The organism is Paenibacillus montaniterrae (assembly GCF_018403185.1).
Classification (GTDB): domain Bacteria; phylum Bacillota; class Bacilli; order Paenibacillales; family Paenibacillaceae; genus Pristimantibacillus; species Pristimantibacillus montaniterrae.
Window position 1 is genome coordinate 1 of record NZ_BOSE01000015.1, and the last position, 95775, is coordinate 95775.

Sequence of the window (95775 nt, forward strand, 5' to 3'; positions counted from 1 at the left end):
AAAAGGTATCCTTCACAATTATTTAGGCGATTTTTATTTGTCAAGTATTTTTTTGAATGATAACTGTTCATCTATTAAAGTCTTGCTCTTACAATTGTTGGGGCGAACTGCATAAGTCCTGTATATGTTATATACGGCATACACTCAGCAATTGTTTCACATCCGCGTAGGATGGGACACGCACTCGAGTCGCACCAGCTGGCTGGACGGCTAATGCTTTCAATTCACGCATCCGCGTAGAGTGCGACGCTTTTCACCCTATCAACTGCATTCCCCACTAGGAGCACTTTCAATCCACGCACTCGTATAGAGTGCGACAATGAGGTAATTCTGAATTCCTCACATTCCGTTGCCTCTTTCAATCCACGCACTCTACGTGAGTGCGACTTTAACGCAGTAATTCAAGGTACCGGCGCCGACATTCTCTTTCAATCCACGCACTCTACGTGAGTGCGACTATCTGCAACGTTGGACGCCAGCGAAGCGATGGCTCTTTCAATCCACGCACTCTACGTGAGTGCGACAGCCCGCATATTTAGCCCTTGTACAGCAAGCATTTGCAAGCGCTTTAGTGCGGATCGGTTTAAATGTACCATATCTCAGGGGTGATTTCACCCTAAAATTGCTGAAAAACCTTATTTTATGCGAGGTGCGGATCTCCCAGGGATTTTATGTGAGCTTCCGCTCCGCACCAGACCACAATGCGAAAAAGCTTTCAGTTTCCATTTGATTAGCGACCGAAAGTATTATCTGCTTATTTAATCCTTTATTGATGAGCTGGCTCTGTTGCAAAGACTAGTGGACTTTCAACCTTTGCACGCGCTTAGTATTCAGTTCGCGTACTGCCGGATTCGTCTTTGCCAGAGCGCTTTCCATCCGCGCAGGATGCGACTGCAGGGAGCGGTAGGGGCATGGCTGCAATGGCTGCTTTCAATCCACGCATCCGTGTAGGATGCGACCGATAATCTGAAAAGGTTGCTAGGTCTTGAGAATGTTCTTTCAATCCACGCATCCGTGTAGGATGCGACAGCCCACACATTTAGCCCTTGCGCAGTAAGCATTTGCAAGCGCTTTAGTGCGGATCGGTTTAAATGTACCATATTTCAGGGGGAATTTCACCCCGAAATTGCCGAAAAGCCTTATTTATGCGAGGTGCGGATCTCCCGGGGATTTTATGTGAGCTTCCGATCCGCACCAGTCCGAAATGTAAAAAGGCTTTCAGTCTCCATTGGTTAGCAACCAAAAAAAGCATTATCTGCTCATTTAATCTTTTATTGACGAACTGACTCTGTTGCAAAGACAAGGACTGATGGACTTTCAATCCAGGCATGCGCTTAGTATGCAGTTCACAAACTGCAAGTTTCGTCTTTACCATAGCACTTTCAATTCACGCACTCGTATAGAGTGCGACTACATCTCGACGACAGCGGGCGCGATATACAACTCTCTTTCAATCCACGCACTCGCGTAGAGTGCGACCAAATATGAAACGCTTGGAATCGGCACAAATTACTCTTTCAATCCACGCACTCGCGTAGAGTGCGACTGAAGTAATTGGCTAACATCAATGCAACATTCGATCTTTCAATCCACGCACTCGCGTAGAGTGCGACGCCCGCATATTTAGCCCTTGCACAGCAAGCATTTGCAAACGCTTTAGTGCGGATCGGTTTAAATGTACCATATTTTAGGGGAGTTTTCACCCTAAAATTTCCGAAAAGCCTTATTTTATGCGGGGTGCGGATCTCCCAGGTTTTTTATGTGAGCTTCCGATCCGCACCAGTCTGCAATACAAAAGGCTTTCAGTCCCATTTGATTAGCGACCGAAAGCCTACTTTCTCTCTCTTATTGACTAGTTGAATCTATATCATGGGGATGCGACATCAGAGGTCGCGGCATGTTGCGCAGTAAGTTCTGCTTTCAATCCACGCATCCGCGTAGGATGCGACGTGTTAGGCTCGGCAGTATTTGTCTTTGTGGAGCTTTCAATCCACGCATCCGCGTAGGATGCGACACCGCCGCAGTTGCAACAAGGCAACGGGCGCTAGGAGCTTTCAATCCACGCATCCGCGTAGGATGCGACACCGCCGCAGTTGCAACAAGGCAACGGGCGCTAGGAGCTTTCAATCCACGTATCAGCATAGGATGCGACAGCCTACACATTTCTCTTACACAGCAAGCATTTGCAAGCGCTTTAGTGCGGATCGATTTAAATGTACCACATTTTAGGGGGAATTTCACCCTGAAATTGCCGAAAACCCTTATTTTATGCGAGGTGCGGATCTCCCGGGGATTTTATGTGAGCTTCCGATCCGCACCAAGCCAGTGCGCATTTTATTATGAATCTATTCAGCAATCAATTGCTGCTTGTTAGTTTTTCTGTCTCGTCAGAAGCAGCAGTATAAATGAAATCGCAATGATCGCCCCCGTCCAGGCCCATGCCATCGTTGTGTTGCCGGCATCAACTGCTACAAATATAGCGGTAGGTATGGTCTGTGTCTTGCCTGGAATATTTCCTGCTATCATTAATGTGGCGCCGAATTCGCCAAGGCTGCGGGCAAAGCCGAGAATATAGGCGGAAACTAATGAGCGATAGGTCAAAGGAAGCGTGATGTACCAGAAAACCTGCCGTTCGTTGGCTCCACTGGAACGTGCGGCTTCCTGCAAATCTAGATATACTGAGGAAAAAGCAACCTTCATTGTTTGATAGACTAGCGGAAATGCCACCACGACCGCAGCGACAACGGCAGCCCACCAGGTGAATATGATCGGAGCGTCAAATAGCCATTCAATCCATTGCCCGAACCAGCTTTTTCGCCCCAATAGAACTAATAGTATAAAACCGATTACGGTTGGTGGAAGAACAAGCGGCAGCATAAGCAATGTTTCAAGAGCTGTTTTGCCTTTAAATGATTTTCGAGACATCCACCAGGCGACAGCCACGCCCAGCACCAGGACGATCAGACTCGATAGGATGGACACCTGCAAAGACAGCTTAATCGGCAACCAAAACTCATCCCAATTGATCATAACCGCATCAATCCAGTACGGAAAATCCGTGCTTTACAAAGACGTCCAGCGCTTCTTTGGTTTGCAAATATTGATAAAGCTCCTCCGCTTCCCTACTGTGCTTCGTCGCCTTTACAATTCCGATCGGATATTCCACCGGGGTATAGGTTTGCGGATCGAATGTGAACGCGATCCTTACTTTATCCGAGGTCAAGGCATCTGTTTTATAAACAAACCCTACATCTGCATTCCCTGTTTCTACATATTGAAGAATTTGTCTGACGTCCTTCCCCTGCACCATCTTGTCCTGCAAAGCATCCCAAAGCTTTGTGCTCGTCAACGCCTCCTTGGCATAGCCTCCAGCAGGCACGCTTTCAGGAATGCCAATTGCTATTTTCTTCACCTCAGGCTTGGACAAATCAGCAGTGCCTTCCATGGATAGTTGTCCATCTGCAGAAACGACGGCTACCACTTCATTGCCTAAAACAGCCTTTTGCTGACTTGCGTCAATTAGCTGTTCGTCAACGAGCGCCTGCATGTTCTTGGCTGCAGCAGAAAGGAATAGATCGGCTGGTGCTCCCTGCTCAATTTGCTGTTGCAATGCGCCAGATGCGCCAAAGTTAAAGTTTAATTTAATATGAGGAGTTATCGTTTCATAGGCCTGTTGAATTTCTTTAAGAGCATCGGTCATACTAGCTGCCGCAGATATGATCAATTCAACCGTCTCGCCGTCCTTCTGAGCTTGCTCATTCGTGCTGGATGCTTGCGAGCTGTTATTGCCGTCGCTCCCTGCTCCACAGCCTGCCAATGCCAGCATTAGCGCCGCTGCAACGACAACAATTGTACTAACCCTTATCTTTTTTAGCATTAATCTCCCTCCAAAACCTATATGTATTATAACTAGATATGATCATTATAGGGTTTCGCCAAACACTTTGTAAACTAAATATATCTATTTATATCTAAACACAATAAAACAATACCATTTCCAAATGAAAAACAAGAAAAAATGGAACAATGCAGCCGCTTCCCTCTATTGTGATATAATTAGCCTGAATACGATCTAACTTATATATCCAATCGGGAGGATTATGATATGTCCAATGACATGTCTTATACAACAGAAGAAATTGCCAAGCTTTTGAAAATATCCAAGCTCACGGTTTATGATTTGATAAAAAAAGGGGAGCTGCCCTCTTATCGTGTCGGCAAGCAAATGCGAGTGGACGCCGCTGATCTGGAGGCCTACAAGCAACGGACAAGAATGAGTGCAGCAGCAGTTCAGCCTGTTGAAGCTCAAGCAGCTGCAAGTGTCCATGCCACCGTAACAAGCGGAACAACTCGCTCCCTTGTCATTACCGGGCATGACCTTGCCCTCGATATTATGGCTAAGCATATGGAACAGACGATCACCGGCATTCGGCCGCTGCGCTCATTTGTTGGCAGTCTTGACAGCTTAATTTCCATGTATAAAGGGGAAGCAGATATTGTGAGCACCCATCTGCTGGACGGAGATACCGGTGAATACAATCTGCCTTATATTCGCAAGCTGCTCGTTGGCTCCTCTTATCTGGTTGTCAATCTGCTATCGAGAAATGCAGGCTTGTATGTTAAACAAGGAAATCCTTTACAGCTAAAGCAATGGTCCGACTTAAGTCGTCCGGGACTAAAGCTGGTCAATCGGGAGCAGGGATCAGGTGCGAGAGTACTGCTGGACGAGCAGCTTCGTCTGCATGGAATAAAATCAGAGCAGCTTGTGGGCTATAACAATATTCAATCCAATCATCTTGGCGTTGCTACCAAAGTTGCTTCCGGTGAAGCGGATGTTGGCGTAGGCATCGAAAAAGCGGCGACTATTGTCGGACAGGTTGAATTTATTCCTTTAATTCAGGAGCGCTATGATCTTGTAATGCTCAATACACCGAGCAACAGGAGCTGGATTCCTGCCCTTCTGCAAATATTGCAATCTGACAGCTTCAAAAAAGAGCTGCAATCGATTCCAGGGTATGATCTATCACGTACTGGCGAAATCCTGCTGGAAACCTAGACCTGCCTTGCTAATTAAGCCTTTTAGGCAACATTAAAAGCAGCCTGCGGATGAAGGGAGCTCCCTTTATCTGCAGGCTGCTGCTGTTCTATCCGTTCCAGCGTGTTAATAATTAAGCAGACGACCGTTATCATGCCACTGGCCATACATTTTATTTTCTTTCGTATTGGCGATAAACTTGTCTAGTCTGCTATTAAACAGCTGTGGATCTTGCTTAACACTTTGAATCGTGTCGATCCGCACTCTTTTATATAACTCGGGAAATGCCAAATAATGTTGATAAACCTGACTATCCTCCCTTAGCTTCTGCTCGATTACGGGGTCTATTTCAAATGAGTCCGGCTTCATATCAGGAAGCACCTTTCTCCCTGCATCCGTCATTAAGCCCAGCTTTTCAAGGCGGCGAACTCGTTCCTTGTTCAGCTCTGTCCATGAGCTTCTTTTGCTTCTTGGAGACAATCTTTGCGCCACTTGGTGTTCCGATATTTTCTTTTTAGTGCTGTCAATCCAGCCAAAGCATAAAGCCTCCTCGACCGCGTCCAAATACAGCAGCGTATCTGGCTCTGACTTCATGCTGATGATAACCCAGCAGCATTTCTCAGTCTTGCTATGCTTCTGCAACCATTCCCTTAGCTCACTTCTCGTTTTTACAGCAAGCAAATTTTCAATTTCCAACTTAAGCACCTCTCCCTTTCAAATCGATCTTTGCTTATTCCTTTATTATCTACATTATAAAGAAAAAACTATGACATCAGTCTGTCATACTTGTTAATAAGGTTTGACATCAGGATTGTCCCAATGTTATATTGTGCATATACAACATACACAATTTTAAGGAGGAGAGAACAGCATGTTGGCTTTGGAAATTAAAAATTTGAATAAAAAGTACGAGCATTTTGAGCTAAAAGACGTCTCTTTTCAACTGGAGAAGGGTTATATTATGGGATTTATCGGAGCCAATGGAGCAGGAAAAACAACGACTATCAAATCCATACTGAATTTGATTCATGTAGATAGCGGCGAAATTCATATCTTGGGCAAGAACATGGCTACTCACGAGCTCGAACTAAAGCAAGAAATTGGCTCTGCATTTGGCGACATCAACTTCTACACTCGCAGCAAAATCAAAAAGCTAACGAATGTGATCAAAGCATTTTATCATAATTGGGATGATCAAACCTATGCGAAGTATGTGAAAAAATTCAATTTAATTGAAGATAAAAAAATAGCCGAATTATCAACTGGGATGAGAGTAAAATACAGTCTGGCGCTTGCTTTGTCTCATGGTGCAAAGCTGCTTATTCTCGATGAACCAACGAGCGGACTTGATCCGGTTGCCAGAGACAATCTGCTGGATACGTTCCAAGAGCTGGTGAAGGACGGTGAAATCAGCATCCTGTTTTCAACTCATATTACATCTGACCTGGAAAAGTGTGCCGATTATATTACCTATATCCATAACGGACAAATCATCAATAGCTCTGAAAAGGAAGAGTTTATCGATACGTATCGTTTGTTGAATGGCAGTAACGATCAACTGGATCTAGTCAAGGACCAATTGATTTCCTACAAAACAAATTCTTTCGGCTTTACAGGCTTAATCCATACAAAGGACTTCGATCCGTCCTGGGGTGTGAAATCGACAGTACCGAATCTTGAGGAGATTATGATCTACTTTTCGAAAAAGGAGGAGAAGTATGTATAACTTATTAATAAAGGAACTGAAAATAGGCGTAAGTCCTTTCTTCTATATATTGCCCTTTTTAACAGGCGCTTTAATGTTGATCCCTGGCTGGCTTTATTTCCTCGTTATCCTATACTTTTGCTTCATTACAGTACCCAATATGTTAGGCGGATATAAAAGTCAGAACGATCTCATGTTTACTAGCGTACTGCCTGTAACGAAAGCAGACATCGTAAAATCAAAGGTTGCTTTTTTTGTTATATTGGAGCTGCTGCACATTGTTATCGCTGCTATCTTTGGCTTCATAAGTATTCGCTTGTATCCGGATTTGACCTACTTATTCTATTCGCCAACCCTCGGTTTTTGGGGATTATGTTTTGTGATGCTGGCAATCTTTAATATCATTTTAATCCCGATGTATTTCAAAACGGCGTATAAATACGGGGCTGCGACAATTGCCTCTACCACAGCTGCTATTCTGTTTGCTGGGAGTGCGGAATTGCTTGGCATACAAAACTCGTACGTATATGATCTTTTCAAAGGAACGGGTGCTCATAACTTAATCGTTCAACTATCTTTACTAGTTGCAGGAGTCGCAATATTTGCAATATTGACGATAATCGCTTATCATATAGCCAAAAAACGTTTCTTGAAAGTGGAAGTGTAATGAACATTGCTATTTCGAATACATCCGAAAAGCCAATCTACCAACAGCTCTATGAACAAATCAGCGCGCAAATTCTTAACGGCCAGCTGGAAAGCGGCTATCATTTGCCACCTATCCGACAAGCGGCCACCGAGCTAAGAGTCAGTATTATTACGGTCAAAAAAGCATGGGAAGAACTCGAACGACTTGGTTTGATCTACACCGTAACTGGCAAAGGATGTTTTGTCAACGATCTCTCGCCCAGCGACATGCTGCAAAAACGCAAAGAACTAATTGTCAAGCAAATGCTTATTGACACTTCGTATTACAAATCGTTCGGTCTTTCTTTAGAGGATGTCATTGAGCTGCTGAAGGAAGTGTATTAACCTGTTATTGCTGGTGGAAGATGCCTTCCACATATGTAAAGCACTTATTTATCATAATAGGGGGGCGTAATCGCCCCCCTAAACTAAAGCTTTCATATTCTCTAGTGCTTCCACTGCCGGAAGATCGAGGAAATTGCTTGGTTCGTCCATGAGCAAGATGTTATATTTTCCAAGCAGCAGCTTGGTTAGCTGTAATTTAATCATTTCACCGCCACTTCACTGCTTTCAAGCATAAACTCCATAATAGCTTACAATGAATAGTGCGCCCGGATAATGTTTTAGCTGACTGACCAAAAAGTCGTTTTATTTTAAGCTTCGGATTGACGGAATCAACGCACATAGAAGTGCAATTCCAAGAATACAAACGCCCGACAACATAAACCAGTTTTGAATACCGAGCTGATCTGCAAAGATACCAGACAAAATCAGCCCTATTGGCATTGAGAAGGACATAAGGCTGCCCATTAATCCAAATACGCGCCCCAAGTACTCCGGTTGAATTTTCTCTTGAATTAAAGCTGTCTGCACACCATTATAGAATGGACTTGAAAAGCCCATCAGCGCACTGCACACGACAAAGAAAAGGAATCCATTTATCGGCAATAAGCCCGAAATCAATAATGCAATCCCCATTAAAGAAATGGAGAAAATAATACTCAGCGAACGATTTTTAAAACCGCCCGAAACACCCAGCAACAATCCGCCAATTAATATTCCTGCTGCAAACACGATTTCTACAATGGAAGCATGGAATGTCGTTCCTCCAAAATAGCTCATACTCATTAACGGGAACAACGCACTAATAGGCATAAAAACAAGTGCGTATAACGTACCAATCCAAAGCAATGCAAACAATCCTTTTGTTTGTCGAAGTGCATTGTAGCCTTCTTTCGCTTCTGTGAAAAAGCTGCTTTTCTCACTTTCAGCTCGGTCCTTTTGCTTCGGGATATAAACGATTGCAACGGTAATACTAGCAATCAATGCACCAATTACATCAATGGCAATAATGGCGTTTAGGTCCCATGCTGCATATAGAAAGGCAGCAATTGCAGGACTTAGAATAAAGCTCGCCGATTGTATGGCTTGGGTATATCCGGCGCACTTTGTCAGTTGTTCCTCTGGAACCAGCAGCGGCGTCACTGCACCCAAAGCAGGTGTATGAAACGCCGTTCCTATGCTGCGAATAAATAAAACAATCATCACGACCCATATCGGCAGATCAGCAGTGAGAGAAATTATTGCCAAAATAACACCTGCAGCTGCTATGACAAGGTCCGCGCCAATCATCACCCATTTCCGATTCCAACGGTCAACCCATACACCGATTATGGCACCGAGAACGGCCTGAGGTAAAAAACCTACCATCGTTGCCATCGAAAGCACTAAAGCAGATCCTGTAGTATCAGTTAGATACCAAATAATCGCCATTTGCAAGACAGAACTCGTAATCAACGAAACCGCTTGACCGGCCCATATTGTAAAGAAACTTCGTTTCCAATTTTGTTGTATCATGTTCGTCACTCCGTATTTTTTATTTGAAAAATTGTTTTTAGGCAATAAAAAATACAGATCCATGCCCACATTGTGAGCTTGGATCTGCATCTATCACGAGTGAGAACACGTCGAAACAAGGGTAGCATTAAGAAATGCTATCCCAATCGAAATCTATGCCCTGCACATACGTAAAGATAAGCAGCTCAAAAAAGCCCACAGTCTGTGGAAAAATCCGCTTTTTATTGCCTGCTTATCGAATACGCATGGAATGTAACATAGATCGTGCCTCCTTATTAATATGTTTCAGAATAACATCTCATTATTTATACTGTCAACCTGCTGCCAGCGATTCACTCTCTACGCACATCACGTAATACATCAGTACCTTTCGACGATCTTGGCCAAATAAGGCTCTCCTTCGTCTATCAAGTTCCGCTCCCCTTCGCTCCATTTATTGCGATTGTTGTCCACTCGTAAAAAGGCGTCCATCACCCGGGGATCCTTAGAGGTTACACGACTCACCATCGTATTCCACTCCTGTCCAAGCTCCTTGGCCAGCTCTGATTCTAAAGGCACATGCGAAGCATGATAGGCCGCAGCGTACAACACAAGTCGTCTAAATTCGTTATAGAAATCAAGCATTTCTTCTTTCGTTCTGAATAACTCTTGAAAAATACTATAATCTTCTTCCGGGAAATCATAGTTGCTCCAGTGGTCAATTTGATCGCGCTCCAGCGTGTTCATCAAATAAGCCAGAAGCTCCCAAGGAATTTCGTAGCCAGCCGACCGCAACTTATTACATACCTCTATACCATGTATTTTCGCTTTAATCCCCTCAAGCTGCCGATGAAGATGAATGCTTTGTGTGCTTAGCATTTCCCCGATATCGTTTGGCGCTTGCTTCATCTTAGTGCGAATTTGTTCCAAAGAGAATCCGACGCTTTTATAAAAGTTGATTTGCATAAGCTGTCTCAGATGATGCTCATGATACAAGCGATGCCCTTTCGTATTTTTGTCAGCTATCAGAATTCCTTCATTGTCATAATATTGAAGAGTTCTTCTGGAAACTCCGCTTAAGTTGGCAAGCTCTTTAACGGAATAAGTTTTCATGGCGCAAGCTCCTAGTTCCTAGTCCATAGGCGTAATGAATTGTTGGATGGCGTCCGCGAGTTCCTCCGGGTATTCCCCGTTAATCGCATGGGAGGCCTCTTCAAACACAACTACTTCACTGTTTTCATGTGACAACGATTCTTCAGCAACGGCAGCAGCCTTTTCAGGATGATGCATCGTCGATTTGCCCGCTATAATGGCAAGTACGGGAATATTGATTCCATTCAACTGACTCTCCTTGATTTGCTGAGGCATCGGAAGTTTGCTTTTAAACGTTCTCATGCCTGTTTCAATCAATTTGGCTGTAGGCTCATTCTCGTCAATTTCTGCCTCGCCTGAGATATAACTCAACATTCGATCTCTTATCGATTTAGGAATGATCGGAACCGAAGCAGGAATGGAAAGCAAAACCATTTTTAACGGTATGGCGTCAAACACATAGACCGGATCCACCAGAATAAGCGATGCAATCTGCGGAATCTCCTCATGAACCACCAGATTCACCGCACTCCATCCTCCGAAAGATAATCCTAACAGATGAATTTTAGGTTCGTCCAAGGCAATGATCAATTCCTTAAGCCAAACGGCCTGATCCTGCACATTTTCAATTCTTGCCGTCTCCACACTCATCCCGGGTTCTCCAAGCAGATCGATCGTGTAAACAGGACGATCTTTAAGCCAACTATCCAGATTTGGTTCCCACATTGGCGTGGAAGCCGATTTCCCTGGCAGAAGCAGCAGAGGAGCACGATCCGTCATCGACTCCCCCTCAAATTTGTAAACCTTGACCTCACCAAATGTTGTGGAAATCTGCCTTTCTTCCACAAGCTCAGGCAAATGTGACATCGCTTCGTTATAAGCCTCGATATATTCCGCTTTCCCCTGCTGATCCACGAAAGAAGAAACGGATCCGTCATCATAAAATAACGCAACGCCTGCCGCCCCGACAAGTATAATAAAAATGAACAGCCACCATCTTTTCTTTTTCAGCATCTTCTTCATCATATCGTCCTCCCCAACTAAAAGTAAACTCAGTCTAACCTATTACGTAACGCAATACGCAAGGGGGGGAGGACTGTGGTTGGTACGCAAGGAGAGTTTGCTCTTTGATGGGTGCCGTCAGGAATAAGACGCATTGGGCAACGGTACTCGGTGTGGAGGCTGGCCGTCGTGGCAAGGTCTTGCAGTTTTACCGAGCCTCAGTTAAATCAATATGTTTATACTTTGCCCCAGATTGCGCAGACGAATTACTTTTTGGTCAATCAATTAGATTTTGCTTTAAAGATTTCAGGCAATCCATCATGACAGATTCATAGTGTACCCCTAGAAATAATTGAATGATTGCTGTGACAAAACCTGTACGGTCCTTACCTCCAGTACAATGGATTAAGGCAGGAACATTACCAGCATCGGACAGCAGGAAAATAATCTCTCTGATTTTATCCTGGCTACCGAACGCCATATGATGATACATATCTTTCATCATTTGTTCAAAGTTCAAATTCCCACTGTTATAAACAAGAAATGTTATATTTCTCGATAAAAACTTGATGGATACCTGTTTGACAAAGAGTACGTTCATCGTTACTATTGTAAATGACTTATTAGTTTTACACAAAACTTTAAAGTATGCTGTTGTCAGAGTCCTTTCGTCCTTGCCTCATGTGTTATAAGTTTTATTGTTCTCCAAACATTCCGATCCATTTTAGCGGAGGCCATGGTTTATTTAAGTAACTTTGAGCAACTGGCTGATTTCAATTATAAAAGAAACGACCGTAGTCGTTAAACATAGGAGGAACTTTCTTGAGATTCGGAGAAATCGTTATCATTATTTTCATTATCGTATTAGCATTAGCCACCATTTGGGGACAAAAGACAAAAAAAAGATGGCTGATTTACTCGTTAATCGCTCTATACGCCGTAACGCTCGTACAGATTATCGTGGGGGATTTCCGTTGGCAAATGACACCTTGTTATGCGGCTTCGGTAATACTTACGATTAGTATCATTTTCAGAAAACAAGATAGACAACAACGCTCCAGAAGCAGGAAATATTTCATAGCCTCGTTATGGACCACCATGTTGATTCTCTACACGTCAGTCATGGTCGCACTACCTGTCCTGCTGCCTGTGTTTACCTTAAATCAACCTCAGGGTCCTTATTCTGTAGGAACAACACTATATCACTTTGTTGACAATGAACGGCCTGATGAATACTCTGCCGATTCAACGGATCACCGCGAGCTGATGGTGCAGCTCTGGTATCCTTCCGAGCAAGAATCAACAGAGGAAACCGTACCTTACATTCGCGATGTATCTGCTATTACGCAAGGTCTGGAACAAGCGCTGTCATTCCCGGCTTGGACGCTAAGCCATCTGGGTCTTGTTAAGACTCATGCTTATAGCAATATTCAACTGTCTTCAAAAGAGCAAAAATATCCGGTCTTGATTTTCTCTCATGGTATGACGGGCTTTCGCGGTCAGAATACCTTCCAGGTTGAAGAGCTGGCCAGTTATGGCTATATCGTTGTAGGAATCGACCATCCCTACGATGCGGCTGCAACGGTCTACCCGGACGGCCGAGAAATTTTAATAAAAATGCCTAGCCCTTCAGGTTTTGAAGCGCTGGATAGACACATGTCACTATGGACCGAAGATGTATCCTTTATTTTGGATCAACTTGAACAGTTGAATAAACAAGATGACCAGGAACTTTTTACCGGCCGTCTTGATTTAGACCGAATCGGAATGTTTGGACATTCTTACGGCGGAGCCACAGCCGCCCAGATGCTGCTGAAGGATTCCCGTATCAAGGCCGCTATCAATATGGATGGAACCCTATATGGAGACCCTATGCCCAGCACCGGACTGACTAAACCATATCTACAGATGAACGGTGAAAAAAGCATCGATAAATCGGAATTCGACAATAAGCTGGATCAAGCAATAGCTCAGAGTGGTAAAACAAAAGAGGAGTACGAAGAATTCTGGGAAGAAACGGTGAGAAGACGGACGAATGCTCTACAAGGAGGCGGATATACAATGACGATACCGCATACTTCCCATATGAGTTTTACGGACTTCCATCTATTTTCCCCGTTATTGCCTAACCAGGGAGAAGATCCAAGATTGGTTCAACGTATTATTAATGAGGTAAGTGTTGCTTTTTTTGATCAGTATCTCAAAGGTGCCCTAAATAATGAAATGGATCGACTCTCGGAAAAATATCCGGATATTGAGTTGGTACATGATTGAGCGATCATTTAAAAATCCTGAATTAGTTCCTCGAATAACGATATTATGTAAATAAATATAACCTGATTCTGTTTCATGTCGAATTTGGCTTTATGTATAAATCGTTTAGGAGGCCGTACTATGAGCTTGTTAAAAGAAAAAATATTACAATCGGCCATTCGTTTATTTGCTGAAAAAGGATACCAAGCTACGTCGATTCAAGATATCGCAGATGATTGCAGCATCGCAAAAGGGTCAATCTATAAATACTATGACTCCAAAGAAGAATTGTATATCAGTATTCTGGAGAAGCGGCAGCAAGATATGATTGATGCTGTGGAGAAAATTCGTGAAAGAAAATTGCCAAGTAGGGAAACATTTCTTGAGGAGATCGCTTATCAGTTGGAATTTTTCTTAAATCATGGATATTATATTTCGCGTGATTACAACGAACTCCCACCGGCAAACAGTGATAAAATCGGAGCTGTCATTCATCAACTCCAATTGAATATGTTCCGGTATTACCAAGATATCTTAATCCGTCATTATGGAAATGCGATATCCGAATGGAAATGGGATGCTACAGCCATATTTAATGGTTTGATTCGAGAGTATACCTTTCATCTATTGTTTGGATTCAAACCACTTGCTCAAAAGGAATTAACTGTTTTTATTGCTGAACGAATGGATGATTTTGTAGAGGGACTGGCACAACGTCCTCCCCGTCCCCTGCTCACCGATGAACTTATGAAGGAATATTCCATGATTAATTTAGAAGCACTCACGCATACACAAAAGTTACGGCGAGCCGCATTAATGGATATGATCGAATCGATAATCCCGGATCTATCGATTACGAATAGCAGAAAAAAAGACTTGGCTGAGGTAGTGGTAATGCTGCGGGAAGAGTTCACCAAAGAACGCCCAAGGAACTTTTTAATCCAAGCGCTGTTACGTGATCTATCATCTGAGAATGAGCTGCGCTTTTACACAAGTCAAATTCAGCCAAAAACAATATAGCCTTACCTTCACCAAATCGAGTAGGCCTATGCGCTTGCGTATAGGTCTAACTCACAGATCCGAGCATGCGGGTCGTCGCATCCAAGAACGTTTATCAGTTTCAATTATGACCATAATAGCACTGATAAGTCGGCTAGTCTTCTATGCCTCAAAGCAAATGGGAGGAAATTGTTGAAGAGTAAATCAAAAAAATGCATATTGAAGAAAAACTAATAACATACGAAATTCGGCAAATGTGTGGTATATTCAGAAGCCTGCCCGGCTCCTACTCTAAGGTTCATTTCTTCCTAGCATTCTTAGATGAAAACACGTTCACCTGAGTTAATGGGAGAGCGATCAAGGCAATCAAAAACACTTGTATGCTAATTAAAGGAGAGCCTTGGGACATGTCCAAATCCTGACTGTAGGCTAACCAAGCCAACTTGACGAAGACCTTTAGCGGTAGATTCAGATGTCGTGCTTGTTCGTTTAAAGAAGATGCTTCGAAGCACTTCCACACCCTTCGCACGGACTGAACCCCGGGATTCGCCTCCTTTAGGGCTCGACCAAAATCAAAAAACACGCCTTCAATTGGCGCGTTTAACATTTATGTTTGGTGGAGCCTAGGGGGATCGAACCCCTGACCTCATCGCTGCCAGCGATGCGCTCTCCCAGCTGAGCTAAGGCCCCGAATTATTTGTGACTTTCATATTATAGCAAATCTTTTTGCATTTGCGAAGTACATATTTGCAAATCCATTGATCAGACTCTTGAGGAAAATAAGAATCTGAATAGCAAGCTGTAAATTTAGTCCATATATGCCGATATAACTTAAGACAGTTATATATTACTTTAACAAGAAAGGATGTTCGATATGAATTTTTCAGTGGCAAGCTCAAATAGTGGTCAAAACTCCAAGTCAAGGCTGGACCAGCTCTTGCAAATCCAGCAAAGTGGTGGATCTCCAGCTGAAAGAAGAGCTTTGCTTAGAGCGTTGCAGCAAGAAATGGAAGGGGAACGCGTAAATCAGTTGATGGTTAGTATACCAAAGGTTAAAGCAGAGCCCGCCAAGCAGGAGGATAAAGAAGAAACTAATGAAGACGGGGATATTGTACAAATTTCTCAAGCTGCTCAGCAGCAATATGAAAACAGTGAAAGCAGTGCATCAACTGAGTCAGCAAGCTCTTCCTCTCCTTCCACAAGCTCAGGCTCTTCTGAGTCCAGCTCCTAAAACTTAAATAAGCTTTGGTGAAGCAGCAAGAGGTTGACCGGCAAGCTATGTTTGCATAGGTTTCCTCTTGCTGCTTCACAGAGTGCTTATAGATCAGCCTGCAGCCCGTTGATTTTTAGCTGATCGCTAAGCATGCAGGCTGCTCACTCACTTTCGTCCCATTAACCTGGGTTTACCTCCCATTAACGACGCTTCGTCTCGTTAAGTCGGAATTGCCCCATTAGCTGCTGCAAAAACGCCGCGATGGACTCCACATATTGCGAGGTTTGCTGCACATGCAAAAAGTCCTGCTTTAATTGGGAAACCTGCTCCTCTGCCTCGGAAGATAGCTTGCGGTTGCCCATGCTAACTGCTGTAATATTTTCCATCAGCAGGACGACCTCATCTACAATTTTCGCTTTCTGATCATCACCTTCATTGGCTTGGCGCAGCAATTGCGACGCTGCCGCCACGAGCTGCTCTCCCTCGGACACGACCCGATTGCCCTCAGCCATCGAATGCTGTGCATTGACGGCTCCCGCATAAATTTGCTCGATGATCGCTTGAATTTGCGCCACGGATTGCTGGGTGCTCTCGGAAAGCTTGCGAATTTCAGAAGCAACGACTGCGAAGCCCTTACCATGCTCACCTACTCGCGCAGCTTCAATCGAGGCGTTCAGCGCCAGCAGATGGGTTTGCGAGGAGATGCCTTCTATAATGTGCAGCACGCCTTCAATGCTCCTTGTTGTTTCAACAAAGGTGTTAATCGTTTGATTCGTAGTGGATACCTGCACGGCAATATTCGACATTTTGCCGCCGATTTTCTCTACTTCTTCTCTGGCAACAGCAATTTGCTGAGCGGCATGCTGCTCAAGCTGCTGCAATGTTTCCTTCATATCGCCGACTACATCCTTGGCTGCGTCCAAATCCTGCAGCTGCTTGCGAATGCCGCCCAGCATTTTCTCTACGCGGTTGCTTACCCGCTGAGTTGTTTTGGCAGTCGTGCCCGTTGATTCATGCAGCTCGGTCTGATTCATACGCACATCATCCGCTGCCTGCTTAACCTGGATCATAATGCCTTCCTGCGAGTCGATAAAATTGTTGAGCCATTTTGCTTGGTCGCCTACTTCATCTCCTGCAAAAGCATCTGTCTTCAAGCGCTGCGTCAAATCTCCCTTGCCTTCCGCATTACGGCGAATAAATCGGTTTATTTCCCACAAGCGCTCACTCATCGGCTTTGTAACTTTCGCATTTATGAGAAGTGCAATCACGATAATAAGCGGCACATTGACGGCAGCGGTAACGCCAGCGATTGCAGCAGGCGAAGCAAGCCCAAACAAACTGCTGAGCCCTGCCGCCAGCGCTGACAGCACCCCCATCATCATGAGCAATGGGACAAGCAGTCTGGTCATGCGCCAGCTAATGCCGCGATTGCGGTAAACCTCCTCAAGATCCCCCTCGCACATCATCCCCCATAGATCAGGACAATGCGGCAATTGAAAGGTAATTCCCTTACCGATAACGGGAATATGGCGGTAGTCCGAATAGCCCGGAAATGCCACAAATAAATTACTGCCGTTGCGGATTGTATTGGCTACCCCGGGATGCAATTCGCCCGTGGCAGGATCGGTAAACATAATTTCCAGCTCGGTATGCTTCTCTACCTTGACGATCCCCCAATCTGTAGGAATACCAGCCTTCAAATTATCTCCATGGGCAAAGGTCTGATCCTCAAAACGGCTGCGCGACAAGGCTGTGCCAGGCAAAATATGCGTGTTCAAAAGCGGTTTAGCCATAAAAATGTAGTTATCGCCTGAATCAGGGTAAATATGGCCTGATTCGCGCTGAATCAAATCTCCCACGACATCGCCAGGCACTCGGCCGCAGAGCAGCCCAATGCGTTCGCCATGTACAGTTATCGGAGCAATAAACAGCAGCGTCATTTCATCGTGAAAGGATGAGGTGCTCGGGCCAATTTCCAAGGTTAGCGGGTCGGCATAAGGACCAAACAAGCATTTTTGCCCTGCCTGTTGCTGATTGGCATAGGCCAACCCTTTTGCTATAACGCTATCCTGCTGATACCGCTTGCCATAATGTGCGGCATAGGTTGAGGCTACCACTTCATTTTCAAGGTTAAGCACGAATAGCTCAGAAAAATCAGCAGCACGCGCGCGTACTGTCTCGAATACCTGCTCCCAGCGATCCCGTGCAATAGTGTTCGATTGTTCAAGCTCAGGCTGCATCTGCCCTAATATTCGATCCAAATAGCTCCAATACAGCTCGGCCCATTCCTGCAGCAGCTCTTTTCGCGTTTGGGCGATGCCCTCGAAAATATCGCTCACATCATCATGTGTGTGTCGATTCAAGCGCCAGGAAATCCAAAGCGGAAATCCCTTCTTCCATCCTAGCCAATCAAACATAAGCATCCCCACCTATATAATATTACATTTAATGACATTTTTCCTACGACAAATTATACAGCAACGTCCTATTCTTGTCGATTTCACATGGGATAATTGTACTAATAAGATAAATTTTTATGATCATAACACAAAACGTTACATCTACTTTCATTATTATGTTATGAAGTGATCAATGATCATTGATTCGCTAGCAGATCGTTTAAGCGAATTTGTGCAGCTTTTCCGTGGCAGGGCAGCTGCTCGTAGCTGCTCATCTCTTGAATGAGCGGATTTAGCTGCTGCAGCGCTTCCTTGCTCAGCCTGCCGATGGTGGAATGCTTCACCATATCCTTGCAGGTAATGCCCGAGAAAGCTTTCGCATAATGATTGGTCGGTAAAACCGCCGTAATGCCGATGCCATAATTGGCTGCTGAAAACGGCGTATAGGCGCCAAGTAGAATCTCGCCTGCATGCCGTATGCGTGCTAACACGTCGCTTTCTGTTGCTGGTTTCGCTGCAATCATTAAATGCTCTGGCGCCACCCAGTTTATAAGCTCGCATGCGGTCTCTATGCAATCTGCCACCACAATTGCTCCTTTGCCCGAAGGACTAAAAACTTGCTTCAAATATTGCTGCCGTTTGTTGTCAACCCTTTCAACCAGCCGCCAAAGCTGCTGCTCTACCTCAACCGCGAGCTCCTCTGAGGTGGTAACTAGTATCGACGAGGAATCCGGTCCATGCTCTGCTTCATTGATCAAATCATAAGCCAGCTGCAGCGGATTGACTGATGCATCCGCAAAAATCATGCTCTCTGTTGGACCGATGCCTAGTACGCTTTTTTTGCCATAGGTCATTGCTACGCTCATTGCAGCAGCAATGCCTCCTGGCCCCGGTCCATAAATCCCGTCAACCTCACTAATAGAGGCTGTTCCCTGAGCAAATGCCGCAATAATTGCCACACCGTTGCCAATGACAAATTGGTCCGCCCCCGCAAGCCTTGCTGCCGCGATTGTTCCAACATCTCCGGAACCATCCGACGATGGCGGCATGCCAACAACAATTTGCTTCACACCTGCAACCTTGGCTGCCGTAACCAGCATAATAGCAGTGGAAAGCAGCGGTCCTTTTCGCGCAGGAATCCAGATGCCAACCGAATCAAGCGCTGAAACATGCTCGCCGATTACTGTGCCTGGCCTAATTTGCCGCTCCCACGTTTTAGGCAGCAGCTCAACATTGACAGCTCGCACATTTTCAATCGCTTGCTCGATAGCAGCTCTCAGTGACGGAGACAAAGCAGCAACATATGCATCAGCCTCCCCTTGAGATAGAAGCAGCTGCTCAAGCTCGACCTGATCATACTCCTGCGTAAAGGCTTTAACGGCCTCGTCGCCATATTCTGCTACCTTGTCGAAAATATCTAGCACGCCACTCAACACCTTGCGATCAAAAAGTGTTTTGTGAGACTTGAAGCGTTCATAAAGCAGTTCCTTTTGTTTTGGGATTTCGAATACAATACTTGAATACTGCATCTTGATTACCTCCAATTTTTTAATGAGTTTAAAGCAAAAAGAGCCATGCAGGTACAAAAATACCTGCATGACTCTAATAAGCAAGGTCCGCAGGTACAACGCCAATAAGCGTTTGCATCTACGGACATACCGCAATACAAACGCCTAAAAATGATGATGGTTATAGGATTTTACAGTTTTGTTGTTGAAACGAATCATCGCAATTCCTCCTCAACCATGCTTGCATCTATTATAGATTTCTCCACGCATGTTGTAAACGACTTCCAGAAATATATTTTACTGTCCACAACTAGTACGATGAAGACCCTAGTTTTATTTTCTCAATCGGTTATCATTAAAGTATCACTCTATGACTGGGGGACATGAAATGAACGATATGCATTCCTTTGGCACTAGCAAATTTATAGCCTTGCAAGATGGACGCAAGCTTCATTATATGGAAAAAGGCTCGGGCAATCCTACAGTAGTGTTTGAATCCGGGCTTGGATTTTCTCGCTCAACCTGGGGCTTGGTGCAGCCTGTCGTTAGCGAGCGAGTACGAGCTGTCGTATATGATCGAGCTGGCACAGGCCGGAGCGAGCCCGATCCTGCTCCAAGAACCCTCCGCGCTATGGCAGGCGATTTGAATGCGTTGCTGACCGCATTAGGTCCAGGTCCTTTCGTATTGGTTGGACATAGCTGGGGAGGAGCCATTGTGCGCGCAGCGGCGGCAGCTTCTCCAGAGCGGATTCGCGGCATTGTACTCGTTGATCAGTCCGATGAGCATTGCGAGCTATATTTTTCTTATGCCTCGAAAATGCAGTTCTCTTCTTCCCGCTATCTAATTCCGATGTTAGCACATACCCGGCTTTATCGAGCTGTCGGCGGCAAGCCTGGCAGCGTACAGCCGGCAGATGTGACAGCCGATCATCACAAAGAGGATTTTACTGTTCAAGCCGCTCGCACTGCAGCTGCCGAAACTGCTCAATTCCTTACGGAGCTGAAGCTGCTAAAGGAGCAGCCTCCTGAGCTTGGTTCAATCGAAGTATGTGTCATCTCGGGAACGAAAACGACATGGCTGGAGCGAAAAATCCGACCATCCGTAGTTGCCGCTCATCAACAAACCGTCGCTCGCCTGAAAAACGCTCGCTGGGTGGAAGCTCCGCAATCTGGACATCTCATTCCATACAGCGAGCCAGACGTTATTATAAAAGAGATTTTTACTATGCTCGAATGACCTCTGTAGGCTTCTGTCGAGAATTATAAAACGCCTGATCGAAGCGTCGCATTAATGCCTCGAGCGGACCGTTGCGAAGCCGTGCAATTAGCCAGCCTGTTAACAGCGTCACAGCTGCAACGAGCAGGTCACCAAAGGGAATTCCACCCAGACCTGGCTCGATTCCAGCTAGTTGAAGCCCCCATATCACGACGAACTGGGCAGCGTACATTGTGAGCGCCACTCGTCCAACTGCTGCGAAAGGCTGGAGCACGAAGGTCGATAATCGCGATACAAGGCAAATTAATCCAAGTGCCAGCAATGCAGCTCCCAGCCCCAGCATCGTCTGAAACGTTGACGCGCTATGAGGAGCTGTCCAGAATAGCATATGCCAAAGCGGCGGATCTACATTGAACGGCCAAATTGCATACGGATCAGGCGGAGTGTAGGCCGTTCCTTGGACGCTCACCAGCCATTCTTCGAAGGAACGGCTCAGTTCAGGAAGCACAAAAGCTTCCAGCAGCTTGCTGACAGCAAGCAGAATCGCACCACTCCCAATTAGAACGAGTGCGGTACGCAGCTTGGTCAAATCGATACGACCAAGCGCCATTCCAGCAACAAAAGCAGGAGCAAGCGCAAGTGCAGACATCGGACCACCTGCGATATCGCGAAGCAGAAACGCTCCTGAAAGATAGCTGCCTCCAAGAAGCATAAGCGGCGGACTTATGATGAGCAACGCCGCTGCAGTTATCGTGAGCACACGCGTCGAGCAGCGCACAAGCAGCAATGCCAGCACGAATAGCCCCGCATAGGCCGGCAAAATAACGCCAAACGGAGTATTCAGCATAATAAGCAAATAACCAACAATATCAATAAACAGAGCACGCGCCAGCATTCTTGTTCGGAATGACTTTTCCTCTGCAGCTTCCTCCTTGTTTCGCTCCATCATGCGCTTTGCCATAATAGAGTAGGAAATACCGCCGCATAGCACAAACAGCAATGTTGTGTTTCCTGAGACAATCGAAGCATTCGTCTCATTCAGCGCAAAGTGCTGCAAATACATGCCGACAACAGCCAACCCTCGCGCAGCATCAAGCGCAACAAGACGGCCTGCCCCCGACATTTTCCTCTGTGAGCGTTGTATAACATTGATTGACAACTTTATTCCTCCTAATAGCTTACACATACAATTTCCATCGTTTCCTCTCTGTCAACGAGCGATGGTTTGCTGTTTCTACTATAGCGGTCAGATGTCACTAAAGTTTGTGAAAGCTGTAAACAAGTCGTAAAATATGCCATTTAAATTTCAGGAATAATCCTTTTTAAAAGCAAAAAAACCGCCCATAAATGTGACGATTTTCTGAACTATTATAAATTACAACCTATATTATACCATACTTTAATCAATTTGTCAAGTAGTGTTTATTGTATCTCACCATGTTATAACTAGCAATGAGGTGATACAAGATGGCAAATACAAGCTTAACCGCTCTTGTTAGCGCTTTTGCAAGAGCATACCATGCGGAGCACTACGAGACTGCTATTTTTAAGGACTCGCTTGCCAAGCAGGTGATGACGGAACAGGAATACGACGCTATTTCCAGCAATATGTGCAGAGCCATTCAATTTTTCCAGCCTGACTTTTCCGGCTCACAGCAGGACGCATTGCGTTATGTTGTAAACAATCAACTATCTCCATCTCCTTTAGGGAGAGCCGCATTTACAGAGCGGGCGCTGCAGCAGGCAGCAGTGCTTGGTGCTAGACAATATTTAATACTGGCGGCAGGCTATGATACGTTTGCTTATCGTCAGCCGACTTGGGCCGAGCAGCTCCACATCTTTGAAATCGACCACCCTGATACGGCAGCAGACAAGCAAAGTCGAATTTCCAGGCTGCAATGGGATGCCCCTGCAAACCTGCAGCTGATTGCCGCTGATTTCAATGACAGCAGCTGGACACAAAAGCTGCTTGCTAACAGCTATTACAGTGCATCGACTCGCAGCTTTGCCAGCTTGCTTGGCATTAGCTACTACTTAACGAAGGAAGCATTTAGAGAGCTGCTAACAGCGTTAGCTCATATTATGCCTGCTGGAAGCAGTATTGTGTTTGACTACCCGGATGAGCTGACCTTTACGCCTCAGGCTGGAAGCAGAGCGCAAAAGCAGGTGATGATGGCGGCAAGCGCAGGAGAGCCGATGCAGGCCAGCTATGCCTACTTGGAGCTGGAGTCGGTGTTGGAGCAAGCAGGCTGGCTCATCTATGAGCATTTAACACCAGCGGAAATTACCGATCAGCTATTCCAGCATTATAATCAAAGCAATCCGCAGCATCCGATTACGGCGTTCGACAATGTAAATTATTGCTTGGCGGTGAAACGGTAAGCGCGCTGCGTTTTAAAGCTGAAGACGTTTTTCACTCAAGATGCTTATGCTGGTACTCTTTCCAATTATCAATATCAGGATCTGAAGCACCTATCTGAATTAGCCCTTCGCCTTTTACAAGCTTGTAATCGTAAGTAACTTGCGGCTCGTCGGCAAACACAACCTCTGCTGTCCATCGCGATAGCTTTTTCAGCCTTGCTTTTACTGTTAATATGTCAGACTTTTCATAGTTCTTTTGTTCGGTCAAATAAGCGTACGTTCGCTTTTCCAAATCAGTTAGTTGAAAATTAATATAAGCTATTGCAAACACGATGCCTAGAATAATAAGCAATCCTGTAATACTAATTCCTATTGAAATTTTTTTCAGCATTTGATTCACACCTTTACGGTTTTTGAGAAACATGAATTTTGGATATTACTCCCATTTTAACATAAGTTGAACGTAGTTAACTATAGGTATATTTAGGCTGGAACAGAGAACACTCACAAAATCAGTTTTGATTTTCTCTGTTTATTGTTAGAACTAAATCGTTAGGCTTAATGCAAATTAATACGGACTTAGAATAAAAACATACAATATATTGGTTTAGTCATATTATCACTAAAATAAGAAACGGATTGCCTTAATCGGCAATCCGAGTTCTTCTATTTTTCAAATGTAACTACTGTATCGAATTCATTAGAATCCCTAATATCGTTAGGATATATCCATGCCTGATCATTATATTGTAACCCTTGACCAGTAATATCTGTCACCATACCTGAACCATAAAAATATGCTTGCCAAATAAACTTTGAACAATAATTTTCATCAAAATCTATTAAATTTATATTCAGTACCGTGTAGGTATCTATAAGGTCATAGATTATTTCAGCAAATTCTGCAGCTGACTCTGGATCAATATTGTTAGATCTGAGTATTTGAAACTCATCACCATCATCAAACAAATTAAAGTAACTGTTGACTGTATCTCTTCTTTTTCCGTCTGAATCAGGATATGCATGATAAATATATCCATCTGTTCCAACTATCGCTACATGCCCTGCAAAGAAGGTAGACTTGCCTTTAGGGGAATATATAACATCTCCAACTTCAACGTCTATATTTGTTCCAGGATAGTCTGCAGCAGATGTAATAGGAGAAAATGTTAAAAATAGAATACCTACAAATAATAGCATAAATACGTCTTTCATTAACTTCATAAAACCACTCCTCATTTCAGTTATTACTGGCCAGCTTGTACAGCATATTCCATTGAATGTAAAAATGTTACAAAAAATCCTTGATTTTGGTACAATCAAGCATTTGACTTGCCAATAATCCAACAAAACATAGTTAACCCATAGTGTGCAATAATAAAAAGTCAGATAACAACGACATTACTAATTAGATTAGATTAGATTTGTTTTATCTTTTTTCTTTTTTGCTATGCTCGGTCTTGATATACTAAAAATGTACAATCAGCAATAATTTGGTCACTGCACATACTCTTGCAAATGCGAAAGGAATATACCCTTATGAGCAGCAATATTTTTTCAAGTGAAGCTAGAAATGAGTTTAAATGGATGAACGAGTCTGAGCATTGGGCGTTTACTGAACGAGGCGAGCTGCATGTAGAAGCGCCTGCAGGCGCTGATTTTTTCAAGGACCCAGCGCAAAAGCATATGGTCAGCTCTGCGCCTTTCCTGTTTAAGTAAATTGAAGCATCCTTTGAGCTTACCGTTCAGCTTCAGGTGGATATGCACCATATTTATGATTCCGGTTGTTTGATGTTGATGGCAGATGATAACAACTGGGCAAAGCTATGCTATGAATTCAATGGAGAATACCCAACCATTGTATCGGTTGTAACAAAGGACGGTTCATCCGATGATTGCAACTCAATGCAGGTAACAACGCCTGCCCCGTTTTTACGGATTACGAAGCTGGGCAAGGTTGTATCCTTTTATTACTCAGAGGATGGCGAGCGCTGGACACTTGTTCGATACTTTGGCGTAAATGAGTCCAGATCATATGTTGCGGGAGTAGTTGCTCAATCTCCGCAAGGGAAGGGCTGCCGCGTTATCTTCCAAAGTCTTAGCATAACGAATCCAGAGGCAGGCAGCAGATTTTAATATTTCGAAGCATAAGCTCGCATCGAGTCGCTGATCGGCGAGCTTGAAGTGGTTCAAATGGACAGTTAAAAAGGCTTGCTCAGAAAGTCAATGAAAGCTGACAATCTGAACAAGCCCTTTTCTTGCTTGTGGTCTTTTGGCGCTACTCTACGCCGTCGTTAAAGTTTTTCTCGTAGTTTTTGTCGCCTTTATGCTCCAAATCGCTTAACGTTTTCTCCAGCGTGACTACAATTTGCTCTTTCGCCGCGGCAAGTGTATCGTAAAACAATGCTTCCTCACTACCAACAATCTTCACTCCACTAAGCGCCTGTATAGACGAAAAGCGTCGATGCTGCTCAGCCAAATCATCTAATGCTTTCAGCGTATGCTTCGTCTGCAGGAACAAGTCCCGGTGATGCTGCTCCGTCAAACGCTGCTCTAATTGATTTAATCGTTCATTCATCGTTATCGTCTCCCTCGCCTCATGAATTATCGCTTTCGCTTGGACTGCTTATCCTTCATAAACTTTCTCGCATTTTTCATGCCGCCGATGCCAGCAAAAATCGTATTCAGCTTCTCAGTCTCAATTTGCCTTGAATTTAGCCCCTCGTACTTGGCTTCCTTCTTTAATTTGAGATAGCTTGCCAGCCGCTCCGCTGCCAGCTTTCCCTCCAAAATCGCCTGCTGCACAGCGCAATGCGGCTCCGTTTGATGAGAGCAATCCGAAAACTTGCATCGGGAAGCAAATTCATCAATATCTACAAATGCTTTTGATAGATCGGCGCTTTCAATCCCCAGCTCACGCATCCCTGGCGTATCGATAATGACTCCGCCACCAGGCAGCACAAACAGCTCGCGGTGCGTCGTTGTATGGCGGCCTTTATCATCATTTCGAGTTTCCTTGGTATCCATAATCGTTTCACCAAGCAACCGATTAATCAAGGTCGATTTGCCAACGCCTGAAGAGCCGATAAAGACAAACGTTTTTCCGACAGCCATATAATGTTGGATCGCGATAAATCCATCCTCAGACAGCCCTGATGTTGTCACTACATCTACACCAATCGCAGCCGTATAGACCTCGTTAAGCTTTTCCTGCACATCCTCGCATAAATCTGCTTTGGTGAGCACAACTACAGGCGTCGCGCCGCTATCCCATGCGATCGATAAATAACGTTCAAGTCTGCGCAAATTAAAATCATGATTAAGCGCCATGCAAATAAAGACAATGTCCATATTCGCAGCAACGACTTGAATATCGTTAGACGTACCCGCCGCTTTGCGCTCGAAGGCACTTTTTCGCGTAAGCACATGGTGGATGATCGCTCGATCCCCCGCTTGCAGGCTTTGCTCCTCCCGCTCCGATTGAGCAAGCATCACAAAATCTCCGACTGCAGGGTAATCGGCCAACGACCTTGCCTCATAGCGAAATTTGCCGGAAACCTCAGCGAAAACCTCGCCATGCTCGGTAATAACCTTATACAAATCTTTATGCTGAGACGATACTCGCCCAAGCTTCATCCCTGTATATAATGTGGACTCTTGAATAAAGCGTTCAGTTAGCCCTACGTTAATCATCTTTGTATTCACTTGTTTTCCTCCTCAAGCTGTCATAGACCTATAGGAGGCGAAGTGCTCGTTATGGTTTTGCACAACCCTCCCTGTCTACTACAATCTGAGCGATTAATGAAGCTGTATGCTTGTTATTCATAACACAACTTCCCCTTTCTTTTTCAAATATACCTTCATATTAAAATGATCGGTCATTTATAGCAAGCTTAAACATCGATCAAACTGCAAGTACAGCATGATCATTGCAACGTCTCGCTCGCCGCTGATTTTGCCGCCGGCAGCCAGCCGGACAGAATCGCTCCACCTTGCGGACGATTGCTTGCTTTAAGCTCGCCGCCATGCCTTCTTACAATTCGCTGCGAAATCGTAAGGCCCAGGCCGCTGCCGCCCGTTGCACGATTGCGCGACTGCTCGCCGCGATAGAGCGGCTCAAACACCCGCTTAAGCTCCTCTTGCGCAAAACCATGGCCCGTATCATAGATGGCAAAGACAATCCTTTGCTCCTCCCTGCCGCACTGCACCGTTATTTCTCCATGTGCAGGAGTGTGACGCACCGCATTATCCAGCAAATTATTAATAGCCCGCTCCAGCAAATGAGAATCTCCGTTCACCATGCACGCTTCTGCAGCGTCATCCTCGTTAATGTTGTCAAATATAGCAATGCTTTTTTTCTGGGCAAGCAGGCTCAGGCTGTCTATCGAACGCTGTAAAATTAATCGCAAATCAAGCGGCTTGCTGTTAAGCTTCGCATCCACATATTCCATCTTCGTAAAGGTAAACAAATCCTCCACCAGCCGATCCAATTGCAGCGACTTCTCCTTGCAAACCGCCAAATATTTGGCAGCCTGCTCTGGTGATTTGGCAATGCCTTGCGCCAATCCGTCCAAATATCCGCGCAGCGCAAATAGTGGTGTGCGCAAATCATGAGCTACGGCCGATATGACGAATCGGCGTTCCTCCTCCAGCTCAAGCTGCTTCTGATGGGAGCTTTGCAGCCCGTTGACCATTAGAGTAAACCCTTCCCGCACCTCAGCAATTTCTGTAATGCGCGATCTGGGAACCTGCACATCCAGATCGCCATCGGCAATTTGTCTTGCGGCTACACTCATTTGCTCAAGCGGTGTAAGCAGCCTTCGTCTCATTTGCATGCCAACGATAAAAAAAGCGAGCAGCAAGCCTATGAATGCGGCAACCACCTGCACGGTGTATGGGTTAGACTCGGACTCCAGAGCTAAATCCTGCTTTGCCTGCTGCAATCGGGCTTGCAGCTCCTGACGCCAGGCCGGATCATCCCATTGCTCCGGGCTCGCTTCAAGCAAATGAATCAGCTCGTTTAAATGCCCCTGCAAATGCTGCTGCACCATTTCCTGCTGCTCCGATCTGCTGGCAATGCTGAGCGACTTTGTTTCCACAACATGCGCCACCACAAAAAAGATCCATGGCAATGTAAGCAAGAGCAATAAGCAAAGCACCGTGAACGTACGAATGCGTACTGTCTTCATATTTATCCTCCCTCGAAGCGATACCCTATTCCCCATACATTGACCAAATATTGCGGATTGTTCGGATCGGCCTCTATTTTCTCGCGCAGTCGGCTTAAATGAACCCGTATCGTATGCTTGTCGCCTACGCCATCCCAAAATTTATCTAGCAGCTGGTCATAGGAAAACACCTGCCGCGGATGCTCAGCAAACAACCGCAGCAGCTCGTATTCGCGCGGAGTCAGCAGCACAACCTTATCTTCAACCAACACTTCCCTGGTCGACAAATCAAGCTTGATCCGCCCGTAATCCAGCAGCTTCGCATTCAATCCCCGATGTGCAGTCGATCGCCGCAGCACAGCTTTCACTCTGGCAATAATTTCACCAGGCGACGCTGTCTTGACGATATAATCGTCACCACCTAGCGTAAGCCCTCTAATTTTGTCCACGTCATCGCTGCGCGCACTTAGAAAAAGGATAGGGACATCGCTGCTGGCGCGTATTTTGCGGCACAGCTCAAATCCGTTTTCCCCCGGCATCATAATATCTAAAATCATGCAATCTATCGCATGCTGCTGGAACAGCGACCATGCCCCGGTAGTATCGCATGCAGTTAATACATGAAAGCTGTCATTTTCCAAAAAATCTCGCAGCAGCTCGACAATGCTTTGATCATCATCGACAACCAATATTGTGCTTTTGTCCGTTTCCTTCATTCAAATCCCACCTTTGCATCTCATTTTATCATTTTTCATGTAAAAACCATCATCGCCTCATCATTTGTGATCATTTGTTTATTATTTTGTGATACTTTTGCTGCTTTATTTGAGATATTGCTGGGCTACGATTTTAGTATGAGTTCAGTTTAAGGGCTGACATGTGATTGAGATTGGGAGGTTGTCTTTATGTTAAATGTACAAGTGGTGCTGTTTGATGGCTTTGACTTGTTGGATGCTATTGCACCTTATGAGGTGTTTTGTGCTGCCAATCTGAAAGCAGCTAACAGCTTTGATGTTCAGCTCGTGACGGCAGAAGGAGCGAGATTGGTCAGCAGCGGCATTAATGGTCTGCCAATTGAAGCCTCCGGCAAGCTCGATCCGCAGCGAGCAGATATTATTGTTGTGCCCGGCGCTTCTGGCGAGGTTGATGAGGACGGTCCCGATTCTGTTCCTGCGATATTGGGTCGTGCGGCGCAGTCGGAGCTAACTGATTTGATGAAGGTGGCTCTTGCTCGCGAGAATTGCATCGTTGTCACAGTCTGTGGCGGATCACTCGTGCTGGCCATGAGCGGATTGCTGGAAGGCAGGCCGGCAGTGACAAACCATCTCGGCATGGACTTTCTCGGCGCAACAGGCGCCGTTCCAATTGCAGCCCGGGTCGTGGACGATGGCAATCTTATTTCGGGAGGCGGCGTAACTTCCGGCCTTGATGTTGCATTATACGTTGTCGAGCGAGAGCTTGGGCCACAAATTGCACATGCGGTCGAGCAGCTGTTTGAATTTGAACGGAGGGGAACGGTGTGGCGAGCGGCAGGTCTTGTCCCTAAAGCAAGCAAAGCGTCTGCACCTGCGACAGCTTCAGCAACAGTGCGATCAGACGAGATGGCATCCGCTGGCCTTCATCGGAGCGATGAGCGCGAACCGTCGCAAGCCTCTGCTGCTGCTTTATTTTCCGAACAGAATGAAACAGCAGGCTTTGACGGCGATTGGGATACGGTTATCGCTACGCCAGTCGGAAAGCTGCAAGTAATGCTCTCGATTTCAATCAAGGATGGCGTCATTCAAGGAACTGCGACACAAGGAAATGAAACAGTGAGCTTTCTCGAGCCAAAGCTGCAGTACAATAAGCTGAGCTGGTCTTTGCGCATTACAAAACCGATGCGCTTAAATTTGAAATTCGAGGTTACTGTTGAAGGCGATGCTATGCTCGGGGTGGCAAAGGCTGGTGTGCTGCCTGCCTCCAAAGTAACAGGCATGCGAATTTCGCAGGTTAGCACACTGCAAGCAACAACTAGGGAGAGTTGAAGCATATGAACAAGCGAAAAATATGGTTTCGGCTTTTAGCGGCCGTTAGCAGCGCCTTTATCATTTACGCACTCGTCAAAAACTTTATCATTGATCCGGACGCAGCAGCGTTTCTGGGGTATAAAACCGGACTAAAGCGCGAGCTGAAGCTGCCGCAATGGCTCAATGTCATGTACGTTCACGTCGTATTTGCCTGCTTGGCAATGGCGGCTGGCTTGCTCAACTTTTCCAATCGGATCTTTGAGAAAAGCCGTAAATTCCATCGCATCAATGGCTATATTTATTTATTGTCCGTGCTGATCGTCATTCTGACCTCAGGCTATATGGCGCCATATGCAACGGGCGGTAAAATAAGCAGCATGGGCTTTAATGCGCTTAATATTTTATGGATGATCATTACGACGATCGCATTTGTGCAAATCAAGCGAAAGCAGATCGTCAAGCATCGCAACTGGATGATTAGAAGCTATGCCTTCTGCTTTACGAATATGATGATTCACCTGATTACAACGCTGTTCCATTACGGCTTTAATATGAGTTATCCTTCCAGCTACACCGTTGGCATATACGGTGCAATCGCGCTGCTGCTCATTATTGCCGAGATTGTGGTAAGAACGATCGACCGATTCCAAGGAAATGCCGGCACTGCACGCCAAGCTTAAATAGTGAAGGCAAAAATGCAGCCCCTCCTGTCGATATAGCGCTTGGAACAAAGCATACTCCCGTCGCTTTTTAAACCCTAATGCTCCGCCTTATTTCATTTTGAGGTAGCATTAGGGTTTAAATACGTATTTAAAAGGCTATGATTTCGCTCGCAATGCTATGCTCTTCCTAGCAGGTCAAGGCGGAGCGGTGTAAAAGCGTCGATCAGCTTGCTTTTCTGCAACGCGCGACAGCCATGCTTGGCATTGCCCGGTATAACGATCGTCTCTCCTGCAGATACAATCTGCTTCCGGTCCTCAACTGTAAATTCGAGCTTGCCTTCAAGGCAATAGGAAATCTGCTCATGCGGATGGCTATGCACATAGCCTTCTGCGCCTTCCTCGAAATGCACCTCCATCATCATAATCGACGCCCCAGGCTGAAATATTTTACGCTTCACACCCGGCTCGGCATTTTGCCATTCGTTTAGCTGACTCATTACATTCTTCCTTTCTTGTTCTTCATTTGGGCAGCGCTGCGGAGCAATGCATCCTCCAGTCGCTTTTTAAATCGTAATGCTCTCTATTTAATTTTTAAAAGTGGCATTACGATGTTAAAGGCGACCCACTCCGTTTTTCAGCGCTCCGGAACAAAGCATCCTACAATCGCTTTTTAAATCGTAATGCTCTCTATTTAATTTTTAAGGTTGCATTACGATGTTAAAGGCGACCCACTCCGTTTTTCGGATGCTTTGCTCCTCCGCTGGTGTCTTTTTTCATGATTGTGAAGCTTCGATGTCGAATAAACCCCAAAGTTCTTTCAGCGCTCCGGAGCAATGCATCCTTCTGTCGCTTTTTAAATCGTAATGCTTCTCTTATTTAATTTTTTAAAGGTTGCATTACGATGTTAAAGGCGACCCTCTGCGTTTTTCGGATGCTTTTCTCCTCCGCTGGTGTCTTTTTTTGAGTGCAGGACCAAGAAGCTGGGATGCTAGTAGAAAATGAGGAACGCAGCGTAGGCAATAGCTACGTGAGCACCTAAAATGTTTCCACAGGAAACATACTTCGGAAGCATAGACTCTCGCTAGCGTTCAAGATTCGCCGTCGAATAAGCTCCAACGCAATCGCATCGTCATCAAAGTCCAGCTTTTTGAACTACCTCTTTCAATAAAAGTTCAAAAATTCGGCTTTCAGGACCAAGAAGCTTGGACGCTAGTAGAAAACGAGGAGCGCAGCGTAGGCAATAAGCTACGTGAGCACCGCAGTTTTCGCTAGCGTTCAAGATTCGCCGCCGACTAAGCTACAAAGAAGTTACATCGTCATCAAAGTCGGATTTTTGAACTACCTCTTCCAATCGAGGTTTAAAAAGCTGGGCTTTCAGGACCAAGAAGATGGCACGATACTAGAAGGCGAGGAGCGCAGCGTAGGCAATAAGCTACGTGAGCACCGGAGCCTTCGGTAGCGTGACATATTCGCCGTCGATTAAGCTACAACGCAACTGCATCGTCATCAAGGTCCAGCTTTTAAACTACCTCTTTCAATAAAAGTTCAAAAATTCGGCTTTCAGGACCAAGAAGCTTGGACGCTAGTAGAAAATGAGGAGCGCAGCGTAGGCACTTGCTACGTGAGCACCGGAATTTTCGCTAGCGTTCAAGATTCGCCGTCGATTACGCTACAAAGAAGTTACATCGTCATCAAAGTCGGATTTTTGAACTACCTCTTATACGTATTGGGTTTTGTTGCTGCTGTACACATACTGCACCACCCCAAACTCCCCAGCTGAAAGCTGCATACTGCGAGCATCAAATTGTGGTGCGAGCTCACGGCATCGCGCTTGAAACTGCTCAAAGCTGCCGAATTCATCCACCGATCCTAACTTGCAAAGGTAGGCAGCAAGTCTGCCGTAGGCGCGATATTCGCAATGAAACAGCTTGTCATGATAAGGCTGCAGTGGCTCGCTGCACCAGATTGCAGCGTAGCCGCCATCCTTTTCGCCAAACAGCCAATGTCCGTCATGCAGCGATGAGTCTAGCTTCGCTTCAGGAAAAAACAGATGGGTAAATGCAACCGGATGCTCTTCGCCGATTGCATAGATCGCGCCGAGCGTGCTGCCTTGCTGCTTGACGGCTGGCATGATGCCGTTGCCGTACCAGTAGCCTGGTCTCATGCCTACCTCATCAGCCAGCTCTCCTGGATGATTGGTGAACAGCACTGTATCGTTATCCAGCGCCGCATACCACATATGCTGCTGATAGCCGTAAACACCCGGCTCAAAGCGTGTTGTGCCGTGAAACCGTTCATTGAAGGATTTGACGTATTCATTCGATTCGATATCCGCGTATTCCTCAAAGCTGATATTGTCCCAGTAGACAGGCGCTGCATCATAGCGCGGCGACTGCACCGAGGTAAGCAAATATCGCGGCTGCTTGTAGAGCTTAACCCAAGCATTTCCAGTCGGGTATTCTATATCCAAAGGCTTGTCCATCAACTCGGCATACTGATAAGGAAGCTGATAGCGGCTGTTCATAAGAAAGGCAAGCCATTCGCTGTTTCCTGCAGGCGCATCGGGCTTTAGCAAATACATCAGCGACTGCGCTGCTTGTGTAAACGGCAGGATGACAGAGCGGTAAATGCGAGCCTGCGGCGTCACGATCGAGCCGCGGAAGGCATGGCTTGCAAAGCTCTTTATAATAACATCAATAAGTGCTGCGGCTCTTTCCGCTTCGTCCTGCTCCATATAATCCACAGCATTCAGCAGCGCGCCCATCGTGACACACATATAATCGGTGCTTTGGAACTCCTCGAAGCCCCAGCACTCGACATCTGTCAGCCAGTCGCGGATGCGTCCAAGTGCAACCGCCTTGACCTCGCTGCCAGATCTGCCTGAACGCACAAAGTGCCGATCGGGATAACGGCTGCCCGCCATATATGCGCAAATATAGAACATAAGCGCATGATTTTCACTCCAGAAGCACATTCCGTCCGAGCCGTTCTCGGTCATCCAGTAGCGATAGTTTAAGATGGCCTGTTCCGCTCGCTGCTCCAGCTCAGCTGGCAGCTTGTGTATATCCATCAGCCTGAGCAAGCCTGCCAGATGAAAGTCCGAGCAGTCCTCTCTGCGCTCAATTTGCTCAATAGCGCGGCTAATATGAAGATGATCGTTCGCACCAGCCTTGCCTAAATTCCAGCGCGCCAATACATAGAACAGCCCGAAGCGCAGCGGCTCAAATGAGCCTGTCGCTCCAATTGCCGCCAGCTCCTCAAATACGGCAGCTTTGGCCTCGGATGTGTCAGCAACAGAGCGATAGACAGGGACGCGATTGTGCAGCAGCTCAATTTGCCGACTCAGCCTTTTGCCATCTACTATTCCATAGATCAACGCTTCTGCTTCCGATTGTTCCACTGCCACACGGCGCAAGCCCGTAATATCCTTTGCCGCTGCAGGATCAATCCCCTCGCCATAAGCAATATAAACAGCGCAAGGCGGATCAGGAGGCAGCAGCAGCTCATTGCCAGTCAGTGTAATCTCGGACAGCCATTGATCGAGCTTAAGATACGGCTCTGCTGCTGCAGCGTCTGGAAGTCCGGCTGTTATACGGTCGAGATGCTCCAGCAGCTGAATGCCGAATATATTACGGGTATCACGAACAGCCAGATTTTGCAGCATAATGACCAGCGTGTTGCTGCCTTTGCGCAGCGGCAGCTCGATCTCCTGCTTCATAATCGGCTTGTATACAGGATTTGCTGCACTGCTTACCTTGCTGCCGTTCAACCAAATATCTATTGCCGTATAGGTCCATACATTGGCTCGCACCGTTAAGTCTTCCGCTACAGTAAGCGCGGCTGCCGCTAGCAGCTCTACCTTTTGCAGCGTATAGGAAAACAGATTGAAATTAACGAAGCCGCTGCATGGATATAGATATTGCCACGGCTGTCCTAACGGACTTTCAGCACCGATCGCAATCTCCTCTGCCAGTACTGGAGCCAGCTCTACCTTGTCGGCTATTATCGAGCGCAAATACTGCTCGTAACGAATTTGATTTTTGTCAGTCTGTTCATGCTCGAAAGGGCTCAGCCGCGGCCCCGAATAAAGATAGTGCGTTAGAAAACCGCTCCGTGCATCCATGTTTCTCCCTCCAACTCTATCCAACGTTCACGCTCTAACGTTCTGAACATCCCCTCCGCTTGAGTGCACCGCTTACTGGCCCAGCGTGCCCTGCAAACTTTTGGAGTTGAAGCTCGGGTCAGCCTGAATCGATGTCAGCCCTTCTGCACGAGCTGCTGCCAGCGCCTTGGCGTATCGACTGTTCAAATCCTCAATGATCGTATCCAAATCCTGATTTCCTGTCAGAATATATTCTGTAAATGTATCGCTGGCATTTTTCCCCTCAAGCTTCGTTTCCGTTACGGAAAGCGGAGTAGCCGGGAAAATCCCGTCATATTGGGTCGGCATGAAGCCTTCTATGCCTGCAAGCTCCGGCTGTCCGGCTGCTTCGTTAACATATGGCAGAACTGACAAGCCAAGACCTAGCTCTTGATATTCCGTACGCAGCTCAGTTGTATATAAATATTCGAGGAACTTCACGGCTGCCTGCTGCTTGTCCTCATCGGATTGAGCGCTGATTCCAATATAACCGCCCGCATTAACCCAGGTTACCCCGTTTTTTACGCCATCCTTAGTTGGCACAATGGCAGATGCCCAGCGAATATCAGTTGGAAACTGGGACGCATACACAGCCGGCTCGCTGGAATGGTTGACATACATTCCGATTTTGCCCTGTGCAAACTGTGCGCGCAGCGGATCTATGTCAAGCGACTCCGTGCCTGGTATCATGCTGCCGTCCTCTTTCATTTGACGCATCGCCTGTGCAATATCCTTGTACATGCCGAAATCAAATTCGCCGGTTTGATAGTTGTAGCCTTCATGGCTGTTCTCAGAGCTGAGCGAGCCTGATGCAAATGCGGGACGCGTAAAGCCCGAGCTGTTTTTAAAATTGCTGGCGAAGCCATAAATGCCTTCTGATTTGCCCTGCTCGGTAATTTTCTTGGCGATTTCCACCATCTCATCCAGCGTTGCCGGCGGCTCAGTATAGCCTGCCTTCTCCAGCAAATCTACGTTATATAGCAAGCGCCAGAATTGGCCTGAATTGGGAAGCGTATAGACATGGCCTTCCTTGGTGTAAATATCCTCTACCAGCAGCCCGTCGAATTTGGCTAGAAACTCTTCGCTTAGCAGTGTATCAAGCTGAGCATAATAGCCTTTGCTGACGTAGGTTTGAAAGTCGCCGCTGCGGAAAATGTCAGGCGCCTGATTGCTGGCAAAGGCTACCTCAATCGCCTGATTGTAATTATCCGCCATTACCTTCATTTCCACTTCAATGTTGTCGGTATTGGTAGCATTATATTTATCTACCTGCTCCTGCATATAATCCATATCGTGACGGTCAATCGTCCAATAAGCAATTTTCGTTTTTGCTGTACCGTCAGTTCCTTGTGAGCCTTCTTCTGATGTTGAATTGGAGCCGTTGTTGGTTGAACATGCACCAAGCAGCAGCATCACTGCTATCAAGCTGTACAATAATGATGAACGTTTCTTGAATCCGTTGTTTTTCATCGATCCGACCTCCCCTTTTTATTACAAGCGGCATTCTGCGGCTGTGCAAGCCGTCCAATCCCTCTTGCTGCTCTCATTGTAGCATCGCTCCCTATGTTGCTAAGAAGGACAAACACACGATTCTAGGAGGTGAAAATCACTCTGATTGCTCGGAGGCCAAGCTTTCGTATTTGCTGCGAAACTCCGTTGGTGTAAGCCCGGTATGCTTTTTGAACAGCTCTGTAAAATACGGCCGGTCGCGATAGCCCAGCTCAAATGTAATATCCTGCACCTGCATCCCCTCAAGCAGCAGCTCCTTCGCTTTCTCCATACGCGCCGATGTCACATACTGCATAAAGGTCATCCCTGTTTCCTTCTTGAACAGATTGGAGAAATAGCTTGGGCTCAAATGAACAGCATTGGCGCATTCCTGTACCGTCAAGTCCTGACCGAGCTGCTCTTGTATATAGTTGAGAGCTTGATGGATCAAGCGGCCGACATTGTTTTTTTGTCTGCTCTGCATCCAGTCGCATCCCGTCCGTCCAAGCTCCTTCACATCGCGAATCAGCTCTGCGGTGGACATATATTTCCCTTTCTTAATCATGCCCAGCTGCTCATCCAGCCATATGCGCTGCTTCTCATCCGCCTTCTCGGCCACGACACGGTAAATTGAAAAAGCAAGACCGTAAAACAAATTCGTCATCACATCCGGGTCTGGCGGAGCAGGATAGCGCAAGCACTCCTCGCAAATGCCGTCCAGCAGCCTTTCGACGCCTTCATGATTGCCCGAGCGCAAGCAGTACAGCAGCTCCGTTTCCTTCTCGGCCGAATAATGCGGCACCGCATGGCCCTGCCGTTCAATATCGCTGTACGAAATGAGACAGCCGCTGCCGAAATAAAACTGGTAGCTGAGCGCCGTCTTGGCCTGATTGTAGGACAACGGAATCTCTCCAATCTCTTCGACTCTGCTGCCGACGCCGATTGAAATATCCCGCTTGGCATACTGCTTGACATTGCGCTGACAAGCCTCCGCCAGCTCAAGCGTCTCGCCATCGCCTGAAGGATTCATCAGCACAACAAATTGTCCCAAATGCTCGCGGAACACAATCGCCTTCGTTTGCTTGCCCAGCGTTTCCTCCAAAATATTTTGCACGGCATAGCGGGTCAGCTCCACATCGCGCACTGAAAGCGGCGCTTGCTCGTCCATTAAACCGTCGATTTGCGCAATCATCGCGATAAAGCCGGTACGCTCCAAATCTATGCCGAGAAACTCCCATTTCTCGCTGGCATGCTTCGGCAGCTCGTCATGGCGAATAAGCAGCTGGAAATATTCCTGGCGCAAATACGGCAAGCTCTCCCTCACCTTGCGCTCCAGCGCCATCCGATCAAGCCGCTCCAGCCTTTCCGACTCGATCTGTTTTTTGGCGCGCAGCACGACCTCTAAAATTTGCTGTGTCGTAAACGGCTTGACCAAGTAATCGAAGGCACTGAGCCGAACCGATTCCTGCGCGCATGTAAAGTCAGAATAGCCGCTGAAAAAAATAACCTTCGTCTGCCCTTCATCTACACTTCTAAGATTGCGGATCATATCAATGCCGCCAAGCATGGGCATGCGTATGTCTGTCAGCACGATATGAGGACGCTTCTCGTTCAACAGCCGCAAGCCATCCTGTCCATTTCCAGCCGTTCCTACAATGTCGATGCCATGCTCTGACCAGGGAATAATTTTTAATAGACCATCAACTACAGCCTTTACATCATCTATAATGCACATCGTAACTTTGCTCATTGGCTAATCGCCTCCTTCGCCACAATCGGAATGATTAACTTGACCACGGTATGAACATTCGCTTCGCTTTCCAGCTTGATTGCAGCCGAATGCCCGTAATATAGAGATAATCTGGAGCGTACGTTGGAAAGCGCATAGCTCGTCTGCTCAGAGGCAGGTTTATTCAGCATTCTCTCTACACGAGCCGCATCCATGCCAGTGCCATTGTCAGCAACAGACAGCGCCAGCATGCCTTCCTGCTCGTACGCCGCAATTGTAATTTTCCCTTTATACGGCAGCTCCTGAAAGCCGTGCAAAATGCAATTTTCAGCAAGTGGCTGCAGCAAAATCTTCAGAACAGGAGCATCAAGCAGCTTCTCCTCGACAGGTGCTAGCTCATAATCGAACAAATCGGGATAACACATCGCCTGCAGCAGCAAATACTGCTCGACATGCTTCAGCTCTTGACGCAGCGTCGTAATTTCCTGGCCATTATTGAGCCCGAGTCGGAATAGTAGCGACAGCGACACAATCATTTCACTTACCGCCTGCTGCTCGGCCATTTCGCTTTTCCAGTAAATCGTATTTAACGTGTTATAGAGAAAATGAGGATCGATTTGCGCCTGCAGCGCTTTTATTTCTGACTTTCGCTTCTCCTGCTCGGAAGCCTTCACTTCCAGTATCAGCTCGCCGATTTGATCCATCATTCGGTTGAATTTATGTCCCACCTGGCTAATCTCATCTTCAAAAACGCTTTCAAATCGAACGTCAAGCTTGTTGCGCTCAACCTTCAGCATCAAATTGCGCAGCTTGAACAGCGGCTTGAGCAGCAGCTCTGACAGCATGCTGGACATAATGAGCGCCAGTATGACACAGCCGCCCATAATCGAAAGAATCGCCAGGCGCAGCCGGTGAACTGGCTCCAGCAGCTCTGCTTTGGATTGATAGCCGATCAGCACCCAATCGGGGTTCATGTCCAGCGTAGCGTAGTTGACCAAATAGCTGCTGCCGCTTTCTGATGCATAATTATAATGGCCGCGCTTGTCCAGGCCGATGCCCTCGTACATTTTGCGCTCGCTGTGCTGCAGCCCTTCTCTCGATGCGAACACCTTTTGGCCGCTGCGGTCAATGACGAGCTGATTTAAGCTGGCGCCTTGCATATGCGCGCCAATCAGCTCCTGCAAATAATCCTCGCGAATATTAACGATGACATAGGTGTTTTGCAGCTGCTTGTCAAAGAGCGGCTTAATAATTAAGGAGACGACGTAGTTCCCTCTGCTGAACAGCTCATCCGTATGGCCTGTTATCCATAGCTTATTCCATCTGTCCTGCGCGACGGAGATTTTGTCCTGCAGCAGCGTATCCTCGAAAGCGACTGACGGACTTCGCCGGTTTTCCGTTGAGTAAAAATCGCCGATTGGCGTATGCACAAGCACCGAGTCGATCGATTGCTCAGCCAGCATCAGCTGGGCAAACGGTGTTTGCAGCTGAGACAGCCGATTGTAGTACTGATTGCTGTTGTTCGCCTGCACATCACGCATCGTCTGCTGAAACGACTCGCCCATCATAAAGGTCGACACCAGCACAACAATGTTTCGTAAACGCTCGTCCAGCACCTGCGCCGTTTTATTAAGCGTATCCTGACTCGTTTTCGTTGCTTGCATTTCCATTTCACGAGAAAAAAACACGGAAACATATGTTCCCGTGGTAGCTATACAGACAACCGTCAATAATACGAATGAAACCCACAATCTTCTTTTGAGTGACATCTTTCTGAATATTCGTTTCATGCGCATCGCCTCAATTTATATGGGATGTTTAGCCCTTGACTGACCCTGCTGTAACCTGCATAAAGGAGCGGTTGGCAAAAATATAAACGAGAAGCAGCGGCAGGATGGAGATGCAGGCACCAGCCAGCATCAATTGATTTTCCACTGCCGCACCTGCACCATAGCGGAGGCTGGCCAGGCCGACAGGCAGTGTTTGCAAATCAGGCCGTGTTAAGGAAAAGACCAGCGGCAAAATATATTCATTCCAGGCTCCGCGGAATGTAAACAGCGCCACAACCGCCAATGCTGGTCGCAGCAAAGGCAAAATAATTCTCCAAAATATCGAATAAAAGTTGCAGCCATCGATAAGCGCAGCTTCGTCCAGCTCTCGCGGAATGCCGCGAAAGAAGCCGACAACCATAAAAAATGCAGTAGCATGGGCGCTAATTAAAATGATTATGACACCCCATAGTGATTTCTGCAAACCAATCGATACCATCAAATCAAACTGCGGACGCAGCACAACCGCACCGATTGAAATAAATAGTGTAAAGGACTGCAGTAGAATAAACAATTTTTTTCCTTTAAAGGCTACCCGATCGACAGCGTAGGCAGCCATTGAAGCGACCAGCAACGTCCCTACAGTTACGAATACTGCTACAAACATGCTGTTAAAGGTAAATGCAGAGAAATCAGCCTGGTTCCATGCCTGCACGTAGTTTTTAAACTGCCATTCCGCAGGAAACAGCGTTGCGCCTGTTGTTAGCTCCAAATTAGTTTTAAAGGAGCCAAGCAGAGCTACAACAATCGGAAACAGCAGCAGCACGGACATGGACAGCAGCAGCAGCCATACTGGGGTGCGCACTAAAATTTTTCGTATCGTCATTCTGATAGCCTCCTTTAGTAAATGCTGTTAAGCTTTTTCGATACCCAGAAGTAAATCCATGTCACCAGACCAACAATGACCGCTGTCGTAAACCCGACCGCGCTGCCGTAGCCGATGTTTTGTACGGAGGTGCCTGTCGTAGTTAGCGGGAAGAACAGCTTGTACAAATACAAATACATGACCTCGGTTTTGCCGAATGGACCTCCTTCCGTCAGCACCATAATGCTTTCATAGCCTTTAAGCGATACGGTAATCGCCAGCATAATGATCATTTGCAGAACTGGCCCAAGCATCGGAATCGTAATATACCATAGGCGCTGCACAGGATTAACGCCGTCAAGCGATGCCGCTTCATAAATGTCGTCTGGAATGCTCTGCAGACCGGCGAGAAACAACAGCATATAGTTGCCGATCGCTCCCCAAGCGGCGATGATAATCGTAGTCAGCATGGCAAATGAGGCCCCCAGCCAATCAATTGGCGCTGACACGATATTAAGCTTCATTAAATATTGGTTGAGGATGCCATTGTATGAATTGAACACGATATAGAACACAATCGCCATGACCGAGGCACTGAAAATGGTCGGCATAAAAAATATTGCCCGAAATAAATGGCGACCGCGCAGCTTTTGGTTTAAGATGACTGCCAATATGAGCGAAAGCGGCAGCGTAATGACCAGTTTACCGCCAGCGTATATAAAGGTATTCCATACCGAGTGCCAAAACTCTGTATCTCTCGCAACTCTCGCAAAATTATCAAGCCCGATAAAGCGCGGTGTGCCAAAGCCCTGATAATCGAAAAACATATAGCGAAGCGCCCAAATAATTGGATATATGCCGAACACTAGCGTCAGAAACAGACTGGGAAAACTGAATAAATAAGCTCCGATTCGATTGTTACGCATACCTTCATCACCCCTTCGTAATCATAGCTTAATTGTACAAGCCAGCCGGCTTTGCACGGGATAGAGCATTCGACGAGACAAGGGGGACAAACCGACTCTATCAGAAGAGGAGCATTGAAGCATGTGGGCATTACAACGTTAAACAAGCTGTCCAGCTATACAGAGCGCGAGATCTTAAGCCTTCACGGAGTTGGTCCACGCTCCATGCCTACCCTGCGTGAAGCTTTGGCAGCGGAAGGTCTATCATTCAAGCAGGTGTAACCACAAACCAAAGAGGGGTTATTCAAATGGCCAGTCTTGACTGACATTCCTGAATAACCCCCTCTTGCATATAGCGTTAAGCATAAGCATGATCAATGAACATATTTGCCATGTGCAGGAATTGCAATCTCGTCAAAATGCTCGACCAGCTTTTTCAAGCTGTCGCTCAGCTCTTGTCCTTCCATTGGCAAGCCATGTCCCGTTACTGCAATTTTCGGCTTGAGTGCCTCCAGCTTTTCTACAGATTGGCGCGCCTGATCCCAATCCGGCGTAAAATATTTCGGCGGCCCGCTTATTTCCTGCTTTTGCACAAACACCTTATAAATCGATTCCTGCTGAACGGTAACAAAAGCATCGCCTGCAATCAAGGCGCGGTCGTCCTCACGAAATAACGAAATATGGCCAGGTGTATGCCCAGGCGTATGCAGCCAGCGCCATCCTTGCAGAAACGGAATTGTTCCGTCAGATGGCAGCGGTTCCACATGCTTGCCCAAATTTACTGGAGAGCTTGGGAAAAAGGATGAAATTTTAGCGAGCAGTCCTCCATCGACGGTTGGATCGGGTGGTGAATACGACTGTTTGCCCGTTAAATAAGGAAGCTCCAGCTCATGGGCATATACGGGCACATTCCAATGCTCGACCAGTTCGACAATGGCACCGACATGATCAAAATGGCCATGTGTCAGCACAATCGCTTGCGGGCGATTACCCGCGCCGAATCTTTCCTCCGCAGTAGAAATAATCGCCTCGACGGATCGCGGCATTCCTGCATCGACCAGTACCCAGCCTTCCTTCTCCGGCTGTCCAATCATACAAATATTGACGATTTGAATCGTATGGCAGAAAACATCCGGAAGCACTTCCTGTCCCTTCCCGCTTTGAATAGAGGTCGCTGGAAGATAGACATAGTCGTCTCCATAACGCATTTCTTGGTCCATCATAAAGCTCCTTATACTTTTCTGATTGGCCAAATTAAAACCTCAAGCTGCTTCGTATAGGTTAAAATCGGCTCAGTGCCAGGCAGCGGAATGCCTGAAGCCTCGGTTATCGTGCTCTGCTCCAGCTCTAATTGAGCCGATTGCAAAGGCCATGGAAAATGATGAATATTGGCCACCAGCAAGCTTCTTCCTTTTAAAGCATAGAGACTGTACCTTTCTGTCAGCCAATAAAGCTGGGTATCGGGAACAGCGTGGAAAACTTCGCTGCTCGTCGGATAATAAGTTGCTGTAAACTGTGCAGCACCCTTGTGCGAATCCGTTCTGTGGCATATATATTGGAATCTGCCATTTTCTCTTTTCCAGCTCATTGCAGCATTCATATAAGGAAGGCCAAATAATCTGGAAAGCTTCACCGTAAGCCAATTCTCCGCATCCGCGCTAAATAAAAAGATGCCTGGCTTCCCTTGATGCGTAACATATGTTCTGAAGTTCAACTCCAAAAATGAACTGGTAAAAGGTAAGGCCGGGAGTCCTCTAATATTTACATGCCGCATATAAAACGGCGAGAGCGAAATCCATGCCTGATCCTGCCAAAGATCCAGCTTCAGCTGTTCGGGAATGAGCGAAGCCATTAATGCCGGATCTACTGGCCAATGAGCAAATAGCAGGTCCTGCCAAATTTGACGCATTAACCATTTGCCTTCTGGCAGCTCAAACGGTCGATGGCCAGTTGTTTGCAAAATTTCATCAGGGTGCATTGCTTACTTTTCCTCGCTGGTAACCAGCTTGGCTTCGTTGTTGAATACATAGCGATGGATAAACCATTCGACGATGCCGAGCACAACGGCCATAATGATCGTCTCACTAATGCTCAAATCCCATCCCATCCAGACTGCTGCTGCCCACAAAACTACAAAAGCAAGCACCGCGTCGGACAAGGTAGCGATAATGTTGTTCGTTTTCCGCAAAATGATCTGATCTCCTAATATATAGGCAATGATCGTAAGAACGGTTGCTGTAACGAAAGCGCTCCAAAAGGAAACGTCTGCAAAATACATCAATAACAGCACAACGACCAAACCGTTGGCAATCCATTTAAGAACAAATTTCATAACGATATAGCTCCTTTCCTGAGTTTGCTTGTATTATCTCCATTACACTCCTTCCTATTCAAACAAATGCCAAACCAGCAATACTTTTGCAATGGAAGTAATGGTAAATGTGAGTATCAAGTAAATCCTTTTAGGGAATAAAATCAACAGGGCATCTGGCCTTACTATCGCGCAAGTCACTTGAAGGGAGTTTAAGAATGGAAAAGTCCAAAAAGATTAGCCTTCTTGCCCTGTCCTCCATTCCGTTAATTATGACCTTGGGAAATTCCATGCTTATTCCAATCCTTCCCTCTATGGGTCAGCAGTTGAAGGTTAGTTCTTTTCAAATCAGTTTAGTCATAACGGTTTATTCAGTTGTAGCAATATTTTTAATTCCTGTGGCAGGATTTTTATCTGACCGCTATGGCCGAGTTAAAATAATTATTCCTAGCCTGGTGCTAACAGGACTGGGCGGACTTCTATCCGCTATTGCCTCAACCTGGTTCAGTCAAGCTTATATGTGGATTCTGGTTGGGCGGTTTATACAAGGCATTGGCGCGGCAGGCTCATCTCCTATTGTTTTGCCATTGATTGGAGATATGTTCAAAAAAGAAACCGAGGTCAGCGAGGGGCTTGGGATAATCGAGACTGCTAATACATTTGGCAAAGTGCTTAGTCCATTAATGGGATCATTGCTGGCGTTAATTGCATGGTTTATTCCGTTTTGGGCGATCCCGGTCCTATGTTTGGGCTCTATTTTAATGGTTTCCTTTATGGTGAAGGTGCCAAAAAAGAACTCGTCGTCCGCACCTCCCAAAGCACGAGCCTACATCAAGCAGGTCAAAGCATTGTTTCATGAAAAGGGTAGATGGCTTTACGCCATATTTGCGATAGGCGGCATTTGTATGTTCATCGTATTTGGAGCTTTGTTTTATTTGTCGCAGGTGTCGGAGGACAAGTATGGAATCCACGGATTATGGAAAGGGGTTATTTTAGCTATCCCGACCGCCGCTCTGTGCATCGCTTCATTTGTAACAGGGAAATTAATTGGCAATAAAAAACCGCGCATGAAATGGTTCAACTTTTTTGGCATGTTAATTGTCAGTGTAATGATGCTTGTCATCGCCTGGTTTGGCGGCAAAACGGTCGTTATGGATGTACTGTATATTTCGATAGGTGCCTTTGGCATAGGCATTTCCCTGCCTTGTCTTGACGCGCTGATCGTTGAAGGGATTGAGAAGGAAGTAAGGGGAACAGTCACTTCATTTTATAGCAGTGTGCGTTTTATTGGCGTTGCCGCAGGGCCTCCAGTAGCTTCAGTTATGCTGCTGCCAACGGCAGCTCCATTTTATTATTTGGTGGCTGGCTTGGGTGGAGCTTCCGTGCTGCTGTCGCTGTTTGGCATTAAGCCCAAGCAGCAAGACAACAAGAAGCAGGACAACAAGAAGCAGGACAAAAAACAATCTGATTCGGAATGAGATGCCCTTTTTACTGCAACGGACCATATATGTACAAGCAAAAAGCAGGGAACTGCTGCACTCCCTGCTTTTTATATTAGTATCTGCTCGCTTGGTTCACCATGTTCAACGCTGTGTCTGTGTTTTGAATGTCCATCTGAAGCTGCTGGTTCATATCGTAAGCGTTGTACCAGCCGCGGCTAATCATTAGATTTGTAATTTTTTCGTGAGTTGCAATGGCTTGGTTCAATTGATTTTTTAGAGCTTCTCGTACTTGAGGCGAAGCGGTTTCGGTCAATGCCAACGCGTAGTTGCGAACTCCTGATTTTGCAGCAATTAGAAAATCAGTCGCGATAACTTGATCAGACAAAACATTCATTCCTGTTAAATTTTCCATGATCGGGTTCATATACACCATCCTTTTAATGTTTAATGTTGTGGGTTATTGGTTAGCAGGTTTTTCAATTCCTCAATTGCCGGTACTGAATTGCGAACATCCTCTTGCAGCAGCTGCTTCAATTCGGCATCTGAAACCAGATTTTGCATCGTTTGAGCTTTGGTCATGCACACCGTCTTGAAGGACAGCAGCTCATGCAATTCCAAGGTCTCATGAGGCGCTAGTTGATTATTCATGTCAATCATCTCCTTTCCGTGCTTTAATATCCCACCTGCTGTGCTAATTATGCGAATGGTTTTTGCCGATTTGCTTATTTTTAGAGTGCTCCAAGCAGCAAAAAGCCACCTCGAAAGCTGTATCGAGCTCCGAGGTGGCTTGTTATTAGCTTTATTTAACATGGATGCAACTATGCTATGCAGACATATCCAGCGAATCTGACTTAGCTTGCAGCTTTTTGCGATTCATCGACACAAAGAAGCTGCCAAATCTGCTTTCCGCACGCTCGGCAATAAACAGCGTGAGCATTAGCCCAAGCAGCACAGCGCTAACGGATAGCGGTATAATCCACAAATGCGTAGAGTTCGAGAAAAACGGAATAAGCGAAACAGCAACAATTGGTGGCGCATTCCATTTTCTATCACGTTTATGACCGCAGTCAAGCCTGATCTTTGCTTGCTTTCATTGCGAACTGTTCGCCAAAATGCTGCTTTACATAGTGCTGGAAATCCGCTTCTCCCAAACTGAGCTTCTCCGTCTTGCCGTCAGTCCACTCTGTCAACGAATGGTCTGTTAACGTAACGCTGCCTCGCTCAGTAAGCTTGGTAATCAACGGATGCTTATTGAAGGTGGAGCGCGGATCGTCGGTTATAATTGTTTGAATTTCGTTCAATTCGCTGTCATCCGTAATCATCCAGTTGGAGTCAAAGGCATAGCCGATGCGCCAGTCAACGTCCTTGTGCTTTAATTTCAATTGCAGCACATAGTCGCCGTACTCTGTATCAGTTCGCACGACACGAAAAACTCCATTGCTGGAAGTCACTGTTTCCCCTGACAACGGAACAGGCAGTAAAGGCAAATTGCCGCCAAACCCAGTATCAAGCAAGTAGCTCCTCTGATGATGCTCAAGCAAAATCGCCACATGCGTTCTGCCTACAGCGGAGTATTCACCCGCTTCAGGTCTAAAAACGCTGCCGCGTGTTAGCTTGGTATTGAAGCCCTGCTCCAGCAAAAAGTGATGCAGCAGTGGATTTAGCTCATAGCATAGCCCGCCCTCTTGGCGGGTTACAATCTTGTCAATCAAATTCTCCTTCGTAATCGGACGCGTTCTATGCTCCATAATGCTTAAATTTTCAAACGGTACTGCTCTTGAAGTCAGCTCCAGCAGCTTAGGCAAGCTTTCAAAGGCAATAGTCATATGCTCAGGAAAACCAATTCTGTCTAGAAATAAGCGACTCCATTCACTCATGGCGCACTCCTCCTCCCGATGCCTGTTGATCCAAGGTCAGCTCTAATTTTTGTCCTGCTATTTCAGCTAAATAGCGTGTAAATTTAGACTCTCCACTATAGGTTAAAAACAGCCATTCCAACGCTCGTGTCATGGCAATATAAAATAACGATACTTCTCTTTCCTCCACTTCCTCCAGTACAAAAGGCATGTTTTCTATGTTAACGATAAATACTGCTCGAAAATCAAGACCTTTAGCACTATCAATGGTAGAGATTTTCACCGTCTTTTCGCTACGAATAAATTTACGCTTGGAATCTGCGTTTTCGGTAATCCATGTAAATGGCAGCCCGCTGTGGCGCAAGCTATCTTTAATTTCATCTATATAAGAGATAGAGTGTCTGTTTTTAACGCGATATAAAATTGCAATCTCTTCAAAGGGTATGTTTTTTTCCTGATGGAGAAAATTGATGCACTTCGCAACAAAGTCCATCTCTTGTTTGATTCCTTTAAAAGCATGGATAAGTGGCTCCGGTCCTTTACGCTTTGTCGCTTGAGGAGGAATAATCTCCACTCCATCTATCGTTCCCTCGCGTACTTTATTTTTAAGCTGGGAAAAGGTTTGATAAAAATTCCAAGCAAATTTAACGATTTGTGCTGTATTGCGATAATTAATCGATAATATTTTCGATCTGCCGCGAAAATCGAGGCCAATATCCTGTGCCAGACTTGATTTTCTCTTAAAAATAGACTGCGCACGGTCTTCTACTAATAATAGAGATTGAGTTTCAGGATTCAGACAATAGCTTAACAGCTTTAACCAGTCTGCTTCAAAATCCTGGCCTTCATCAATTAATATTGCATCATAAGCAGGCAGAATTGCTTCCTTTTTACTCACCTTATCCAATAGTACCGGAATATCATCTTCCTTCATTTTCATCTTGTTTCTTAGCCACTCATGGAAATTATAAACCTCTACATTGGAATGTGATTGTCCGTTGTCTATCTGATGCAAATCAAATAAATCCTCCGGCTCATCCAGCTTCTGCTGTATCATTTGCTTCAAGCTGCGTGATAACGGAATGCCGTAGCAAAGTACAAGTATTTTCCAATCAGGGTGCTGCTTCACTAACAGCTTGGCACGAGTTGCGAGCACCAATGTCTTACCGCTGCCCGCAACTCCGCGAATAAGACGATGTCTGTCGCCAAGCTGCTTCGCCATATTTTCCTGGTGCAAATCCATCGTCTTAATATTGTGCAGTGAAAGCAGCAGCTGATCCTGATGTTGAACCGGCATGTTAAAATCTGCTCCAATCCGAACCTCAGGAAAAAGATGAAAGCGAATAGCTTGAATATCTTGATCGGTCAGTAGCAAGCGCCGATACGTTGGTATAGTAAACATGCATTGAATTTTTTCCAGTAAAATATGTTGATCAAAGCCTTCTTCATCGGCATCGATTTCATCTTTACATAATACAAATTGCGGCTCAATAACCTGATACAAACCAAGCTTTATAAAATCCTCTTGTCTTAAACGAGTAAAAACAGTACCGTAACCGTAAGGAAATTTTAAATGAGAACCTCCTTCACGAACCAAGTTTTTATCTTTTTTCAAATGGGTCTCGATCATTCTCGCATAGTCTCGAGCTTGCTTAAGTGGACTTTTTATATGATGCAACTGATTAGAGCCCGAGGTTTCACGAATGATCCACTCGTCATGATTGACTTGATAAATGGTGCTTTTCGTATAATCCTTCACTTCGAGAACAACGATCCCCAGGTCAGGGCCGATGATTACAAAATCAGGGCGCTTTCCACGAATTTCAGGCTCATAATAAACAATATAATCGCTAGGCAAATAATCTCGTAAACTAGCAAACAAAATACGTTCGCCTGACGTCGCTTTTCTTGGAATAACTTCAGGTACCATATAAGCCATATTTTATCTCCTCTAGTACAATATACCTACGGCTATTATAGTACAAAAAAGGATGCTAGTGAATCATTTCCATAGTTAAGTTTGTCGCTATATGGCTTGTAACATAATCCAATCTCGTGAGATATTAAGATGAAAGGAGTGAGGAGACGGCGTGGACATCGGATAAGCTGTACAGCTTGTATTTCCGAGAAAAATATCATTTAATTCCTAAATATTGATTGGAAGTATTTTTCAACGTCTTGGAAATTTCGAGTTGATAATACAATGGATTTATTGTCTGTAACAAGATAGTAGGGATATTCGTGGATTTCCATAATATCAGCAACTTCCTTTTTATCTTCTCGCTTTACGTTGTAAACTTGGATCTCAATGTGGTCAAGTAGTTTTTCGTCTGAATTCCAATAACTCGTTAGATCATTAGAATAATCTTTATCGTACACATCATAGAAAAAATTAATGCGGTACGTCTCGGTTGAAGAAGATAAAAGTGTTTCCAATGTGTCTTCTTTACTTGCTTTAGAACAAGCAATAGTAAATAACATTAGTGCAGTTAATGTTAGAAAGAGCAGGTTTTTTTTCATTTACAATCTCCCTTCGAAGTTAAGAATCATTGGGATAAAAAATGGCTGCTAAAGATATTTTGACTAATTAATTTTAACACATCATGCATTCATTCCCAATATTGCATTTAATTCAAATTATGTGAGTAGAGAGTTCTAACAATATTAATTACTTTTTGGCAAAAGAACTAAATGCTAAAGAATCTGTGCATCGCTATTGATTAACGCTACACAGATTCTTTAACTCAATTATTCTATCTCGTACGGCTTATCCTGAACGATATAGTTAGGCAAAAGCTGCTTGTCCTCATACGAGCTGTGAAAAATATGTGTGGCTGCTGGTGAGAGTGGCGGTATGAGCCAGGACCAGCGCCCTGTTACATCTCGCCCCGCTGCCTGCTCCTTTTCCTCAAAGCGCTGGAATTGCAATGCCGCCGTATGGTGATCGACAATGCTCACTCCTTGGCGCTTGAACGATTCCAAAACCGCGGCATTCAGTTCTACCAAAGCGCGATCCTTCCACAAGCTTGAGGCATGATCCGTTGCCAGTCCCATCGCTTCGGCAACTTTAGGCAGCATATTATAGCGCTGCTCATCGGCTAAATTGCGAGCTCCGATCTCAGTCCCCATGTACCAACCGTTAAATGGAGCTGCTGTGTAGGACAAGCCGCCAATTTCCAGCTTCATATCCGCAATAATCGGCACCGCATACCATTGCAGCGCTAAATCATTAATGCCCGGATATTTGTCATGACGGATCGGCACCTCCATAATCACTTCCTGAGGCAGCTCGAACCATGCTGGAGGCCGATCATTTACAGATACAACAAGCGGCAACATATCGTAGGCCGTTCCTTTGCCTTTCCAGCCGAGGCGTTGACATATGCTTGTAAACTGCAGCGAAGCTGGATCTCCGACAACTGCTCCGTCCTTTTCGTATCCAGCATAACGCAGCAACTGATGATTCCAAATTCGAACTGAAGCTTTCTCCTGCTGCGGCTTAAAGATCGTAATCGTTGGGCGTATTCTGCCACCGTTCGTAGCATAGCGGATGTGCTCAATAAGCGCATTCGCTATTTCCTGTTCGTCAATAATGCTTCGCTTGTCTATTACATGCAGCGTCTCCCAAAACAACCGTCCGATGCAGCGATTGCTGTTGCGCCACGCCATCCGTGCACCGTGCGCCAACTCCTCGCTTGTATGCTGATACGTTCCTGTAGCTGTAATAGAAGTCTTTATGTCCAGCAGTCTGGCGTCAAGCTCTGCCTCGCTCTTGTTCAACTCTACATAGCAGGTCCGCACAAATTGCTCAGCGGCATGCCACAATTCCTGTTCCGTCATTGGCTTCTCCTTAGGTTGTAGTGTCTACATTATAGCTTTGCTCTACAAAAGAAGCCAAATGAAGGATTTTTGAACAATCTTGATTAATGCCGGAAGGCTGCCGCTAGCAAGTGCCTTATAATTACAGCAAGACATTGACCTTCAAATAATTCGCAGGATTTCGCTCGATCTGCTCAATTGCCGCGGCAGCCTGCTCCATACTGATAAGCTCCGTCAACAGCAGTCGCACGTCCACATCTCCACGAGAAATAAGCTGAATCGCCTCTTCAAATTCGCCAACGCTTGTCCGGGAGCCGAAAACATCAAGCTCCTTGCGGGTTATCATATCTGTAGGCAGTGAAGTCTCCTGCTTGGGCCAGCCTGTAAATACGACGCGGCCCGCATGCGAGGCTACGTCCAGCGTTAGCCTTACAGAAGCATTGGCCCCCGAGGCTTCGATTACCGCCTCGCAGCGTCTGCCCTTCGTTAAAGCGACAATCGCACGCTCCACATCCTCCTGCTGAGGATTAATCGTATGAGGCATGCCCATCGATTGAGCTTTGTCCAGCCGCCCTTGCACGATATCGATTAAAATCGGGATCGCACCATAATAAAGCGCTGCTTGTGCAGTTAGCATGCCAATTGTGCCGGCTCCAATAATTGCGACATGCTCGCCTGCCTGCACATGGGCACGATGCAGACCATGCAATGCAATGGTGAGCGGCTCCGCCATACAGGCGATGTCCCATGGCAATTCATCGGGAATTTTAACGAGCATATTGGCAGGATGACATAGATAGTCGACCATGCCTCCATCCACATGAACGCCCAGCACCTGCAGCTGCTCACAGCAATTTGTCCGATTCTGGCTGCAAGGATAGCATTGGCCACAGTACAAGTAAGGATCTACGACGACTTTATCGCCAGGCTTAATGCCGCTTGGATTGGCAGGAATCGAGATTACCTCTCCTGCAATCTCGTGACCAAGCATGCGCGGGTAGCTGACCAAAGGATTGCTGCCGCGAAAGGCTGCGATATCCGAGCCGCAAATACCGGCCGACTTCACCTTAATTAGCGCCTCTCCTTCTTTCGGAACAGGCATATCCTTTTCTATTAATTTGACATCGTATGGTTTTTCTAAATGAATGCCTCGCATAAGCTGACGTCCTTCTTTCTATATGATTTAACTCTTGTATGCTTCATCGGTTAATTTCCGCATGACAGGCGCCTTCAGGATGCCTGTCTGCTTGAGCTGATACTCATAGGACCATTCGTCACGTTCAGTCCGCCATGCATTAGGGTCAAAATATACCTCTTGCTCATCGCAATTATGAACAGCTCCAAACGTGTTGACTCTGCTTCCGTAGCTTCTTATCTCGATCAGTGTATCACCGTCCGTCTCCGCCACAGTAAAGGTGACGCTGTAAGGCGCAAATGCGATTTGGCCTGCCTGCTGGCCATTAATTGCAACATCGAGCAGCGGCGCGCGGTATTTAGAAACCTGCAGCTCATACTGCCCCGGCTCTAATGCCAGCTTGGTGCTGTATACTGCATTTCCGCCATAAAACGGCATGCCCAGGCTGGTTAGTGAGCTGAAGCTAATCTGATCAGTCGGCAATTTCAGGCTGCAGCGCGAGCCGTGAATGGCTACATCAAAGTCGCCAAGCAGAAACGCTGCTTCTACATTCAGCCTTCTTGAATAAGGCAGACGTAGCAGCAATTCGTTGCTGCCTTGTTGCAGCGTTGGCAGCAGATAGGCGGTTAGACAACTATCTACATAGCTGCCCGCTTCCTGCTTGTGCAGCCATTGCCCGTTGAGGCATATGTCAATTTCAGTGCCATGCTCCAGCGCCAGTCGAGTGCCCTTAAAGCTCGTCTCCGCGCTAAAGGTAAAGCGCAGCAGCAAAATGTGCTCGCTTTCCTGCTGCTCGTTCTGCTCCACCCACGGCTGAGCCAGCGCTGCTCGGCGAGGCGGATAGCCAAGCTTTGCTCGGCAAATATTGTCGATCCGCAATATTTCTTCCCGCTCCTGCCACGGCTCATCATCGAGCTTGTACTCTGCGAGATCAAGCAGCAGCACATTGTCCTCCTCTCGCTTAACGCATACCTCAGCATCGTGCAAATGCCGCTCCCAGCTCGCCTTTGAGCCTCGCTCCGCCTTCAACGGCGGTAAGGCTTGGACATTTTGCGCCTTTTCAGCTGGGACCAGGTGCAGCAGCAAACTATCATGATTGTAAAAACGATGATAGATGCTGGTCGTGCCTTGACCATGCCGGGCTGCCAGCTGATGAATTTCTCCGGTGAACGTATCCATAAGCTCAGCTTGCCAGCTTCCCGCTACTGTAATGGTGACATCATCAGGCTCTATTACATCCTTGTTCTGCTCGGCCCGGCCATTGGCGATAAACAACCAGCGACTGCTTCCTTCCTCTCGCATTTGATATAGAAACTTCTGCGTGCGCTCGCCGTCCCAATTCTTTTTATGCCTTGGCTTTTTAAGAAATTTAGGGCCGTCATAATGCATATCAACAAGACGATACGGCTCCAATGCTTCAAGCAGCGCCTGCTTCGTAAATGGAATGACCGTAAACGGGTCCCACTGCTCAATCTGAAACCACGGCTTGGCATCGATAAAGCGAGGCAGCTCGCCCAGCATAACAACTTGCTTGCCCGCCGCTGCAAATTTCGCGAGAAAATCGAGAGTGCTCTGACGCAACGTATGACAGCCGGGCACAACAATTACGTCATAGCTCATATGACCAAGCTGTGTGCCCTGCTGCTGTGCAGGGATTAAAGCTTCAGATATATAATCGAAGTCCTGCAGGCCAAAAAGCAGCCAGTCCGTAACTTGACTAAACTGGGCTTCCAGCTGCTCCCGAATTAGACTGGTCTGATCGTTAGGTCCGAAATAAAGCCAGTACGATTCCACTGGATGAATAACGCCAATCCGCACGAGTGGCTTGCCAAGTGTCAGCACTGTATTCAAGCGCGCAAAATGATCCTCGATCAACGGATATTCCTTATACCACGGCGACTGCAAGCCGATCGAAGCAGGGTAGTCACGCTTGGCTTCTCCGCCCATGCTTAACCACGTTAAATGATGGACGCGTACAGTTACGCCTAGCGCCGCCATCCAATCTCCCTGCAGCTTATGTCCGCGAAAATCAAAATCCCAGTTGGTTACGCCGTACAGCTCACTTAGCACACCGGGGCGATTATATTGATGCACGACACTTTGCGCCTGCTTGGCTGTGGTGTATTCTCGTTGATCACACAGCATATCGATGCCCGGCAAGCCGAAGCTGCTCAAGCTGCGCATCACTTCACCCAAGGCGCGAGTTTGCGAATGCAGCGTTGGCTCCTCCATCATATGTCCTGCCAGCATTAGCCCGTGCTCTTCGCACCAGCGGCCTATCTGATCGGCAAACGCCTCGGCAAAGCGTTCAGCCAAATGCTGGTGATAACGGTAGCGTGCAACCGAAATAGTACGTCCTTCCCATAGCAGCTCTGGCAAATGCTCCAGCAGACTGCTGCCGTAGCGCTCGCGGTAGGTTTGCTCAAAATCATCTGTAAAAGGCAGTATAATTTCGCTTTGCGAGCGAGCATAGCCTAAAAATTGCTTATGGGGAAACTGCGGCTCATCAGTAAACATAGCTGGAATTGTAGCGCCAAAATGCTCGCCAACCGCTTCAGCGTACCGTTCATGCGTAACCTCAATAAATTTGCGGACCGCTGCCGGATTCAATGTATCGACGTAAGCCTCGTTGTTAAACCAGGGACTATCTCCTGCAACTTCGAGATAAACGTACCAGATCGTCTCTCCTTCGGCTGCCTGCGCATCATGCTCACACATCACATAGTGCTTTAACAGATTTTGCTCATCCAGCACAATGCGGAAAGCTGCCAGCAGTTGACCGCGCCCATGCGATACAACTGCTGCACAGGAATCAAAGCTCGGCGTTTTGCCCGAATTCGGGTCGGCTTTAAACGGCGTGATAACCAAATAACGGCTGCGATACGCCTCATCCTTCGTAACGATGCCTCCGCCATAGCCTGAAGGCCAGCGATCCTCGTCATAAAGCCAGCATAGCAGCTGCTGACGTTCGGCTTCATCGGCGCATAGCTTGACCATTTCCATAAATTCATCGCCCAAATACGGCGTATCAAGGCCGACTCGCGCATGGATGTGAAAGCCGCCCATGCCCATTGCAGGAAACTGCTCAAGCTGCTCCAGCAGCAGCTCCTTGCTCAGCTTGGTGTTCCAGGCCCAGAAAGGCGCCCCGCGATAAGCGCTGGTCGGCTGCTTGAATAATTGCGGATCAAACGCTTTAGCAGAATACAACATGACAACACGCTCCCTATCCTTTTACCGCGCCTGCAGTAATAGATTTGACAAATGTTTTTTGTGCAAATAAATAGATGACGACAAATACGATTGCGCTGACCGACAAAGCGGCGAATACCGGCGTATAGCCCAGTATTGACGTTTTGTCGCGCATGATGGAGATGCCGACAGACAGCGTATACTGCGATATATCACTAATTGAAATTAAAGCCCACATAAATTCATTCCATGCGCTCATTCCGCCAAGCACGGCCAAGGTGCTTAGAATCGGCATCGCAATCGGCACAACAATTTTATAGAGAATTTGGAACAGATTGCAGCCGTCGATTCTTGCTGATTCTATCAGCTCATTAGGAACGCTATTCAAGTAGTTCGTAATGAGAATCAAGCCAAGCGGCGCAAAGCCTTGGAAATACGGAAAGACAATCGCCGCCAGCGTATTTTGAATGCCCAGATCCAAAATAAGCAAATACATCGGCAATAAAATGATTGGCGTCGGAATAAGCAGGTTCACTAAAATAAAATAGAAGAAAAAGGTTTTAAACTTCATTTTCATTTTGGCAAAGGCAAAGCCGGCCAGCGTAATGAACACCAGATCAACGATGAGTGTTGCGGCTGTATTGCGCACTGTATTCAAAAAATAGACCGATAGATTTCCTTTATCAAAAGCAACCAAATAGTTGTCCAGCCGCAGGCTGGTTGGCAGTGACCAAATGCTTTGCAAAAACTGAGTTTCCGTCTTGAATGACTGTAAAATAACCCAAATAAGCGGATAGAGCGACAGACAAGCATAGCATAAGAGCACTACAAAAATGATCGCATTCGTAATCTTTTTCCTTTTCGCCATGTCGCTACGCCTTCTTTCTGTTTAAGAACTGGGATGTTAATGTAATGCTCAGCATAATGAGCATCATAATAATAGATGCGGCAGTTGCCACGCCAAAGTTTTGGGAAGAAAATGCCTTGCGGTATACATAGGAGGTTATAACCTCGGACGCTCCGCCTGGTCCACCTTGCGTCATTACCCACACCATATCGAAGGCGCGCAGATCAGTCGTGACCGTTAGCAGCAGCAATACCAGCAGCGTAGGCAGCAGGTACGGAACAATAATATAGCGAAGCTTCTGCCACGAGGTAGCACCATCCATTTCGGCCGCCTCAATAAAGTCGCTTGGCATCGTCATCACGTTGGCATAAATGATCAGCATATTAAATGGGATCGTATGCCATATCCAGGTCAAAATAATAGCTGGCAGTGAGGTTTCGTATTGCGACAGCCAAGGCTGCGCCCATTCGCCTAGTCCAATCAGCTGCAGAAGCTGATTGATCGGCCCTATCGTAGGATCATAAATGATGCGCCAAATGCTGCCGATTACGACCATAGAGATCAGGTATGGAATAAATAGCGACGTGCTGAAAAAACGCTTCAGTGGAATGCCTCTATACAGCACATACGCCAGAAAGAAGCCGATGCTAATCGATAAAATGGCGTCAGCACCAATTAGCTTGAAGGTGTTGAAAAACGCCTCGTAAAATTTGGGATCCTTCAAAACAATTAAGTAATTGTCCAGCCCGACATAGTCTGTCAGCTCTCCGATCCCGTTGTACTTGTACATACTAATGCGGATCGCATTTATAAAAGGGGTGTATAAAAATATGACGAACACGGCGATTGTCGGCAAAATCAACAAATAAGCCGGTATGCTTTGCTTTATATCAATCCAAAATTTTTTGGCAGTTGATTGCATAGTCGTAATCTCCTCCGTTCAAACAGCTGGCAGCTCTAGCAATAGAACTGCCAGCCTTGACTTCCCTATTTAGCTTGCTCGTACATGGCCTGCAACTGCTCGCCGAGCTCATTGGCATCAATTCTGCCCATCAAATAGCGCGGCAGTAAATCGGTTTTAAATGCTGTGTTTATTTCAGTAGTAATATTGGTTGGTACTAGAATATCCGGGCTGAATCCGCCTGCTGCTGCATTCGTAAAGCCTGCCAAAAATTGTGCCAGCTCAGGCTCTACCTCCAAATTGACTAGTCCAGAGTTTGAATATTTCAAAGCCTCTATGCCTGTAAAATGTGTTTTTGATGTAAGGAATTTAAGCAGCTGCACTGCTTCCTCCGGATGCTCGCTTGAAGCGCTTACAGCGAATACATTGCTCGATCCGCCCAAGGAACGGCTAGGAATGCCGGCAATGCCTGGCAGCGCATACGTAGCCAGAGACATATTGTCTGGCGCATTGTTCATAATGTATTCAAGCTTGTCAGGTGCAATTAAAAACTGTGCCAGCTTGCCTTGAACAAACATTTGCTGCATCGTTTCCAGATCGGCTGTAATGCCGTTTTCAGGAAGATACCCTTTATCCCACAGCTCTTTAAAGGATGTTAGACCTTGCTGGACGCATTCACTGGAGAAGGTCATCGCGCCTTCGTCAAATGCATTTGGATTGCTTTCCAAATCAGCTCGGCAGTACTGATCCCAGAACAGACGCGGATACCAGTCAATCCAGTTGTTGTGCATCGAGAGCGGAGTATAGCCCGCTGCCTTCAGCGCCTCGTTATTGCTCATAAATTGCTCCCAGCTTGTTGGCTCCTCCAAGCCAAGCTGCTCGTAAACGCTTTTATCGTACAGCACGGCAATCGTGGTCATTGTAAATGGAACGCCGTAATCATAGGAATCTCGTTCTCCCAGTGCTTTTTTTACCGTTCCGCGCGAGTTTTCGAGTAGAGCTGGAACGAAGGTTTCACTCCATACCGCATCTCCCTCATAGTTTTGACCATTCAGCTCTTCTGACAAATCCAGCAGCAAATTTTGCTTGATTTGATCGGTATAGTAGCCAGCCTGTGTCCAAATGACATCCGGAATCGCATTAGAAGCGGCCAACGCTGCAAATTTAGCGGAATAATCAGAGCTTGGCACATATTCATACGTAACTTTAATGTTAGGATTTTGATCCATAAAAAGCTGCATCGATTCTTCACTTACTAGCGGATTGGTAGATAGAACACGCAAAGTGACGTTCTCATCGCCTGTCCCAGCTTCGCTGCTGTTATTTCCGTTCTTATCGTTCGCTCCACAACCTGCCAAAACAATCATAAGTACTACAGCTGTCAACATCATAAGAAGCTTTCTGTTCATGTCATCTTCCCCTTCTGTATTGTTGTCTGTACGTTAGTTCCCCTTTACATTCACTCTATCGCTCTTGTATCACTACAACTATTCTCACCTCCCTTCATAGGGTCTATCCATTCCTTGCTTCCACATTTGCTGATTAGAGACATTATTTGTATTCTTGTCATACTTGCATACAAGTTCCGCGAGAAGTAAGCGCTTAACAATTGATCAGCATGCCTTGCGTAAATTTGGAGCAAATTCGGGCATGGTTGCAGCATGCCCGCACTAGCCAAACTATGCTTTAGGCGTGCAGGAAATATTCCGGCATTTGCTGTTGAATAATGCGCGCATCATCATACAGCTTATTAATATGCGACTGAATGTCCGCAACAGCTTTTGAAACATTTTTGTCCTTAATATTAGCAATAATTGTTTTATGCTCCTCTATCGTCTCTTCCCATCTCAGACGATTATACAGCTTAAGATAGCGGATGCGGTATTGATCAGAGCCTATTCCCTGCATCGCCTGCCAAACACGCAGCAGCTGGCATTCTTCAAATATAATTTGATGAAGCTGATTGTCCAGCTCCATAACCTCCATCAGCTTGTCTCGTTCATAGCAAAAAATTTGCTGGTTGAGATTGGATTCCAAGCGGAATATCTGCTCTTCTCCAAATGTCTCGCAAGCCAGCTTGATTGCTCCCATCTCCAATGTTTCCCGCATAAAAACGGCCTCGCGCACGCGCCGCATATCAATATACGAAACATTCGTACCGCGCTGCGGATATACCTCCAGCAATTCATCTACGACAAGCTTGTTGATCGCTTCGCGAATGGGCGTACGGCTGACCTGGAATACGGATGCCAATACATTTTCGCTAACTGCATCGCCTGGATGTAAGCGGTTGTAAATGATGTTTTTGCGAATGACCCGATACAAATAGTCCTTGATCGATTCGGATTTTTTCTTTTCATCAAGCAGCAACTGACTCGCTTCCACGATATGACCTCCCGTCTACAACTTGTATACTAGCATAACAAGTTCGAAAATACAACCAGCTTTTTCATTGCTGGAGAAAATTAATGTGATTAAACGAAAACAAGAATAGGGGGTCCAGACGATCAGCTTCCTGACCATCTGGACCCCCTTAAAAATCTAGCACTAGCATAAATTCGGTTAACTTCGTCTCTCTAAGCCGTTTAGCACTAAACTAGCTCTGCTCTACGCTAGCCTTCTGCCAGCTCTGCACCGCTGCGCTCCGCCTGCAAGCCGCTTTTTAGATCATGGCCTGTAGGATTTTGGAATATCCGCAAGCCAAACTCAGGCGCCACTGCTAATATATGATCGAAGATATCGGACTGTACGCCCTCATATACTGCCCAAGCTGTATCGTTAGTGAATGCGTAAATTTCCATTGGCAAGCCGGTCTCTTCAGCCTGCAGCTGTCTAACCATACAGGTCATGCCCTTATGAATCTTCGGATGCCCCTCCAAATAGCGCTGAATATAAGCTCTAAACACGCCAATATTGGTAAGTGCTCTGCCGTTCACCTTAACCGATTTGTCCACGTTCAGCTCTTGATTATGCTGCTCGATTTCCTTTTCTTTCTGCTCAATATAATCCTTGAGATAATGGATTTTTTTGAACTTCTCGATCATTTCCGGGCTGCATATTGTTACACTGGTTGTGTCGACGCGAACTGAGCGCTTAATACGGCGCCCGCCTGCACTTTGCATGCCGCGCCAGTTTTTGAAGGAATCCGAGATCAAGGCGTATGTAGGAATCGTCGTAATCGTCTTATCCCAATTTTGCACCTTCACCGTATTTAGCGAAATATCGATGATATCGCCATCGGCCCCGTATTTCGGCATTTCAATCCAGTCGCCTACGCGCACCATATCGTTGGAGGACAGTTGAATCCCCGCCACCAGGCCTAAAATTGAATCCTTAAATACAAGCATCGTAACAGCGGACAACGCTCCGAGACCACTAAGCAAAATGAGCGGACTAACGCCAAACATGCTGGAAATGAGCAAAATACCGCCGACGAAAAAGATTAAGATTTTAGCAACTTGAATATAGCCTCTTAGCGGTCGAGACTTTGAAATTTCAAAGGTTAAATAAATATCGTTCACCGCATTAAGAAAAGCGTTAAGCACAAGCAGCACAATGACGATGACGTACACATTAACGGCCTTCACGATAAAGAAGGCAAGGCTTGGGAACAAAAGCGATGAAAAATAAATGATAATGGCGGGTACAATATGTGATAGCTTGTGAAACACTTTGCGTTCCAGCAAATAATCGTCCCACTTGAACTTATTATTTTTAACGAAATAGGTTATAAGCCGTAATACGACCTTCTTCGTAATAAAGTTGGCTGCCACGCATATAAGCGCGATCACAATCATTAAAATGATCGTGGCCAAAATGCTTGCAAGCCCTGTTTCCACTCCTAAATTTTCTAGCCAACCCGTTATTGTTTTCATATACTCCTCCTTCTGTAACTGTGAACTAATGAGCTGATGCTATTCATTGTCTGCTCCTGGATGAACTCATATTCACCGTCCAAGCTGCCTGTCTCGAGAAAGCCTATTCCATTCTATCATATCTGACGCTGCGTTTCCGCTTCGTTAACAACAACGCTCCATATTAAAGCAACGTCAAGCTATAGGCTCTATCAATCTGGACATGGTTTAATTTGAATAGAGGATGAAAACCATGATTAAGCATGTTAAAGAGAGGATGATGTAAGCATGATCAGCATTGAGAATCAGCTTGGCCTTAGGCCAGCAATGGGATGGAATTCATGGAATACCTTCACCTGGGACATTAATGAGCAATTAATTCGTGACATGGCAGATTTATTTGTAACGGAAGGCTATAAGGATGCAGGCTACGAATACATCGTAATCGATGATTGCTGGAGTCTGAAGGAACGGGACAAGGATGGCAATCTGGTCGCCGATCCGGAAAAATTTCCAAGCGGGATGAAAGCGCTTGCCGACTATATTCATAGCAAGGGCTTGAAGTTCGGCATGTATTCCTGCGTTGGCACGCATACATGCGCGGGCTACCCGGGCAGCTTTGAGCATGAATTTCAGGACGCCAAGCTATTCGCTGAGTGGGGCGTCGATTACTTGAAGTACGATTATTGCTTTAAGCCGCGCCATATTTCAGGCGAACTGCTCTATAAGCGCATGAGCCTTGCTCTGAAAAATTGCGGCAGAGATATTTTGTTTTCCGCCTGCAACTGGGGAGCCGACAATGTGTATCAGTGGATCCGCGAATCCGGCGCCCATATGTATCGCTCTACCGGAGACATTCGCGACAACTGGGACTCGATTAAAGAGTTGGCCATCTCGCAGCTTGATAAGCAATGCTATACAGGCTCCTTCTGTCATAATGATATGGACATGCTCGTCGTCGGCATGTATGGCGGCAGCAACAACGACTTTATCGGCAGAATCGGCGGCTGCAGCGACAACGAGTACAAAACTCATTTTTCGCTATGGAGCATTATGGGCTCGCCATTAATGATCGGCTGTGATTTGCGCAATGCCAATCAGGTGACGAAGGAAATTTTGTTGAATCAGGAGCTTATCGCCATCAATCAGGATTTGGAGGGCCGCGGTGCATACCGCATCAAGCCGGAGCCGCAATGGTTTCATTCGGATGATGTATTTATGCTCGTTAAGGTACTGACGAATGGCGACCTGGCAATAGGCTTCTTCAATTTGAGCGACAGCCAACGAGAGCTATCGCTGCAGTTCTGGGATCTTGGACTGCCTTACGCAGCCGGATTTTCATTATCGCTGTATGACTGCTGGGAGCATAAAGAGCTCGGTGTATTTAGAGAACGCTTCGCGCCTGTTGTGCCTGCACGAGATTGCCTGATTGTGCGAGCCAAGCTGGTCCAATAATATGAGCAGCAAACGCATTTGCACCGCCTGCAGCGTCCCGCTTATCGCCGATGATGTTGCGATTTATTTAAAGCTCGTTTCCAGAACAGCCCAGCAGTTTCTATGCATTGATTGCCTTGGCGTCAAGCTGAACTGTGGTCGCGAGCCGATCGACAAGCTCATTCAATATTATCGTGAATCAGGAAAATGCTCGCTGTTTCGCTAGCGTTCCTGCTCACTTGACCTATGCAGCATCATATACTCCGAGGGTGTATATGATGTTGCTTTTTTAAAAGCCTTTGAGAAATACAGCTGATCCTTATAGCCGACAGAGTAGGCCACTGACTTAATAGACAAATTAGAGGACCGCAGCAGCTCGCAGGCACGCTGGATTCTATAAGAGGCAAGATAGCCTGAAACTGACATCCCTGTCGCCTCCTTAAACAAGCGAAATAAATAACTGCGTTCAATATTAACGGCATGAACAATTTCCGCTACGGTGATCGTCGATTTCCAAAAATGCTGCGCAATATACTTTTTCGCCAGCGAGACATAATCCGTTGGAGCGGCCGTTGTCTCATCTGCAAAATACTCTAAATAATACGACAGCAGCAGACGCAGCTTGGCATCGGCACGCATTTTCTCAAATGACCTTGCTTCCGCATTCCAGGAAAGATAAAACGAGGATTGTAAATGGTCCGGCGCCTGCGCTGCAATAGGCTTATCCGGAACCATTCCAATCAGCGACAACAATTGTGCGGCTTCTTCCCCTGTAAACTCAACCCAAACATATTCCCACGGATCGTGCGGATCAGGGTAATAGTACACTTCCTCATCCGGAAAAATTACAAAGCTTTCTCCCGCCTGCAATGAGAAGGTTTTAGAGCGTGTCTCCAGCTTCCCTTTGCCGCTTACAATATAGTGCAATGCGTAAACATCACGCACCCCTGGTCCCCATTTATGCAAATTAGACGGCTTATGCCCGCCGAATAAATAAGCCAAGCCCCCGCTGCGATATGAATGATAGGAATGTAATGACTTCATAGGCTGCTTCCATATCCTTTCGCTATGATGCTATATGCTTCTTGATCAATGACTGCTTTTCCTGCTGCGATTTATTAACAGAGATATTGACATAGGCGTAAATAGTGTATATGTTGTATATATACACTATTTACATTGGTGTTGCCAATATAACTTCGAGGTGGAGCATGAATATTATTATTTCCAACTCATCGGGTGAACCGATTTATATACAAATTTTAAACCAGATTAGAAAAAGCATCCTGAGCGGTGAGTTGCGCGAAGGCGACAGCCTCCCTTCTATTAGACAGCTGGCCAAGGATTTGCAGGTCAGCATTATTACAACCAAGCGGGCCTATGAGGAGTTGGAGAAAGAGCAGCTAATTGACACGGTTATCGGCAAGGGCTGCTTCGTATCGGGAGCAAATCAAGATTTTATTCGAGAGCAGCGGATGAAGCGGCTGGAGAAAAAGTTGCAGGAGATCATTCAAGATAGCAAGGAGCTGAACATGAGTCAGCAGGAGCTGCTCGAGTACATTACTTTATTGTTTGAGGAGGATCAAACACCGTGAATGCGATAGAAATTCGGAAAATATCGAAAGCTTACCCTCATTTTACGATCGATGAAGTGTCATTGGACGTCAAGCAAGGCTATATAACAGGGCTTATTGGTCCAAACGGCGCCGGAAAAAGCACCTTAATCAAGCTAATGCTAGGTATGATTTATCCCGATTCCGGAACTGTAAAGGTGTTAGGCCGCGATATGCCTCAGCAGGAGGTCGATATTAAACAACGCGTCGGCATTGTCTCGGATGAAGGCGGCTACTACGATCATCTAACGATACATGACACGAAAAAGCTGATCGCGCCTTTCTATGAGAAGTGGAACGATGCGAAATTCAATCGTTACCTGGAGCATTTCGAGCTTTCGCCCAGGAAAAAAATTAACGCGCTGTCCAAAGGCATGAAGATCAAGTTTTCCCTGGCCATTGCTTTGTCGCATGAAGCTGAGCTGCTGATTATGGATGAGCCTACCTCCGGCCTCGACCCTGTCTTTAGAAGAGAGCTGCTTGATCTGCTTGCGGATATGATGCTGGAGGAGAAAAATTCGATTATATTCTCGACTCATATTACGACCGATTTGGATCGTATAGCCGACTATATTGCGTTTTTAAATCGCGGCAAGCTTATATTCAATGAAGCCAAGGATGATGTGTTGAATCGCTATGCCATTGTAAAAGGCGGTCCAGAGCTGCTTGATGCAGATATTCGCAAGGAATTTGTCGGTATTCGTGAAACATCGATTGGCTTTGAAGGCTTAGTAGATAATAAATTTACAGCCAAGCAGCTGTTTGGCAGCTACGTTGTAATGGATAAGCCATCCCTGGAGGACATTATGTATTTTACTGTCAAAGGAGGACGCATTCATGCTTAATTTGCTTCGTAAAGACTTTATAGCGTTAAAGAGCTCGCTATGGATCAGCGTCCTGCACTTTGTCATCTTTAGTGTTACGTTTATGCCACAGCTTGATACTTCACTTTATTTTATCGGCATCATTACTGCTTTTGCCGCGTTAAGTCTTGGCACGGCCATTGATATTAAAAACAACAGTCATCAGTTTTTGATTACATTGCCGATTCGCCGCAACCAGATTATTCTTGCCAAATACGCATCGGCTGTCATCTATGCTGTGTTTTGGATTGTCGTGTCGTTCGCTGTTCACTGGTTAGCTAATATAATCATTCCGGAGCTAGGCAAGCCGAACTATTCGCTTGCGGACATTATCATTTCAATCGAAATCACACTTGTGCTTGCCTCTATCTATTTGCCGTTGTTTTACGCATTAAACAAAAAAGGGGCTACCGTCATCAACTCACTATTTATCGTTTCGTTCATCATTTTTGCACAGCCAACCACATACATGATAAACAACATCAACGAGAGCGGCTTTTTGAATCAGTTAACGTTTTTGTTCCCAGTTGCAACACTTGCACTATTCGGTGCTTCTTACTATTTGACCACTAAATTGTTTGCCAGAAGAGCTATATAAAAGCAACCCTATTTACCTCGCTCAACATAATGCCTGATGAGCGCTACAGCAAATATTAGTGTTGTAAAGCCGCCTTCAATCAGCAAGCCTAGCAATGGAAAAAGCTTGTCAAAATATAAAGCAGCAAACGACGCATTATTGCTTGCCGGGAGCAACGGAACAGCAACTACAATAATGGAGGAGCCCAGCACCCACCCACGATGGGAGCGTGATCCGAACAGTTGGGCTGCGCCTTCAGAAGCAGCGAAATAGAGAGCAGAAAATGTAATAAATGCTCCTGAAATATAGATAAGCAGCATAAGAACATCGATCCGCTCAAAAAATGTAACTCGCAGCGTTCGGCTGAAATAATAAATAGGAAAATCGATGCGACTTGCCAAATATGGCCCGAGAAGAGCCAGACTGCATAAAAAAGTTACCGTCATTACGAGCGCTCCAAGCAATACAGCTGATACCTTTAGCTTGAGTGCCTGCTTGGGATTAATGAGATGAGGCATCAGCATCCCCATAACGATGCAGATGCCAAACCAGCTTGCCGGATACTTAGCTGCTTTAATTGCGGGCGCAACTCCGTTTTCCAGCTGTGGCAGCAAATAGTCAAGACGCAGCTCTTGAATGGAGAACAAAATAAGCAAAAGTGAAGCGATCAAAATGATTACAGAAATGATTTGAGTCATCCTTGCAATCGATTCCAGACCAAGGTAGGCAGCCCAGCTAACAACCAGCGTCATCGTAATCGAAAATAACATGGCGGGTGCCTTTGGCAGCAGCGCGGTCGAAAGAAATTTGCAGAACAGCCACATCGTTGAAAGGATAACGAGAAAGAAAAACAGCACGAATATTAACCCGAATACTTTCCCGATCGGCCCCAAAACAGTTCGGCTATATTGGACCAATGATTGTCCGGCATACTTTCTGCCAAGCCAATAGAGGATGTAGGCAACATAAATGTCGATCAGAACCCCGATCACCATCGACAGCCATAAATCCTGCTTCACTTCCGGAATAAGTTGAGTAGGGAGAGAGAAAATAATAAGCGAAACGACAGCTGCAAAAATAATGAAAAAAAACTGCCTGCCTGAAATTTGATAACGTTCCATGCCCTCCACCCACCTCCTCTACTTAAATTCATTGATCATGATACTTTTTATCCAGTCTTAGTCCAGCCTTAATAATATGCGCCGTCACATTTACATCGACGTTCATCCTGGCCAATTCCTCATTCCATTGCGGCTCTGCCTCTTTCCAATAGTGAGGATAGGTTTGATAAATTCTTTGACCGAATCCGATAATATCGCTGTTTAATTCCTGATTGATGCGAGCAATAATTCGCTCAACGGAGCTTTGAATATGCTCCTCCAGTTCCTTTTCCAGCAAGTCATTGGCCGAGACGCTTGATAAGTCCAATGGCTTGACTGACGATTTGAGAGAAGCGTCCACATGGATATCAACGGAAAATTCGATCTGCCCGTTTCGAAGCCTTGGGGCCTTGCGTACTCGAATCATTTCCAGCTCAAACACAATTGGCTTCGTGCCTTGATCTTCCAATGAAAACTTTACGACACTTCCTTTGGAATCGCCGCGAAGCCATTCAAAAACTTGTACTTCTGGTTCACTGAGCCAGCCAACCAGCTTGTCCTTTTTGAATACCGCGACCTCGTCAATCGTTACAATCTCCTTTTCTTCCTTGGATTTTGGCGTCAAGCCAGCGGCGAAGGCCTGATAGCCAACCTGTTCCAGCCTCGGCAAAAACTCATACATTTCTAGCGTGTCGGCTGGATTTTCCCTGTTCCTGAAAAATTCGACCCATTCATCAGCCGGTATCTCAACCAGCTCTTGCGACTGCTGCAGCAGTTCACGTACAGACAGCCGCGAAATCAACACACTGCTTATCGGATTTTGCTGCATGTCGCGCCAGAAAAAATCCATATAATCGCCAATTCCTCGCTTGGCCAGCGTTTCACCAATAATGATCGTCCTTGTCTGGGGAAAGAACATCTCTTTTTTCGCTTGTTTTCGTATGCCGTCCATAGCCTCGTAAATGGTGCTGCCCACAGCCGTATACAACGCGAAAGGCCTCCGCTGTCCACTCCCTCCTGCCGCGACGGATAGCTTGGGATTCACCAGCTGTATGCTTAGCTCGATTTGATTATCTGGAGCAGCATCCAATCCAATAGCAGCAACAACGGTGAGCTGAGCAATATTTCTTTGCCCCCAGCAGCCGCTAGCCAAAAGCAGCAGCGAAAGCAAGGCTATCCCCTTCAGCCCAAGGGCAACATGACGGTTAAACTTCCCTGCAAGCATAATCTTACCCCCGATTATGTTTTTTCCTGGTGCGAGTTCGCAGCGCCCACCATGGAACTCGAATCAAGGTTTTCAGCGCTTCATGTCTATTGTAAGGAGCAATTGGAGACAAATATGGCGTGCCAAAGGAATACAGGCTCGTTAAATGTAAGCCGATCAGTATTAAACCGATTAAAATACCGTATAACCCTGCTATTGAGGCGCAAAGCAGCATAAAAAAGCGAAGCAAGCGCAGGGTGCCCGATAAATCCACAGACGGAATAATAAATGTGGAGATCGCTGTTCCCGCTACAACAATAACTGTAGGAGAAGAGATAATCCCTGCTCTTACTGCCGATTCCCCGATAACAAGAGCTCCCACGATACTGATCGCCGAACCAACCGCACGCGGCATGCGAATGCCAGCCTCGCGCAAGCCTTCAAAGGTAAGCTCCATCAGCAGCGCTTCTATTAGAAGTGGAAACGGCACTCCTTCACGCGCAGACAGAATGCTGCTGAGCAATGGCGGGGGAATCATTTCAGGATGGAATAATAGCACGCCCACATAAAGTGCAGGGAAAACTAAAGCAATAAATAAACCGACAAAGCGAATCCAGCGAACAAAGGTAGCTACAGGATATGCAATATAATAATCTTCCGGCGATTTCATTAAAAGAAAAAGCGTACAAGGCACGAGCAAAGCAAACGGCGTCCCGCTAACCAGGATTGCCACTCTGCCCGCAACAATGCCTTCTGCGACATCGTCTGGACGCTCCGTGCTGTAAACAGTAGGAAACAACGAGTAACGATTGTCTCTGATCAATTCCTCTATATAATTCGACTCTAATACGGAATCGATATTGATACGATTAATGCGGCTATGCACTTCCCCAACCAGCTTTACGGGAGCACGATCCTCCAAGTATACGATTAGCACAGAGGTATTGGTGACGCTGCCGACCACCAGTTGTTCTACACGGAGCTTTCTATTTACGATTCGCCGCCGAATTAGCGACACATTCACCTCAAGAGATTCAACAAATCCGTCTCGCGGCCCACGCACTACAACAGTTGATGAAGGCTCTTCAATGCTCCGCGTCTCATAGCCTATCGTTTCGACTGCAATGCAATGCTCGTATCCGTCCATTACAATGATCGTATTGCCAGCCAGTACATACTCTATCGCTTGATCTATCGTTAAATCATGTGTTATTTTTTTCGCCGTTATTAAATCGCGAAGCAGGACATATAAATTTTTGTGCACTGAAAGATTGACGCTTCGGTTGTAAGAAAGCAATGGGGACAAAACACTTTCATCCAGTGTTTGAGAGTCAACCATCCCATTTAGCCAAATCGCTGCAACAGGAGCCTGCTGCACACCAATCGTAAATTGGCGGACAGACAGATCAACACTATGACCAAGCTCGCTTGTTACTTTCCCTATTAATTCCTCAATACGATATTCAGCCGCTCTCACGTGCTCAGCCCCTTCTCTGCACAAATAGATACTTTATTAATATGGATAATTTAAGCATCATTCATGCGGAGAATAGTCTTTTTATTTTCCTGTCATCTCCCTGCCGAGCTGCTGTCTTCTGCCAAAGCGGATGCTGTACATCATCCATGCGAGCATAATGGTTAGCCCTAGCACAAGATAAATATTGCTGTAAACATAGGAGTCTGGTAGAGCGTGAAGCGGACTAAGGCTGAAGGAAGCGCCTTGATCGACAATTTTGCTGTAAACGCCCGTAGAAACAGCACCGGCTAAAAAGTTAAGCATGGACAGCAGTCCCATGCCAACCCCCGTCTGCTCCTGCGGCAATGTTCTGGAAATCGTATTCGACAATGCGATTTGCATAAACATTTGCCCCACATTGCCGAAAATAAGGAAGGCTGCGAGCAGCACTGGAGGCATGCCTGCAAAAAGAAACAGCAGGAAAAAGCAAAGCAGCAGCAAGCCGCTGGCAAGCGAATACAGCGTACTGTTTCCTTTCACATCTGCCAATTTGCCTCCCTTGCGTCCCAAAAATGCCGAAACAGCAGCACCAGGCACCATCACAAAGCCGATCAGCCCAGGCGAAAGCTTATGAACCTCTGCCAAAAGCTGAGGTGTAAGAAACGGCAGCGAATAGCCAACTGCGACAACGAGTACAGCGATCGCGAGCCCTAGTGTATAGCTGCTGTTGCGAAACAAGCGAGGATTGACAAATGGCGCCTCTGCGGTGCGGATTCGTATAACAAACAACAGGAAAAATACCGCGCTTATCGCAGCCATAAGCCAGCTTTCAAAGGTAACAGCCAGCAGCAAACAAGCAACTGTGCCGGCCATCAATGCGCCGCCGAGCCAGTCCAGCCTTCCGCCATTACCCTGCTCATCGCTTAAATATTTGCGGTACATAGGCAGTGTAAATAAAAGCAGCAGCGGCAAGCAAAACAGCCAACGCCAATCAGCGAAGCTGACCAGCATAGCGGATACTACCGGACCAATCGCACTGCCGATAGCCAGGCCTGTTGCCGTAATGCCAAGTGCCCATCCTCTTCTTTCTGCTGCGTAATATCGTACAGGCACAATCATCGCTGTTGCAGGAATAACCGCTGCGCCGCATGCCTGCAAAATTCTTCCTAGCAGCACCATCCAGTAGGCTTGCGAAGCTAGTCCGATTAAGGAGCCAATACTGAAAAACACTAGACCGAAGGTAATTAAACTTTTTAGCTTAAAAAGATCGGCTAATTTGCCATATACGGCGGAGCCAATCGCATAAATAAGCAAATAAATAGCCGACACCCAGCTCACTTGCGAATAAGAAAGCTGAAACTCCTCACTCATTTTCGGCAGAACAATATTAAACATCGTTGCACTCATGGAAGATAACACCATCGTTAATGCGAGTATATAGATCAACCTGTTGGATTGCATTCCTCTCACCCTTTCTTTTTGCTACACATTATTTTACAATGTGATATAGATAATGAATAATATATATTTATCAATGTTTTCATAACCTATAGTATATGAAAAAGAGGTGATGAGCTTGGAACTGCTGCAGTTGCAATATTTTCGCACAACCGCCAGATTGGAGCACATGACTAAAGCTGCTGAACAGCTTCATATTGCACAGCCTGCGCTTAGCAAAACGATTTCCCGGCTGGAGGAGGATCTCGGCGTGCCGCTGTTCGACCGTGCTAATCGGCAAATTAGACTGAACGCTTTCGGCAAAGCCTTTCTTAGCAAGGTTGAAGCTGCATTGTCGCTGCTGGAGGAAGGACAACAGGAAGTAACCGATATGGCGGGCCTGGAACGCGGAACGATCAGCATCGCTACCAATGTATTGAATCGGTTAACGCCGGCAATTGTTGCATTCCGCGAGCAGTATCCGGAAGTTCGTTTTCGCATCAATCAGATCGCTCCTGCTGAAACCTCTACCATCGCTGATCTGCTCGATCAGGGTAGTGTCGATCTCGGATTTGGACCGATGTCTTTAGACAAGCAAGGTATCCAGGTGCTGCCTGTGCTGCAGGCTGAAGTATTTCTTGCCGTACCGCGCGGACATCGACTTGAGCATGAGAGCAGCATTGTACTCCAGCAGGTGGCAGAGGACCCGTTTATTGAATATAAGGTCGGGCACCCTTTTCGTGAAATAAACGATGAAATAAGCCGCAAGGCAGGCATTCAGCGAACAATTGTCTGTGAAGTAGAGGAGCCTGCTGCGCTAGGCAGTCTGGTAGAGGCTGGCTTAGGGGTTGCTTTCGTGCCGGGCTGCAAAGGGGATGAAATTCCTCAGTTTACTCGATTACACATTGAGGGAACAGATAATAGACGCGCCTTTTCCGTTGCGTGGAACGAAACGCGCTATCAATCCAAGGCAGCAAGCGCTTTTCAACAATTTCTCGTCGAGTACTTTGCTGATAAATAAGCTAATGCTTCTAATTGCAGATTGACAGGAAATGTATAATCAAGTATGCTGAATTTATAAAATGACAACGTGTCTTTTTTGTGAGGAGGTCAATCCAATACCTAAGGTTAGCGATCAATATACACAAAATAAAATAAACACGATTCTCGATACCGCCGAGCAGCTGCTAATGCAAAGACCACTATACAAAATCAATATGAAAGACATCGTAAGGGAAACGGGCTTCAGTCAAGGCGGAGTTTATAAATATTTCTCCAATATTGAGGAAGTGTGGCTGGCGCTTGCCAGACGCTACGAGCTGTCCAGCAACTTCAATGGCTTCCTTGAGCAATTATTCGCATTGCAGCTGCCTCCCAAAGCGACAATCAAGCGTATATTCGACTTTTTGACACAGGAAATAATAAAATCGTTGGACAGCGGCTTCAGCAAGCTGTCGCTTGAATTCAATGCGATTTATGCCAGCCAGCTTGAGCAGCTGCAAGCCAAGCAATTAGCCCATCATATGGAGCAAAACGAGCAGTATGGATACAACTATTTCTTTGAGCAGATGACGCAGTATATAAGCCAATGCGAGCAAAAGGGGTTATTAAAGCCGCTGCAGGCTATTCCCAGCATCATTCTCTATATTCAAGTGACTCTCGATGGCATTGTGCGAAATGCGACGATCGAGCGCTACTTGCCTGCGGAGTATTTGGATCCGGAGCAATATCAAATCAGTAATTTGCTCGAATCGATGATAAATAATCTCTATATATTTACGATGAGTCTGCTTGGTGAAACCGACATGCTTGCACCTAAATAATTGGAATGAAAGGATTAACGAAGATGAACATTAATCGTGCGGTAAAAGCGTGGAAAAATATGATGATGTTGTTCCCGAAAGGAATGATCTCATTCGTGTGGATTGTGAGTGGGCTTTGTCTTGGACTATCGTTGCTCATCGTCTGGGTTGGCATTCCGATTCTGATCCTTACGCTAGTACCCGCTCGTCGAATGCTGGAGCTGGAGGAAAAACAGCAGGCTGGCGAGAAGCAGGAGCTTGCAGAGCATCATGCTCTATCGCTGCGTGAAGCGTTCGCAGCCGACAGCTGGCGTGTGCTACTAAAGCTTCTAAGTGAAAAACGAACGTATCTGGCTATCCTATTTGGAATTGGACAATTGCCGGTCAGCATCGCAGCCTTAACACTCGCTTTAACCTTGCCAATTGCTGCATTTGGCGTATTGCTTTCCCCTTTAAGCTATATGCTGAACTCATTGCTGTTTGGCTTCCAATTCGACACCTTGGATGTCGTGCTCGCTCCGCTGTTTGCATGGGCGACTCCATTTCAACGCTCCTGGATCGCAGCAGCAATAGGACTCGCCTTGGTGCTGCTATTGCCAATCATCTTCCATGCATTAGGGCAATGCTATCGCCGCTGGGTGTCGGTCTGCTGCAGCCCTTAAAAGCCCGGTCTTGAAAACGATGCTGTTTGTTGCAGCGTAGTCAAAGCCGGGCTTTATGAAAATGTGCTTCAGGTTCTGCTGTGATCTCATTAACCGAAGCGTCCACTAACATAATCTTCGGTACGCTTGTCGTTAGGATTGGAGAAAATTTTAACCGTTTGATCAAACTCGATCAGCTTGCCATTTAAGAAAAATGCTGTCTTATCCGAAATACGAGCTGCCTGCTGCATGTTATGAGTGACGATGACGATCGTATATTGTGTCTTTAACTGCTGAATCAATTCCTCAATCTTCGCTGTAGAAATCGGGTCCAGGGCCGAGGTCGGTTCGTCCATCAGAATGACTTCCGGCTCAAATGCCAGCGTACGCGCAATGCATAGACGCTGCTGCTGACCACCGGATAAACCATATGCGTCTTTATGCAGACGATCCTTCACTTCATCCCAGATTGCCGCGCCACGCAAGCTTCTTTCCACGATTTCATCAAGCACCTGCTTTTTGCGAATACCGTGAACGCGCGGGCCATACACAACATTTTCATAAATCGACTTTGGCAACGGATTCGGCTTCTGAAATACCATCCCGACCTGCGTACGCAGCTCCTCTACCGAATACTCGCTAAAAATATTGCGACCGCGATAAATAATTTCACCCTTCGTTTTAACGCTGTCGTTTAATTCAATCATACGATTCAACGTCTTAATATAGGTGGACTTTCCGCAGCCGGAAGGGCCGATGATCGCCGTCACCTGATTTTCCTGAACGTCCATGTTAATATCGTATAAAGCCTGTGAATCACCGTACCATAAATCGAGACCCTTCGTTTGAATGACGCTAGGCTTGCTCTCAATTTCATGACCTTCTGATACTGCCGAATTCTGGAGATGCTCCGTAACAGCTTGATTCATGATTCACCCCTCCATTCTTAGTAGCGCTTCTGATATTTGTTGCGAATAAAGATTGCCAAAGAGTTCATAGCGAACAAAATAACGAGCAGTACAATAATCGTTGCAGCTGCCAAATTAGCGTATTCCTGAACCAAAACAGCATCCAGCGTCCAGTAATAGATCTGGATCGGAAGCGCCGTAAAATCAGACATCAATGAATTGGGAATCGGCATAATCAATACTGGTATGCCCAATACGACTAGCGGAGCCGTTTCACCGATTGCGCGTGATAGCGACAATATAAAACCGGTTAATATCCCCGGCAAAGCAGCCGGCAGCACAACTCTGCGAACCGTTTGCCACTTCGTTGCTCCCATTCCGTAGGAAGCTTCACGCAAATATTGCGGCACAGCTCGGATCGCCTCCTGACTGGCTACGACGACAATCGGCAGCACCAGCAGCGACATTGTTAGTCCACCCGCTAAAATACTGGAGCCGAGATTAAACATTCTGGAGAAAACCGCTAAGCCCAGCAAACCGAAAATAACAGAAGGCACACCAGCCAGATTGGAAATATTGACTTGAATAAAATTGCGAAGCTTGCTTTTTTTAGCGTACTCCTCCAAGTAAATGGCAGTACATACGCCAAGAATCATCGTTACCGGACCAACAACGACCATCAGCAGCACTGTTCCCACTATGACGCCCAAAATACCGGCACGCTCTGGATTAAGTGAAAGCTTGCCCGACAGGAACTGCCAATCTAGCCAGCTGGCTCCTTGCGTCACGACTTGATAAATCAAGATTCCCAGCACAAGCAGGGCAAACATCGTTGCAAGGAAAAACAGGTTTTTCATTGATTTGTCCATCGTTTGACGGAGCATAATTCTTTGATTGCGACCGCTTTTCATGATTAATAGCCCTCCCTGAATTTACGTGAAATATAACCGGCAACCAGGTTCATGATAAGCGTAAAGACAAACAAGGTTAATCCTACGGCATACAAGCTGTAATAGCCAATTGTGCCGCTTCCTGCGTCACCACTTGTAAATTCAACAATATATGCTGTCATCGTCTGCATAGACTGAGTAATGTCAAAGGTAAAGTTTTTGGAGCTGCCGCTCGCAATGGTTACAATCATCGTCTCTCCGATCGCTCTGGAGACTGCCAATACGAAGGATGCAATAATCCCGGACAAAGCCGCAGGAATAATGACCTTAAACGTCATTTCCAGCTTCGTTGATCCTAATGCGAGTGCTCCCTCACGCATAGAGTTTGGAACAGAGCTCATGGCGTCCTCAGAAAGAGAGGTTACTAAAGGAATAATCATAATCCCCATTACAATACCGGGACTTAATGCGTTCTTTGCTCCCAAGCTTGGAATGATGTGAGTCAACAAAGGTGTTACAAAGGAGTATGCAAAAAATCCGTATACAATGGTAGGAATTCCCGCTACAACTTCCATTAGCGGCTTCACTATTTTTCTTACACGCGCCGAAGCGTATTCACTCAAATAAATGGCAGATGTAAGGCCAATTGGAATCGCGACGCACATCGCGATTAATGATGTAATAATCGTACCGTTAATTAACGGCAATATACCGAATTTTGGATCAGTATGGCTGAGCGGAGATAAGTTGGTGCTGCCAAAAAATTCCCAGAACGGAACTTGCTTAAAAAACATCGCTGCATCAAAGACCAAGGACAATACAATACCTACTGTTGTAAGTACGGAGATAAGAGCGGCAATGAACAATGAAACCGGCGCAACCTTCTCCAATTTGAAAGGTCTTTTCTTTCTGCGGGCGATATTCTGTTGAATCTGCTCCCTGACGCTTATGTGCTTATCCATAAAGGGTATGCCACCTTCCAAAGCAACTTTTTACTAATTCTACTCTTGAAACAAGCAAGAAGATGAGAGCATGCAAAGTCTCTCATCTCCCGCCAATACTATTAACGATTGATTCAATGCATTATTTCAATGCTTCAAGTTGAGCTTTATATTCTGCATAAACCGAATCTGGAAGTGGAGCAAATCCAGCTTCGCCCGCAAATTGTCCTGCAGCATCCATTACATATTTAGCAAAATCAAGCACTTGCGGTTTTTCTAATGCATACGGTCCATACAGGTAAGTGAACACTGGACGAGTGAAACCTGCATACTCAAGATCTTCACCGATTGTTTCCAGGCTTGGCTCAACTGGGCCATTACCGAAGTCAACCTTAACTGCTGTTAGCTTATCTGTATTAGTCGTATAGTAACCAAATCCGAAGAACGCAATTGCATTTTTATCTTTTGATACAAGGTCAACAAGCGTTGAATATTCTTGTTGCAGATTTGCAGTCGTTACCATTGGTTCTTTGCCAAGGATTACTTCAGAGAAAAACTCATAAGTTCCGTGGTTTTCGTTCGGGCCATAGAAGTTGATTTGCTCAGCTGGCCATTCTGGGCGGATATCAGACCATTTTACAACATCGTCAGCAGCATAATGACCAGACAAGTACATATTTACGATTTCTTCTTTAGTCATTTCAGTTGCCCAGTCGTTTTCTTTGTTGATAACCATTGTCAAACCGTCGTAAGCAAGACGGAATTCAAGAACATCTTCACCTACTACCAAGCCTTTAGCTTCAAGCTCAGCTGCTTCTTCATCTTTAATTTTTCTGGAAGCATTAGCGAAATCAAGCTCGCCTGGAATGAACTTTTGGAAACCTGCAGAAGAACCTGCACGACCTACTTGCACACTCACATTTTCTTGTACTGTAGACATATATTCCTCAGAAATAAGAGCCATTAGCGGATATACTGTACCTGAACCGTCAACGATAACTTGTCCAGACAATTCTGGAGCTTTAGATTCTTCAGGTGCTGGTGTGCTTTCAGCAGAATTTTGACCACCTGTATTTCCTTGTGTATTCGTGTTTCCAGCATTACCACCATTGTTACCTCCGCACGCTGCAACAAACGCCATAACGAAGACAAGCATCAATGGGACCCCTAATGTCTTTAATATTTTTTTCATTTGTACAATTTCCTCCTTAATCAATATGGGTTTCATTCACCACATCACTTATGGTAGTCCTTAATTGTTATGCATGTATAAAGTAATGTTAATTCCATGTAAAAATTATTGAGAATTATAAAACATTAAATTGACTAGTCATTTTAGCCAAGGAATTAGATAAATTGCGCAGCTGCAAGCCGATTTCATGCGTTCTTTCCATCTGCATGATCTGATCCTCGCTGGCGGACATCATATGCTCCGAGCTAACAAATGTCTCCTGCGACACGATGGAAAAATTCATAATAACCTGCTGCAGCTCTGGAAGCACCTGCTTTAGAGCCTGTAAATCGCCCTGCACGCTCTGAATTCGCTCACTTACCTGGCTAATATCCTTCATCAATTGATCCAAAGAAACCTTCGATTCATTCGCTGTGCGAACATTGTCCTTCAGCTTGACGATCATCTGGTCGAACGTATCGGTCGCGCGAATCGTAACATTTCCCATCTTATGTATCGATTCCGTAATAAGCTCGGTTGCGGATTGGGATTGAACGGCAAGCTTTCTAATTTCATTAGCGACAACTGAAAAGCCGCGCCCCGCTTCACCTGCTCTCGCCGCTTCAATCGAGGCGTTAAGCGCAAGTAAATTCGTCTGCTTCGTTACACTTTGAATCAGCTCTACCTGATGAGCAATCGAAAAGGCTTGTTTTTTCACTTCCTCAAATGTTTGCGCCATATGGTCAAAGTCTTTTTCGTAGGTATGGAACGTATCAATTAGCAGCTTAAGACTACTTTCCCCATTCTGAGCTGATACATTCATGCCCTCTGAGGTAATAAAGATTTGATCCATATTTACAATAAGCGCTTCATTTTGCTGAATCATCTCTCTAAAATTTTGCAGCCCTTCATTTGACCCGGTTGCCGCTTGTTCAGCACTCTCCTTAACAACCTGAATCGAATTGATTAGCTGCTTGCTATGTGTCAGCGCTTCATGCGAAGCATCGCTCAAGCTGCCGCCTGTATGATTAAGCTCGTGGGTCATTTCATTAACTTCCGTAATCATGCTGCGCATTTGCTCCAGCATCGTTGAAAAGCTTTGCTCCAATGATGAAATTTCAGGAACAGTCGATTTAATAGAGAATACTTGCTTAAGATTGCCGTTGCGCACATCCGCCATAATTTCCCGCAGCTTCATTAAAGGTTTCGTCAGGCTGCGCACGAACAGAATAATCAATAAGCTAGATATGACCAGGCTAATCGCACTAATAATGATGGTATGCTGTGCCATGCCATAGACAGGTCCCAAGTATGAGCTTGTCGGGACTAGCAAGATGTATGTAGCCTGAATTTCCGGCATGTCGCGCACGGTTAGTGTGTAGTCCACTTTATTGATCGTTTCATGGAACACGCCATTCTTCACTTCCGTAATTCGCTGAATAAGCTCATCAGAAAAAGCTAGCTCCGAGGTCTTGCTTACGTCGAACGGGGAAATAGTCCCATCTGCCATATAAAAGAAATCAGAGGTGAAGCCGTGCAGATCAAGCTGTCTTTTTTGTTCAATAATGCTCATCTCAACCTGCTGGCGAAAATAGGCTTCATCGCTCACATAAACAAATTTCAAATTTCGCACAACATAACCAATGCTTTCTGATTCCCGCTCAAGCCGTTTTTCGACATTTTCAATCATAATGTCTTTCGCCTTCGTGTAGGAGCTAATCCCGACCGCACTAATCGAGAGAGTCAGCAGCAGGATGAACAAGATCAGCAGCCTGCTACGCAATGTGAATGTTGCAAACCATTTTTGATGCGATACTCCCGCTATATTCCTATCATTTGTCATAGGACTAAATCCCCTTCTTCATCGTTTTATGTCAACCCATTATACGGACGAACTATTAATTCTGTATAATGCAAAGATAAAATCTGTATAAAGTGAAGGAGAATTGGTCGCTTTCGCGACAATAATATTTGAAATTAGGTATATTTGACTGGAAAATGGAATGCTTTGAGGTATGTAGGGGAGAAGTAAAAAGCAGGCTGTCCGCAAAACGAATTACTGAACATTCGTTTGGCGGACAGCCTGCTTGCATTAGGACTTCGACTTTATCATCTCGTTCAGAACATAAGCAAGATGCTGCTCGGCTGAACGTGTGTGACGATAGAAGGTTGCTCGACTCATATGGAAATCAGCAGCGAGCTGATTTTTATTGCGATCCCTGCGTACATAGCTTTCGAGTAAAAGCTGCTTTTCGAACTGTGTTAATGGATGGGCAGGCGTGTCGTCGGCTAAAAGCTGCTGTATCGCTTGGCTCATCTGCGTACCATTCCAATTCAAGCGCTGCATAACAGGAAGCTGCTCTAGCTTGGCCCGATCGAACAGTCGTTCAAGAATTTGCTTCATTTCATTTCGTTCAATGCGTGCGATCAGGCTTGTTTCGTTTTCCTGTTGAAGCATTGGCTCTTGCGCTGCTGCTGCTTCTGTCTGCCAAATAATTCGGTGCACCCATTTGTCAAACGTTGCTTGCCTGAAATCAAGCTCCCATAGTGTCAGATCGCTAGATATGGAATCCGTGATTTTTCCGCATTCTCTAAAGCCTAGAATGGACAATAGCGAATTCAATTGAGGATCGGCCGATGCCAATTTTCCACGCAAGCCGCTCGTCATATGAATAAGCCATTGCTGCATAAGCAAGGCTCCCAGTTCCTCTGGGCGATATAGCGAATGCTCGGAATGTACAGCAGATAACAGGACGAATATTGTATCCGCTGACTCAGGCGACAGTTGACGGAGCGCCGTCCCTTCCTCCTCCAATATTTCCACACAGCCTGGAGCATAACGCTCCAGCAGGGGCATGCTTGCCGCATGCAGCCAGACGCCAGCGCAAAAAGCTAGCGGCACCCCCTCGTCATCACGCACAATAAAGAGCCCCTCGGGAAAATGATGGGCAATATCCTCCAGCAGAGCCGAATATTCGGTCGGGTTGACCAGCTCTGACTGCCAGTCAGCTTTACGCAAGGAAGCCTGTAAAAAGCTTTGCAAAGCAAGCAGATCCTCCTGCTGAAACGGCTGCTGCTTGCCCGGCTTAAGCGCCAGCGAAAAATTGGCATAAGCATGTGTCGAGGGCAAAAACTCGCGATACAGCTCCAATGCATGAGCTGCCAGTCGCATTTGTATCTGCTTATCAGCCGAACGGAACTGCTCTGCCAGCAGGTTGAACACCTTATGGCGAGTGAGTTGAAATGCTTCAGGGGTTCTTAGCGCAAAATCATCCCGCAGAAGCCGCGCCACAACATGGTGCAGGATAACGCCATGCTGCGTAACACGGACACATGAAAGCTCGGCCAGCCTTTTATATTCAGCCGCATTTAACGGAGCATCCAGTAGAGCGTTTAGCTTCTGCTCGTCGGCGGCTGGCAGCAGCGAGAGCACCGTCAACGCATTGTAAATTGCAGGGGAAGCTGCTTCTCGCAAAAATTCGGCACTCAAAATCGCGGGAATTTCGCGCCATACATTCCGCCCTTCTCCTTGCTCAGACTGCATCATATCAACTGCCAACGCAAGCGTTAGAGGATGTCCTTCTGTCCGTTCAGCAATATCCTTTTGCAGCTCGGCAGGCAAGCCGCTGTCCGCTAAATAAGCATAGGCCTCCGCTCGCTGAAATAGCTGCAATGGGAAGCGTAGTATCCGGGAACGCCAATGCGGATTCGTTTGCCATTTCAAAGGCAATCCGTTTCGTGAAGCGCATACCATTAGCACAGAAGCTGACTTTAGCTGCGGAAGAAAGCTGGAAAGCAGCCAGCCCTCCAATCTATCAATATGCTCACAATTATCTATGAAAAGGACGGTTTGCTGCAGCGACAGCTCGGAGAGGATATGCGACAGAAGCGCAACTTCTTGTTCTCTCATCTTCCCGTATTCTGTAGCGAGACTCATTTCAAGACTGGCAAGAAAAGCACCTGAGGTCGTTAAGCTGCTCTGTCCGTCCAGCCACAGTGTACGTGCAGAAGAAAGCCTTGCAGTTTGCGCCATCTCCAGCAGCAGTGTCGTTTTGCCAATGCCGCCGATCCCTGAAATTGAGAAAATAGTAGTCCTAGCATCGGAATCAGCCAACCAATTTGCAAGGCCTTCCATTTCTCGCTCAAAACCGATTACACGCTGTCTTAAATTACTATCCATCTGCAGTTCCCCACTCCATCCGCTTATTCTCAGTTGAATATACCAACACGCGATCATCTATTTTTATACTATACTAATTTTTGTTGGCGGGGAATAAATGAAATGAATGAATCTACATCATAAATAAAATCCTTACTTCTTCACCAGCCCCTATTTCAATGATAAGATGCTTGCTTTGCCCATCTATAGCAGGCTCAATCGCCTTTCCATCCATTTCTGCCTTTGCCCACGGGCGTGCTAATTTAACATGAACCACTTGTTGCTCATTGTCTATGGAACGTAATGTAGTTGAGACAATGCCTTGCTCCAGATCCCAACGCAGCTCCTTTACCTCAATCCGTGTTCTTGCCATTAGTCCGCCAATAGAGCCTGCTATCCAGTCTGTCGGCAAGGCCGGCAGCAATTCAATTTCTCCTGTATTGGAATAAAGCAGCGCTTCGTTGACAGCCGCTACCGTACCAAACAACGTATCCGTACAATACGAGTTCATTCGTCTGTTCGTATCATGATCAGTCATTAACGAAGCGTAGTAACCATCATTGACCATCATCGGCAGCAAGGAAGCGAGCATTTCATCTCCATCCTTTAGTCTGGCAGCAACTAGCGCCTTATGCATCCAGCCATGACCAGCAGTGTCATCTTCCGTATTGAACGTATTGCGATTGTGCAAAGCCTTTTTAACAGCAGCTGTTAATTCGATATTTTGCTGTGTCTCATAGCCTGGCCAAGCGGGATAGAGATGACTTAAATGACGGTGATTATTGTTTTCCAAATACTCCTTCATCGCCCATTCACGCAATGCCCCATCCTGATCATACAAGTAGCCTGGCAGCTGCTCCAGCAGCGCCTCCCATTTTGCTATCGCTTGCTCGTATCCTTCTCGTTTCACCGCTCTTTCCAGCGCAATGACCATAAAGAGACCGTCTCGTGCAGCAGCAATATCCATCGTTGCATTTGCCGTCAACGTACTGCTATACCCGATTGGGTGATTCTCAGGCGAGTAGGATGGAATAATGATATACTTCTCTCCCGGAAGCAGCTTCTTTTTGCCTTTCTCATAGACGGCATTGCCCTCTATGTCCGTAAAATATTCTGGCGTGCAAATTTGCTCCCAAAAATTCGCTTGCTTGGTCAGCAAAGGCAGAAGAATGTCCTTTTCAAGATCCAAATAGCCTTGCTTCAAGACCGAGGCAAATTGTTCATCAGAAAGACCACCGTCCTCCACACCAAGAATAGATTGCAAATCCTCAAGCCTCATAGCAGGAGCGATTGGAATATGCTGATTGCCAAAGCATTGCCAAAACTCGTAAATGGGCAGCAGGCACCAGCTTGCTCCTGCATTCCAATAGCAAAAAGGGTAGTCATTATCGTATTCTACATGCATCGCACGATCGCCGTCTGAGTTCACCGAAATTTGCAGCGCATCATGCATGCCATAGGCCTTGCGTGCATTATATTCAAAGTCAGGAGCATTTCTTAAGAAAAATGTAATATAGCCGAGCGGCGAATACTTTAGATGCCCGGTATTCATTGCGGCCACCTGCAAATTGACGTTTGCATCCAATGTATAGATCGCGCGCCAGCCCGGATTCCACTCTCCTGTCCACATGCCGTACAAGCGCGGCGCACTGGCCCCTCCACTGCAAATCATCGCGTATCTTCCTTGATCATAAACCTGCTTCAGGAATGCAGGATTGACCGTTGCAGGATTTTCCTTCTGCATTCGAATCAATTCCAAATTATCCGCAAACTTGTTGGTATCAGCACCGGCAAGCTGAAACTGCACAGCATTGAACTCGGGCGCATGCTTGCTTGCATGTGCTGCAAGCGCTGCATCATAATCGAATTGTACCGCTGAATCAACGTATCTAGCTTCAACTGCTCTCGTAGACGCTAACAATTGGTCGATGATTTCGTACGAGGAGGCATCTGCAAAATCCTCAATCTTCCCCATATTAAAAGTGCGGTTAGCTTGCGTAATCAAATAAACAGCCTCGGCATCTATAATTCGAATAGCAGGATTTTGCTCTTTCCCGACATTCATCGGCTCGCCCGAATCCTCCAGCTTAATGCGCTCCTTTGTTCCATTCACGACAATAACTTTTGTCAAGCCTGCATAGCCACCATCAGCCAGCTCGCTGCCAGCATAAGACGGATAATGGGCAACCTGTGCAATATATTGAGCATCAGAATCAACCAGCTTCTTGACCTGCAGCTCCGAAATTTTGCTAGCGCCATCATATGCGCCACTCATTGCGGATATATCATCAATCGAAATGATCATATTAATTTTGGCTCCGCTCGAAGATTGAGTAATTTTTGTAATGGATACATTATCAACTCTGGAGGTGAATGACGTACGTGTCCATACACCAGCTTCATCTTCATATTGAACGCCTGTCTCCGCCGTCTCGTAATTTGTCCATCTCACATAGCTGGTTAGCTTGCCTTGCTTCGATGCAGCAAGACGAAGCTGATGTGCCGGATGATAGCTGTAATAGAAGGTTCTCCTTCTTGTATCGCCATTGCTATGTTTGATTTTCCACTGATCATTCAATGTAAATACATGGTATCTAGCCTCATCCAGCTGACTTGTTAGCTCCTCTGGGATTGATCTTGGCTCGCTTGACGGGAAGTTGTTCCACATATATTGGAATATAAAGGTATCACAATAGGGTGCGCCGGAAGTGACATATCCATTTTCGCCATTTCCACTGACCATGCCGTCCCGCCAGGAATGTCCAGGATTTTGAGAGGGAACTTCCGTATAAGAAAAAGCGTGGTTTCCTTTATGATACAAGCAGCTGATGCTTGACAGCTTTGTCATCTTATCTTCCTCCTGTTAATTTATAGATGTCGTCATTTCACATAGATCGTTTCGTATAGCAATCGCTTTCAGTTATAATTATAAGGAGCCAGCCATAGTAGATGAATCTATAAAAACGACGAATCGCCGACTGAAATGTCGCATTTTTACAGGAGGGATGCTGCATGAATTTGCCTCCCATCGATATTGGGAACATGGATATCAAGCTTAAAATTGGTCATTTCGTACTGAATGTTCTTTATGTAAGATTCGGTTATTTCTACCATTCGATGCCGGAGCACAGTCATAGCTTTGGCAGTTATGAGCTTCATTTTATACCAAGTGGTCGGGGAGAATTGATCGCGCAAGGCAATCGTTATCCAATTCAGCCAGGTACGTTGTTCATGACTGGTCCGAATGTCGTGCACGAACAGATTACCAATTTGGACGATCCAATGGCTGAGTACTGCATATTCTTTGAGGTTTTATCGCAAGATTCGGCGTACGCTAGCAAACAAACAACAGTGAAGGAGCCTGAGTTGTCCGAGTTGCTGGTGTCCACCCCATTTTGGATCGGGACAGACAGCAATGGTTTAATGGAGCTGTTCGAAATGCTTGCTAATGAGCTTTCCCGACACCGTCTTGGCTTGCATCATATGGCAACCAATATATTAGAAATGATCATAATTAATACGATTAGACAGTATTCCAATAAGCAGCATGCGGTCGCTGAACTCCCTGTTAAGTCGTTGGATGATCGTCGTATGATTATTATCGAGAACAGCTTTCTCTATCATTACTCAACAATTACACTTTCACAGCTTGCTGATATGCTTGGATTAAGCACAAGACAAACCGAGCGTACGATCTATAAGCAATACGGATTATCGTTTATGGAAAAAAAGACTGCGGCCAGAATGAATGCCGCGCTGCGCCTTTTAGAAAAGTCTGATATGACCGTGAGTGCTATTGCAGCTGAGGTTGGATTTCTAACAGTGGAGCAATTTTGCAATACCTTCAAAAGGGTGTGTGGCATGACGGCTACGCAATATCGAGCGAACAAAAAGGCGACGAGCTTTAAGTAAGATTTCGCAAGTCCTTACTTTATTTAAACTTAAAGAAGCTTCCAGCACCATTGCGAAAGTGGGCTAGAAGCTTCTTTATTTATTTCGTTTCTATTCATTGATAAAGTCGAGGTAACGCAGCATTCGTACAAGCAGTACCGCGCTTTGGGCGCGCGTTGCAGGCTCCTTTGGTGCAAAGGCTGCATCCTCCGTGCCTTCGATAATGCCTGCAGCCAGCAGCTGCTCGGCGTCTCCCTTGGCCCAGTCAGCTAGCTCCGAATAGTCAGTGAAGCTCTCCAATTGAGAATTTTCTGCTGTTGCTGCTGGCAGCTCACCGGTAAATCGGATCGCTCTGCCCAGCATAACGACCATCTGCTCTCGGGTAATAAACGTATTCGGTCGGAATGTGCCGTCTGAGAATCCTTCAATCAAGCCAGCAGCAGCGGCCGCCCCTATTGCACCTACATACCAAGCATTTTCAGATTGAATGTCAGAATATGAGACATGCTGTGGTTTTTCAGTGAGCCCAAGCGCCCGTACAAGCAACGCGGCAAATTCAGCTCGAGTAATGCTTCGCTCCGGGTTAAACGTATTAGTAGCGGAGCCGTCGACGATCAGCTTGCTTGCCAGAAGCTCAATTTCGGCTTGCGCCCAATGCCCCTTCGTATCCGTAAAGGCTCGCTCAGTTGCTATTGCGGTAAACCAACCGTTTTGCAAGGTGTAAAAAGCTGCTTTCCCCGTCTCGAATACGGAAAGAACAAACTGCAGCCTTCCGTTATCCTCTACCTTTACAACTGTTGCACGATTCGCTTGTATTTCGGTATCCAGGGAGAATATACGCTCCATGTATATGTCTTGCACATCTAGTTCCTTGTTGTTGCTAAGAAGATAGAAGCTCATCGGCTTCACCAGCATCGTGTACCCTTGCTTATTCAATGCTGCTTCAAGCTCAGATACGGCAGAATCCGGCATTGTTGCAATAGCAGCCGTTATCGTTGCACTGTTCGGGACATGCTGAAGGCTATGCAGCGGCAAGCTGTAGCTTGCGCCATTGACGGCAATGCGAATCAATTTATCTGGCTGTGCTTCGGAAAGTGCTTTTAATGATACTGCTGGAAGATCTACCTTTACAATTGGTTCCTCATTATCAATTGCAATAACGATTTCTTCTGGGGATGTAAACCATGACTGAATGAGTTCGTCATCCATCACTAAGCGTAGCACGGACCTGCCGTCATGATCTTGTTCTTTTTTAGCCGTTACTTGAACGGTATTACCGTTGATTACGATGGACATCGTCTCTCTATCCTGAGAAGAAGCAGGAGGGTCATTCCAACCTGGCGATGGGCCAGGGGGAGTGACTTTCTGTAGCACGATGCGTCCTACTTCGGTAGTCTTGTCTGCTATGACATTAACTGTTGTGGTGTATTCATTGTATCCTGGTGCAGTTACCGTTAGTTCGTAGCTACCTTCAGCTATGTTGTTTAGCGTAAATTCCCCTTCGGAATCGGTCAAGACTTCTACCTTGCCACCGTCTACCGAGCTACCGTCTACTGAAACCTTCGCCCCTGCCAGTGGGGTGTTTCTTTCACCGTACACGGTGCCAGTAATTATGCCAACTATCGGCGGCGCTGGCTGCACTGTTACCGTTGCTGTGGCAGTATGTGCTCCATCTTGGGTTGTTACTGTGATGGTAGCTGTTCCTGCAGAGATCGGCGTAACTTCTCCGCTTTGATCTACCTCAGCAATGCTCGAGTCGCTAGAACTCCATGTGACGGCTTGATTTGTCGCGTTTCTTGGCTCTACTGTTGCGATCAATTTCTGCGAAGATCCACCTACTACAAGCGATAGCTCTGTTTTATCCAGGCTCACTCCTGTTACAGCAATCGTAGATGCTGTTAATTCGATTCGCCCTATAACGGTGCTCTCTCCTGCTACAACGTTTACTGTTGTCTTATACTCAATATAGCCCGCTGCTGTTACAATAAGTGAATAGCTGCCTTCTGCTATATTCTCTAGTACAAAGCTTCCTGCTGCGTCGGTCGTAGTCTCTACATTGCCGCTTTCCGCCGAGACATCGTCTGCCGAGCCATCACCCGCCATGCCATCACCCGACGTACCGCCGCCGACCGACACCTTCGCTCCAGCCAATGGTTTAGCTCCTTCGCCGTACACGGTGCCTGTAATTACGCCAACTGTTGGTTGCGCTGGATGTACCGTTACCGTTGCTGTGGCAGAGTATGCTCCCTCTTGGGTTGTTACTGTGATGGTCGCTGTTCCTTCGGAGACCGGCCTAACTTCTCCACTTTGATCTACCTCAGCAATGCTCGAGTCGCTAGATCTCCATGTGACGGTTTGATCTGTCGCGTTCCTTGGCTCTACTGTTGCGATCAATTTCTGCGAAGATCCACCTACTACAAGCGTTAGCTCTGTTTTATCCAGACTTACTCCTGTTACAGCAATCGGAGCTGTTGTTAATTCGATTCGGCCTATATCCGTGATCTCTCCTGCTACGACGTTTACTGTTGTCTTATACTCGATATAGCCTGCTGCTGATACAGTCAATGAATAGCTGCCTTCCGCTATATTCTCTATCACAAAGCTTCCTGCTGCATCGGTGGTAGTCTCTACATTGCCGCCTCCCACCGAAACATCGCCAGCGGAGCCAAAGACGACCGATACCTTCGCACCAGCCAATGGTCTATCTCCTTCACCGTACACGGTACCAGTAATTACGCCAACTGTTGGTGGTGCTGGCTGTACCGTTACCATTGCTGTGGCAGTATGTGCTCCGTCGTGGGTTGTTACTGTGATGATCGCTGTTCCTTCGGAGATCGGTGTGACTTTGCCTTGTTGATCTACCTCTGCTATGCTCATATCACTTGAGCTCCACGTAACTGCTTGATTCGTAGCATTCCTTGGCTCTACAGTCACATTCAGCTCCAGTGATGGTCCACCTACCACTAGCGTTAGTTCTGTTTTATCCAAACTTACTCCTGTTACAGCGACTGGAGCAGTTGTTAATTCGATTCGCCCTATATCAGTGGTCTCTCCTGCTACGACGTTTACTGTTGTCTTATACTCGATATAGCCTGCTGCTGATACAGTCAGTGAATAGCTGCCTTCCGCTATATTCTCTATCACAAAGCTTCCTGCTGCATCGGTGGTAGTCTCAACTTCGCCGCCTCCCACCAAAACATCGCCAGCGGAGCCAATGACGACCGATACCTTCGCACCAGCCAATGGTTTATCTCCTTCACCGTACACGGTGCCAGTAATTACGCCAACTGTTGGTGGTGCTGACTGTACCGTTACCGTTGCTGTGGCAGAGTATGCTCCATCTCGAGTTGTAACTGTGATGATTGCTGTTCCTTCTGAGATTGGCGTAACTTCACCGTTTTGACCTACCTCTGCAATGCTCGAGTCGCTAGAGCTCCATGTGACGGTTTGATTTGTCGCGTTCCTTGGCTCTATTGTTGCGATCAATTTCTGCGAAGATCCACCTACTACAAGCGATAGCTCTGTTTTATCCAGGCTCACTCTTGTTACCGCGATTGGAGCTGTTGTTAATTCGATTCGCCCTATATTGGTGGTCTCTCCTGCTACGACGTTTACTGTTGTCTTATACTCGATATAGCCCGCTACTGTTACAGAAAGTAGACGGTTGCCTTCCGCTATATTCTCTAGCACAAAGCTTCCTGCTGCATCGGTGGTAGTCTCTACTTCGCCGCCTTCTACCGAGACACCTCCCGCCATGCCATCACCCGCCGTACCGCCGCCAACCAATACCTTCGCGCCAGCCAATGGTTTAGCTCCTTCACCGTATACTTTGCCTGTAATGGTCCCAACTGTTGGCGGTGCTGGATGTACCGTTACCGTTGCTGTGGCAGTATATGCTCCATCTCGAGTTGTAACTGTGATGATCGCTGTTCCTTCTGAGATTGGCGTAACTTCTCCATTAAGATTTACTACTGCTATTCTTGAGTCGCTCGAGCTCCAAGTAACGGTTTGATTCGTTGCGTTCCCCGGCTCTACAGTTGCGGTCAACTTCTGCGAAGGACCACCAGCTACAAGCGCTAGCTCCGTCTTATCCAGACTCACTCCTGTAACACGAATTTGATCTTGGATATGGGATTCAGCAAGCTCAATACTGCTCCATGCATGAATACGCTGCTCGTGATCCAGCTCATATACTTGAAGAAACTGACCTGGACTGACAGCAGCTATATCGGTTCCTAGTGTATACAGTGCCGCCGTATCAGGAAGCGAATCACCCAACAATGGTCGCTCGCCTGCATCAGAGCCGAGTACATATGCAAATGTATGCCCTTGACCTCCAGTATCAGCAGTTACTTTCGTTGTCCCCCGTTCGTTGCCCGGACTAATTGCAAAGCCAATTATATTCGGCGCATATTCATCTATATACAGCGTTAAAACAGAGCTAATCGTTTTCATCCCGATATCGGTAGCAGAAACCGTAACTGTAAATACCCCACCTAATACAGGCGTACCCTGTAAAACGCCATCAACTGTTACCTCCAAGCCTTGTGGAAGCCCTGAAGCGCTCCAGCTTAAACCTGCACCTGAGCCATCGAAGGCTTCAAGCTTTATTGTATAGGGAGCATCCTTTATCGCCCTTGGCAACTCATCCGTCAAAATATTTGAAAGCAAATACGGATAGCCTGTATTTACATCAGCGTGAACCGCCCATGTATCTGTAAAATCCCATTCTTCTCCGTAGCTTGATTCGAGCTTCATGTCTGTCGTTGAAAGACCTGTGAGCTGGCTTATTCCATTCTCGCCTCCTATACCATTGGATTGCGCTGTCGAATTATTATCAAAAAACGAAGCAACAATTGATGACCACGTGTTAATTCCAACGAATCCACCTATTATACTTCTCGAATTATGTTCGGCTGACATGACATTTCCTGCTGCATAGCTGTTGGAGATTGTTCCGTATACGAGCTGCCCTGCCAGCCCTCCAGCAAATACATAGTTGTTGGAGCCAGAATGGGAAACCGCTCCAGTCGCATAGGAGTCTTGTATGGTACCTGCACCCTTTGATCCGACAAGCCCCCCAGCATATTGATTGGACGCTTCGCCGCTCGTAACTGAAGCGGTTGAGTAAGAACGGATAATGGTTGAATTCCCGTTCGCCACTCCTACCAACCCACCTGCTACACTTAAGCCAGCATAGCCAGAATGCCCTCCAATAACAGTACCCTGTGAATACGATTGAATAATGCTGCCTCCATGTAGATAACCGACCAAGCCACCCAGATTGGTGCCGCCGCTCACATGCACCGAGACGCCCAAGTTTTGTATTGTGCCGGTCACGCGGCCAAAGAAGCCCGCAAACTGCAGTGTACCGCCGTCAATCGTGAGACCTTTAATTTGGTGTCCTCTGCCATCAAAGACACCACTAAAGGGGACTGCTTCATCACCAAACGGAACCCATTCGTACCCCGTCATATCAATGTCATTGGTCAAGCGAATATTGCGATCGACATAGTTGGCGCTATGCCGATTGATATAAGCTAATTGCTCTGCTGTCTCCACAACCACCCAACCAGCGGCTTCAGCTGGAATTGGATCATCATCGTTAGCCTGAACGACAGGCGTTGCTGATACAAGTGAGCCGAGCAGCATCGAGAAAATGAGTAACGTAATAAGCAGCTTTCTCGCTAAGCGCATCTCCGAGCAGACCATGCTGTTCTGCGCGACATTAGACATCCATGTAGACATACTTTTCATTAAGCTATTCCCCTTTGCATCGCTAAAACGAGTTGTATTACACTCCAAAGTCAGTGTAATACAACTCGTAGGCGGCTTGTGATTCATTTTTGTTTCAAGTTTTGCTTAAAGATTTTTTATTTTGACTGACCGTAACTGTCAGTGATGATGGTTTACAATCAATTTGCAACTAAAACATTTTGGGAGGGAATCACTTTGAAAGAAGTGCTAATTTTTATAACGGATGGTTTTGCAGATTGGGAGGCAAGCTACGTCAGCTCAGAAATAAACAAGCCAGAAACAGGATATCGTGTCAAGACAATTGCGATTGATTTGGAGCCTAAGGTTTCGATGGGAGGATTGAAGGTTCTTCCTGACTATAGTGTCGAGCAATTCGATAAAAATTTAGAGCTCGCAATGCTAATCATACCTGGCGGAACTGGTTGGAGAGAAACAAAGAATCAGCAAACAAAGGTAATCGTTGACTATTGTGTAAGCAAGGATATTCCGGTTGCAGCGATTTGCGACGCTACTACATTTCTAGGAAACCACGGATATTTGGATCATCATAAGCACACAGGCAATACGTTGCATTATTTGAAGCAAGGAGCGCCAAACTACAAAGGAGATTCCCATTATATTGATGCCCAGTCTGTTCGAGACGAGAATTTGATCACCGCGAATGGAAGCGGCGCGCTGGAATTTTCAAAGCATATCCTGGAAAGATTAGGTGTGTTGGAAGGCGATGCGCTAAACGAATGGTATGAAATATTTAAGAAGGGGTATTTCCCCTCGTAAATATTTAAACTTCGCTCTGGGGGTTTTTTCTATTGAGTTTCACAGAGCATTAAATTACGAATCCTTATCACCCTTAATCGCATCAAGATACTAAAAAACTACATTTCTTTTTTCCCATTACAGATCATATATTCTGATTACACGGTAAGCATTTATATAAAAAGCAAGGAGAAAAGCGAAACGCTTTTCTTCTTGCTTTTTTAAAGGGCTAGTAATCTATTTAATGACTCAAAGACTTAATTTGAAAAGTAGAAAGTAACAAAGTGAAACAAATTAATTACAAAATAGTATCTAATTAGTTATTTAGCGCAGCGCCACTTCCTGTAATAGTTCCATTGTAGCCTGGATATGGAGCGCCCGAGTAAGTATAAAAGCTTTTTGTCATAACAAAATAGATATTACCTGTTGGTACATTGTCCCAGTCTGCATGTCGCCATGAACCAGTCAAAAATCTATGTGTTCCTAGATTTTGTGATCCAGCATATAGCGTGATGTCGTAGTAGTCATATTGGGTACCTGAATAATAATTTGGATAGTCATCCCAAGATCCCGTGGCAGTAATTCTGACTGTACCTGCAGTATTATTAGTAATAGTTTGGGAGGTTAAAGAAGCATTAAAACTAAAATCAAAATAATAAGGCATGTAGTTTGCAGCTTTGTTAGTAGCAATATCGTTTTCATTTACTTTAGGAGCTAATTTGATAAAAGGTGTCTCTGAATATACCTTATTAGCTAATTGCATCGCAGCGTTGTGATCAATAGAATTATATAGCTCAATGCGTTTCCCTTCTGTTTGAAGTTCTTCTGAATTTTGTGATTTAGCTGTTTGAGTGAATTGCTGCACTTCTTTAGAATTCAATTGTTCTGCAAAAACATAGCTGCTTGAAATAGTTAGTAAAAGCAATAACGAAAAGCTAAGCATGGCAAGTCTTGAAATTTTCATTCAACATCTACCTCCTTTTTTTTATAATATATCATAAATTTGGTAAAAAATCAAATTTAATCTATTAAAATAGCACCGATCCCCTTAATACTTGCACCGTTAGTATTTTCCTGTTGCGATATAACAATTTTCATAGAACCATTAGGAATAGAATACCAATCAGCGTATCCCCATAAGCCAGTTTTAAATCTATGAGTTCCATAGTTTATATCGTCTACAAATAATGTAACATCGATATAAGAATCTACGTCTTTTTCAGTGTTAGAATCATTTTCACCATATATCGCTAATCTGATTCTGTCCATTTTTGGAATATCAAGTGCTGAAGAATATAAATAAGAATATAAATCATAACGAAAAGAGTACGGTAGAATTGGAGCATCTTTATTCTTTATAATTCCGCCATCTCCTTCTTTAGCTAATTCTAAAAACGGTGTAGTTTCGTATAATTCATCTAGTTTAGATTCTACATCAGATAAAATACTATTTAATTTTACTTCTTTACCCGCTTGAAAAATAAAAGGAGTGTCTTTGTATATCTTATTTACATCATTTCTAAAAATCATATATGTTCTAATTTTTTTATACAGATCAGAGTCTCTAAAGTCTAAACTTACGAAAATTACTCCAAGAGACACTACAATAAAAATAATAAGACCTGAAATTATAATGTATCCTTTGTATTTTTTCATGCTTACCTTCCTTCCGTCCTTTTAAGATATTTAAAGTTATGAAAATTACTTATCCAATTTTTATTCGCTTTTCATCATGATATGACATACTCTATCTTTTACGAAAGAAATTTCTCACTCAGAATGAAATACTTGATTCATAAATATCCCTGTATATATGAATACTTTCATCAATTAACAGCACCTTATATTGATCAGATATTCAGTCTTTACCAAGAATTAAAGGAGTCGTTTTAAAAAAGATAGTGGAATATTTTGTAGAAATTTCTAACGGAGTAACTAGAAAGTATTCGATTCTCTTCGTATTTTCTTATAAAGCTGTTATGGGTGTCTTTTTCAAGAAAGGAACCATCAATACGTAGGAAAGACCAATGAGAGATAGAAGTGTTCTTATTTTATCCTTTCTTTCACAGTACGCTATTAGCGAAAGGAACCCCCTAGCTAAAACCTCTAATAAATAGAATGCTAAAAATCGATTTGCGTAAATTTATAACATCTATATTTTATATTATATTACAGAAAAAGTCTAATTTGATGACAGCTTGCATTACAGCCGATTTCACTGTGTTGCATTAATATTTACTGAATCTCTGATGCATTTTATAGGCCTGAGTTTCTAATACAAAAATCTAATACAAAAAAATCCTTTACAATAGATCGGAGAGGTAGGTAGCCCTGTCCATTAATCTATCGAAATTGATCATTCACATGGTCAATCATACCCTACTTACTTCTTCGGTAAATGAATTTGACCGATTTGTACAAAACGTTTACAACTGGTCAAGACTAATCGTAAGCTTGATAATATACAAAAAGCTGGCGACGCTAGTTTATTTTCAAGCTATTTTTACTTTCTCAGTTACAATGGGAAGGGCTTGCGATATCTCTCTGATGACTTTCTCGATCGATGCATACAGCGTGAGCTAGGCTTCACAGTTCAATCGCGAGCAAAGACTCGTTGAGTCCGAACCGCTACGAGGTGTATTTGAATGTGTAGCCAAGTGTCTTTTCTACCGTCAAGTCGGCTTACGATGCAATATTAGGCTTTTTTATGCAATAAACACTCGACAACGGTTTACTTGTGCATGTAACGATTTCAATTAGCCGAATTTCGTAAGACAAAGGCTGGTGTTAAACTCCTTATGCTCCTTGCCTTTGTCAATTAATTCGATAAGGTTCCGCAACAACCACCGATTACCTTTGCCAAGAAAAATGTTCGCACGCAGATGGACGCTTTGGTTGACCAAGCGGGTATCTCCTACATCTTTGAACACGAGTATGTCAAATATAAAACGTTTGATTTCCGAAGGGGCATGACTTTGACACAGAGCTAACGACGAGCTTTTTTATAACGGATGGTTTCACAGATTGGGGGGCAGGGCAAGCTACGTCAGCTCAGAATATAAACAAGCCAGAAACAGGATATCGTATAAAGACAATTGCGATTGATCTGGAGCCTAAGGTTTCGATGGAAGATTAAAGATTCTTCCCGACTATAGTGTTAAGCAATTCAATGAAAATTTAGAGCTCGCAATGATAATCATACCTAGCGGAACTGGTTGGAGAGAAGCAAGGAAACAGCAAGCAAAGGTAACCGTTGACTCTTGTGTAAGCAAGGATATTCCAGTTGCAGCGATTTGTGACGCTACCACATTTTTAGGCAGTCACGGATATTTGGATCATCATAAGCACACAGGCAATACGTTGTATTATTGGAAACAAGGAGCTCCTAACTATAAGGGAGATGCCCATTATATTGAATGTTCAGTCTGTTCGAGACGAGAATTTGATCACCGCGAATGGAAGCGGCGCGCTGGAATTTTCAAAGCATATCTTGGAGTGATTGGGTGTGTTAGAAGGCGAAGCCTTTAAAATATTTAAAAAGGGCTATTTCTCCTCATAGTATTTAATAGGAAAGCACAAAGATTCACACAGCTTAGGTGCTTTCCTATTATGATTAGATACGCAAAAGATTATATCTAAAACGCACTCTATAATTCAGGACTTATGCAGTTCGCCCCAACAATTGTAAGAGCAAGACTTTAATAGATGAACAGTTATCATTCAAAAAAATACTTGACAAATAAAAATCGCCTAAATAATTGTGAAGGATACCTTTTTAAACC

The 95775-nt window shown here is 45.7% G+C and carries 81 protein-coding genes, 1 tRNA gene and 1 pseudogene; 26 read left to right on the forward strand and 57 right to left on the reverse strand.

The genetic code is table 11. The annotated features are described in order from the left end of the window. Window positions 1–2370: 2370 nt before the first annotated feature. Together modB and modA are read right to left on the reverse strand one after the other, a co-directional pair. On the reverse strand, window positions 2371–3030 hold the full coding sequence (gene modB / locus KJS52_RS25300; protein WP_213520128.1) for a molybdate ABC transporter permease subunit: 660 nt from the start codon (window positions 3028–3030) through the stop codon (window positions 2371–2373). A 7-nt stretch (window positions 3031–3037) separates the two neighbouring features. Continuing rightward, window positions 3038–3877, reverse strand: coding sequence for a molybdate ABC transporter substrate-binding protein (gene modA, locus KJS52_RS25305; protein WP_213520130.1), 840 nt, complete (start codon window positions 3875–3877; stop codon window positions 3038–3040). A 228-nt stretch (window positions 3878–4105) separates the two neighbouring features. Here modA and KJS52_RS25310 point away from each other — a divergent pair, with 228 nt between their 5' ends. Continuing rightward, the gene (locus KJS52_RS25310) at window positions 4106–5056 is read left to right on the forward strand and encodes a substrate-binding domain-containing protein (protein WP_213520132.1); all 951 of its coding nucleotides are present in this window, start codon (window positions 4106–4108) and stop codon (window positions 5054–5056) included. Window positions 5057–5161: 105 nt separating this feature from the next. On the opposite strand, the gene KJS52_RS25315 is transcribed toward KJS52_RS25310, so the two are convergent. After that, entirely contained in the window at window positions 5162–5731 is a 570-nt protein-coding gene (locus tag KJS52_RS25315) for a YdeI/OmpD-associated family protein (RefSeq protein WP_213520134.1), read from the reverse strand. A 175-nt stretch (window positions 5732–5906) separates the two neighbouring features. Between KJS52_RS25315 and KJS52_RS25320 the strand changes: the two genes are divergently transcribed. Genes KJS52_RS25320 through KJS52_RS25330 form a run of 3 tightly spaced genes read left to right on the forward strand, consistent with a single transcriptional unit; the run spans window position 5907 to window position 7772 of the window. Beyond that, window positions 5907–6761 (forward strand): ABC transporter ATP-binding protein, encoded by an 855-nt coding sequence (locus KJS52_RS25320; RefSeq protein WP_213520136.1) that lies wholly within the window; start codon window positions 5907–5909, stop codon window positions 6759–6761. Further along, the gene (locus KJS52_RS25325) at window positions 6754–7407 is read left to right on the forward strand and encodes an ABC-2 transporter permease (RefSeq protein ID WP_213520138.1); all 654 of its coding nucleotides are present in this window, start codon (window positions 6754–6756) and stop codon (window positions 7405–7407) included. Before KJS52_RS25320 ends, KJS52_RS25325 begins: the two co-directional genes overlap by 8 nt. Then, window positions 7407–7772: a GntR family transcriptional regulator gene (locus KJS52_RS25330; protein WP_213520140.1), complete on the forward strand. Its 366-nt coding sequence runs from the start codon at window positions 7407–7409 to the stop codon at window positions 7770–7772. Before KJS52_RS25325 ends, KJS52_RS25330 begins: the two co-directional genes overlap by 1 nt. Window positions 7773–7850: 78 nt before the next feature. Here KJS52_RS25330 and KJS52_RS27820 read toward each other — a convergent pair whose 3' ends face one another. From KJS52_RS27820 to KJS52_RS25350, 5 genes are all read right to left on the reverse strand, one after another. Continuing rightward, window positions 7851–7976: a P-loop NTPase family protein gene (locus KJS52_RS27820; RefSeq protein WP_281425704.1), complete on the reverse strand. Its 126-nt coding sequence runs from the start codon at window positions 7974–7976 to the stop codon at window positions 7851–7853. 99 nt (window positions 7977–8075) lie between these two features. Continuing rightward, complete coding sequence (locus tag KJS52_RS25335) at window positions 8076–9284, reverse strand: Mef(A)/Tet(V) family efflux MFS transporter (protein WP_213520270.1); 1209 nt, start codon at window positions 9282–9284, stop codon at window positions 8076–8078. 360 nt (window positions 9285–9644) lie between these two features. Next, window positions 9645–10376, reverse strand: a complete 732-nt coding sequence (locus KJS52_RS25340; RefSeq protein WP_213520142.1) for a MerR family transcriptional regulator — start codon at window positions 10374–10376, stop codon at window positions 9645–9647. 18 nt (window positions 10377–10394) lie between these two features. Beyond that, window positions 10395–11378: an alpha/beta fold hydrolase gene (locus KJS52_RS25345; protein WP_306433603.1), complete on the reverse strand. Its 984-nt coding sequence runs from the start codon at window positions 11376–11378 to the stop codon at window positions 10395–10397. Window positions 11379–11634: 256 nt separating this feature from the next. Further along, window positions 11635–11877: a tyrosine-protein phosphatase gene (locus KJS52_RS25350; RefSeq protein WP_246563942.1), complete on the reverse strand. Its 243-nt coding sequence runs from the start codon at window positions 11875–11877 to the stop codon at window positions 11635–11637. Between the two features lie 302 nt (window positions 11878–12179). Between KJS52_RS25350 and KJS52_RS25355 the strand changes: the two genes are divergently transcribed. Together KJS52_RS25355 and KJS52_RS25360 are read left to right on the forward strand one after the other, a co-directional pair. Further along, complete coding sequence (locus tag KJS52_RS25355) at window positions 12180–13631, forward strand: alpha/beta hydrolase family protein (protein ID WP_213520146.1); 1452 nt, start codon at window positions 12180–12182, stop codon at window positions 13629–13631. A 120-nt stretch (window positions 13632–13751) separates the two neighbouring features. Continuing rightward, on the forward strand, window positions 13752–14630 hold the full coding sequence (locus KJS52_RS25360) for a TetR/AcrR family transcriptional regulator (RefSeq protein ID WP_213520148.1): 879 nt from the start codon (window positions 13752–13754) through the stop codon (window positions 14628–14630). A gap of 593 nt (window positions 14631–15223) precedes the next feature. Here KJS52_RS25360 and KJS52_RS25365 read toward each other — a convergent pair. After that, window positions 15224–15299 (reverse strand) — tRNA-Ala (locus KJS52_RS25365). 184 nt (window positions 15300–15483) lie between these two features. On the opposite strand from KJS52_RS25365, the gene KJS52_RS25370 reads away from it, so the two are divergent. Beyond that, entirely contained in the window at window positions 15484–15840 is a 357-nt protein-coding gene (locus KJS52_RS25370) for a hypothetical protein (RefSeq protein ID WP_213520150.1), read from the forward strand. A 182-nt stretch (window positions 15841–16022) separates the two neighbouring features. Here KJS52_RS25370 and KJS52_RS25375 read toward each other — a convergent pair whose 3' ends face one another. Both KJS52_RS25375 and hisD read right to left on the reverse strand, forming a co-directional pair. Further along, complete coding sequence (locus tag KJS52_RS25375; protein ID WP_213520152.1) at window positions 16023–18239, reverse strand: methyl-accepting chemotaxis protein; 2217 nt, start codon at window positions 18237–18239, stop codon at window positions 16023–16025. Window positions 18240–18418: 179 nt separating this feature from the next. Next, entirely contained in the window at window positions 18419–19750 is a 1332-nt protein-coding gene (gene hisD / locus KJS52_RS25380; protein ID WP_213520154.1) for a histidinol dehydrogenase, read from the reverse strand. A gap of 367 nt (window positions 19751–20117) precedes the next feature. Here hisD and KJS52_RS25385 point away from each other — a divergent pair, with 367 nt between their 5' ends. Continuing rightward, window positions 20118–20966: an alpha/beta fold hydrolase gene (locus KJS52_RS25385; protein ID WP_213520156.1), complete on the forward strand. Its 849-nt coding sequence runs from the start codon at window positions 20118–20120 to the stop codon at window positions 20964–20966. Here the strand turns inward: KJS52_RS25385 and KJS52_RS25390 are convergent. After that, window positions 20953–22068 (reverse strand): DUF418 domain-containing protein, encoded by a 1116-nt coding sequence (locus KJS52_RS25390; protein ID WP_246563947.1) that lies wholly within the window; start codon window positions 22066–22068, stop codon window positions 20953–20955. The two genes, KJS52_RS25385 and KJS52_RS25390, sit on opposite strands and share 14 nt — an antisense overlap. 344 nt (window positions 22069–22412) lie before the next feature. On the opposite strand from KJS52_RS25390, the gene KJS52_RS25395 reads away from it, so the two are divergent. Next, a complete protein-coding gene (locus KJS52_RS25395; protein WP_213520160.1) occupies window positions 22413–23327 on the forward strand; it encodes a class I SAM-dependent methyltransferase in 915 nt (304 codons plus the stop codon). Between the two features lie 31 nt (window positions 23328–23358). Here KJS52_RS25395 and KJS52_RS25400 read toward each other — a convergent pair whose 3' ends face one another. Both KJS52_RS25400 and KJS52_RS25405 read right to left on the reverse strand, forming a co-directional pair. Further along, window positions 23359–23697 (reverse strand): DUF3139 domain-containing protein, encoded by a 339-nt coding sequence (locus KJS52_RS25400; protein WP_213520161.1) that lies wholly within the window; start codon window positions 23695–23697, stop codon window positions 23359–23361. Window positions 23698–23972: 275 nt separating this feature from the next. Continuing rightward, the gene (locus KJS52_RS25405) at window positions 23973–24530 is read right to left on the reverse strand and encodes a hypothetical protein (RefSeq protein WP_213520163.1); all 558 of its coding nucleotides are present in this window, start codon (window positions 24528–24530) and stop codon (window positions 23973–23975) included. A gap of 315 nt (window positions 24531–24845) precedes the next feature. Between KJS52_RS25405 and KJS52_RS27855 the strand changes: the two genes are divergently transcribed. Next, window positions 24846–25025, forward strand: coding sequence for a DUF1349 domain-containing protein (locus tag KJS52_RS27855; protein ID WP_306433604.1), 180 nt, complete (start codon window positions 24846–24848; stop codon window positions 25023–25025). Then, window positions 25026–25442 carry a DUF1349 domain-containing protein gene (locus tag KJS52_RS25410; RefSeq protein WP_306433605.1) on the forward strand — a complete coding sequence of 139 codons (417 nt, stop codon included), beginning with the start codon at window positions 25026–25028 and terminating at the stop codon, window positions 25440–25442. Window positions 25443–25584: 142 nt separating this feature from the next. Here KJS52_RS25410 and KJS52_RS25415 read toward each other — a convergent pair whose 3' ends face one another. The 4 genes from KJS52_RS25415 to KJS52_RS25430 all read right to left on the reverse strand — a co-directional run bounded on the left by KJS52_RS25415 (window position 25585) and on the right by KJS52_RS25430 (window position 29190). Further along, a complete protein-coding gene (locus tag KJS52_RS25415) occupies window positions 25585–25884 on the reverse strand; it encodes a hypothetical protein (RefSeq protein ID WP_213520165.1) in 300 nt (99 codons plus the stop codon). 26 nt (window positions 25885–25910) lie between these two features. Further along, window positions 25911–27011 carry a ribosome small subunit-dependent GTPase A gene (rsgA, locus tag KJS52_RS25420; RefSeq protein ID WP_246563943.1) on the reverse strand — a complete coding sequence of 367 codons (1101 nt, stop codon included), beginning with the start codon at window positions 27009–27011 and terminating at the stop codon, window positions 25911–25913. A 221-nt stretch (window positions 27012–27232) separates the two neighbouring features. Then, window positions 27233–28495, reverse strand: coding sequence for a sensor histidine kinase (locus tag KJS52_RS25425; protein ID WP_213520167.1), 1263 nt, complete (start codon window positions 28493–28495; stop codon window positions 27233–27235). A 2-nt stretch (window positions 28496–28497) separates the two neighbouring features. After that, the gene (locus KJS52_RS25430; RefSeq protein ID WP_213520169.1) at window positions 28498–29190 is read right to left on the reverse strand and encodes a response regulator transcription factor; all 693 of its coding nucleotides are present in this window, start codon (window positions 29188–29190) and stop codon (window positions 28498–28500) included. A gap of 189 nt (window positions 29191–29379) precedes the next feature. Between KJS52_RS25430 and KJS52_RS25435 the strand changes: the two genes are divergently transcribed. Both KJS52_RS25435 and KJS52_RS25440 read left to right on the forward strand, forming a co-directional pair. Next, on the forward strand, window positions 29380–30498 hold the full coding sequence (locus KJS52_RS25435; RefSeq protein WP_213520171.1) for a DJ-1/PfpI family protein: 1119 nt from the start codon (window positions 29380–29382) through the stop codon (window positions 30496–30498). A 5-nt stretch (window positions 30499–30503) separates the two neighbouring features. Continuing rightward, window positions 30504–31160 (forward strand): DUF2306 domain-containing protein, encoded by a 657-nt coding sequence (locus KJS52_RS25440; RefSeq protein WP_213520173.1) that lies wholly within the window; start codon window positions 30504–30506, stop codon window positions 31158–31160. 158 nt (window positions 31161–31318) lie between these two features. On the opposite strand, the gene KJS52_RS25445 is transcribed toward KJS52_RS25440, so the two are convergent. The 7 genes from KJS52_RS25445 to KJS52_RS25475 form a co-directional block, all read right to left on the reverse strand. Further along, window positions 31319–31639, reverse strand: a complete 321-nt coding sequence (locus KJS52_RS25445; RefSeq protein ID WP_213520174.1) for a cupin domain-containing protein — start codon at window positions 31637–31639, stop codon at window positions 31319–31321. Between the two features lie 1220 nt (window positions 31640–32859). Beyond that, window positions 32860–35265 (reverse strand): hypothetical protein, encoded by a 2406-nt coding sequence (locus KJS52_RS25450; protein WP_213520176.1) that lies wholly within the window; start codon window positions 35263–35265, stop codon window positions 32860–32862. A gap of 72 nt (window positions 35266–35337) precedes the next feature. Beyond that, the gene (locus KJS52_RS25455) at window positions 35338–36753 is read right to left on the reverse strand and encodes an ABC transporter substrate-binding protein (RefSeq protein ID WP_213520178.1); all 1416 of its coding nucleotides are present in this window, start codon (window positions 36751–36753) and stop codon (window positions 35338–35340) included. 136 nt (window positions 36754–36889) lie between these two features. Continuing rightward, window positions 36890–38521 (reverse strand): helix-turn-helix domain-containing protein, encoded by a 1632-nt coding sequence (locus KJS52_RS25460; protein WP_213520180.1) that lies wholly within the window; start codon window positions 38519–38521, stop codon window positions 36890–36892. Beyond that, on the reverse strand, window positions 38518–40170 hold the full coding sequence (locus KJS52_RS25465) for a sensor histidine kinase (RefSeq protein ID WP_246563944.1): 1653 nt from the start codon (window positions 40168–40170) through the stop codon (window positions 38518–38520). The genes KJS52_RS25460 and KJS52_RS25465 overlap by 4 nt, the downstream gene beginning before the upstream one ends. 148 nt (window positions 40171–40318) lie before the next feature. After that, entirely contained in the window at window positions 40319–41101 is a 783-nt protein-coding gene (locus KJS52_RS25470) for a carbohydrate ABC transporter permease (protein WP_373871392.1), read from the reverse strand. Window positions 41102–41169: 68 nt separating this feature from the next. Continuing rightward, complete coding sequence (locus KJS52_RS25475) at window positions 41170–42060, reverse strand: carbohydrate ABC transporter permease (RefSeq protein ID WP_213520185.1); 891 nt, start codon at window positions 42058–42060, stop codon at window positions 41170–41172. A 123-nt stretch (window positions 42061–42183) separates the two neighbouring features. Between KJS52_RS25475 and KJS52_RS25480 the strand changes: the two genes are divergently transcribed. Next, window positions 42184–42321, forward strand: coding sequence for a helix-hairpin-helix domain-containing protein (locus KJS52_RS25480; protein WP_246563945.1), 138 nt, complete (start codon window positions 42184–42186; stop codon window positions 42319–42321). Window positions 42322–42413: 92 nt separating this feature from the next. On the opposite strand, the gene KJS52_RS25485 is transcribed toward KJS52_RS25480, so the two are convergent. From KJS52_RS25485 to KJS52_RS25495, 3 genes are read right to left on the reverse strand one after another with little or no spacing between them, the layout of a single operon-like run. Next, complete coding sequence (locus KJS52_RS25485) at window positions 42414–43259, reverse strand: MBL fold metallo-hydrolase (RefSeq protein ID WP_213520187.1); 846 nt, start codon at window positions 43257–43259, stop codon at window positions 42414–42416. A gap of 11 nt (window positions 43260–43270) precedes the next feature. Further along, window positions 43271–44017, reverse strand: a complete 747-nt coding sequence (locus KJS52_RS25490; protein ID WP_213520188.1) for a YqjF family protein — start codon at window positions 44015–44017, stop codon at window positions 43271–43273. Between the two features lie 3 nt (window positions 44018–44020). Next, entirely contained in the window at window positions 44021–44371 is a 351-nt protein-coding gene (locus KJS52_RS25495) for a DUF2512 family protein (RefSeq protein ID WP_213520190.1), read from the reverse strand. A gap of 197 nt (window positions 44372–44568) precedes the next feature. On the opposite strand from KJS52_RS25495, the gene KJS52_RS25500 reads away from it, so the two are divergent. Next, a complete protein-coding gene (locus tag KJS52_RS25500; RefSeq protein ID WP_213520192.1) occupies window positions 44569–45828 on the forward strand; it encodes an MFS transporter in 1260 nt (419 codons plus the stop codon). A gap of 76 nt (window positions 45829–45904) precedes the next feature. Here the strand turns inward: KJS52_RS25500 and KJS52_RS25505 are convergent, their stop codons facing one another. The 14 genes from KJS52_RS25505 to KJS52_RS25570 form a co-directional block, all read right to left on the reverse strand. Then, window positions 45905–46216, reverse strand: coding sequence for a spore coat protein (locus KJS52_RS25505; RefSeq protein WP_213520194.1), 312 nt, complete (start codon window positions 46214–46216; stop codon window positions 45905–45907). A 20-nt stretch (window positions 46217–46236) separates the two neighbouring features. Continuing rightward, window positions 46237–46440, reverse strand: coding sequence for a spore coat protein (locus tag KJS52_RS25510; protein ID WP_213520196.1), 204 nt, complete (start codon window positions 46438–46440; stop codon window positions 46237–46239). Between the two features lie 175 nt (window positions 46441–46615). Next, complete coding sequence (locus tag KJS52_RS25515) at window positions 46616–46774, reverse strand: hypothetical protein (RefSeq protein ID WP_213520198.1); 159 nt, start codon at window positions 46772–46774, stop codon at window positions 46616–46618. Between the two features lie 85 nt (window positions 46775–46859). Further along, window positions 46860–47669 carry an arylamine N-acetyltransferase family protein gene (locus KJS52_RS25520; RefSeq protein ID WP_213520200.1) on the reverse strand — a complete coding sequence of 270 codons (810 nt, stop codon included), beginning with the start codon at window positions 47667–47669 and terminating at the stop codon, window positions 46860–46862. Further along, on the reverse strand, window positions 47662–49587 hold the full coding sequence (locus KJS52_RS25525; RefSeq protein ID WP_213520202.1) for a 3'-5' exonuclease: 1926 nt from the start codon (window positions 49585–49587) through the stop codon (window positions 47662–47664). The genes KJS52_RS25520 and KJS52_RS25525 overlap by 8 nt, the downstream gene beginning before the upstream one ends. 200 nt (window positions 49588–49787) lie before the next feature. Continuing rightward, window positions 49788–50168, reverse strand: coding sequence for a hypothetical protein (locus tag KJS52_RS25530; RefSeq protein WP_213520204.1), 381 nt, complete (start codon window positions 50166–50168; stop codon window positions 49788–49790). A gap of 228 nt (window positions 50169–50396) precedes the next feature. Then, window positions 50397–51488 carry a nitric oxide synthase oxygenase gene (locus KJS52_RS25535; protein WP_213520206.1) on the reverse strand — a complete coding sequence of 364 codons (1092 nt, stop codon included), beginning with the start codon at window positions 51486–51488 and terminating at the stop codon, window positions 50397–50399. A 121-nt stretch (window positions 51489–51609) separates the two neighbouring features. Next, window positions 51610–52623, reverse strand: coding sequence for a zinc-binding alcohol dehydrogenase family protein (locus KJS52_RS25540; protein ID WP_213520208.1), 1014 nt, complete (start codon window positions 52621–52623; stop codon window positions 51610–51612). A 27-nt stretch (window positions 52624–52650) separates the two neighbouring features. Continuing rightward, window positions 52651–55812 carry a glycosyl hydrolase family 2 protein gene (locus KJS52_RS25545; RefSeq protein ID WP_213520210.1) on the reverse strand — a complete coding sequence of 1054 codons (3162 nt, stop codon included), beginning with the start codon at window positions 55810–55812 and terminating at the stop codon, window positions 52651–52653. A gap of 13 nt (window positions 55813–55825) precedes the next feature. Next, entirely contained in the window at window positions 55826–56659 is an 834-nt protein-coding gene (locus KJS52_RS25550) for a carbohydrate ABC transporter permease (protein ID WP_213520212.1), read from the reverse strand. Window positions 56660–56663: 4 nt separating this feature from the next. Further along, window positions 56664–57560, reverse strand: coding sequence for a carbohydrate ABC transporter permease (locus tag KJS52_RS25555; RefSeq protein WP_213520214.1), 897 nt, complete (start codon window positions 57558–57560; stop codon window positions 56664–56666). Between the two features lie 65 nt (window positions 57561–57625). Then, complete coding sequence (locus KJS52_RS25560; protein WP_213520216.1) at window positions 57626–58948, reverse strand: ABC transporter substrate-binding protein; 1323 nt, start codon at window positions 58946–58948, stop codon at window positions 57626–57628. A 277-nt stretch (window positions 58949–59225) separates the two neighbouring features. Continuing rightward, window positions 59226–59924: a GntR family transcriptional regulator gene (locus KJS52_RS25565; protein ID WP_213520218.1), complete on the reverse strand. Its 699-nt coding sequence runs from the start codon at window positions 59922–59924 to the stop codon at window positions 59226–59228. Between the two features lie 227 nt (window positions 59925–60151). Next, window positions 60152–61414, reverse strand: coding sequence for a mechanosensitive ion channel family protein (locus tag KJS52_RS25570; RefSeq protein WP_213520220.1), 1263 nt, complete (start codon window positions 61412–61414; stop codon window positions 60152–60154). A gap of 267 nt (window positions 61415–61681) precedes the next feature. Here KJS52_RS25570 and KJS52_RS25575 point away from each other — a divergent pair, with 267 nt between their 5' ends. Together KJS52_RS25575 and KJS52_RS25580 are read left to right on the forward strand one after the other, a co-directional pair. Then, on the forward strand, window positions 61682–62848 hold the full coding sequence (locus KJS52_RS25575) for a glycoside hydrolase family 27 protein (protein WP_213520222.1): 1167 nt from the start codon (window positions 61682–61684) through the stop codon (window positions 62846–62848). A 1-nt stretch (window position 62849) separates the two neighbouring features. Further along, window positions 62850–63053 (forward strand): hypothetical protein, encoded by a 204-nt coding sequence (locus tag KJS52_RS25580; RefSeq protein ID WP_213520224.1) that lies wholly within the window; start codon window positions 62850–62852, stop codon window positions 63051–63053. On the opposite strand, the gene KJS52_RS25585 is transcribed toward KJS52_RS25580, so the two are convergent. Next, a complete protein-coding gene (locus tag KJS52_RS25585; RefSeq protein WP_213520226.1) occupies window positions 63050–63871 on the reverse strand; it encodes an AraC family transcriptional regulator in 822 nt (273 codons plus the stop codon). The two genes, KJS52_RS25580 and KJS52_RS25585, sit on opposite strands and share 4 nt — an antisense overlap. Before the next feature lie 167 nt (window positions 63872–64038). Here KJS52_RS25585 and KJS52_RS25590 point away from each other — a divergent pair, with 167 nt between their 5' ends. The 3 genes from KJS52_RS25590 to KJS52_RS25600 are packed head-to-tail and all read left to right on the forward strand — an operon-like array spanning window position 64039 to window position 65901. Beyond that, window positions 64039–64422, forward strand: a complete 384-nt coding sequence (locus KJS52_RS25590) for a GntR family transcriptional regulator (RefSeq protein WP_213520228.1) — start codon at window positions 64039–64041, stop codon at window positions 64420–64422. Then, a complete protein-coding gene (locus tag KJS52_RS25595; protein WP_213520230.1) occupies window positions 64419–65285 on the forward strand; it encodes an ABC transporter ATP-binding protein in 867 nt (288 codons plus the stop codon). The genes KJS52_RS25590 and KJS52_RS25595 overlap by 4 nt, the downstream gene beginning before the upstream one ends. After that, window positions 65278–65901 carry an ABC-2 transporter permease gene (locus KJS52_RS25600; protein ID WP_213520232.1) on the forward strand — a complete coding sequence of 208 codons (624 nt, stop codon included), beginning with the start codon at window positions 65278–65280 and terminating at the stop codon, window positions 65899–65901. The genes KJS52_RS25595 and KJS52_RS25600 overlap by 8 nt, the downstream gene beginning before the upstream one ends. A gap of 8 nt (window positions 65902–65909) precedes the next feature. Here KJS52_RS25600 and KJS52_RS25605 read toward each other — a convergent pair whose 3' ends face one another. The 4 genes from KJS52_RS25605 to KJS52_RS25620 form a co-directional block, all read right to left on the reverse strand. Continuing rightward, on the reverse strand, window positions 65910–67001 hold the full coding sequence (locus KJS52_RS25605) for a GerAB/ArcD/ProY family transporter (protein WP_213520234.1): 1092 nt from the start codon (window positions 66999–67001) through the stop codon (window positions 65910–65912). Between the two features lie 28 nt (window positions 67002–67029). Next, entirely contained in the window at window positions 67030–68205 is a 1176-nt protein-coding gene (locus KJS52_RS25610) for a Ger(x)C family spore germination protein (RefSeq protein WP_213520236.1), read from the reverse strand. Window positions 68206–68209: 4 nt separating this feature from the next. Next, window positions 68210–69661 (reverse strand): spore germination protein, encoded by a 1452-nt coding sequence (locus tag KJS52_RS25615; protein ID WP_213520238.1) that lies wholly within the window; start codon window positions 69659–69661, stop codon window positions 68210–68212. Window positions 69662–69742: 81 nt separating this feature from the next. Beyond that, window positions 69743–71101, reverse strand: coding sequence for an MFS transporter (locus tag KJS52_RS25620; protein WP_213520240.1), 1359 nt, complete (start codon window positions 71099–71101; stop codon window positions 69743–69745). A 115-nt stretch (window positions 71102–71216) separates the two neighbouring features. Here KJS52_RS25620 and KJS52_RS25625 point away from each other — a divergent pair, with 115 nt between their 5' ends. The 3 genes from KJS52_RS25625 to KJS52_RS25635 all read left to right on the forward strand — a co-directional run bounded on the left by KJS52_RS25625 (window position 71217) and on the right by KJS52_RS25635 (window position 73541). Next, complete coding sequence (locus KJS52_RS25625; RefSeq protein ID WP_213520242.1) at window positions 71217–72098, forward strand: LysR family transcriptional regulator; 882 nt, start codon at window positions 71217–71219, stop codon at window positions 72096–72098. 61 nt (window positions 72099–72159) lie between these two features. Continuing rightward, window positions 72160–72900 (forward strand): TetR/AcrR family transcriptional regulator, encoded by a 741-nt coding sequence (locus KJS52_RS25630; RefSeq protein WP_213520244.1) that lies wholly within the window; start codon window positions 72160–72162, stop codon window positions 72898–72900. 23 nt (window positions 72901–72923) lie between these two features. After that, window positions 72924–73541 (forward strand): sensor domain-containing protein, encoded by a 618-nt coding sequence (locus KJS52_RS25635; protein ID WP_213520246.1) that lies wholly within the window; start codon window positions 72924–72926, stop codon window positions 73539–73541. Between the two features lie 89 nt (window positions 73542–73630). On the opposite strand, the gene pstB is transcribed toward KJS52_RS25635, so the two are convergent. The 7 genes from pstB to KJS52_RS25670 form a co-directional block, all read right to left on the reverse strand. Continuing rightward, window positions 73631–74449, reverse strand: a complete 819-nt coding sequence (gene pstB, locus KJS52_RS25640; RefSeq protein WP_213520248.1) for a phosphate ABC transporter ATP-binding protein PstB — start codon at window positions 74447–74449, stop codon at window positions 73631–73633. 17 nt (window positions 74450–74466) lie between these two features. After that, on the reverse strand, window positions 74467–75339 hold the full coding sequence (gene pstA, locus KJS52_RS25645) for a phosphate ABC transporter permease PstA (protein ID WP_213520250.1): 873 nt from the start codon (window positions 75337–75339) through the stop codon (window positions 74467–74469). A 2-nt stretch (window positions 75340–75341) separates the two neighbouring features. Then, window positions 75342–76280, reverse strand: coding sequence for a phosphate ABC transporter permease subunit PstC (gene pstC / locus KJS52_RS25650; RefSeq protein WP_213520252.1), 939 nt, complete (start codon window positions 76278–76280; stop codon window positions 75342–75344). A 121-nt stretch (window positions 76281–76401) separates the two neighbouring features. After that, window positions 76402–77451 carry a PstS family phosphate ABC transporter substrate-binding protein gene (locus tag KJS52_RS25655; protein WP_213520254.1) on the reverse strand — a complete coding sequence of 350 codons (1050 nt, stop codon included), beginning with the start codon at window positions 77449–77451 and terminating at the stop codon, window positions 76402–76404. Window positions 77452–77566: 115 nt separating this feature from the next. Further along, a complete protein-coding gene (locus KJS52_RS25660; RefSeq protein ID WP_213520256.1) occupies window positions 77567–79273 on the reverse strand; it encodes a methyl-accepting chemotaxis protein in 1707 nt (568 codons plus the stop codon). A 249-nt stretch (window positions 79274–79522) separates the two neighbouring features. Then, window positions 79523–81610 (reverse strand): P-loop NTPase family protein, encoded by a 2088-nt coding sequence (locus tag KJS52_RS25665; protein ID WP_213520258.1) that lies wholly within the window; start codon window positions 81608–81610, stop codon window positions 79523–79525. A 112-nt stretch (window positions 81611–81722) separates the two neighbouring features. Beyond that, entirely contained in the window at window positions 81723–84437 is a 2715-nt protein-coding gene (locus KJS52_RS25670; protein ID WP_213520260.1) for a glycosyl hydrolase family 95 catalytic domain-containing protein, read from the reverse strand. A 164-nt stretch (window positions 84438–84601) separates the two neighbouring features. Between KJS52_RS25670 and KJS52_RS25675 the strand changes: the two genes are divergently transcribed. Then, the gene (locus KJS52_RS25675) at window positions 84602–85501 is read left to right on the forward strand and encodes a helix-turn-helix transcriptional regulator (protein WP_213520262.1); all 900 of its coding nucleotides are present in this window, start codon (window positions 84602–84604) and stop codon (window positions 85499–85501) included. A gap of 90 nt (window positions 85502–85591) precedes the next feature. Here the strand turns inward: KJS52_RS25675 and KJS52_RS27585 are convergent, their stop codons facing one another. Continuing rightward, window positions 85592–91237 carry an Ig-like domain-containing protein gene (locus KJS52_RS27585; RefSeq protein WP_246563946.1) on the reverse strand — a complete coding sequence of 1882 codons (5646 nt, stop codon included), beginning with the start codon at window positions 91235–91237 and terminating at the stop codon, window positions 85592–85594. A 195-nt stretch (window positions 91238–91432) separates the two neighbouring features. Between KJS52_RS27585 and KJS52_RS25710 the strand changes: the two genes are divergently transcribed. Continuing rightward, entirely contained in the window at window positions 91433–92014 is a 582-nt protein-coding gene (locus tag KJS52_RS25710; RefSeq protein WP_213520264.1) for a type 1 glutamine amidotransferase family protein, read from the forward strand. Between the two features lie 295 nt (window positions 92015–92309). Here the strand turns inward: KJS52_RS25710 and KJS52_RS25715 are convergent, their stop codons facing one another. Together KJS52_RS25715 and KJS52_RS25720 are read right to left on the reverse strand one after the other, a co-directional pair. Then, window positions 92310–92957, reverse strand: coding sequence for a hypothetical protein (locus KJS52_RS25715; protein ID WP_213520266.1), 648 nt, complete (start codon window positions 92955–92957; stop codon window positions 92310–92312). 56 nt (window positions 92958–93013) lie between these two features. Beyond that, window positions 93014–93649 carry a hypothetical protein gene (locus KJS52_RS25720; protein WP_213520268.1) on the reverse strand — a complete coding sequence of 212 codons (636 nt, stop codon included), beginning with the start codon at window positions 93647–93649 and terminating at the stop codon, window positions 93014–93016. Between the two features lie 1348 nt (window positions 93650–94997). On the opposite strand from KJS52_RS25720, the pseudogene KJS52_RS25725 reads away from it, so the two are divergent. Continuing rightward, window positions 94998–95489 (forward strand): annotated as a pseudogene (locus KJS52_RS25725) (DJ-1/PfpI family protein); the annotation flags it as partial. Between the last annotated feature and the right edge of the window lie 286 nt (window positions 95490–95775).

Coding starts and splice junctions, on each gene's coding strand:
- KJS52_RS25445 (WP_213520174.1), bottom strand. CDS start 31,639: ATGAGTCAGCTAAACGAATGGCAAAATGCCGAGCCGGGTGTGAAGCGT.
- KJS52_RS25460 (WP_213520180.1), bottom strand. CDS start 38,521: ATGAGCAAAGTTACGATGTGCATTATAGATGATGTAAAGGCTGTAGTT.
- pstC (WP_213520252.1), bottom strand. CDS start 76,280: ATGGATAAGCACATAAGCGTCAGGGAGCAGATTCAACAGAATATCGCC.
- KJS52_RS25505 (WP_213520194.1), bottom strand. CDS start 46,216: ATGAACCCGATCATGGAAAATTTAACAGGAATGAATGTTTTGTCTGAT.
- KJS52_RS27820 (WP_281425704.1), bottom strand. CDS start 7,976: ATGATTAAATTACAGCTAACCAAGCTGCTGCTTGGAAAATATAACATC.
- KJS52_RS27585 (WP_246563946.1), bottom strand. CDS start 91,237: ATGAAAAGTATGTCTACATGGATGTCTAATGTCGCGCAGAACAGCATG.
- KJS52_RS25360 (WP_213520148.1), top strand. CDS start 13,752: ATGAGCTTGTTAAAAGAAAAAATATTACAATCGGCCATTCGTTTATTT.
- KJS52_RS25580 (WP_213520224.1), top strand. CDS start 62,850: ATGAGCAGCAAACGCATTTGCACCGCCTGCAGCGTCCCGCTTATCGCC.
- KJS52_RS25435 (WP_213520171.1), top strand. CDS start 29,380: ATGTTAAATGTACAAGTGGTGCTGTTTGATGGCTTTGACTTGTTGGAT.
- KJS52_RS25555 (WP_213520214.1), bottom strand. CDS start 57,560: ATGCAATCAACTGCCAAAAAATTTTGGATTGATATAAAGCAAAGCATA.
- KJS52_RS25620 (WP_213520240.1), bottom strand. CDS start 71,101: ATGCAATCCAACAGGTTGATCTATATACTCGCATTAACGATGGTGTTA.
- KJS52_RS25715 (WP_213520266.1), bottom strand. CDS start 92,957: ATGAAAATTTCAAGACTTGCCATGCTTAGCTTTTCGTTATTGCTTTTA.
- KJS52_RS25345 (WP_306433603.1), bottom strand. CDS start 11,378: ATGAAGAAGATGCTGAAAAAGAAAAGATGGTGGCTGTTCATTTTTATT.
- KJS52_RS25475 (WP_213520185.1), bottom strand. CDS start 42,060: ATGCGTAACAATCGAATCGGAGCTTATTTATTCAGTTTTCCCAGTCTG.
- KJS52_RS25665 (WP_213520258.1), bottom strand. CDS start 81,610: ATGGATAGTAATTTAAGACAGCGTGTAATCGGTTTTGAGCGAGAAATG.
- pstB (WP_213520248.1), bottom strand. CDS start 74,449: ATGAATCAAGCTGTTACGGAGCATCTCCAGAATTCGGCAGTATCAGAA.
- KJS52_RS25660 (WP_213520256.1), bottom strand. CDS start 79,273: ATGACAAATGATAGGAATATAGCGGGAGTATCGCATCAAAAATGGTTT.
- KJS52_RS25570 (WP_213520220.1), bottom strand. CDS start 61,414: ATGAAAACAATAACGGGTTGGCTAGAAAATTTAGGAGTGGAAACAGGG.
- KJS52_RS25375 (WP_213520152.1), bottom strand. CDS start 18,239: ATGTTTGATTGGCTAGGATGGAAGAAGGGATTTCCGCTTTGGATTTCC.
- KJS52_RS25385 (WP_213520156.1), top strand. CDS start 20,118: ATGAACGATATGCATTCCTTTGGCACTAGCAAATTTATAGCCTTGCAA.
- KJS52_RS25325 (WP_213520138.1), top strand. CDS start 6,754: ATGTATAACTTATTAATAAAGGAACTGAAAATAGGCGTAAGTCCTTTC.
- KJS52_RS25415 (WP_213520165.1), bottom strand. CDS start 25,884: ATGAATGAACGATTAAATCAATTAGAGCAGCGTTTGACGGAGCAGCAT.
- KJS52_RS25335 (WP_213520270.1), bottom strand. CDS start 9,284: ATGATACAACAAAATTGGAAACGAAGTTTCTTTACAATATGGGCCGGT.
- modB (WP_213520128.1), bottom strand. CDS start 3,030: ATGATCAATTGGGATGAGTTTTGGTTGCCGATTAAGCTGTCTTTGCAG.
- KJS52_RS25655 (WP_213520254.1), bottom strand. CDS start 77,451: ATGAAAAAAATATTAAAGACATTAGGGGTCCCATTGATGCTTGTCTTC.
- KJS52_RS25485 (WP_213520187.1), bottom strand. CDS start 43,259: ATGGACCAAGAAATGCGTTATGGAGACGACTATGTCTATCTTCCAGCG.
- hisD (WP_213520154.1), bottom strand. CDS start 19,750: ATGCAGTATTCAAGTATTGTATTCGAAATCCCAAAACAAAAGGAACTG.
- KJS52_RS25610 (WP_213520236.1), bottom strand. CDS start 68,205: ATGCTTGCAGGGAAGTTTAACCGTCATGTTGCCCTTGGGCTGAAGGGG.
- KJS52_RS25400 (WP_213520161.1), bottom strand. CDS start 23,697: ATGCTGAAAAAAATTTCAATAGGAATTAGTATTACAGGATTGCTTATT.
- KJS52_RS25320 (WP_213520136.1), top strand. CDS start 5,907: ATGTTGGCTTTGGAAATTAAAAATTTGAATAAAAAGTACGAGCATTTT.
- KJS52_RS25720 (WP_213520268.1), bottom strand. CDS start 93,649: ATGAAAAAATACAAAGGATACATTATAATTTCAGGTCTTATTATTTTT.
- KJS52_RS25395 (WP_213520160.1), top strand. CDS start 22,413: ATGGCAAATACAAGCTTAACCGCTCTTGTTAGCGCTTTTGCAAGAGCA.
- KJS52_RS25670 (WP_213520260.1), bottom strand. CDS start 84,437: ATGACAAAGCTGTCAAGCATCAGCTGCTTGTATCATAAAGGAAACCAC.
- pstA (WP_213520250.1), bottom strand. CDS start 75,339: ATGAAAAGCGGTCGCAATCAAAGAATTATGCTCCGTCAAACGATGGAC.
- KJS52_RS25425 (WP_213520167.1), bottom strand. CDS start 28,495: ATGAAGACAGTACGCATTCGTACGTTCACGGTGCTTTGCTTATTGCTC.
- KJS52_RS25535 (WP_213520206.1), bottom strand. CDS start 51,488: ATGACGGAACAGGAATTGTGGCATGCCGCTGAGCAATTTGTGCGGACC.
- KJS52_RS25525 (WP_213520202.1), bottom strand. CDS start 49,587: ATGGCTTATATGGTACCTGAAGTTATTCCAAGAAAAGCGACGTCAGGC.
- KJS52_RS25510 (WP_213520196.1), bottom strand. CDS start 46,440: ATGAATAATCAACTAGCGCCTCATGAGACCTTGGAATTGCATGAGCTG.
- KJS52_RS25450 (WP_213520176.1), bottom strand. CDS start 35,265: ATGGATGCACGGAGCGGTTTTCTAACGCACTATCTTTATTCGGGGCCG.
- KJS52_RS25575 (WP_213520222.1), top strand. CDS start 61,682: ATGATCAGCATTGAGAATCAGCTTGGCCTTAGGCCAGCAATGGGATGG.
- KJS52_RS25370 (WP_213520150.1), top strand. CDS start 15,484: ATGAATTTTTCAGTGGCAAGCTCAAATAGTGGTCAAAACTCCAAGTCA.
- modA (WP_213520130.1), bottom strand. CDS start 3,877: ATGCTAAAAAAGATAAGGGTTAGTACAATTGTTGTCGTTGCAGCGGCG.
- KJS52_RS25500 (WP_213520192.1), top strand. CDS start 44,569: ATGGAAAAGTCCAAAAAGATTAGCCTTCTTGCCCTGTCCTCCATTCCG.
- KJS52_RS25630 (WP_213520244.1), top strand. CDS start 72,160: ATGACAACGTGTCTTTTTTGTGAGGAGGTCAATCCAATACCTAAGGTT.
- KJS52_RS25310 (WP_213520132.1), top strand. CDS start 4,106: ATGTCCAATGACATGTCTTATACAACAGAAGAAATTGCCAAGCTTTTG.
- KJS52_RS25545 (WP_213520210.1), bottom strand. CDS start 55,812: ATGTTGTATTCTGCTAAAGCGTTTGATCCGCAATTATTCAAGCAGCCG.
- KJS52_RS25600 (WP_213520232.1), top strand. CDS start 65,278: ATGCTTAATTTGCTTCGTAAAGACTTTATAGCGTTAAAGAGCTCGCTA.
- KJS52_RS25340 (WP_213520142.1), bottom strand. CDS start 10,376: ATGAAAACTTATTCCGTTAAAGAGCTTGCCAACTTAAGCGGAGTTTCC.
- KJS52_RS25405 (WP_213520163.1), bottom strand. CDS start 24,530: ATGAAGTTAATGAAAGACGTATTTATGCTATTATTTGTAGGTATTCTA.
- KJS52_RS25540 (WP_213520208.1), bottom strand. CDS start 52,623: ATGCGAGGCATTCATTTAGAAAAACCATACGATGTCAAATTAATAGAA.
- KJS52_RS25520 (WP_213520200.1), bottom strand. CDS start 47,669: ATGAGTGAATGGAGTCGCTTATTTCTAGACAGAATTGGTTTTCCTGAG.
- KJS52_RS25455 (WP_213520178.1), bottom strand. CDS start 36,753: ATGAAAAACAACGGATTCAAGAAACGTTCATCATTATTGTACAGCTTG.
- KJS52_RS25430 (WP_213520169.1), bottom strand. CDS start 29,190: ATGAAGGAAACGGACAAAAGCACAATATTGGTTGTCGATGATGATCAA.
- KJS52_RS25470 (WP_373871392.1), bottom strand. CDS start 41,101: ATGTCCGTGCTGCTGCTGTTTCCGATTGTTGTAGCTCTGCTTGGCTCC.
- KJS52_RS25440 (WP_213520173.1), top strand. CDS start 30,504: ATGAACAAGCGAAAAATATGGTTTCGGCTTTTAGCGGCCGTTAGCAGC.
- KJS52_RS25495 (WP_213520190.1), bottom strand. CDS start 44,371: ATGAAATTTGTTCTTAAATGGATTGCCAACGGTTTGGTCGTTGTGCTG.
- KJS52_RS25605 (WP_213520234.1), bottom strand. CDS start 67,001: ATGGAACGTTATCAAATTTCAGGCAGGCAGTTTTTTTTCATTATTTTT.
- KJS52_RS25490 (WP_213520188.1), bottom strand. CDS start 44,017: ATGCACCCTGATGAAATTTTGCAAACAACTGGCCATCGACCGTTTGAG.
- KJS52_RS25585 (WP_213520226.1), bottom strand. CDS start 63,871: ATGAAGTCATTACATTCCTATCATTCATATCGCAGCGGGGGCTTGGCT.
- KJS52_RS25530 (WP_213520204.1), bottom strand. CDS start 50,168: ATGAAAAAAAACCTGCTCTTTCTAACATTAACTGCACTAATGTTATTT.
- KJS52_RS25590 (WP_213520228.1), top strand. CDS start 64,039: ATGAATATTATTATTTCCAACTCATCGGGTGAACCGATTTATATACAA.
- KJS52_RS25465 (WP_246563944.1), bottom strand. CDS start 40,170: ATGGAAATGCAAGCAACGAAAACGAGTCAGGATACGCTTAATAAAACG.
- KJS52_RS25390 (WP_246563947.1), bottom strand. CDS start 22,068: ATGTCGGGGGCAGGCCGTCTTGTTGCGCTTGATGCTGCGCGAGGGTTG.
- KJS52_RS25330 (WP_213520140.1), top strand. CDS start 7,407: ATGAACATTGCTATTTCGAATACATCCGAAAAGCCAATCTACCAACAG.
- KJS52_RS25550 (WP_213520212.1), bottom strand. CDS start 56,659: ATGGCGAAAAGGAAAAAGATTACGAATGCGATCATTTTTGTAGTGCTC.
- KJS52_RS27855 (WP_306433604.1), top strand. CDS start 24,846: ATGAGCAGCAATATTTTTTCAAGTGAAGCTAGAAATGAGTTTAAATGG.
- KJS52_RS25635 (WP_213520246.1), top strand. CDS start 72,924: ATGAACATTAATCGTGCGGTAAAAGCGTGGAAAAATATGATGATGTTG.
- KJS52_RS25675 (WP_213520262.1), top strand. CDS start 84,602: ATGAATTTGCCTCCCATCGATATTGGGAACATGGATATCAAGCTTAAA.
- KJS52_RS25560 (WP_213520216.1), bottom strand. CDS start 58,948: ATGAACAGAAAGCTTCTTATGATGTTGACAGCTGTAGTACTTATGATT.